At 53.3% G+C, this 81,608-nt stretch carries 81 protein-coding genes and 1 pseudogene (1 of these 82 running past the window's edge); 66 read left to right on the top strand and 16 right to left on the bottom strand.

Features of this window, described 5'->3' with window-relative positions; translation table 11 throughout:
• From V3851_RS09635 to V3851_RS09595, 9 genes are all read left to right on the top strand, one after another.
• Positions 1-1,935, top strand: a 1,935-nt coding sequence (locus tag V3851_RS09635; RefSeq protein ID WP_331846305.1) for a metallophosphoesterase family protein, incomplete at its 5' end; no start/stop codon positions are given.
• Between the two features lie 74 nt (positions 1,936-2,009).
• On the top strand, positions 2,010-3,455 hold the full coding sequence (locus V3851_RS09630) for a prophage endopeptidase tail family protein (protein ID WP_331846304.1): 1,446 nt from the start codon (positions 2,010-2,012) through the stop codon (positions 3,453-3,455).
• A 51-nt stretch (positions 3,456-3,506) separates the two neighbouring features.
• The gene (locus V3851_RS09625; RefSeq protein ID WP_331846303.1) at positions 3,507-4,073 is read left to right on the top strand and encodes a stalk domain-containing protein; all 567 of its coding nucleotides are present in this window, start codon (positions 3,507-3,509) and stop codon (positions 4,071-4,073) included.
• 66 nt (positions 4,074-4,139) lie between these two features.
• Positions 4,140-4,304, top strand: a complete 165-nt coding sequence (locus tag V3851_RS09620) for a hypothetical protein (RefSeq protein ID WP_331846302.1) — start codon at positions 4,140-4,142, stop codon at positions 4,302-4,304.
• A 20-nt stretch (positions 4,305-4,324) separates the two neighbouring features.
• Positions 4,325-4,573 (top strand): hemolysin XhlA family protein, encoded by a 249-nt coding sequence (locus tag V3851_RS09615; protein WP_331846301.1) that lies wholly within the window; start codon positions 4,325-4,327, stop codon positions 4,571-4,573.
• 15 nt (positions 4,574-4,588) lie between these two features.
• On the top strand, positions 4,589-5,308 hold the full coding sequence (locus tag V3851_RS09610; RefSeq protein ID WP_331846300.1) for a glycoside hydrolase family 73 protein: 720 nt from the start codon (positions 4,589-4,591) through the stop codon (positions 5,306-5,308).
• A gap of 2 nt (positions 5,309-5,310) precedes the next feature.
• The gene (locus tag V3851_RS09605) at positions 5,311-5,520 is read left to right on the top strand and encodes a phage holin family protein (RefSeq protein WP_331846299.1); all 210 of its coding nucleotides are present in this window, start codon (positions 5,311-5,313) and stop codon (positions 5,518-5,520) included.
• Positions 5,521-5,842: 322 nt separating this feature from the next.
• A complete protein-coding gene (locus V3851_RS09600) occupies positions 5,843-6,301 on the top strand; it encodes a Panacea domain-containing protein (RefSeq protein ID WP_331846298.1) in 459 nt (152 codons plus the stop codon).
• Positions 6,302-6,313: 12 nt separating this feature from the next.
• A complete protein-coding gene (locus V3851_RS09595; RefSeq protein WP_331846297.1) occupies positions 6,314-6,748 on the top strand; it encodes a hypothetical protein in 435 nt (144 codons plus the stop codon).
• Positions 6,749-6,906: 158 nt separating this feature from the next.
• Here V3851_RS09595 and V3851_RS09590 read toward each other — a convergent pair whose 3' ends face one another.
• Entirely contained in the window at positions 6,907-7,281 is a 375-nt protein-coding gene (locus V3851_RS09590; protein ID WP_331846296.1) for a hypothetical protein, read from the bottom strand.
• Positions 7,282-7,432: 151 nt separating this feature from the next.
• Positions 7,433-7,624, bottom strand: a complete 192-nt coding sequence (locus V3851_RS09585) for a hypothetical protein (protein WP_331846295.1) — start codon at positions 7,622-7,624, stop codon at positions 7,433-7,435.
• Positions 7,625-7,747: 123 nt separating this feature from the next.
• Here V3851_RS09585 and V3851_RS09580 point away from each other — a divergent pair, with 123 nt between their 5' ends.
• The gene (locus tag V3851_RS09580; RefSeq protein ID WP_331846294.1) at positions 7,748-7,954 is read left to right on the top strand and encodes a transcriptional regulator; all 207 of its coding nucleotides are present in this window, start codon (positions 7,748-7,750) and stop codon (positions 7,952-7,954) included.
• 87 nt (positions 7,955-8,041) lie between these two features.
• Entirely contained in the window at positions 8,042-8,440 is a 399-nt protein-coding gene (locus V3851_RS09575) for an RNA-binding protein (RefSeq protein ID WP_331846293.1), read from the top strand.
• 27 nt (positions 8,441-8,467) lie between these two features.
• On the opposite strand, the gene V3851_RS09570 is transcribed toward V3851_RS09575, so the two are convergent.
• The 3 genes and pseudogenes from V3851_RS09570 to V3851_RS09555 form a co-directional block, all read right to left on the bottom strand.
• Entirely contained in the window at positions 8,468-8,683 is a 216-nt protein-coding gene (locus V3851_RS09570) for an excalibur calcium-binding domain-containing protein (RefSeq protein ID WP_331846327.1), read from the bottom strand.
• Positions 8,672-9,427, bottom strand: a pseudogene (locus V3851_RS26960) (stalk domain-containing protein); the annotation flags it as partial. The gene V3851_RS09570 and the pseudogene V3851_RS26960, both read right to left, overlap by 12 nt.
• Before the next feature lie 360 nt (positions 9,428-9,787).
• Entirely contained in the window at positions 9,788-9,976 is a 189-nt protein-coding gene (locus V3851_RS09555; protein WP_331846326.1) for a helix-turn-helix transcriptional regulator, read from the bottom strand.
• 123 nt (positions 9,977-10,099) lie between these two features.
• Between V3851_RS09555 and V3851_RS09550 the strand changes: the two genes are divergently transcribed.
• The 6 genes from V3851_RS09550 to V3851_RS09525 all read left to right on the top strand — a co-directional run bounded on the left by V3851_RS09550 (position 10,100) and on the right by V3851_RS09525 (position 14,547).
• A complete protein-coding gene (locus tag V3851_RS09550) occupies positions 10,100-10,279 on the top strand; it encodes a helix-turn-helix domain-containing protein (protein WP_331846292.1) in 180 nt (59 codons plus the stop codon).
• A gap of 501 nt (positions 10,280-10,780) precedes the next feature.
• Entirely contained in the window at positions 10,781-11,587 is an 807-nt protein-coding gene (locus tag V3851_RS09545; RefSeq protein ID WP_331846291.1) for a hypothetical protein, read from the top strand.
• Positions 11,588-11,725: 138 nt separating this feature from the next.
• A complete protein-coding gene (locus tag V3851_RS09540) occupies positions 11,726-12,112 on the top strand; it encodes a GntR family transcriptional regulator (RefSeq protein ID WP_331846290.1) in 387 nt (128 codons plus the stop codon).
• Positions 12,109-13,011, top strand: a complete 903-nt coding sequence (locus V3851_RS09535; RefSeq protein WP_414859284.1) for an ABC transporter ATP-binding protein — start codon at positions 12,109-12,111, stop codon at positions 13,009-13,011. The genes V3851_RS09540 and V3851_RS09535 overlap by 4 nt, the downstream gene beginning before the upstream one ends.
• On the top strand, positions 13,004-13,642 hold the full coding sequence (locus V3851_RS09530; RefSeq protein WP_331846289.1) for an ABC-2 transporter permease: 639 nt from the start codon (positions 13,004-13,006) through the stop codon (positions 13,640-13,642). The genes V3851_RS09535 and V3851_RS09530 overlap by 8 nt, the downstream gene beginning before the upstream one ends.
• Positions 13,643-13,740: 98 nt before the next feature.
• Positions 13,741-14,547 carry an SDR family oxidoreductase gene (locus V3851_RS09525; protein WP_331846288.1) on the top strand — a complete coding sequence of 269 codons (807 nt, stop codon included), beginning with the start codon at positions 13,741-13,743 and terminating at the stop codon, positions 14,545-14,547.
• A gap of 258 nt (positions 14,548-14,805) precedes the next feature.
• On the opposite strand, the gene gluQRS is transcribed toward V3851_RS09525, so the two are convergent.
• Positions 14,806-15,768: a tRNA glutamyl-Q(34) synthetase GluQRS gene (gluQRS, locus tag V3851_RS09520; RefSeq protein WP_331846287.1), complete on the bottom strand. Its 963-nt coding sequence runs from the start codon at positions 15,766-15,768 to the stop codon at positions 14,806-14,808.
• Between the two features lie 63 nt (positions 15,769-15,831).
• Positions 15,832-17,181, bottom strand: coding sequence for a hemolysin family protein (locus V3851_RS09515; protein ID WP_331846286.1), 1,350 nt, complete (start codon positions 17,179-17,181; stop codon positions 15,832-15,834).
• Between the two features lie 143 nt (positions 17,182-17,324).
• On the opposite strand from V3851_RS09515, the gene hrpB reads away from it, so the two are divergent.
• Both hrpB and V3851_RS09505 read left to right on the top strand, forming a co-directional pair.
• On the top strand, positions 17,325-19,892 hold the full coding sequence (gene hrpB, locus V3851_RS09510) for an ATP-dependent helicase HrpB (RefSeq protein ID WP_331846324.1): 2,568 nt from the start codon (positions 17,325-17,327) through the stop codon (positions 19,890-19,892).
• 74 nt (positions 19,893-19,966) lie between these two features.
• Positions 19,967-20,509 (top strand): general stress protein, encoded by a 543-nt coding sequence (locus V3851_RS09505; RefSeq protein ID WP_331846285.1) that lies wholly within the window; start codon positions 19,967-19,969, stop codon positions 20,507-20,509.
• 40 nt (positions 20,510-20,549) lie between these two features.
• On the opposite strand, the gene V3851_RS09500 is transcribed toward V3851_RS09505, so the two are convergent.
• Positions 20,550-22,712, bottom strand: coding sequence for a YhgE/Pip domain-containing protein (locus V3851_RS09500; protein ID WP_331846284.1), 2,163 nt, complete (start codon positions 22,710-22,712; stop codon positions 20,550-20,552).
• 382 nt (positions 22,713-23,094) lie between these two features.
• Here V3851_RS09500 and V3851_RS09495 point away from each other — a divergent pair, with 382 nt between their 5' ends.
• The 3 genes from V3851_RS09495 (at position 23,095) to V3851_RS09485 (ending at position 25,669) form a co-directional block, all read left to right on the top strand.
• On the top strand, positions 23,095-23,595 hold the full coding sequence (locus tag V3851_RS09495) for a PTS sugar transporter subunit IIA (protein ID WP_331846283.1): 501 nt from the start codon (positions 23,095-23,097) through the stop codon (positions 23,593-23,595).
• A gap of 28 nt (positions 23,596-23,623) precedes the next feature.
• On the top strand, positions 23,624-25,102 hold the full coding sequence (locus V3851_RS09490; RefSeq protein ID WP_331846282.1) for a PTS transporter subunit EIIC: 1,479 nt from the start codon (positions 23,624-23,626) through the stop codon (positions 25,100-25,102).
• A gap of 183 nt (positions 25,103-25,285) precedes the next feature.
• Positions 25,286-25,669 (top strand): cupredoxin domain-containing protein, encoded by a 384-nt coding sequence (locus V3851_RS09485; protein ID WP_331846281.1) that lies wholly within the window; start codon positions 25,286-25,288, stop codon positions 25,667-25,669.
• Positions 25,670-26,149: 480 nt separating this feature from the next.
• Here V3851_RS09485 and V3851_RS09480 read toward each other — a convergent pair whose 3' ends face one another.
• The 4 genes from V3851_RS09480 to V3851_RS09465 form a co-directional block, all read right to left on the bottom strand.
• Entirely contained in the window at positions 26,150-26,449 is a 300-nt protein-coding gene (locus V3851_RS09480; protein ID WP_331846280.1) for a metal-sulfur cluster assembly factor, read from the bottom strand.
• Positions 26,450-26,467: 18 nt separating this feature from the next.
• On the bottom strand, positions 26,468-27,709 hold the full coding sequence (locus tag V3851_RS09475; RefSeq protein WP_331846279.1) for a hypothetical protein: 1,242 nt from the start codon (positions 27,707-27,709) through the stop codon (positions 26,468-26,470).
• Positions 27,710-27,721: 12 nt separating this feature from the next.
• A complete protein-coding gene (locus tag V3851_RS09470; protein WP_331846278.1) occupies positions 27,722-28,297 on the bottom strand; it encodes a DUF2249 domain-containing protein in 576 nt (191 codons plus the stop codon).
• 108 nt (positions 28,298-28,405) lie between these two features.
• On the bottom strand, positions 28,406-29,410 hold the full coding sequence (locus V3851_RS09465) for a multicopper oxidase domain-containing protein (protein ID WP_331846277.1): 1,005 nt from the start codon (positions 29,408-29,410) through the stop codon (positions 28,406-28,408).
• Positions 29,411-29,728: 318 nt separating this feature from the next.
• Between V3851_RS09465 and V3851_RS09460 the strand changes: the two genes are divergently transcribed.
• The 3 genes from V3851_RS09460 to V3851_RS09450 all read left to right on the top strand — a co-directional run bounded on the left by V3851_RS09460 (position 29,729) and on the right by V3851_RS09450 (position 31,529).
• Positions 29,729-30,091, top strand: coding sequence for a helix-turn-helix transcriptional regulator (locus V3851_RS09460; protein ID WP_331846276.1), 363 nt, complete (start codon positions 29,729-29,731; stop codon positions 30,089-30,091).
• Positions 30,092-30,236: 145 nt separating this feature from the next.
• Entirely contained in the window at positions 30,237-30,863 is a 627-nt protein-coding gene (locus V3851_RS09455) for an FMN-dependent NADH-azoreductase (protein WP_331846275.1), read from the top strand.
• Between the two features lie 162 nt (positions 30,864-31,025).
• Positions 31,026-31,529: a metal-dependent hydrolase gene (locus tag V3851_RS09450; protein ID WP_331846274.1), complete on the top strand. Its 504-nt coding sequence runs from the start codon at positions 31,026-31,028 to the stop codon at positions 31,527-31,529.
• A gap of 36 nt (positions 31,530-31,565) precedes the next feature.
• Here V3851_RS09450 and V3851_RS09445 read toward each other — a convergent pair whose 3' ends face one another.
• Positions 31,566-32,462, bottom strand: coding sequence for a putative RNA methyltransferase (locus V3851_RS09445; RefSeq protein WP_331846273.1), 897 nt, complete (start codon positions 32,460-32,462; stop codon positions 31,566-31,568).
• 418 nt (positions 32,463-32,880) lie between these two features.
• Between V3851_RS09445 and V3851_RS09440 the strand changes: the two genes are divergently transcribed.
• The 34 genes from V3851_RS09440 (at position 32,881) to V3851_RS09275 (ending at position 71,631) form a co-directional block, all read left to right on the top strand.
• The gene (locus tag V3851_RS09440; protein WP_331846272.1) at positions 32,881-33,096 is read left to right on the top strand and encodes a hypothetical protein; all 216 of its coding nucleotides are present in this window, start codon (positions 32,881-32,883) and stop codon (positions 33,094-33,096) included.
• A gap of 26 nt (positions 33,097-33,122) precedes the next feature.
• The gene (locus V3851_RS09435) at positions 33,123-33,860 is read left to right on the top strand and encodes a hypothetical protein (protein ID WP_414859283.1); all 738 of its coding nucleotides are present in this window, start codon (positions 33,123-33,125) and stop codon (positions 33,858-33,860) included.
• On the top strand, positions 33,857-35,053 hold the full coding sequence (locus tag V3851_RS09430; RefSeq protein WP_331846271.1) for a glutathionylspermidine synthase family protein: 1,197 nt from the start codon (positions 33,857-33,859) through the stop codon (positions 35,051-35,053). The genes V3851_RS09435 and V3851_RS09430 overlap by 4 nt, the downstream gene beginning before the upstream one ends.
• Entirely contained in the window at positions 35,054-35,677 is a 624-nt protein-coding gene (locus V3851_RS09425) for a signal peptide protein (RefSeq protein WP_331846270.1), read from the top strand. It abuts the gene before it with no gap.
• Positions 35,674-36,066: a DUF350 domain-containing protein gene (locus V3851_RS09420; RefSeq protein WP_331846269.1), complete on the top strand. Its 393-nt coding sequence runs from the start codon at positions 35,674-35,676 to the stop codon at positions 36,064-36,066. Before V3851_RS09425 ends, V3851_RS09420 begins: the two co-directional genes overlap by 4 nt.
• A gap of 166 nt (positions 36,067-36,232) precedes the next feature.
• Positions 36,233-36,940, top strand: a complete 708-nt coding sequence (locus tag V3851_RS09415) for an MgtC/SapB family protein (protein WP_331846268.1) — start codon at positions 36,233-36,235, stop codon at positions 36,938-36,940.
• 113 nt (positions 36,941-37,053) lie between these two features.
• Complete coding sequence (locus tag V3851_RS09410; protein ID WP_331846267.1) at positions 37,054-38,814, top strand: ABC transporter ATP-binding protein; 1,761 nt, start codon at positions 37,054-37,056, stop codon at positions 38,812-38,814.
• A 6-nt stretch (positions 38,815-38,820) separates the two neighbouring features.
• Positions 38,821-39,501, top strand: coding sequence for a response regulator transcription factor (locus V3851_RS09405; protein ID WP_331846266.1), 681 nt, complete (start codon positions 38,821-38,823; stop codon positions 39,499-39,501).
• On the top strand, positions 39,498-40,577 hold the full coding sequence (locus tag V3851_RS09400; protein ID WP_331846265.1) for a sensor histidine kinase: 1,080 nt from the start codon (positions 39,498-39,500) through the stop codon (positions 40,575-40,577). The genes V3851_RS09405 and V3851_RS09400 overlap by 4 nt, the downstream gene beginning before the upstream one ends.
• 249 nt (positions 40,578-40,826) lie before the next feature.
• Positions 40,827-42,548 carry a cache domain-containing sensor histidine kinase gene (locus tag V3851_RS09395; protein ID WP_331846322.1) on the top strand — a complete coding sequence of 574 codons (1,722 nt, stop codon included), beginning with the start codon at positions 40,827-40,829 and terminating at the stop codon, positions 42,546-42,548.
• The gene (locus tag V3851_RS09390; RefSeq protein WP_331846264.1) at positions 42,541-44,088 is read left to right on the top strand and encodes a response regulator transcription factor; all 1,548 of its coding nucleotides are present in this window, start codon (positions 42,541-42,543) and stop codon (positions 44,086-44,088) included. The genes V3851_RS09395 and V3851_RS09390 overlap by 8 nt, the downstream gene beginning before the upstream one ends.
• Before the next feature lie 135 nt (positions 44,089-44,223).
• A complete protein-coding gene (locus V3851_RS09385) occupies positions 44,224-45,534 on the top strand; it encodes an ABC transporter substrate-binding protein (protein WP_331846263.1) in 1,311 nt (436 codons plus the stop codon).
• A gap of 112 nt (positions 45,535-45,646) precedes the next feature.
• Positions 45,647-46,546 carry a carbohydrate ABC transporter permease gene (locus V3851_RS09380; protein ID WP_331846321.1) on the top strand — a complete coding sequence of 300 codons (900 nt, stop codon included), beginning with the start codon at positions 45,647-45,649 and terminating at the stop codon, positions 46,544-46,546.
• A 3-nt stretch (positions 46,547-46,549) separates the two neighbouring features.
• Complete coding sequence (locus tag V3851_RS09375) at positions 46,550-47,386, top strand: carbohydrate ABC transporter permease (RefSeq protein WP_331846262.1); 837 nt, start codon at positions 46,550-46,552, stop codon at positions 47,384-47,386.
• Positions 47,387-47,437: 51 nt separating this feature from the next.
• Positions 47,438-48,472: a glycoside hydrolase family 88/105 protein gene (locus tag V3851_RS09370; RefSeq protein ID WP_331846261.1), complete on the top strand. Its 1,035-nt coding sequence runs from the start codon at positions 47,438-47,440 to the stop codon at positions 48,470-48,472.
• A gap of 29 nt (positions 48,473-48,501) precedes the next feature.
• Positions 48,502-48,882 carry a sensory rhodopsin transducer gene (locus tag V3851_RS09365; RefSeq protein ID WP_331846260.1) on the top strand — a complete coding sequence of 127 codons (381 nt, stop codon included), beginning with the start codon at positions 48,502-48,504 and terminating at the stop codon, positions 48,880-48,882.
• Between the two features lie 156 nt (positions 48,883-49,038).
• Positions 49,039-49,737 carry a response regulator transcription factor gene (locus tag V3851_RS09360; protein WP_331846259.1) on the top strand — a complete coding sequence of 233 codons (699 nt, stop codon included), beginning with the start codon at positions 49,039-49,041 and terminating at the stop codon, positions 49,735-49,737.
• A complete protein-coding gene (locus V3851_RS09355) occupies positions 49,727-50,848 on the top strand; it encodes a sensor histidine kinase (protein WP_331846258.1) in 1,122 nt (373 codons plus the stop codon). The genes V3851_RS09360 and V3851_RS09355 overlap by 11 nt, the downstream gene beginning before the upstream one ends.
• Before the next feature lie 205 nt (positions 50,849-51,053).
• Complete coding sequence (locus V3851_RS09350) at positions 51,054-51,983, top strand: D-alanyl-D-alanine carboxypeptidase family protein (RefSeq protein ID WP_331846257.1); 930 nt, start codon at positions 51,054-51,056, stop codon at positions 51,981-51,983.
• 13 nt (positions 51,984-51,996) lie between these two features.
• Complete coding sequence (locus tag V3851_RS09345; protein ID WP_331846256.1) at positions 51,997-52,488, top strand: RNA polymerase sigma factor; 492 nt, start codon at positions 51,997-51,999, stop codon at positions 52,486-52,488.
• 430 nt (positions 52,489-52,918) lie between these two features.
• Positions 52,919-53,761 (top strand): aldo/keto reductase, encoded by an 843-nt coding sequence (locus V3851_RS09340; RefSeq protein ID WP_331846255.1) that lies wholly within the window; start codon positions 52,919-52,921, stop codon positions 53,759-53,761.
• Positions 53,762-53,813: 52 nt separating this feature from the next.
• Positions 53,814-55,037, top strand: coding sequence for an MFS transporter (locus V3851_RS09335; RefSeq protein WP_331846254.1), 1,224 nt, complete (start codon positions 53,814-53,816; stop codon positions 55,035-55,037).
• 491 nt (positions 55,038-55,528) lie between these two features.
• Positions 55,529-56,554: a LacI family DNA-binding transcriptional regulator gene (locus tag V3851_RS09330; protein WP_331846253.1), complete on the top strand. Its 1,026-nt coding sequence runs from the start codon at positions 55,529-55,531 to the stop codon at positions 56,552-56,554.
• A 15-nt stretch (positions 56,555-56,569) separates the two neighbouring features.
• Positions 56,570-57,454, top strand: a complete 885-nt coding sequence (locus V3851_RS09325) for a carbohydrate ABC transporter permease (RefSeq protein ID WP_331846252.1) — start codon at positions 56,570-56,572, stop codon at positions 57,452-57,454.
• A complete protein-coding gene (locus V3851_RS09320) occupies positions 57,444-58,271 on the top strand; it encodes a carbohydrate ABC transporter permease (protein WP_331846251.1) in 828 nt (275 codons plus the stop codon). Before V3851_RS09325 ends, V3851_RS09320 begins: the two co-directional genes overlap by 11 nt.
• A 107-nt stretch (positions 58,272-58,378) precedes the next feature.
• Positions 58,379-59,668, top strand: coding sequence for an ABC transporter substrate-binding protein (locus tag V3851_RS09315; protein WP_331846250.1), 1,290 nt, complete (start codon positions 58,379-58,381; stop codon positions 59,666-59,668).
• Between the two features lie 168 nt (positions 59,669-59,836).
• Positions 59,837-61,660 carry a glycoside hydrolase family 125 protein gene (locus V3851_RS09310; RefSeq protein ID WP_331846249.1) on the top strand — a complete coding sequence of 608 codons (1,824 nt, stop codon included), beginning with the start codon at positions 59,837-59,839 and terminating at the stop codon, positions 61,658-61,660.
• Positions 61,657-65,451, top strand: coding sequence for a TIM-barrel domain-containing protein (locus tag V3851_RS09305; protein WP_331846248.1), 3,795 nt, complete (start codon positions 61,657-61,659; stop codon positions 65,449-65,451). The genes V3851_RS09310 and V3851_RS09305 overlap by 4 nt, the downstream gene beginning before the upstream one ends.
• Entirely contained in the window at positions 65,441-67,894 is a 2,454-nt protein-coding gene (locus V3851_RS09300) for a glycoside hydrolase family 31 protein (protein ID WP_331846247.1), read from the top strand. Before V3851_RS09305 ends, V3851_RS09300 begins: the two co-directional genes overlap by 11 nt.
• A gap of 173 nt (positions 67,895-68,067) precedes the next feature.
• Entirely contained in the window at positions 68,068-68,589 is a 522-nt protein-coding gene (locus V3851_RS09295; RefSeq protein ID WP_331846320.1) for a nucleotidyltransferase family protein, read from the top strand.
• Between the two features lie 73 nt (positions 68,590-68,662).
• Positions 68,663-69,460, top strand: coding sequence for a DUF817 domain-containing protein (locus tag V3851_RS09290; RefSeq protein ID WP_331846246.1), 798 nt, complete (start codon positions 68,663-68,665; stop codon positions 69,458-69,460).
• A gap of 23 nt (positions 69,461-69,483) precedes the next feature.
• Positions 69,484-69,882: a hypothetical protein gene (locus V3851_RS09285; protein ID WP_331846245.1), complete on the top strand. Its 399-nt coding sequence runs from the start codon at positions 69,484-69,486 to the stop codon at positions 69,880-69,882.
• A gap of 53 nt (positions 69,883-69,935) precedes the next feature.
• On the top strand, positions 69,936-70,829 hold the full coding sequence (locus V3851_RS09280; protein ID WP_331846244.1) for an NAD-dependent epimerase/dehydratase family protein: 894 nt from the start codon (positions 69,936-69,938) through the stop codon (positions 70,827-70,829).
• Positions 70,830-70,881: 52 nt separating this feature from the next.
• Complete coding sequence (locus V3851_RS09275; RefSeq protein ID WP_331846243.1) at positions 70,882-71,631, top strand: SDR family NAD(P)-dependent oxidoreductase; 750 nt, start codon at positions 70,882-70,884, stop codon at positions 71,629-71,631.
• A gap of 19 nt (positions 71,632-71,650) precedes the next feature.
• On the opposite strand, the gene chrA is transcribed toward V3851_RS09275, so the two are convergent.
• Positions 71,651-72,928: a chromate efflux transporter gene (chrA, locus tag V3851_RS09270; protein ID WP_331846242.1), complete on the bottom strand. Its 1,278-nt coding sequence runs from the start codon at positions 72,926-72,928 to the stop codon at positions 71,651-71,653.
• A 213-nt stretch (positions 72,929-73,141) separates the two neighbouring features.
• Between chrA and V3851_RS09265 the strand changes: the two genes are divergently transcribed.
• The 6 genes from V3851_RS09265 (at position 73,142) to V3851_RS09240 (ending at position 79,414) form a co-directional block, all read left to right on the top strand.
• Complete coding sequence (locus V3851_RS09265; RefSeq protein WP_331846241.1) at positions 73,142-74,443, top strand: MFS transporter; 1,302 nt, start codon at positions 73,142-73,144, stop codon at positions 74,441-74,443.
• 78 nt (positions 74,444-74,521) lie between these two features.
• Entirely contained in the window at positions 74,522-75,814 is a 1,293-nt protein-coding gene (locus V3851_RS09260) for an arsenic transporter (protein WP_331846240.1), read from the top strand.
• A 152-nt stretch (positions 75,815-75,966) separates the two neighbouring features.
• Positions 75,967-76,899: a Gfo/Idh/MocA family protein gene (locus V3851_RS09255; protein ID WP_331846239.1), complete on the top strand. Its 933-nt coding sequence runs from the start codon at positions 75,967-75,969 to the stop codon at positions 76,897-76,899.
• A gap of 73 nt (positions 76,900-76,972) precedes the next feature.
• Positions 76,973-77,893: a hypothetical protein gene (locus tag V3851_RS09250; protein ID WP_331846238.1), complete on the top strand. Its 921-nt coding sequence runs from the start codon at positions 76,973-76,975 to the stop codon at positions 77,891-77,893.
• The gene (locus tag V3851_RS09245; protein ID WP_331846237.1) at positions 77,890-78,450 is read left to right on the top strand and encodes a hypothetical protein; all 561 of its coding nucleotides are present in this window, start codon (positions 77,890-77,892) and stop codon (positions 78,448-78,450) included. Before V3851_RS09250 ends, V3851_RS09245 begins: the two co-directional genes overlap by 4 nt.
• 31 nt (positions 78,451-78,481) lie before the next feature.
• Positions 78,482-79,414, top strand: coding sequence for a hypothetical protein (locus tag V3851_RS09240; RefSeq protein WP_331846236.1), 933 nt, complete (start codon positions 78,482-78,484; stop codon positions 79,412-79,414).
• 304 nt (positions 79,415-79,718) lie between these two features.
• On the opposite strand, the gene V3851_RS09235 is transcribed toward V3851_RS09240, so the two are convergent.
• Together V3851_RS09235 and V3851_RS09230 are read right to left on the bottom strand one after the other, a co-directional pair.
• On the bottom strand, positions 79,719-80,036 hold the full coding sequence (locus V3851_RS09235) for a hypothetical protein (RefSeq protein ID WP_331846235.1): 318 nt from the start codon (positions 80,034-80,036) through the stop codon (positions 79,719-79,721).
• 36 nt (positions 80,037-80,072) lie between these two features.
• On the bottom strand, positions 80,073-81,305 hold the full coding sequence (locus V3851_RS09230; protein ID WP_331846234.1) for a multidrug effflux MFS transporter: 1,233 nt from the start codon (positions 81,303-81,305) through the stop codon (positions 80,073-80,075).
• 258 nt (positions 81,306-81,563) lie between these two features.
• Here V3851_RS09230 and V3851_RS09225 point away from each other — a divergent pair, with 258 nt between their 5' ends.
• A protein-coding gene (locus V3851_RS09225) for a glycoside hydrolase family 13 protein (RefSeq protein ID WP_331846233.1) crosses the window boundary here: on the top strand, positions 81,564-81,608 show its beginning. The gene runs 1,644 nt beyond the window's last position; 45 of the gene's 1,689 nt are visible here — the first part of the coding sequence; its start codon is at positions 81,564-81,566; its stop codon lies off the right edge, out of view.

The following is an 81,608-nucleotide window of genomic DNA, read 5'->3' as shown; positions in this document are numbered from 1 at the left end:
CAGTTGGCGGATTTGGAGCAAGAGATAGACCAACAAATCACCTCCGCAATATCTGATTTACAGAATGAAATTGATGACGCAAACACTCAGATATCCGCCAACACATCGGCTATAGCATTAACACAGCGCTATAAACTTACTCAGGACGACGGTACAGCACACCCTACTAACGGATCAACAGCGACATCAGGTGGAACCTACACTGGAGATATTTTGGAATTACCTCCTGGGTACCACAACTTTAATGTTACAGGTGGTCAGACAGCTAACTTGCCGCCGGCTGTTGGGGATGGACAGACTGTCAATGTTCAAATTCACGTAAGGCCAGGCGTTTTCGGGCGAAAAACGATCGACTTTATATTTGGATACGACAACCGGCAGTTTCGCGGGGTAGTACATGGCGCAGACGGCAGCAATTTTAGAGGTTGGGTCGAGGTAGGAGGAACAACAGGAACAATAACGAATGACGACATCGTTGTACAGCTCCAATCAGATATGGCATTGAGACTAACCAAAACGGAAGCCCAAACTAATTATCAGACGATCCTTACTCAAAATGACGGAAAAGGCAGACGGATATCGTCGTTGAATCCTGTACCAACATCGTTCTTGCAACTAAATAAGGTAGGATTTTGGTATCTTACAACAGCTGAAAACAACGCAATGACTGATGCGAGCACATTACCGCCCCGATTGCAAAATAGAGGTATTTGGGTTATTATCCCGGCTTATGATCATTCGTCGGGGTTTGTACAGATTATCATGGTTAGCAGTGCTGCAAACCCTTGTATCGCGTGGCGAAACATCTTCACTGATGGAACATACGGGCAATTCACCGAAATTGCCGATGCAACTCAGTTGCGCAAACTATTGGTTGCACCTGATCACTTCAGCAACTCCTTCTTATCGTTTTCCGAGGGAGTTAAAGAATTGCAAACACCGGACACTCTGACGTTTGGTTATATCACAGATACGCACTATGCCACATATGCAACTAATCGTCTCACTCAAAAACAAGCATCTTTACAGCACTTAAAAAACATCAGTGATCTGCAAAAATATATATCGTTTGATTTTAAAGTGCATGGTGGAGATATCGTTGACGGCGACCAAGCAAAAGCAGGAAATGCCGCAGATATCACGAACGCTATGCGCTTATTTTTTGACGATAGTTGCCCGTCTTTTGTCTGCAAAGGTAACCACGACGATGGAAGCTGGTATGCAAGCGAGCACGGCAACTTATTGTCGGATGTTATTAATCCTAACGAGATGTATGCGCGTATTGTAAAACCGACAGAAAAATATGACATAGAGCAAGATGGTAGCAATCGATCACTAGGGTATTATTACTATGATATTGCAAGACATAAAGCGAGGGTGATCATTCTTAATTCATCAGATAATCCGTATATCGCCAATCCAGATGGTACGAACAAATATGTATCTCAAAACAAGTCAGCATTCCGTCAGGATCAAATAAGTTGGTTTGCAAACGAGGCATTAGCGACTCCCGCGGGATGGAGGGTTATTATTTTTATGCACCATCCGATCAACGGTATTTTTGGGAGCGTTGATCAAATTAACGGCGAGGCCATCAAGGGGCTAATCGAGGCTTATAAAAATGGTTCGAGTTATCAAGGTAGCGGAACAATTACGGATTACGTGTACAATATCAACAAAACATTTTCCACTCCTGGTGATGTGATCGCAGTCATAAGCGGTCATATACACTATGACGCATCGATAACAATTAACGGTGTTTTGTATGTAAGTTGCTTATGTTCGGCAGCATTTAAAGACAACGATCAAAGCCCTACGCGAACGGTAAATACATTGTCCGAAGAAGCTCTCGACGTGTTCGTAGTTGACTTTAACAGCAGAACGTTATACGATAAGCGATTTGGAGCGGGTAGTGATCGTCAATTCTCCTTTTAGCTATGAGCAATAGGACGATACTATGCAGCAAGCCTCGCTAATAAAGCGGGGCTTTTTACATTGGGGGTGAAACATTGATAACCATCTTAAACGCATCAAAACAGCCCGTGGCCGTGTTGGATGATTATTTCGATGACGAGATCAGCGAACAAATCAACGGGGCTTATACGCTTAATTTCTCCGTCTACCTCGACGACGACAAAAGCCCATACATCCAAATTGGCAACTTTGCCGAAGCAGAGGGACAATGGTTTAATATTATCCATCACCGCCGCACAAGGGCAGAAAGCGGAGAAGTTGTCATAGCAGTAGAGTGTGAGCAGGTCGCTTATGACCTGCTTTTTACTATCTTTGAGGGCGGGTTTATTCATACGGGATCCCCGGCGGTATTGCTTAACAGGGCTCTTGAAGGTACTGGTTTTACAGTTGGTACGGTGCAACCTACGGGCTTAATAAGTGTTGACCTGAAAGAAGGTGTATCGGCGCGAGCGGTTATACTGGAGATTGCGGCCCAATGCGGCGGCGAATTGAAGTTCGACAAATACTCTATTTCCTTGCTCACGAGACGGGGCCAAGATAGAGGCGTACAGTTTAGGCTAGGCAAGAACCTTCGGGGCATTGTAAAGGACGTAAACGGGCAATCTGGTGTCGTACAGACAGCCTATGAAATAGATGTTGTGGAGCTAAACACTTTACCGGAATTTGAAGGACTTGAATACTTTGAGCTCGGGGATACAGCGGATGCCATTGATGAAGAATTAGGGATTAACGAAGCCCAGCGAATCATCCAATATGCCTTTAGTCCAAAACGCCGTATCAACAGCAAAGTGGTCATAGCCAACTACATCGACGGCATCCAGGACACTATATACCGCATCCAAACCACAACAGTAGGCAAAGACAAATGGATGTATGGGGTTAAGATAGGGCCGGATGATGGTATCGTAATCGAGCGGTACGACAAGTTGGCCCGCTCAATCTGGAACGCCGATGAATTCCGCATGCAAAAAGGTAACGGCAATGGTAGTTATTCGGATGCTCTATATTTTGACCCGATCAACGAGGAATACGAATTTACCGGGATCGTGAGAGCGGGGCAGTTTATCGGCGGAAGTATCGAAATAGGGAGTAATTTCAGTGTAGATGAAGATGGGCATATGATCGCGGAGGGTGCAGAGTTTAGCGGAGATATATCTGCATCAACCATAACGGGCACTGAAATAGAAGGCGGAGAGATTTACGGATCGTATATTTATGGGGCTGAGATTGAAGGTGGTACAGTCATAGGGGCAACGGTAATGACGGGTGATGTAGGGGAAAGGCGAGTAGAAATGCGTTCTGGGTATGCAGACATTGGCATCTTCTCAGGTAGTGGTAATGACAACGTGTTCTCGATACTCGATAATGATACAACCGTAGAATTATTGTTTGAGAAAAGTGGTTTTATCACTTCTGCGTCAGGTGCGATCTACATTAATGCGCCCAATGGAGTATATGTAAACGATGTATTGATAGGATGATTTTCCCTGCAATTTGATATACAATATAAAAAAATGCAGGAGGTAAATCAAATGAAAAAGCCTTTATATACTATTTTGACACTTTTCATTGGTATTGCTGTAGGAATGACAACTACAGCTGTCGCTGCTCCGGTAAAAGAATATGTTCAAGCGTCGTTTGAAAAAATTACGTTTATTGTGAATGGTGAAGAAAAAACACTAGACTCCGATCCATTGGTTTATCAAGGAAGCACTTACTTACAGGTAAGAACGGTATTAAATGCATTGGGTTACGATGTTGGGTATAAGGCTGATAGCAGGACAGTCACGGCGGATAAATCATTTGATACATTGTCGGAAGAGCTTAACATACTTGCTCAAAAGGAGGAGGAACAATTGCCTGTAATAAATAGTAAGAGTAAAGAGGAGCAAATCGAAGATATGACAAACTACCTCAACGCTCAAAAAGAAAAATTGGATAACTATGAACGCATGGTTAAAACAATAAGTGAAAGAACTGACTTATCTGAGGAAGATAAAGAATGGGGCATAAACTTGCGTAAACCGGCTATTGAATCAACCAAAAAGATAATTGCAGAAACCGAAGCTAAATTAGCCGAACTTCAAAGTCAAAATTAATTAGTAACGGACTAAAACCCCGTCAAATCGACGGGGTTTTTTATTATGCTAAAAAGGGGTGTTGTAATGATTATTAAACCTAAACTAATGGTAGAAATCGAGCCTAATGTAAGAGACATTTGTGCTGTAATATCTGCTGCGCTCATTTACTACCCAGGCCAGGAAAAAGAGTTTTTACAAGCCATCAGGGATTCCGCTGACAAGAGAATAGAAGAGCTAGAAAAAAAGTAGAAAGAGACGGGTGAAGTAGGATGGATGATATTCAAGCAGAAACACTCCAGCGGATAACAAGGGTGGAAACGAAGGTGGACAACATGGACGAAAAACTGGATCGGGCAATATCTGCAAATGAGACAGCGGTGGCCGCACTGGAATCAGCGAAGTCGGCGCACAAACGTTTGGACAAAATCGAAGACGGTCAAAAATGGCTCTGGCGCACATTTGCCGGGGCTATTATTTTGGCAATCGCCACCTTTATTATCACGGGTGGACTTAAATAGGGGGAGGGGATAGGGTTGGGTAAAAAATATTCCAAAGCTAAATTTTTCGCTCTGCTTGCACCGATCGTTGTACAAGTCAGGCAGGAAGGTAGCAAGATGTTCCCCTCTGTCAGGCTGGCGCAAAACTGGCTAGAGACAGGCGGCAAGATAAACGACTGGAACAACCTCGGGGGATATAAGGTAGGCAGTGGCAAGACAACTCCATATTGGGATGGGTCCAGCGTGAACACGAAGACATGGGAAGTTTACAACGGAACTAAGGTCACCACATCGGCTAACTGGAGGGCTTATAAGAGCCTGTACGACTTCTACAAAGACCAGGACCTTTTATTCGGGAATACCCGTTACGCGCGTGTACGTGCCGCCACAACTCCGGAAGAACAGTGTAAAGCGCTCTATGCTTGTGGCTATGCTACGGATCCAGAGTATGCAAACAAACTTATAAGCATCATCAATTCAAATAACTTAACCAAATATGACGAAGAGGCGGGGGAAGACATGGCTAAAATTGCAGAGCTTGAGGCTACGATAACCACACTTGAAAAGCGGATCGCCACATTAGAAAAAGTTGTAAACGTATCGGGGAATCAGGAGCCGCCAGCGTGGGCGCATGAAGCTATTGGAGCAGCAAAGGCAGCTGGCGCAATCACCACATCTAACGATAAGGGGCGGGCAGAGTTAGTAACGATTCAAATGCTTCACAATATGGGGTTGTTTAAAAAGGAGGGTAAATAATCATGAAGGTGAACTGGAGACAAAAACTTTCTAGTCGTAAATTTTGGGCGCTGATCGCCGCGCTTGCTACGTCCGTTTTGGGGGCTTTCGGCGCATCTGAGAACGCTACGGTACAAATCACCGGCATTATCACGGCCGTAGGCGCATGCGTGGTTTATATGCTCGCGGAAGCGTACACGGATGCAAAAAATAGCGATGACAAAGAGGAATAATTTGGTATAATAAAATCACATATCAGGCACCCTTGCCGATATGCAATCCGGTAGCACCGGTAGAAGCCCTGTCAACGTCCAGTTGGTGGGGCTTTTTTTTGTTAATCCTTAAGTTGTCCTTGGGTTGTCCGCCGAGTTTTATTTGTGAGTTGTAAAATATAATTACGAGGAAGGAGTGAAAAAAATGAGATTAAAATAAACAAATTAAGAAATTTTGGAAAATATGCTTTCCTTTTTAGTTCTTAAGTTGTATATTGAATTTGAATAAGGCAACATTTTTCAAATTAAAACAATTAGATCAGATCGCAAGGAGGTGTCTGTTGTGCCACGCGATATATTAGAAATTGCTGCAGCGGTAAGAACATTATATCTATCCATATTTCGAATGACTGAAATAGAAAACGACCTCACTGAAATGAAGTTACATAAATTACTTTATTTTTGTCAAAAGAGACATTATGAAAATTTCGGAGAATGGCTTTTTGCAGATGACTTTGAAGGTTGGGTACATGGACCAGTTAATAAAAAAGTGCGTAACAATTTTTATTTTCTTGATGAAAAGGTTGTTCTTACTGATGAAGAAGAATACACAATCCGAGAAGTTATGCATGAATTTGGTCCTCTATCTGCGTGGACTTTAAGGGAAAAGTCCCATGGTGATCAATGTTATAAAATATCTCGAGCAGGATTAAGCGCTCACGATCAGGGAAATATGATTATATTAAAAGAAAATATGATCTTGGATATGATGAAGAACGATGAAGATAGCGTATTGCAGTGAGGTGTAATAAATTTGTCCGATCCAAAAACCAATGTTGGAAAAATTTTTAAATCACTAGAGAAATATTTTGATCCTGGGGCAGGAAAGATAAAGGTTAAAAGTCGTCCTGTCCTAGTTATTGGTTATGAAAAGAACGCAACATCCTATTTTAACATCGACTATGAAACACTTCCGATATCCAGTTTAGGCAACATTGATCCAGATCCAGAGTTCGATATATTAATTTCACAAGAAACTCAGTCTAAGCTTGGTTTAACAAAAACGAGTTACATAAGAACACATAAAACATCATGGAATAATTGCAAAAACATGGCAATAGATAACGAAATTGGAGATTTAAAAGGTGAGTTTCCAGGTTTGTTTGAGGAACTTTTAAAATTGAACGAAAAATGGGTTTCTGAAAGAAACAGCATAAATCTAATTAAGACACAAGAGAGCGTTTCTTGAAGAGGATCTTAATTTTATACATATTACTGAAAAAAGAAGCCCACTAACCTATATGGTCGGTGGGGCTTTTTATATACATCTTATGTTACGGTCGAGGGGATAAAAGCTTGAATCATTACAAATTTCAATACACCATGTGTTTTGGTTGTGTAATAAATTTACTTGAACAGACCTTGTACTGTTAGCCCAAGAGAATAAAACTGTGAGGCATCACCATGATGTTTTAACATATCAGGCTTGTACCCGAAAAACATAGCAAGAGCACGCTTTAGCTTTACATTTTTGTAGTTAATTAATCTCTCGTTATGGCGCATAAAAGATTCTACAATTTGTTTTTGGTTAGCTGGCACTCTGGCATTATCAAATTTTTGCTCCCAAGATTGTACCTCTAAAGTTCTTTCCCCTTGAGGAGACAATCTAGCTAAAAAATACCTTACTATGTGCCCGTAAACAAAATAATACTCGCTGTCATTGTCGAGAACAGGTTGTTCATCTTGCGCAAGTTTTTCAGATATCACTTCGCTTAAATTCACGTTGATCCCTCCCGATAATTAAAATTCTACAAGAAACGCAATTATCCTTTTTTCAAAGAACTATATATGTAAAGGGCCTCCATGCATGTCGGCCTCGTGGCGGATATCCGCGACGCCTCTCGGCGTTTCGGCCCGTATCCCTCGGGCCTCATCAGGCGGTTTCATACGCTTGTTCAAGCTCTAACATCGCCCCGAATGGGATTACTTCGTCCAGACCAGCAAAAGTTGAAAAATCCTCTCTGACTACCGTTTCACCGCAATCAACCGACCCGGCGTATCCATCAGCGATCATTTCCTCGGATACCATTCTCCACTCTGCGTATACATTAGTTAAGTTGTTCATTTAAAATTCCTCCCGTTTGATTTGTTACCCTTATTATATACTCACGCTAGTATATTGTCAACACTTTTTTATACTTGCGTGAGTATTGTTTTTGGTTTATGATTTTTAACAGGAGGGGATTGCATGACTGACAACAGGGGCACATCAGCTACTCGCGCTAAAAACAAGTACAATGCTGCTAATTATGATCGGCTATACCCTTATGTGCCCAAAGGGCGTAAAGCGGTGTACGAAGCAGCAGCAAAGGCCACAGGACACACGTTGAATGAGTACGTAATTAAAGCGCTGGACGAAAAAGTAGAACGTGATAAAAAGACCACAGAGGCATAAGCCAAAGTGGTCATTTTTATGTGTTGCATATAGGGGAGATATCGGCATATAATACAAACAAACGTTCGTGCTCAGTGAGGTGTTTGGATGATACAGGATAAAGCCGGGATGATTACAATGGAAGAACGCGAAATGATGCGGGATTATATATTGCTAACCCATATCCATGCGATGGTCCAAAAGAGCATTACCGATCTAAAGTACACAGACAACATACTCAAAAAGACGTTTGAAATGTGCGGAAGGGTTATCGAGGATAGAGTAATAACGGATATGAAAGCCCTAAGGCAAACACTCAAAGGAAACGGTATAGTCATCCAGAACGAGGAACATGATGGATTTGTTATCCGTTACCACTTTACATGCCGAGGTTACCAGGACAAATTTTCCATGACAAGGGACGTTATGAAAGCGGAGATAAGTATCAAGCTCGGGAAGTATGTAGGGGAGATTGGGGCAGCGATAAAAAGCCAAAAGACCACGTGAAGCATTTGGCCTCCGTGGTCTTCTCGTTTATTCGCAAGCTACTCCATCACCGTCACGATCAAGCGCTCGACTATACCCGGGATCCCCGGCATGCAATGGCGCTGCTCCAGCTTCACGAACGGCGGTGCAGTTCTTGTAATAGACTTCCCTAGGCTTTTCGGTAGGTGTAGGTTCAGTATCCTTTTCGGGTTGTTTTGGCGCTTCTTTTACCTCTCCAGAAACCCCGCCATTAATTACAAACAATACCCGTGTTCCATCCGGGTAGTTTTCCAATTGATTACCTACCCATGATCCTGCACCACGATTATCACTTGATTCCACATAGGCTACATCTGCGCCGGTTCCACCTTCCTCACACATCGCCATAGGCCATTCATCGCGATCATAACCGTCCTTGGTTTCGATGCCAGCTAAAGAATCTTTTCGATTTTCTTCTGCTCCGTCACGGTCAATAGTACAGATAGGCGATTCGCCTTTTGCGATTGCAGACGCGATATGAGCTGCTGTTTCCGGGTATTTATCGGCGGGAAAATTTAGTGCAACATCGTATGTAATTGTTCCGTCTGCTGTAGTAATAGTAACTGTTTGGGTGGTGTTGTCCCATTTTACAGTTGCCCCAAACGATTCCCCAATAAACCGAAGCGGAACCATAGTGCTACCGTTAATTATTTTACCTGGAGCGCTTAAGGTTATTTCTGCACCATTTTTATAGGCGACCTTTTGATTAATTGTCAGCTTAACCGTGGTTCCATCTTTCTCTGCCGTTACTGTACTTGTTGCATTATCCCATTTTACAGTAGCGTTCATTGCCTCAAAGATCGCTCTAAGAGGGACAAGAGTTGTTCCTTCAACAACGGTTGGTTTGGCGTCAAAATTAAGCTGCTGACCATTTAAAAGTACCTTGATTTCACCCGCAGCCGTCGAAACACTCGTAGATACCGTAAACGCAAGCACGACCGACAACAAAAATAAAAATGCTCTTTTCATATCCAACCTCCTTTGACATCAAGTCTATCAAAGGTAGGGAAATTCATCCATACTAAAGAAAAAATCGTCATTACCAAAACGGCAAATATTAATTGCCAAAATGGTAATATGAATATATAATAAGAACAAGTGTTCTATTATAAATGTCCTAAGAGTTAGGGCCTTAATGAGACAAATGAGACAAGCGTATGATTTATTTGGTATAACATAAATAAAACGCTTGCATTGTCCGAAATAACCATTAAAACGAGGTATGCAAAGGAGGGGATCGGAAAGAAGAAAATGCGGGAATAAGTGGCTAAGTTGTAATGTAGTATAATGACTGTAAGGTGACGCCTTACAAAATTCCCGGGGAGAAGCCTACTCTTTATTGTGCTGCTCCCATTGATATAAATCCTCCATATGACATCCTAGTACATACGAAATCGTCTTCATAACTTCAACGGACATTGAGGATTTATTATTGGCGTATTGGGATATCATTTGCCGAGATATTCCTGTTCTTCTTGCTAGTTCGGCCTGTTTTATACCCCGTTCCTTTAAGCGCACTTTCAGCAGACTTCTCCCACGGGAGAAGTACAAACTTGTTGCTCCTTTCAGTTGGACAAGTTATTTCCGGTAAATTGTACCATGTTATGATCACAAAACACAAACGAAACTGGAGGACCTTGCATGTGGAAAATTTCCGAGATCAGAAGTAATAATGGTATCACGCTGGAAGAAGCAGCAGATCATCTTGGCATGTCAATGAGTACACTGCAACATTTCGAAGAACACCCGGAAGACATACGTCTTAGCGATGCTCTATTACTCGCGGATTTGTATAAAGTGGAAATAACGATGCTGTTTTAAACACAAAAAAGAAGCCGAGTATTTTGGCTTCTTTTTTATTGCCCACAACGTCCCCACGACCGAAGCATTTATTTATTTTTGTTGTTGATCAGATATGATTACTATTGAGCGCCTAAAACCTTTGATAAATAAAGGATTTTCGAAAGTGAATAGCATTTTTATAAATTGTTGATTAGTCGTGATTAAATCGAAAAAAGATTAAGATTATATTATAATTCAATTAAGGTTTTGTGACGGATGACGAAAATGATAGATTCCAAATATGCGATCCGCTTGCCTCTATTACGTATAAACGCGGAAATAAGTTTCATATACGAATAAAAAATGTGCTTCACTTCCTATTTTTATGGGTATTTAGTAACGGATTGGAATAAATTTATGCCCACAAGCCCCGTAAACAGTGGTATGATAGCTACAACTTAAATTATTTCAATATTGTAACCTATTTAATAAAATGTGCTATTAAAGCGTAAAAAGGCTATGTACAAAGGAGATATACTGATGATCATAGCGGAGACATCGCAAAAACAAACCGTCATTCTGGAAACCAATGAGCTTTATTTCCTGTCAGAGCTGTTTGGAGCGGGAGCTTCGACGGAGGGAGATAATCCGATCCTCACCTATTATGCGCAAGGGGAGATGAACGAGGATTGGGAGAAAGCCCGCGAATCCCTGCTCGCCAAGGGAATCCTCCGGAAAGCCGGCGGTGGTGTCGAGCTTGAGGAGCGGGCGTTTTCCGGACTTGCCCCGCTTTTGTTTGCGGACAAAGCATGCTGGATGAAATACAAGACCGGAACCGGCATCTATGAAGAATCCCTGCTTGTTACCGACGAGAAAGTTATGGCGATGGAATTATGGCAGGGGGAACCTGCTCTTCACCGGGTGGATGAAATCGGCGGCGTGAAGGAGGCATGCGGCATTCTGGCCGACAAGCTGAAGTGGAATCGGCGGACGCCGGAAGAAATCCCGGCATTGCTGCTGTCCAAGCGGCAATTTGAAGACATCCATTCCCGCGCCGATGAACTGGATATGGAGGAAATTATGGAGGAATTGTCCAAAATATCGGACGATCAAGAGGGGATTATCGCGCTCGCCAAATGCATGAAAACCAGCGTATCCCAAGGAGATCTTCGCCTGTTTGCCCGGCATGGGATGAAATGGGAGTGCCAAAGCGCCCAATTCATGAACAACCACCATCTCAATTGGCTTATCCGCGCCAGCTCCAGAGAAGATGAAGACTGGTTGATAGCCACGCCGACCCCGCAAGAGAAATTTCATGAAATGCTCCAGCATTGGTTTCAGCAGTGAACAGGCCATGCTGCTACAGCTCCGGTTTCCGGGGCTGTTTTTTTATGAAAAGGAGTGGCAGTTGAATTCTAACGATATAAAGTATATATTGTATATATACATTAATGACAAGAAGTACAATAACGAGGAGGATGAACCATGAAAATTTTGCTGTCCCCTTCCTCCGGTGAACCGATCTATCTGCAAATCGTAAGACAGATACGGGGGAGCATCCTCCAGGGGGAACTCGCGCCGGGAACCCCGCTCCCGTCCATCCGTCAATTGGCCAAAGACCTGCAAATCAGCGTCATCACGACGAAGCGGGCATATAACGAGCTGGAGCAGGAAGGGCTGATCGACTCCTTGGTGGGCAAAGGCTCTTTTGTGGCCGGAGGAAATCAGGAATTTATCCGCGAGCAGCGGATCCGGTTACTGGAGGACAAGATCAGGGAGATTCTGGAGGAATGCCGCAGCATTCCGGTCAGCGTCGACGAATTGATCGATTGGATCAGATTGGTTGAGAATGAAGGAGGTCATGAAAAATGAACGCAATGCGTACAATGAGCGCCATGAGCGATACGAATGCGATAGAGATAAAAGGGTTGACCAAAAATTTTGACGCCTATTCGTTGTCCGACATTTCATTCGGGGTACCGCGAGGCTACATCACGGGCTTGATCGGTCCCAACGGGGCCGGGAAGAGCACGCTCATTAAAGCGATTATGGGCATGGTGGTGCCTGACCGCGGGAGCATATCGGTGCTCGGCCATGAGGCGGGCCACTTGAAGGGCGCTTTTAAGCAGGACATAGGCTATATTTCCGATGAAAATATCTATTATGAATATTTGTCGATGGAGCAGATGAAGCGGATTATCGCCCCGTTTTACGAGAAGTGGGACGAGGAGCTTTACCGTAAATATATGGAGCTGTTCGAACTGTCTCCGCGCAAAAAAATTAAGGATTGCTCCAAAGGAATGAAGACGAAGTATTCGATTACGCTGGCGTTGTCCCATCATCCGTCCCTGTTGATCATGGACGAGCCGACGGCCGGTCTGGATCCGATCTTCCGCCGGGAAATGCTGGACCTGCTCGCCGATTACATCCAGGAGGAGAAGAATACGATCCTGTTTTCCACCCATTTGACAACGGATTTGGACCGGGTCGCCGATTACGTCACATTTATCAACCGGGGGCGGCTGGTCTTTTCCGACAACAAGGATGAAGTTATGGAAAAATACGTAATCGTGAAAGGCGGCAAAGAACTACTTGACGGCGATATTCGCCGGGAGCTGCTCGGCGTCCGCGAGACGTCGGTCGGATTCGAAGGGTTGGCCTGTGACCGGGAGAAAGCGATGGAAATATTCGGGGACGAGGTCCTATATCAGCGGCCGACATTGGAAGACATTATGTATTTCATGGTCAAAGGAGGGAAGCTGCATGCCTAACATTTTGGGGCTTGTGCGCAAGGATTTTCTGTTGATGCGGCGCTATCTGTGGTTGCTTGTCATTTATGCGGTCGCCTTTTCCGGCATTATTAGCGGCACCGGAGGCACCATGCTCTACGGGTTGCTTCCCGGCGTGCTGCTGATTCTCACCATCGGGGCCGATATGAGACAGCCGAATCAGCAGTTTTTGGTCAGTCTCCCGCTCAAGCGGAATCAGCTTGTTCTGGCGAAATACGCTTCCTCCTTCATTATTTTGGTCTTATCGATCGCTGTTTGCCTGTTGATGAACATCGCCACCGACCTGCTTGATTTCGGAACGGTCCGAATCAACACGGCGCTTGCGGTCGGCACCACGGTGACGATGAGCCTGTTTATATCCGTTTATTTGCCGCTTTATTACTGGCTGGGACTAAAAGGAGCCCAATATCTCAATGTGGGGATGATGGTTATCATTATGATCGGCAACGGCGCGGTGACCAGCCTGCTCGGCAGCCGCGACATGGCTCCGGCGCTGGATTTCTTGACCGCCCATCGCCTGCAAGCCGGGCTGCTGATCGGAAGCGGGACGGTTCTGGTGATCGTTGTTTCTTATTTGATTTCGCGCTCGATTTTTATGAAAAGGGATTTGTGAGCTTGGCGGCTGATTAAACGACACCTCTTTTTGGGTAATCTTGAGACAGGAACTTCCTAAGTCTTTACCCAATTCATGAAATAGGAGCGTGTGGCATCATGACTGAAAGTCAAAGCAACCGTCAGCGTTTTCAGGGCAAGACAGCGATCGTGACCGGAGCGGGCTCGGGAATCGGCAAGGCGACGGCGATCAAGCTGGCAAGAGAAGGAGCCAAAGTCGCGCTCTTCGACCTGATGAATGACCGCACCCGCAGCACCGAGCACCAGATCAACAGTATTTACCGCGGTGTGTCCCGCGCCTTCGATGTGGATGTGTCCGACCCCGAGCGGATGGAGCGGGCGGTGCGTGAAGTCGCCGAAGCGTTCGGCGGTATCGATATCGTATTCGCCAACGCGGGGATTAACGGCGCCTTGGCGCCGGTCGACGAAATGACCTTTGAAGAGTGGGAAAAAACGCTGCGCATCAACTTGAACGGCACCTTCCTGACCGTCAAACATACCGTGCCCTACTTGAAAAAGCAGGGGGGCGGCAGCATCATCATCACCAGTTCGATCAACGGGAACGACCGGTTTTCCGGGTTCGGCATGTCGGCTTACAGCACGACCAAGGCCGGGCAGGTCGCCTTCGCCAAAATGACGGCGCTCGAGCTGGCCAAATACAAAATCCGCGTCAACTCGATCTGTCCCGGCGCGATCGCCACGAACATCGATTCGACCACGGAAGTCAGCGAGGATCTGGAAGAAATCATCATCCCGGTGGAATATCCCGAGGGATCCCAGCCGCTTGCGGACGGGCCGGGGCAGCCAGAAAACGTCGCGGACCTCGTCGCGTTCCTCGCCTCCGACGAATCCATCCATGTCACCGGCGCCCGGATCGTGATCGACGGCGCGGAATCGCTGCTGTAAGACCGGGCCGGTAACTCGGCCGATCCGACGGTCCGATAAATAACGCCCTTTTTGGGCGTTATTTGCTTCAATGGGATGAGTTTGCGAAAAATAAGGGTGAAATAGGCCGCTATTTAGTAATTTGCGCACGAAAATAGGCCGTTTCTCCCGAGAAACGGTAAAATAGCGGCCCTTTTGGCCGCTATTTTTAAGATATGAGTGCGATTTGCACAAATAGCGTCCTAAAAGGCTGCTATTTAAATAAATAACTCCAGCCGTCTATCGGATCAGCCGCCGTAAACTTGCTTCATCCAAAACATAGGGCTCTTTCGACACCTTGTCCAGGGAAAAGGTGGAGATGAGGTCCTTGGCGGCGAGCGGCTCGAAGCGGTCGGTGAGACCGCTGATATGGGCGAGCCAGCCGATGACCGCCTCCGGCGCCGCACCCGCGGCGCGCAGCCCGGCGATGCCGAGGTCGCCGTGCCGTTTGGCGAGCCGGCGGCCGTCCTCGCCGAGCAGGAGCGGCGCATGGGCGAACGCCGGCGGCGTGTAGCCCAAGGCGGCGTACAGCGCCAGCTGGCGCGGCGTGGAATCGAGCAGATCGCCGCCGCGCAGCACGTCGGTGATGTCCATCAGCGCGTCGTCGACCGTGACGGCGAGCTGGTAGGAGAAGAGCCCGTCCGCCCGCCGCACGACGAAGTCGCCGCCGCTGCCGGGCGGGAACGCGATCGGCCCGGCGATGCCGTCGTCGAAGTGCACGGGCTCGCCCTCGGCGAGCGCGAACCGCAGCGACGGCGTCTTCCGCGCCGCCCGCTCGCGGCGTTCCTCCGGGCTTAAGCCCCGGCAGGTGCCGGGATAGGGCGCGCCCTCGGAGGACAGCCCGTGCGGAGCGCCGGCCACGGCCAGCAGCTCGGCCCGGCTGCAGTAGCAGGGATAAAGCCCGCCGGCCGCTTCCAGGCGGGCCAAGGCTTCCTCGTAATACGCCAGCCGCCGGCTTTGCCAATAGGGGCCGAAGCGGCCGCCTTCGCCGGGGCCTTCATCCCAGTCCAGCCCAAGCCAGCGTAAGTCCTCGATAATTCGCTCCGTGATCTCCGGTCTGGCGCGCTGGATATCGATATCTTCGATCCGCAGCACAAATACGCCGCCCGCCGCCCGCATTTGCAGCCAGGACAACAACGCGATTTTGGCGTTGCCCAGATGCATGTCGCCGGACGGGGTAGGCGCGAAACGTCCGCGTCTCATAATCTTCACTTCCTTCATGATCTTCAAGCTTTTTTCAAATAAGCGCCCACCTTGCAGCAGGCCTTAATGCCTTTCCATTTGCCCGGTTTCCTCGGGGGCGTCCAGGGCTTCGGGCGCATCGGCCCTTTCGATCTCGATTTTGCGGATACGGCTGTCTGCTCGTTCCAATACGGTAAAACGGAAGTCGCCATGCTCCAGCCGGGTGCCTTCTTCAATATCCATATCATGGCCGTATACCCAACCGCCGATCGTGTCGGCTTCGTCCTCCTCCAAATCGGTCAGCAGCAGGTCGTTGATATGGGAGATCGATACTTTGCCGTCCACGATATAATGGTTCTTCTCCAGAACGGTAATCTCCTGCTCTTCTTCGGCGTCGAATTCGTCGCGGATATCGCCGACGATTTCCTCCAGCACGTCTTCGATCGTTACCAGGCCGGAGGTTCCGCCGTATTCGTCGATCAGCAGGGCGAGGTGGGAGCGTTCTTTTTGCATGCGGGCCAGGAGTCTGGACAAAGGGATATTTTCCGACGCCGTCATCACCGGGCTAACGAGCGAAGCCAAAGGCATATCCGGTTCGTCCCCATGGGTCAGAAACAGCTGCTTCGTATTGATTACCCCGATAATATCGTCCTTGTTCTCCCCGACGACGGGAAAGCGGGTATATTGCTCCTGTTTGATGATGTCCAGATTCTCTTCCCGGGATTTGTTCGCATACAGGCAAACCATATCCGTGCGCGGCACCATGATGTCCTTGGCCGTCAATTCGTCAAAAGCGAAGATCCGGCTGACATAACGATACTCGCTGTTGTTAATCTGTCCGTGCTCCAAACTCTCACTGAGCAGCGCCTGCAATTCCTCCTCGGAATGGGCGTCGCCTTGGTCGGGAAAGTCGCGGAGCCCGAATAGCGAGACGATCCGCCCGGACGAGAAATTAAGCAGCCGGATCAGCGGCGAGAGCAAAGTGCTGAACCACAGCAAAGGGAGCGAAGCCGCAAGTGCGAAGGACTCGCCCTTATGGGCGGCCAGCATGCGGGGGACGATCGCCCCGAGCACGACATGCAAATACGTTATGACCAGAAAGGCGATCACAAAGGAGAGGATGCTCTCCAGCATCACCGGCAGCATGATCAGGCGAAAAAGCGGCCGCAGCAGGTTGCCCGCCAAAGGCTGGGCCATCCAGCCGAGGATCAGTGAGGTCACGGTGACGCCAAGCTGACAGGCGGACAGGGCCTGCTGCGGTTTGGCCGCGAGCTTGGCCAGCGGGCGGGCGGACCTCCGGCCCTCGCGGACGAGCGCCTCCGCCCGGCCGGTACGCAGGCCGCGGATCGAATATTCCGCCACCACAAAGAAAGCGGTGAGCGCCACCAATATAAGAACAATAGCGAAGTTTAGCAGGGTTCCTTGCCAATTCATGATCGTGAACCAACCTCCCGGATGCTTCCGCGAACCTTTTCATTATACTAAAGCGGGCCCGTGCTTCAAAGCGAACACGGCCGGCCGCGAGTATGCTAAAATGGGTTATCAATGAAATAGTGTAACCCCGTAAGGAGATTATGATGAATAAATTGCCGATGCCTATAGATGAAGTTATCCCGGCACTCCGGGAAAGTCTTACGGCTCATGGGGCGGCCGTGCTGGTGGCCGAGCCCGGGGCCGGGAAAACGACGCGCACACCGCTCGAGCTGCTCAGCGAGCCGTGGATGGACGGGCAGCAAATGATCTTGCTGGAGCCGCGCAGGCTTGCCGCCAGATCGGCCGCAGCCTACATGGCCCGGCAGCTCGGAGAAGAGGTCGGGGGAACGGTGGGCTACCGTATTCGGACGGAGAGCCGGGTTTCTTCGCGCACCCGGATTACGGTCGTCACCGAGGGTATCCTCACCCGGATGCTGCAGAACGACCCGGCGCTGATCGGCACGGGCCTAATCATTTTTGATGAATTCCACGAGCGGAGCGTGCATGCCGACCTCGGGCTCGCGCTTGCGCTCCAGAGCCGGCAGCTGCTGCGCGAGGATCTGCGCCTGCTGGTCATGTCGGCGACCTTGGAGGCGGAGCCGGTGGCGGAGCTGCTGGGGGGTGCGCCCGTCGTACAGAGCCGGGGACGCATGTACCCGGTCGAGACGGTGTATGTCGGGCGTGCGCCGCAAGAGGCGCTGGAGACGGCGGTGGCGCGCACGGTGCGCCGCGCGCTCTCCGAGCACGAGGGCAGCGCGCTGGTGTTCCTGCCCGGCGCGCGGGAGATCCGGCGCACCGAGGCCGCGCTCGCCGGACAGCTCCCGCCCGGCGTGACGGTGGCGCCGCTCTACGGGGCGCTGTCGCAGGCGGAGCAGCAGCGGGCGATCGAGCCTGCCCCGGGGAGCGGGCGCAAGGTCGTGTTGGCGACCTCGATCGCCGAGACGAGCCTGACCGTGTCCGGCATCACCGTTGTGATCGACTGCGGCCTGCGCCGGACGGCGCTGTTCTCGCCGCGCACCGGCATGAGCCGGCTCGTCACGGTCCGGGCCGCCCGCGACTCCGCCGACCAGCGGCGCGGCCGGGCGGGCCGTGAACGGCCCGGGGTCTGCTACCGCCTCTGGAGCGAGGCGGAGGACCGGATGCTCGCGCCAAGCACGCCTCCGGAAATGCTGGAGGCAGATCTCGCGCCGCTCGCGCTTGAGCTCGCCGCCTGGGGTGCGGCGTCGCCGGCCGAGCTCGCCTGGCTGGACGCGCCTCCGGCCGCGCCGTACGGGCAGGCCGTAGGGCTCCTCGGCCAGCTCGGCGCGCTCGACGGCGCGGGCCGCATCACCGCCCACGGCCGCGACATGGCCGGGCTAGGCCTGCACCCGCGGCTCGCGCACATGCTGCTGCGCGCTCACCCGCTCGGCCTCGGGCGGGCGGCCTGCCGCCTGGCCGCGCTCTTGGAGGAGCCGGGCCTGTTCAAAGGCCCGGCCCAAGGCGACGGCGATCTGCGCGGCCGACTCGCCGTGCTGATGGCCGCGGGCGGAGAGGGTTCGGGCGGGCATCATGCCGCCCATGACGCCTATGCAACCCGCGCATTCGCCGCCGACAGCGCCGACGTCCGGCGCCTGCTGATAGTCAGCCGCCAGTGGGAACAACGGCTGGCCGCGATGTTTCCCCCGGATGCGGCTCCGGCGGTGGACTTGGAGCGGGATTGGTATGAATACTGCGGCTTGCTGATCGCGTTCGCTTATCCCGACCGGATCGCCCGCCGCCGGGGAGACGGGCGTTATTTGCTGCGCTCCGGGCGGGGCGCGGCCTTCGGGAGCGTTCAGCCGCTGAGCGGCGAGCCGTATTTGGCCATCGCCGAGGTCGACGATGAGGGAGCGGAGGGGCGGATCTTGCTGTCAGCCCCGCTGCGGGAAAGCTGGCTCGCCGAATTTTTCGCGGACGGGCTGCGGGAGGAGAAATCCGCCGAATGGGATGATGAAGTGGGGGCTGTGCGCGCCCGGATTCGTCTTACTTTCGGAGCGATCGTGCTGAAGGACAACCCCGACCCAACCCCGGCTCCGGAGCTCGTTCTGGAGGCCTTGCTTAAGGTGGTGGCGGAGCAGAGCTCGCGGATCTTGCCGTGGAATGCCAAGTCCAGGCAGCTCCAGGCGAGAATCCTGTTCTTGCGCCGGGTCGACGAAGAGAAATGGCCGGATGTATCGGATGAAGGTTTAGCGCTGAACGCGGAAGACTGGTTCGGGCCGTATATGGCCGGTTTCCGCAAAAAAGCCGATCTTCAGACTTTGTCCCTTCATTCGATCCTGGAAAACCGGCTCGGCTGGCAGCTCATCCAGGAACTGAACACTGAAGCTCCGACCCATTTGTCCGTCCCCAGCGGTTCCAAAATTCCGATCCGGTATGAGGGCCCGCAGGCTCCTTATGCCGCCGTCCGGCTGCAGGAGGTGTTCGGCATGATGGAAACGCCGCGGATCGGTTACGGGCGGATTCCGGTAACCCTGCATTTGTTATCTCCGGCGAGCAGGCCCGTACAGGTTACCTCTGATTTAAGCAGCTTCTGGCATAATACCTATTTCGAAGTCAAAAAAGATCTGAAAGGCCGCTACCCGAAGCATTATTGGCCGGACGATCCGTTCGCGGCGACCGCGACCCGCCGGGTCCGGCCCGATGGGGGGAAATGATCTCGGGGAAAGTTTAAGCGGCGGGCCTCAAGGGTAATAAAGGGAAACCACGATACTTCAGGAGGTGGATTCCCATGAGCAAAAAAATCGTAGGTGTTTTCGACAGCGAACGGGAGGCGTCGGCCGCTATCGAAGCGCTGCAGGAGCAGGGCTTTACCGCGGAGGAGATTTCCGTGCTTTCCCGCGACCGCCGCGATCGCGAAGCGATCGAGGATGAGACCGGGAGCAAAGCGCCGGAAGGCGTGACCGTAGGGGCGACCACGGGCGGAGTCCTCGGCGGCGTAGCCGGACTGCTCGCCGGACTCGGGGCGCTGGCCATTCCGGGGATTGGTCCGATCGTCGCCGCCGGTCCGGTTGCGGCCTCTTTGACCGGCATGGCGGCAGGCGCGGGATTAGGCGGGCTTGCCGGCGGGCTGATCGGCCTCGGCATCCCGGAACACGAAGCGAAGGCGTACGAATCTTATCTCGACGAAGGGAAAATTCTCGTCATGGTTGACGAGGATCACCGCAGCGCCGGGGTGTATGACACCTTCCGCACCAACCGGTCGCTGAATTCGGATATATACGCTTCCGGGCTGGCCGATCCTTACCGGGAAGACCCTTCAAGCCGGCTGTAACGGAGACATTTGTCTTAAGCTTCTTTCCAACAAGCGGCGCTTAATGGATCAAATGGCAATCTTTTGCCTTTTTGACCCATTTGGCGGCCGCTTTATTTACGAATTTTTTCAGCAGGACGCCAAGCACCAGGAACAGCCCCACAAAGATCAGAAGCGCGATAATGTCCCTGCTGACAATTTCCGGCACGCTGCCGCCGACCGCCTCCCGCAACAGGCTGATACCGTAACTGAACGGCAAGAACGGATAGATCGCCTGGAAAAACGGCGGCGTCACCTGGATCGGAAACGTTCCCCCCGAGCCCGCCACCTGGAGAACCAGGAAGACGATGGCCATCGCTTTCCCCACATTCCCGAACACGGAGACGAGCGTGTAAATCATCACCGTAAATACACAGGCAAGCAGCAGCCCGAACAACACGAACGAGACGGGATTCGCGGCATAAGTCTTGAGAAGCAATAAATCTCCGGTAGTGATGATCAGGGTTTGCAGCAGTGTAATGGTCAAAAAAGTCAATAACCGGCCGAAGTACTCGTGATGGCTGCGCAATCCCTCCCCGCGTTCATGGACTTCTACGGTCAGCATGGACACGAGCAGCAGCCCGCCGACCCAGATGGACAGCGTCGTGTAAAAAGGGGTCATCGCCGAGCCGTAGTTGGGAATCGGGAACAGGGACTTTTCTATCAGCGTGACCGGTTCGGCGAAAAACTCGCTCTCTTTGGCATAATTGAGGCTGAGCAATCGGATCAGGTCCTCCAGCGTGCCCTCTTTCTCCAGGTCGGTGATCCGGTCCGTTACCTCCTTGAGCTTGTTTTCGGCCTGGGGCAGGTCTTTACGGATCGCTTCGGCGGCGCCTACTGCGGTTTCGAACCCTTTTCCCGCATCCGTCACCACCTTGTCGACGACCGGCAAATCGGCGACGGCATCGGCAAGCAGATCCTGTACATGTCCGGCATCCTGCTTCAGCCGATCCATTGCCGCCGTCACCGCCGGGCGGATGACGCTGTCGAAGCTGCCCGCGAGCTTGTCGAGCCGGTCGGCGGAAGCGGCGGCCAGAGCGTTCAGTTCCGCGAGCGAGTCCTTGGCGCCGGCGGCGGCCTGATCGGCTGCGCCGGCGATATCGGCCGCAAGCTGCGCCATCTGCTTGAAATCCTTGCTCGCCTGGGTGAGCCCGGCGATCGCATCGGCCAGTTTGCTGCCGCCGCCAGCGGCTTCAAGCCGCGAAAGCATATCGGCGAGCGAAGCCGCCGCATCGCCGGCCGAGGTCAGCGCGAGCTGCGTATGCTCCGTCAGTGCGCCCGTGACCGGCTCCGCCGCTTCCGCCTGTTCGAGCGCGGCCAGCAGCAGGCCCGAGACCTGCGCGGTCCCGGCCGCCGCCTGCCGCATCTGCACGAGCGCCTCCTCCACCGTCGGCGCCGCCGTGTCGAGAGCGGCGCTGCCGCGCTCCAGAAACTGCGCGGTTTTGCCGGCCCATTCCTCTCCGGTATGGGCGAGCTTCGCCGCTTGCGGCAGCGCGTCCTGTACTTTGCCGACGATCTCCCGGCCGGTTTTGAGATCCTGAACGGCCGTGTCGGCGGCTTGATTGATTTCCGGATAAAGCTCGCGAATCCGGAAGGCGAGCGTCTTCATTTTCCGGATGAGCGGCAATTCCTGCTCCAATTCAACACCGATCTGGTTGAAAATGGAAAATATCGCCCCGTTCGCCGTTTTGACGAAATTCCGGTTTACCTCGCTTGTGACGGAAGAGGCGCCCTTTTGTGTAATTTTCGGAGCTACCGCGTTGATCTTTTCGTTCACATAGTAAAAGATTTCGGCCTTTTCCGGGTCGGGCGTCAGCACGGAGGCGATCCGGGCCGAGAAGTTGTCCGGAATGAGAATGACGGCGTAATATTGTCCGCGGTTAAGGCTGGTCATCGCTTTATTTTCCTCGGTAAATACCCAGCCGATATTATGATTTTCCTTTAAGGAGCCGACGATTTCGTCGCCGATCTTCACCGTTTGTCCGCGCAAAGCCGTCCCCTGGTCCTGATTGACGACGGCGACTTTGATTCCCGAAGTCATGCCGTACGGGTCCCAGGAAGCCTTAATGTTAAACCACGCGTACAGGGAAGGCAAAATAATCAGTCCGCTGATAACCACCGCCGCGGCCCAGTTGGTGACGATGCTGCGCAAGTCTCTGAGATATATCGAGAATATAGGTTTCATGAAAAGCTCCGTTTTATCGTTTTGAAGGCTAGTATCCCACAGGTAACGAAAACCATTCCGCTCTCCGGTGACTTCCGATGATCGTTGACAACGCTTCCAAAATTGCTGTTGACGAACCCGAATGGTTGATTTATGATAGGCACATAACAAAAAAGCGATTTCATAATGGCGTGTTACCATTATTTTATGGGCATGAGCCAAGGAAAGCGGACCTAATATCATTAGGTTTCTTTTCTTGGCTTTTTTTATTGTCTTTTGAAAATACTAAAGGGTGCCGCCGCGGCATAGTTTATGACTTGAACGATTCGGTCCTTGGAATTGGGTGAGTATCGGCTGCAGAGCGATCGTCCAAGTCACTCACTCGAACAGGAGGTTTCAAAATATGTTTTCAAAATGGAGAAAGAAATCAGCAGAGAGTAAAGTCGTCGAAGTGGTTGCGCCGATAACGGGGCGTTCCGTTGCGCTGGCCGAGGTGCCGGACGAGGCGTTTGCCGCAGGGCATATGGGGCAAGGGATCGCGATCGAGCCCGAAGAGGGCAAATTGATCTCCCCGTTTGACGGAACCGTGATCCATGTCATCAAGTCCAGCCATGCGGTGATGGTGGAGAACGAGGAAGGATTGCAATTTTTGTTTCATATCGGTATCAACACCGTTTCGCTTAAAGGAGACGGCTTTAAGTCCCATGTGGCTGTCGGACAAAAAGTCAAGGCCGGGCAAGTGCTGATCGATTTTGATATCGCCAAAATCAAGCAAGCCGGTTATCCCGTGATTACCCCGATTATAGTAACAAACGCCGATGAAGTGGCGGACAGCCTGGAGAAAATCACCGGACCTGTTATGGCAGGCAGAGACGTCATTTTGAAGGCGGTTTTGAAGTCATAACATACCATTTTGAAAGGATGATTGTTACATGCTGGCATCACTTCAAAAGCTGGGCAAATCGCTCATGCTTCCGGTCGCCACGCTCCCGGCCGCGGGGATTTTGCAAGGCTTCGGCTTAATCAACTATGAAACGGATCTGCATCTGGGTTCGGCCGTAGGCGGCTTCTTGAATCAATACGTTGCTCCGTTCTTGAATGCGGGAGCCGGAGCGATCTTCGGCAATCTGGCGCTAATTTTTGCGATCGGGGTGGCGATCGGCTTCGCCGGCGACGCCGTCGCGGCGCTGTCCGCGTTAATCGCCTACCAGGTGTTAATCAAAGTGCTGGAAGCCGTACCTGCGGCATTCGCCTGGATCGGGGACGATGTGAAGCTCGATATGGGTGTGCTGGGCGGTATTTTCGCCGGCCTTTGGTCGGCCTATCTGTACAAGAAATACCACAATATCAAGCTTCCGGACTGGCTCGGATTTTTCGCGGGCAAGCGGTTCGTGCCGATTATTACGGCGGCCAGCACGCTCGTCTTCGCCGTACTGATCGGCATGATCTGGAGCCCGATCCAAGACGTCATCAGCAATTTCGGGAATTGGGTCGTCGGCCTTGGCGGTGTCGGGGCGCTCGTGTTCGGTATCGCCAACCGCCTGCTGATTCCGCTCGGTCTGCACCATGTAATCAACTCGATCGCCTGGTTCCAGATCGGCGACTACACGAATGCGGCCGGCGAAGTCGTCCATGGCGACCTGTGGCGCTTCTTTGCCGGCGACCCGAGCGCCGGGATGTTCATGACCGGTTTCTTCCCGATCATGATGTTCGCTTTGCCGGGGGCGGCGCTGGCTTTCATTCACACGGCGAAGCCGGGCAAACGCAAAATGGTGGCTTCGATCTTTATCGGTTCGGCGATCGCTTCCTTCCTTACAGGGATTACCGAGCCGCTTGAATTCGCATTTATGTTTGTCGCTCCGCTGCTTTATGGGGTCCATGCCGTTTTGACGGGGATCGCCGGTCTGGTGATGTATCTGCTGGACGTCAAGCTCGGTTTCTCGTTCTCGGCGGGCCTGATCGATTATCTGGTCAACCTGAAGCTGTCCACGAACGCGTGGATTCTGATCCCGGTAGGTCTGGTCTTCTTCGTTGTGTACTACTTCTTGTTCCGCATTCTGATCGTCAAATTCAATCTGAAGACGCCGGGCCGTGAAGAGGGCGACGACGATGTATTGTCCATGTCGCCGGACGGCCAGTCCAACGCCGCGGCTTCGGAAGTGGCCGCCGGGTCGGGGGACAGCCGCGCCGCCAAAATCCTGGCTCAAATCGGCGGACCGTCCAATATCGAAGCGGTGGACGCCTGCATCACCCGGCTCCGGCTGGTCGTCAAGGACGATAAAGCCGTCAATGACGCGGCCTTGAAGCAGCTTGGCGCATCCGGTGTCATGCGGCTCGGCAAAGGCGCCGTCCAGGTCGTCTTCGGACCGCAATCCGAAGCGATCAAGGACGAAATCAAAAAAATGCTGTAACTGTGAATAATGTAAAGCAAAATTTATATTGCTGCACGGTCACCACGATCATAGGCAGGACGGATCATTGCGATCCGTCCTGCTTTTGTCATGGAGGCTACTCATCGTTTGTGATGCAAATCACGATCCCTTGCGATCTGCGGCTCTAAACTGTAGGTAAAGGTAGCAGAGGAGTGACTGAAAATGAAGCACAGCAAGCGGATCATCGCCGTATTTATAATGCTTGCCGCAATTTTCGCCTTGTCGGCTTGCGGCAAAATTGAGGATAAAGCGCCGGGTAGCGCAAATTCGGCCGGAAACGGTCCGGTCAAGGAATTCACCGTTCATGCCCGGAGCACGGGGTATGATGTGCAGGAAATCCGGGTGAATCAAGGGGATACCGTACAAATTACTTTGAAGAACGACCAAGGGATGCATTCCCTGAAAATCAAAGGCTACAACAAAGAAGTAAGAGGCGGCAAGACGATCACCTTTGTGGCGGACAAGGCCGGGGAATTCGAGTTTGCCTGCAATATCTCCTGCGGCAAAAATCATAAGCTGATGACGGGTAAGCTGATTGTGAAGTAAATTCGGTAGGCAAAAGTCCTTGATTAACTGGAAAAACTACAGCTAATTTTTCGTAGGGAGGACATTTATGAAAATTAGCTGGAAAAGCTCCAGTTAATTTTGCTTTATCCGCTAGTTTCCGCCGGTAAGTGGCGAATTAGCTGCATATTTTCCAGTTAATTTAGGTGTCCGCTCGAAAAAGAGAATATTAACTGTAGGAAATCCAGTTAGTTTGGCGTGCGCACGGCGATCGTGGTACGTGGATGGAACTGAAGGTAGGCAGACTTAGGCTAGGTAAGGAACTTGAGAATAGGTAAGAAAACAGATCGGTATATAGCGGAATAAGTGTCGGAGTTAATTATCCGAAATTAAGCAGTATAGCGACAAAGTATGGAGAATTTAAATTACCGCCAACAAAGCATGTTACTTTCCGTCCGCTTTACCAAGCGATAAAAAGGCCTGCAGCTGGTGTTAGCCGCAGGCCTATTCGTTCTGCCCGGTTCAGAAGTAGCCGAGCTCTTTCTTCGCTTCCTCCGACATCATGTACGGGGACCAGCGGGGCTCCCAGACGAGATCGACCTCCACGTCCTTGTACCCCATTTCTTCTTGCAGGATCCGCTCGACGCCGCCCACGATCGTGTCGTGCATCGGGCAGCCCGGGGTGGTCAGCGTCATTTGAATATAGACAAGGTCTCCTTCTTCCCGGATATCGAACACCAGGCCGAGGTCGACGATGTTGACGCCGAGCTCGGGGTCGTACACCTCCCGCAGCAATTCGCGGATTTGTTCAATTCTATCCATAACAATCAGCCTCCTGAATTATTTGGAAAATACGAGCGCTATCAGTGAAATATAAGCGAGCGAGACAATGGAATAGGCGATGCCCGATATGGCGATAACCAATTGCGAATCGAGCGCGATACCGGCCAATACGGCCAGGTTGGCGCAGGCGATCAGGCCGAGGCCGAGATTCGCTTTCTTCTCGTCAAGCAGATTCGCCATCATCGGCGTGCCCGGTTTTCCTACCTGTTTGCCGTATTTATGGGTCCACCATAGGAACGGAACGATTTTCGAGGCATAGCTCAGGATCATGAACGAGACCCAGCCGTTCAGATAGGCCCATCCGGCAAGCATGACCATACGCGTCTCCACCAGCAGGCCGGGCGAGCCGGCCAATTTTACCAGCAGGGCAAGGGCAAAGACGGCCAGGAGCAGGTTCCCGTAGGTCGTCCATCCGATCCCGGCGCCGGGGCTACGTTTATGGCGTTTGCTGCGGATTTGCATCGCATGGATATTGTAGACGATCAGCGCGGCCGCCATGACCGCCAAGGCGGTCCACGTTACCCATAATCCGGTGCCGAACAGGAAGGAAACCGCGCCAAGCAGCACGCCGGTATTCCACAACCCCAGAACGATATACTGCAAACGGGTATCGTAATCATGCGACAGGTAAAACATCGGCAGCAGTTTATAGCTTAAGCCGGTGATCAGCATTCCGAACCAGCCGAGCGTCCCGAGCCAGATATGCGTGCCGAACAAATTTTCATGGAGCCCGCCCAGCCAGCCGGTACCGAAATCGATCCCCATGGACATGCCGGAAAGTCCGGTCAGCAGGAGATATAGAACGGCGCAGGCCGTACTGAGCGTTATGCCGTCCCACTTGGCCGCGCGGAACAAGGTTACCGCCATATTCCAGACAAACAGGAGGATGCCGGTAAAGGCCAAAGTGGCGAAGCCGGCGATCCACAAAATATCGCCCTGAATAAACCCGAGCAGCAGACCAAAGAGGCCGATCGTAAACAGGAAATAATGAATGTATCCGAGCCGCTCGCTGTAAATCTCGGATTGCAAAATAACGTTGATCAGCTGGTAGACCGAACCCATGGCCAGCATCGTCGCCCAGCCGAGCACAAACAGATGAACTTGGAACCAGCCGGTCGGACCGCGGATGCCTTCTCCCAGCCATCCGGTCAGCGAGAGGATGGACGTAGCGTGAAACAGGACGAAACCGGCAATTCCCGTAATGATGAACAGAAAGGGAAGACGGGACACGGTTTTCATGGCAATCGCTCCTTACGCTTTGGTGATTATGACTTTTGCCGTACCGTCCGGTTGTTCATCCACCGTATAAGCGCAGCCCATATTGTTCAATTCCTCGATCAGAAATACCGGTACCCGGTCATTATGAATCCGCACCCGGTCTCCGGGACGGCAGCGGTCAAGCGCAACGAGCGTGCGTACCATCGGCTGCGGCGGCTCCAGACCGCGGTTATCCAGCTCGATCGTCTTCGGTTCCGCGGTATCGGCATCGGCACCGGCAGGGGAGGACGCTTGACGTTCGCGCGATGCCTTCGCCGGAGCGTCAGCTTCGTCATCCTCGCCCGATTCTTCGAGCCAATGCTTATTCTTTTTGTTGACGAAGGTGGTAATCCAGTGATCCTTGTCTTCCTGCGGTTCGGCTTTGCCGACAAAGCCCTTCATCTTAAGAAGCCCCAGCAGCGGGGTAGGCTTGAATGTGGCGTGGAGGACGAAGATATCGTCCTGGCCTAACGTTTTCACGGTATCCATAATCAACTGAAAAGGCTCAAGCTTGTTGCGGAGCTGCGGCCTAACGTCCAGTTCGATAATTTTGGCGTCGTTTCGATTCATATTAATTCACCTCATCTATAAGTATAAAATGCTGAAACCGGCCCATTGTGATTTCTGTCACAGGCTAAAAATATCCCCGTTTTCCGCTTCATGCGGTGAAAAGGTGTATCAATGCGTCATCGCGGGTTCATGATTGTCCTTCCCGTCGCTCGTGACCCGCAGAATGGCCGTCGCTCCTTTGGAAGCGTCCTTTAATTGATGGGTAAGAATCGGATAATCGCCTTCCCCGCTTACGGTGAATTCAACGACCGCCGAACCGCCGGCGGGGATCAAGACGGTCTGCAAACCGTACATGACGTTCTTCGGATTCCCGTCGGTGTAAACCCGGTCCATCGTCGTCCCGATCACATGGAAGGAGGACACTTCGTTCGGCCCGACGTTGGTAACGTACAGCCGGATCTTTTCGCCGGGCTTGGCGAGCAGCGGATGCTCCTTCAGCGTAAAATCATCGCCGTTAAACACGACGTATTGCGGATCTTCATTCATAAAAGACTCCTCGTCGTGCTCCCGGTACCATTCGCTCTGAACGATCGTATATTCGCGGTCGATTTCATCATCCGTCGGATAACCGTCCTTCGGCTCCACGATAATCATCCCGTACATACCGTTGGCGACATGCAGGAGCACCGGGCTGGTTCCGCAATGATACATAAACACGCCGGGCGTCTTGGCCGGGTAGGTGAACGTGCCTTCCTCGCCCGGCATCACATCGACGAAATTTTTGCTCGGGGCCGCATGCACCGCATGGAAATCCATCGAATGGGGCATGTCGGGGTCCATATTTTCTAGCGTAAATTCGATCGTGTCGCCCTCTTTGACCCGCAGCACGGGTCCCGGAACCGTTCCGTTAAAAGTCCAGGCGTTGTAATTCACGCCTTCCGAAATTTGCACATTCGTGATTTGGGCGGTCATTTCGATATGGACGACTTGTCCCTCGCGCCTGATGACCGGTTCCACCGGCTGCTGATTTATTTGCTGCGCCTCAGCGGCATCCACGGCGTCCGATGAGCCGAGGTCCGTTTCGCCGACTTGGGCCGGAAGGCCCGGATACCAGACGACGAAAACCATCATCAGGCACGAAAGGACGAAGAAGGCTGGCTTCAAAAGTTTCATGGCTGTTTTCCCCTTTTGTCATCTACCTTTGATAACCTAAGAGTACGTTGCTTTGAGGCGAGCCTTTGTGAGGAGAAGCACATTTTGCAGAATGTTTAAAATTTGTAACATCCTTAATTCTATAATTTCATTATATGAAAAATTCAGAATAGAAAATCAATACGAATCTAGTCCCTACGTGCTCACTAAGTCTTTTCTATCATTCTTGAATCTATCTGCCATAGTTCAAAATGCGCAGTTTGAAACGCCGCTCAGAGCTTGATTGTGAATTTTTCACATATTCGATATATTTAAATTAAGAGAAGAGGTGGATCGACCGTGGGATTCATGATCGCCCAGAGGGCATATATCAAGCTTTACTTGATTACAAAAGTGGAACAGCGCCGCGGATACGGCTATCAAATGCTGGAGGAAATGAAGGAAGAATTCCGGCCTTTCGGCTATGTGCCCCCGCAAAGCGAGATTTACCGCGCGCTTCATGAATTGGTCCAGGAGGGCATTCTGTACCGTACCAAGCAATTGAAGGGAAGCGACCCGAGCGTCGATTTCCAGGAGATTGTGCTCTATCATTTCACCGATGATGGAGCCGATAAGGCCGCATTATACAAAAAACAGGTCAAAACCGATCTTGACCGCTGCATCGGCATGCTGCAAAAGGCTATAAAGGATAACTACGTATAATTAATTGCTACCGGAATCGGCCGGCATATCGGCATATTCGTCATAGTTAAAAACTGCAATTGACAGCTTGTCTTCAAATTGTTACTATACTAATTACAGTTCAAGAAAAAAAGTTAGTATATAGACAAATGGAGGGAAACTGGAAATGTCACATGTTTTATTCATCAAAGCCAACAATCGTCCTGCGGATCAATCCGTTACAGTCAAGCTTTATGAAAGCTTCTTGAAAACTTACAAGGAAACTCATCCGGACGACATGGTTACGGAATTGAATTTGTTTGAAGCCGATCTTCCATACTACGATAACGATATGATGACCGGTCTGTTCAAGCTGGGCAAAGGAATTCCGGCAACTCCGGAAGAACAAAAGGCTGCCGATCTGGCCAATACTTATCTGGATCAATTCCTCGGCGCCGATAAAGTCGTATTTGCCTTCCCGCTCTGGAACTTCACGATCCCGGCGCAACTGCTCACATACATGTTCTACCTGAACCAAGCAGGCAAAACGTTCAAATACACGGAACAAGGTCCTGTCGGCCTGGTAGGCGACAAGAAGGTCGCACTGCTGAATGCGCGCGGCGGCGTATATTCGGAAGGACCGATGGCGAATGTGGAAATGTCGCTGAAATATGTAACCTCTTCGCTCGCTTTCTGGGGAATCAACAACCCGGAAATCATCGTTGTCGAAGGCCACAACCAATTCCCGGACCGCGCCGAAGAAATCGTTGCGGACGGCGTGAAACGCGCTGCCGATTTGGCCGCAAAATTCTAATCGGACATCGTTAATACGAAGGGCCGCTTCCGCCATAGGTGAACTGAAGTTCACCGTGCGGAAGCAGCCCTTTTTTTTGCGTCGAAATAGCTATATCCATGCGAACATAAGTTTGCTATAATGACCTTTGACATCTATAGATTAAAGAAGAGGACTTTGCACATGCTTCAGAAAACACACACCCTGGCCGGTTTGCTCACGGCCGAATGCGTGGTGGCGTATTACCATCAGCCCTTCCTGACCTGGGAGGCCGGAGCGGCGCTGCTGCTCGGATGCTTGGCCGGCCCGATGGCGGATATCGACAAGAAAGGCTCGACGATGGCGAAGGTTTTCCTGCCGCTCTCCTGGGCCTTGCAACTGCTGCGAGTCAAGCACCGGACGGTGACCCACTCGCTGCTCTTTATTTTGGCGTTGTTCGCTATTTTGTCGCCCTTGCCCGATTTGTTTCTTTGGACCGCCGTTCTTTCCTATGCGTCGCACGCATTCATCGACATGTTCAACGATCAAGGAGTGGCCTTGCTGTGGCCATGGAACAAAAAGATCGGCTTTCTGCCCAAGTTCCTTGCGGTGGATACCGGCTCCTTCGCCGAAGGAGTGATCCGGCTCGCCTTGGGAGCGGCGGTAATCGTCTACCCGTTCGTCGGCGGGGGATTGGGGATAGGGTAACCCTACCCCCGATTATACATACTACTTTCAGCGGATCTAATTCCGTTTCCGGCCGGCGAGCACGGTCATATCGATCGTGACATCCAAATATTCCCTAGCGAGTACGGCTTGCAGTTGTTCGTCCCGCGCCCCCCAGGATAACGGCGTCATCGTGATCAGATGCTCCAGCATCGGCTTGGGCAGACGAACCTTATATTCCAGACGCGAGGAATCCTCGACGTAGAAGCGCTCCGCAAAACGCCGCTCGATCTTTTCATTCGAGTAAGACCGCCGCTGTCCTTCTCCAAATATAACGGACCGCAGTTCCTGCAGATAATGGGGGCCGGGGATGGCCTTGATCAGAATCCCGTCCTCGGCGAGCAGTCTATGGAATTCGGCATAATTGGAAGGCGAAAGAATATTCAGAATACAGTCGTACCTTCCGTCCGCGAGCGGGCTGTCCGCCAAATTGCCTACGCAAAAAAACAAGTCATGATGCCGCTTTGCGGCCAGGACGACGCCCTCCTTGGCAATATCGATGCCCAGGCCGGCGACCGGAACCGTAATTGTCTGCCGAACTCGGTTTGCGACTGCGGCGAGATGGGAGCCTTCACCGCACCCCGCATCGAGAAGGGTGAGGGAGGATGGGGCTTTTCGCCCCGGCCCCGATGAAATGATGATTTCGGCAATACGGGCATCTACAGGATCGAAGAACCCGCCGTCCATAATTTCCTTTCGCGACGCAAACAACGCTTTGTCGTATTTGGTTTCCGGCTTTCGAGTCAGAAAGTTGATATATCCTTGCTTGGCAATATCGAAGCAATGCCCGTTTCCGCAAATGATGCTTTTCCCGTCCGCAATCCGCATGGCCGCATGGCACAGGGGGCAGCGGAACAAATCTTCATGCGCGGCCAGCCATGATGCGGCGGCCATATTTTTGTCCAAGTTATTCAAATGATATGCACCCCATTCATTCGTTGATAGCAATGAAAAAGGCACAGCCAAATAAACCGGGCTTTATTTAATCAAAAAAAGCCGGGCTTCTTCGAACTGCACCTGCTATTAACGATAACGAATGAATTGGATAATCATAACGCGATAACTCCGTTTCTTTAAAACGTATTGTTTGGGACATACCCGCTTTCTATTGTACCAACATTTCACCGATAATACGAGCGACACAGGCGTTCTCGCTGATTTTTCCCTTCTTCTGCACATCGAAGCAAAGACATTCCGGCCGGACTGCGGTAAACTGGAAATTGTCGTAACGGTTTTGGGACGGCGATGAAACTAACGGTTCGTTGTTTCGTATCATTAAATAGTGCGCGAGATAGTCGCGAGCAAAGCGTCGATTCGGAAAGGATGGGTCAGCATGGACAATGGCATGAATGTTAAAATGCTTGAGAAAAAGCCGGACGGCACAATCGAGCAGATCGATGAGCGGAGTTGGAGCAGGGCGATGATGGCGGCTTTGGAGCACGCCAATTATATCGTTGTCGGCGGGCGTGAATTTGAGGCGGTGGAAGGCCGCCTGAATGTAGATGAGGGAGTGCTGGAGCTACTGCTCGTTCCGGTATTGAACGATTAAGCTTCGCAGATAAGGAGGAAGCGGTCTTGACGATAGATAAGGAAAAAGCTCAAACCACGGACAGCGGTCGTCCAAAGCTGTTTACGCCGGACGGCAAGCCGATTCGCGTACTGTCGACCTCGCTCGGCATAGCGCTTTTGGCCAACGCTTTTCTCGTTCCGGGCGGCGCCGCTTCGGCTACCGGCAGCGGTTCGTCCGGGGAAGAGCCGAAGCTCGTAGCCTGGTCGACGGAAGAAGTCAAAGCCTACTTCGACAAAGAGGTTGACTGGAATCTGCCGCTGGTCGTCTCGGACGAGGATCAAACCGGCGCGGAGGAGAGCGGCGGAGAAAGCGGCTCCGGTTCGGACTCGGAATCCGGCGGAACGACGGTCGTTAACCATTACGGAGGATTCGGCTCGGGATTTGGCTGGGACGATATGCTATTGTACCATTTGCTGTTCAACAGCGGTTCCAATTATTCTTCTAGCGGCTGGAATCAAAGCCGGGGCGGATATTACGCGGGCACGACCACCCCATATACGCCCAAGACATATTCCAGCGGTTCGTTTCAAAACAAAACGGTGTCGGGGTCGGTGGTTCCGCCCAAAACCTCCACTTCGACGAAGGGTTCGATCGTCCGCAGATCGACGTCCTCGTCGCCCGGCGGTATCGGAGGGAAGTCCGGCAGTCTTGGTTCATCCTCGTCCTCCGGCACGAGTTCCGGCGGCAAGAGCTCCATCTCCGGCTCCAAATCAAGCACGGGGAAAGGATTTTTCGGCGGATGACGGACGGTGTATTCGAAGTGGTCGGCACCCCGGAACCCGCTCGGGAAGCCCGCGTCAAGCAGCTGTATGAGCTGGGCTTTACCTGGGCGGATCTGGAGGATGAAGCTTACTGGATCGACCAGATCGTGTTGATGCGGCGCTCCGTTTATGAGGAACTGGAGACCGCATCCCGGCTGCTCTGGGGAATTCTCGACAAAACGGTCCGCTATGTTCACCGCAAGCCGGATCTATACGAATTGCTCGGCATTCCGCAGGTGCTGTGGACGATGCTGGATGAGTACCCGCTCGCCGAGCCGGGCTTGATCAGCCGCTATGCGAGATTCGATTTCGCCGTAGCGAATGACGGAACCATCAAGCTGCTGGAGCTCAACGCGGATACACCGACCGGGTATGTCGAAGCCGCGATCGCCACGCCCTGGGTACTGGAGCGGGCCGGGCTGCCTTCGCGGAACTCAAGCATGAAGGATTTGGTTGCCGCGGCCTGGGCGGCAGAACAGCCGGAGGCGGCGGCATGCGTCGCTTACGGGAGCCATCTGGAGGATTCGGGGACGATCGAGGCGCTGGTCCGGCACAGCGGCAGGGATATGGCCTGCGAGGACTGCCTCGAGTTATGGTTTGACGATGGCTATTTGAAAAATAAGCAAGGCAAAGTCATTTCACGGATGTTTGCCTTATATCCGAAGGAATGGATGGCGGTTGACGATGCCGGCGAGGCGATGGCTTTCGCGATCGAAACCGGCCGGCTCGCGCTGTTCAATCCGCCGCACAGCATCCTGCTACAGTCCAAAGGCCTGCTGGCGGCGGTATGGGGATTGTACGAACTCGGCCTGTTGTTTGACGAACGGGAGCGGGAGGCGATATCCGCCTACGTATTGCCGACCTATAACAAGCCGGTCTTCTCGGGCAGCTTCGTGTCCAAATCGATGTTTGGACGCGAGGGCGGTTCCGTGCGGCTGTTTGACGACGAGGGCCGCTTGGAGCTGGAAGACCGGGAGGGCTTCGACAGCAGCGTGCTCTTCCCTTCGGTCTATCAGAAGCGTGCCGAGCTGGCGAAGATCGAAACGGCCGAGGGCGAACTTCATCTGCTGACCGGCATGTTCGTCATCAACGGAACCCCCTGTGGCCTGCTTGGCCGGGCGGGCGGCCCGATCACGGGCAATGCGAGCCATTTTATTGCGATGGGAGTGAAATGAATGCGGCTTACAAGATGGGTATGGCTGACTTTGACGGCCGTCGTCTTGCTGGGGCTGACCGCCTGCGGCGGGACTTCCAGCGTGTTCCAGACCGGTTCCGGCGAGGAGACGACGCTGACATCGTCGCGGGTGCCGTGGGATTACCGGATCCAGGAAGCGACGGTCGGCGATCTGGTCGGCAGCGATATGACGCTGCTGCCGGACAATGAGCTGCTGCCGAATGACAATAATTACGGAACCGGGGATAAAATCTGGGCGTTGCAATTCATGGACGCGGAGCTGACCACCGACGAGAACCAGAAAAACGAGGTCAGACTCTCGGCCTGGAGCACCCTCAAGACTTACCGCGACAAGGAAACCGCCGAGAAGGATCTCGCGGAACTGAAAGTAGCGGTGACGACCGATGTCGATCTGGTCGGCGTATACAAGACCGAGTACCAGGGCGATACGCGGAATTTCGCGGTGCTGGAGCTGCCGACCGGCAACCGGATCAAGCAGCCGATCGACGACGATCGTTATACGCAATTGGAGAAGCAGAAAACCGCCTCCGTCGTGCTGGAGGAAGTGCATGATTTTGCCGATTATGATTCGGTATTTGCGAAATTCAGGGGGTGGGCGAATTGACGGTGTTCATTAATATTCTTGTCAGCGTGATTGTCATCATCGCGCTTCAATTGCTCGGTATGGTCATTTTCAGTTGGATGACGCCGTACCTCGATATGGAAGAGCTTAAGAAAGGCAATAAAGCCGCCGCGCTGGCCATGGGCGGCAAATTTATGAGCACGGCGATTATTTTGGGCGTGGCGGCCTTTACAAACACGTCGATATGGCATATGATCCTGTGGTTTGCCGTCGGTTACGTATGCCTGGTCGCAACCTACTGGATTTTCGAGATGGTCACCCCCGGCATCAAGGTTTACGAGCAATTGCAGCAGGGCAATGTCGCCGTCGGGCTTTTGCTTTGCATGGTATTCATCGGAATGGCCTTTGCCATCAGCAGTCTCATTATTTAACCGGAATACTCCGGAGGATTAACGGAATCGTAAACGGGTAAATATAAGCAGGGCCCCGCGCCGAAGACGCGGGGTTTTTGCTATTTTAACGGCGTTACCGATTGCATGGAATGGCAAGATGAACGTATACTCACTTTATATCGCATAAGGCTAAGGAGAATGAAATATGCAGCATGCTGACTGGGAAATGGTTTTTAAGCTAGTGATCGCGCTATTGTTCGGCTTGTTTATCGGGATCGACCGACAGCTCAAACAGAAGCCGCTCGGAATAAAAACGAGCATGGTCATTTGTATCGCAAGCTGTCTGGTTACGATCGTCTCGATCGAAGCGTTCGAGAAATTTGCCGGACCAGACCATCCGAATATGGACCCGATGCGGCTCGCGGCGCAGATCGTCAGCGGCATCGGTTTTCTTGGGGCGGGGGCGATTCTGCGCAGAAGCAACGAGGGGATCTCGGGACTGACGTCGGCCGCGATGATCTGGGCCGCTTCCGGCATCGGGATCGCGATCGGCACGGGCTTCTATCTGGAGGCGCTGCTGGCGGTCATCCTGCTGATTCTGTCCGTCAACTTCATCCCGTATATTATTAAATCGGTCGGGCCATATAAGCTGAACCAGCGCGACGTGTCGATCAAGGTCGTGATGGCGGATCGCGGCGATGTCGGCGAATTGATCCGCATCATCGAGCGGAAGGATGCGGGGAAGAAACAAAATCAGCACCGGATCCGCCGCCTCAAAATCAAGGATCTCGAGGAAGGACGGCAAAAGGTCGATATGGTCATCTCCGCTTCGGAGAAAGAATATGCCACGGAAATCTACCATTTTGTGCGGCATATCGACTATGTCATCAGTGTCGAGGTCGAGAATTTATAGTTTTTTTACGAATAGGCTGATTCGGTTTAACTTCAGTTTAAATTAAGAGGGTATTCTTTTCCTGTACTTATAAAAAGCATAGGGTTTATTGGACAGGAGAGGAGTTAAGAAAGATGGAAGCTATAGAGAAGAAGCAGGGGTCCTTTTTCCGTTTGATCCGGGAAACGAAACCGCCAATGGGATTGCTGACGGCCGCGATATTGCTGAGCGTGGTGTCCACGCTCGTCAGCCTGGTCATTCCGATGTTTACAAAAAATCTGGTCGACGGGTTTTCGCTGGCCGCGCTGGACCGGACTCAGATTATCGCGCTCGTCGCCGCGTTCGCGGGCCAGACTTTGGCCTCCGGCGTATCGATCTTTATGCTGAATTACATTGGACAAAAGATAGTTGCGGCCTTAAGGGACCGCTTGTGGAAGAAGCTGCTGGTGCTGCCGGTAAGCTATTTCGACAATAACCGGACAGGGGAATCCGTCAGCCGGATGACCAATGACACCGGGGTGATCAAAACACTGATATCCGAGCATTTGTCCGGATTCTTCAGCGGAATTATTTCGGTGATCGGTTCGGTCGCCGTACTGCTGTACTTAAACTGGAAGATGACGCTCGTGATGTTCATCGTCATTCCGCTGGCGGCGCTGGTGCTGTATCCCCTGGGGCGGAAAATGTATAAGATCTCCGTCGGTATGCAGGACGAGACCGCTTCGTTTACGGCGGTGCTGAGCCAGGTTCTCTCGGAAATCCGCCTGGTCAAATCCTCGAACGCCGAGAAAAGAGAGTACGCAAACGGCAGCCACGGCATTTCGAATCTGCTTAAATTCGGCGTCCGGGAAGGTATGGTAATGGCCTGGATCAGCCCGCTGATCTCCGTCGTGATGATGATGCTGCTGGTTGTAGTCGTCGGCTACGGCGGCATGCAGGTCTCTTCCGGCGCATTGACGGCCGGCGAGCTGGTGGCTTTTATTTTGTACCTGATTCAAATCGTGATGCCGATGACGCAGCTTACCACGTTCTTTACCCAGTTGCAAAAAGCCAAGGGGGCCACGGAACGCATCATGGAGACGCTGGACGCCGGCGAAGAATCCTTTGATACGGGGAAAGAAGCAAGCTATGACAACCGTCCGCTGACGATACAAGGGCTGTCCTTCGGCTATAAGCCGGATGAGCCGGTGCTGAAGGACATCAGCTTTACGATGGAGCCGGGGACGGTCACGGCTGTCGTCGGTCCGAGCGGCGGCGGGAAAACGACGCTGTTCTCAATGCTGGAGCGGTTTTATCTTCCGCAGGAAGGCGGGATCTGGCTGGGCGATGAGCCGATCGACGAAATATCCCTCCGCTCCTGGCGCTCCATGATCGGGTATGTGTCGCAGGACAGCCCGATGATCGCCGGAACGTTGCGGGAAAATCTATGCTACGGCGTGGAGCGGGCCGTCAGTGAGGAAGAGCTGCGGCGGGCGGCGGAAATGGCCTATGCCGACGGATTTATCGCCGAGCTGCCGCAGGGATACGATACCGATGTGGGCGAGCGGGGCGTCAAGCTGTCCGGCGGCCAGCGCCAGCGGATCGCGATCGCCCGGGCGCTGCTGCGCGATCCGAAGATTCTGATGCTCGACGAAGCGACCTCCAGTCTGGACAGCCGCTCGGAGCAGGTGGTGCAGCAGGCGCTGAACAATCTGATGGCCGGGCGGACGACGATTGTGATCGCCCACAGGCTGTCCACGGTCGTCGGAGCCGACCAGATTATCTTTATCGAGAAGGGCGCCGTCACGGGACGCGGCACCCATGAAGAACTGGTGCGGCGGCATGCGATGTATCGGGAATTCGCCGCCCAGCAGTTGCAAATTGCCGAAGGGCTCTTAATCGAAGCAGGGGAATGAGGTAGCATGGCCAAAATACTTATCGTTGACGACGACCCGCATATCCGCGAACTGGTGCGGGTCTTCCTGGAGGAAGCCGGGATGGAAACGGCCGAGGCCGAGGACGGCAAGAAGGCGCTCGCCGCCTTGGAACAGGCGCGCGCCGACCTCGTCATCCTCGACATCATGATGCCGAATATGGACGGCTGGGAATTGTGCCGCGAACTGCGGCGGCTATACAACGACATGCCGCTGCTGATGCTGACGGCCAAAGGGGAGACCAGGCAGCTCGTCAAAGGGTTCGAGCTCGGAACGGACGATTATCTGGTCAAGCCGTTCGAGCCCGCCGAGCTGATCGCCCGCGTGAAGGCGCTGTTGAAGCGGTATCAGATCATCGCTTCCCAGACCGTCGCGATCAGCGGCATCCGCATGAACCGCAGCACGTTTGAAGTTGCGGGCGGGGATCGTAGCTTCACGCTGCCGCTTAAAGAATTCGAGCTGCTGTTTCGCCTTGGCGCCAATCCCGGGCGGACTTTGTCCCGGGAACAGCTCATCGAAGAGATCTGGGGCTACGATTTCGAAGGCAACGAGCGGACGCTGGACGTTCATATCAACCGGCTCCGCGAGCGGTTCGGGGAAGAGGAATTCGGGTTCCGGATCAAGACGATCCGGGGTCTGGGTTACCGGCTGGAGGTGACCGGGGAGTGAAACAACGCGTTGCCCGGATGCTGAAGGCGGTCTTGCGTGTCATTGGGCATGTTTTGCAGCTTGCTCTCTTTTTCGCCGTACTTGCGATGTCCTGGACGGGGGCGACTTATTTAACCGAAGCGTTGTACGTTTATACCGGTCGGCCTTCGTGGGATTATTTTGCCGATCTGTTTAACGTGATTTTGGGCTTCGTATTTTGCATCCTGTTTTTCATGGTAATGGGGCTGTTCTTCCGCCGCAAAGAAATGATTCTGCTGACCACGATCATCGATGCGATCCGGCGCATCGCCAAAGGGGATTTCTCCGTCAAGCTGGAATATCCGAACCGGCGGGGAGATTTCAACAAACAAATCGTCGACAGCATCAACGAGATGGCCGGAGCGCTCGGGCAAATGGAAATGATGCGGCAGGATTTCATCTCCAATGTGTCGCATGAGATCCAGTCCCCGCTGACCTCGATCGGCGGCTTTGCCCGGGCCCTGCGCAATCCCGCGCTGCCTGCGGAGCAGCGGGAGCATTATTTGGATATTATCGAATCCGAGAGCCGACGGCTGTCGCAGATGAGCGACAATTTACTGAAGCTGTCCTCGCTCGAAACGGACCGGGCTTCCATGGATACGCGCCGCATCCGGCTGGACCGGCAGTTGAAAAGCGTGATTCTCGCGACGGAGCCGCAGTGGCTGGGCAAAGGAATACAGGTGACCCTGGAAGCCGACGAAACCGAGGTGGAGGCCGTGGAAGACCTGCTCGGCCAGGTATGGATGAACCTGCTCCATAACAGCATCAAATTTACCCCTGCGGGCGGGGAGATCGCCTTCAAGCTATCGGCAGGCAAGGACTTCGCTACGGTAACCGTGGCCGACACGGGGATCGGAATCGGGCAGCAGGATTTGCTCCACATTTTCGAGCGGTTTTACAAGGCGGACAAATCCCGGAACCGGGCGGTCGGGGGAAGCGGTCTCGGTCTCTCCATCGTCAAGAAGATCGCGGAAATCCATCGGGGGGAAATTTCGGTGCATTCCGTCCCCGGCCAGGGAACCCGGTTCACTGTTAGGATTCCTTATAATTGGAAATAGGTCGTAAGCTTACTGAGCCCTTGAATGTTCTATAACGAATTGACCCGTTCGGGAATCGTCGGATTCCATGCACGGGTCTTTTTAGTCTTTTTTAAGCAAGCGTTTTCAATTATGATAGAGTCAAAAATAAAAAAGAGGTAGACCCGTACATAATCAATTATGCAACCTTGGGGGAATACCGGGAAGGGAGACACCCTTTTGCCGCTCGGAAGCATCAAATGGAAAAACTCGGGCATTTTCAACAAGACGATGATCTTGATTACGTTTTTGCTGCTGATCTCGTTCATCTTCTCGATCACCGTATTACAATATGTGTATTCGATTTACGATAAACAAATCTATGAGAAATCCTCGCAAGTTCTGAATATGTCCTCCGTCAGCATCGAAAGCTCACTTAGAGAGATGGAGCAGTTGTCCTTCAACGTGGCATCGGACGAACAAATCCAGCAAGCCTTAAGAGATCTCCCCACGGTGGCAACGCCCTACGAAAAGCAGGTTCTGCAAAACCGGATCATCAACCGGCTGGTCGCGTTTGCCGGGTCGGAGAAATACGTTTATTCCATGATTATTTTCGATACCGAAGGGGGCATGATTACGGCCGGGAATCGCGAAGGCTTCTCGCAGCAGTTGCGGGAGGAGATCGTTCCGCTGGCGATGGCCGCCAGCGGTTCGAACGTATGGTATACGCAAGGTGGGAAATCCTCGCTTCTCGCCGTCAGGCAAATTAAATCCTACACCGGCTCGACCTTCACGCTCGACAATCTCGGCACGCTGGCCGTGCGCATCCGGATGGACCGGATAGTGGAGGACAACACGTCGTTTGATTCCGACGACGGTCAATTGATCATTACGGACGGCCAGACGGGCAAAGCGGTTTATCCGACCCTGCCGATCTTATCCGATTCCGAGCTTGCCGCGGAGATCGCCCGTTCCGAGCCCTATCGGACGGCGACTTACGAGAGCGGGGTTTATTTTGTCACCAAAACACAGTCTTCGTATAACGTCTGGACCTACATCAACGCCACCCCGTTTAACAATATGTTTCAACAGATTACCTTCGTCAAACGGCTTGTTGTTGCGATTTTTGCCCTAATTTTGCTTGTGGGTCTGCTGTTGGCCTACCGTTTGGCCGGCAGTATCGTAAGGCCTATACAGAGGCTGACTCAAAGAATGCGCCGGATCGAGAAGGGCGATCTCGATAATTTGGAGGAACAGGCTTTGGGGGTAGTGTCGAACTCCGAGCAAGACGAGGTTAGCCAGCTCAACCGCACCTTCAAGATGATGATCCGCAGAATCCGGGAGCTGATCGATGAAAATTACGCCAAGCAGTTAATGATCAGAGAAACCGAATTAAAGGCGCTGCAAGCGCAAATCAATCCCCACTTTTTGTACAATACGCTGGAATCGATCAACTGGCTGGCCAAAATGAACAAGCAATATCAAATCTCCGAGATGGTGGAGGCGCTCGGATTTTTGCTGCGCAGCTCTATCGGGCTTAAGGAACCGCTGATCACGCTGGCTAAAGAGATGGGCATCGTACACAGCTATGTGACGATTCAGCAAATTAGGTTTGAAGAGCGGCTTGACTTTCATACGGATGTGCCGGAAGAGCTGCTGGACGCCTGTATTCCTAAATTGACCCTCCAGCCGCTGGTGGAAAACGCCATCCGGTACGCGCTGGAACCTAAGATCGAACCATGCACCATCTCGATCTCGGTACTCCGGCAGGAGCAAGCTCTCCATATCCGGGTAAAGGATAACGGCCCGGGGATGTCGCCCGAATTTATTAAGGACTTGAAGGCCGGCAAGATCCAGACCCGCGGAGAAGGGATCGGGCTTGCCAACATCACCGAGCGCATTCAACTTATCTACGGTCCGAACTGGGGAGCCGAGATTGAAAGCGAAGTCGGCGCGGGTACGATCATTCACTTACGAATTCCTTATGTTAAAGGAGAATCCGGATATGTATAAAGTTCTTCTGGTTGACGATGAACGTTTGATCCTGGAAGGGATCTCCCGGGTGGTGGATTGGCATGCCGCCGGTACGGAGCTTGCGGGTACGGCAAAGAACGGAATCGAGGCCATGGACAAGATCGAAGCGTTAAGGCCGGAGATTGTCATCACGGATATCGCCATGCCCGGGCTCGACGGACTTGGTTTGGCGGAGCGGGCCAGCGGGAAATACCCCAATATGAAGTTTGTGATGCTGACCGGGTACAAGGACTTCGATTATGCCCGCACGGCGATGAAATTCGGAGTGAAGCATTATTTACTAAAGCCCTGCAATGAAGGCCAGATACATAAAGCGCTCCTGGAACTGGTCGAGGAATGCCGTTGCGAGGATGAGCGGGAGGAGTTCCTTAACGTGATGAAGGAGCGGTTCACCAAAATGCTGCCCCATGTAAAGGAGCAGTTCCTCAAAGAATGGATATCGAACAAAAACTTCGGAAATCGCGATCTGGAGTACTATCAGGAATTGTTCGGCATGGAGCTCGGGTGCAAGGAGATCCGGCTGCTGCTGCTCCGCCTGGAAGATTCCTATGAATATGAGCATTTGTTCGCTCTGCAAAATATTGCGCGGGATATCGTGAAGGATGTGCTGTTCGCCTCAACGATCGGCGGCGATCTGCTGATCATGGCGGAACATACGGTTTCCGAAAGCATGCTGCTCGCACAAGTGGAGGAAGTCCGATCCGTATTCCGCAAATTTTACAATATCGAAGTGACGGCTGCCGTCAGCGATCCGGGACCGATGCCGGATTCGCGCAGATTATACAGACAAACTTTACAGTGCATGAACCACCGTTTTTATCTCGGCAAGGGGAGTATGATCACACAAGGCGACCTGCCGCAGGAAGAGCCGTCCGAGGCGTTGGAGCTGAATATGAACGAGGAAGAGATTTCGCGGTTGATCAAAGCGGGCGACAAAGAGGCGGTGGAGCAGGAACTCAACCTTTTGTTCGGCAAGTTGTCAGACATGCGCCTGGAAATCGGTGTGACCCGTTCCTATGTGCTTCAGCTTTATTCCGCGATGATCCGGTTATGCCCTCCTGAAGAGCGGGCCGCCTTTACTTCGGGAATGGCTTCGTTGGCGGAAACGACCACCTTGTCCGGCTTGGAAGTCTATGTCAAGGAAGCCGCGGAACGGCTGACGTCTCTCTACGAAAGGCAGCATGTATCCCGCCATTTTTCCGTGGTGAGCAAAATGATCCAAATCATCGAAGACAATTATCACAACGAGGATCTGTCGCTCGGCTATGTCGCCGGGGAAATGCTATATATGAACCCCGATTATCTCGGCAAAATCTTCAAAAAGGTGACCGGAGAAAAGTTCTCCAATTACGTGACCCGGATCCGGATCGAGAAGGCTTCGGAGTACATATTGCGCAGCGGCGACGTCAAAGTATTCGAGCTGGCCGGGATGTTCGGGTTCGGCTGCAACGCCCAATATTTCAGCCAGGTATTCAAGAAAGTGACAGGGCGGACGCCCACGGATTTCATGAAGGTATGAAAGACGGATTTTTAACCGAAAAGGACGGATTTTTGTATTTGAAACCTCCTCCCGGTATGTCAGAATTCATTTATGGAAGCGCTAACATCCAAAATGTATGCTCTTCTGTACATTGAATAATAAGGGGAGATTCAAATGAAGAAGAAACCGGCCTTGCTGGCGGCGGCGCTCCTGCTTGTTACTGTTCTTTCGGGATGCGGCGGGAAAAGCGAAAATACCGGAGCGTCGACCGCTCCGGCGAATACGGGAGGATCGGGGAATTCCAACAAAGAAGTAACCCTGCGGATCGCATGGTGGGGCTCCGATAACCGCCACACCTATACGCAGCAAATTATCGATATGTATGAGGAGCAAAATCCGAACGTAAAAATCGAGGCCGAATACGCTTCATTCGACGATTACTGGAAAAAGCTGGCCCCGCAGGCGGCGGCCAACCGGCTGCCGGACATCATCCAAATGGACATCTCCTATATTAACCAGTACGGCAGCAACGGCCAACTGGAGGATTTGGCGCCCTATTTGAACAACCAGATCCAGGTCGGCGATGTGAACGAGAATGTGCTCAGTACCGGGAATATCGAGGGTAAACAGTATGGGATTCCGATGGGAGTCAACGTCCTGGGACTCAATTATGACCCGGCCCTGCTGAAAAAAGCGGGAGTGGACAGCATTCCGGAGAATTGGACCTGGGATCAGTACAAAGAAATTGCCTTGAAAGCCAGAGATGCCGGTTTGTTCATGGACGGATCGATGACCGCGGACGTGTTTTTTAACTATTATTTGCGGAGCAACGGCTTCTCGCTTTACAACAATGACGGTTCCGCGCTGGGTTATGAGGACGACAATTTGTTCGTCGAGTTCTTCGGCATGCTGTCCGGGCTGATCGAGGAAGGAGCGGTACCGACTCAGGATAAGCTGAGCCAGAATAAAGGCGTAATCGAGGAATCGGATATCGTCAAGGGAACGGGCATAGGAGTTTGGCAGTGGTCCAACCAGTATGTAAGTCTGCAAAAAGCGGTTAACCGTCCGATGGCGCTGGCGCCGATGCCGGGCCCGGGCATGGAGAAAGGGCTGTACATGCAGCCTAGTATGTACTGGTCGATCACTTCCAATTCCGCGGCCAAGGAGGAAGCGGCCAAGTTTATCGATTTCTGGACGAACAGCGAGGAAGCGAATCTGATTATCAAAGGCGAACGCGGTGTGCCGATTTCGAACAAAATCAAGGAAGCGCTTGGCGGGAGCTTAAGCGAGGCCGAAAAGCAGGTGTTTGAGTTTGTGGCCGAAATGGAACCGAAAACCTCGCCGATGAGTCCGCCTGTAGGATCACCTGAAGTAGTCGCCCTGTTGACGGACCTAGCCGAACAATTGAATTTTGGAAAAATTGAACCGGATGCGGCCGCCGCGCAATTCAGAACGGAAGCGAACGCCATCCTTGCCAACCGCTGATCATGAGACGTTATCCGACGTCCATGCCGCTTAAACACATACAGGTGAGGAGTTGGTCGCTTTGAGTCTTGAAAGACCGCTGAATCAGGGCATGCCCGTCATCCGCAAAAAAATGCTGAATAAAAGGCTTAAGCAAAATTTGACCGGATATGCGTTCATAGGTCCGTTTGTCATCGGTTTCCTGTCCTTTACGCTGATCCCGATGATTGTGTCCTTGTATCTTTCGTTTACCAAATACAATTTGTTCGCCTCGCCCACCTGGGTGGGGCTGGACAATTACATCAAAATGTTTACGAACGATCCTAAATATTTGCAATCCTTAAAAGTCACGTTTACTTATGTATTCCTCGGCGTACCGCTCAGGCTGATGTTCGCCCTGTTCGTGGCTATGATCCTTAACACAAGCTCCAGAGCGGTCGGCGCCTATCGGACGATTTATTACCTGCCGTCGATCATCGGCGGCAGTGTGGCCGTGTCGATAATGTGGCGTAACATATTCAGCGACACGGGGATTATCAACGGTTTTCTCGGCCTGTTCGGCATCGGTCCGGTCAGTTGGTTCGGTGATCCGCAAGCCGCCTTGTTCATGCTGATTACGCTGTCCGTCTGGCAGTTCGGCTCATCCATGCTGATTTTCCTTGCGGGGCTGAAAAATATCCCCGGCGAAATGTACGAAGCGGCCAGTGTGGACGGAGCGGGGTTCTTTCGAAAATTTTTCAAAATTACGCTGCCGCTGCTCAGCTCCGTCATTCTGTTCAATCTTGTCATGCAGACGATCAGCGCATTTATGACCTTTGTACCGGCGTATATTATTTCCAAGGGCGAAGGCGGTCCGATGGACGGCACGATGCTATATTCGCTGTATTTGTTCCGCCAGGCGTTCATGTTCAATAACATGGGATACGCTTCGGCCATGGCTTGGGTGATGCTGCTCATCGTCGGCATCATGACGGGTATCTTGTTCAAGACCTCCAGATCGTGGGTTTTCTACGAATCGGAAGGAGGCAAATGACCGATGCGAAATAAATTGAAGTGGCCGGTCTATCATATCCTGATCGGCGGGCTTGCCATCGTCATGCTGTATCCGATTCTGTGGATGATCATGAGCTCGTTCAAGGAAAGCCGGCTTGTGTTCGCGACGGCCCGGCAGCTTATCCCCGACCCTTGGGTATGGGGCAACTACTCGCAAGGCTGGGAAGGCATCGCCGGGTATTCGTTCGGCGTATTTATCAAGAACTCGCTTGTCATTGTCATCATCGCTACCATAGGGGCTGTGCTGTCGAGCTCCCTGGTCGCCTTCGGGTTTGCCCGGAATAAATTCGTCGGCCACGGTCTGTGGTTCGGCATCATGATGATGACGCTGATGCTGCCCGCGGATGTGGTGCTGGTGCCGCAGTACGTAATTTACACGAAGCTCGGATGGCTGGACAGCATTAGGCCGATCGTCGTTCCGCAATTTTTCGGCGTGCCTTTCTTCATTTTCCTGATGCTGCAATTTATCCGCACTATACCGCAAGAGCTTGACGAGGCGGCAACCATCGACGGGTGCGGGAAGTTCCGGCTGTACTACAATATCATACTTCCGCTGATCCGCCCTTCCATGGCGACGGCAGCGATCTTTTCTTTTTACTGGCGATGGGAGGATCTGCTCGGACCGGTGCTGTATTTGAATTCTCCGGCCAAATATACGGTTTCGATGGGGTTGAAAATGTTCCTGGACAGCGAGTCCGTGTCCAACTGGGGACCGATGTTCGCGATGTCCGTCATCAGCCTCGTGCCCGTCATGATCATTTTCTTTATCTTCCAGAAGCAAATTGTCGAAGGGATCAGTACAAGCGGTCTGAAAGGATAGTGACTTAAGGCGAAATCCGGGGCGTTAAATTGAAAGGAGCGAAAATGAATAATGCCGGCTTTTACTTTTGATGAGCAACAGATTAAGGACGTGATCCACCGCGTCGTAGAGCGGACATTCCGGATGGATTTTTCCTGGGATTGGCCCGGAGGGGTCGCCTTTTACGGGGTATGCGAGGCCTATGAAGCCACAGGCAGGGAGGAATATCTGGCAGCGCTCCAAACCTGGGTTGACGAGAATATCGTCGAAGGGCTGCCTAAGCTTTCGGTAAACGGCGTATCCATCGGCCACAGCCTCCTCACCCTGTACCAGGCTACGGGAGAACAGAAATATATGGATATCGCCATTGAAATGGCGCAATTTCTGCAAAATCAGGCGGAGCGCTTCGCGGACGGCATTTTCCAGCATACCGTAAATTCGCTGAGCGATGTTTTTCCCGAGCAAGCTTGGGTGGACACGATGTTTATGGCGGGATATTTTTTGCTGCGCATCGGCTATCTGCTGGGCAACCGGGTATATATCGAGGACGGGCTGCGGCAATATCACGGCCACGAACAATTTTTGCAAAACCAGGAGACGAATCTGTACTATCACGGCTGGGACCATGTAAATCAAAACAACATGTCTGGCGTATTCTGGGCCCGCGGCAACGCTTGGGCCGCCTTGACGATGGCCAAAGCGCTGAAGCTGGTGGAAGTGACCCATCCTTCATTTATGATCATCGAAGGCTCGCTCCGCGACCAGCTCGCGGCGCTGGTCCGCCTCCAGTCGCCGGAAGGGCTATGGCATACCGTGCTGGACGATGCTTCCTCCTATCTTGAGACTTCGGCATCCGCTGGCATCGCCGCGGCCGTATTGATGCAGGGTCGTCTATACGCCAAGTATTCGCAGAAGGCGCTTGAAGGGATATTATCCCGAATTCGCGAAGACGGGACGGTTGCCGACGTATCCGCAGGCACTGCGGTCATGAAGAACGTTGACGGGTACAAGGAAGTTGCCAAGAAGCGGATTCAAGGCTGGGGACAGGGCCTTGCGCTGGCTTATCTTGCCGAGGTGCTTAGGACGAAAAACAATCCGTTCGGATAACGGATGGAAGGAAGGGGGAGGGGAACTGGATGGCACAATTCGAGCAAGCCCGGGGCAAAACGCTCTGGGTTATCCCGGACGGGTATATTCCGCCGGAGAGCAGCGGACAAATGACCAGTCATGAGAGCATCTGTGTATTGAACTTCGGCGATCTCCCGGCGAAGCTTAACATTACAATCTACTTTGAGGACAGAGAGCCGCTTGAGAACATCGTGGAGACCGTGGGCGGGCGCCGGACAAAGCATATCAGAACGGCCGGGTTGAGCAGTGACGGGCAGTCTATTCCGCCCGGCGTTCCTTACGCGATGACGGTGGAGAGCGATCGGGCCGTGATCGTGCAGTACAGCAGGCTAGACAGTACGCAGGCCGAATTGGCGCTGATGAGTGTAATGGCATTTCCGCTGGAGTAGTGTTTTATTAAGATTTTGTCATCAAAATGTAATCGAAACTTCGGCGATCGAAGGTTTTCTTAACCTTTTTGTTTGTTCTTTCATCCGGGTGTCATGGTATGATGGAGTGTAGGAAACTATCCATTAGCCATGTTAATTAAAGGATGAATTGAAGATATGAGCAAACAAATTCTGATTGTGGATGATGACGAAAAGATTGCAAAGCTGATCGAGATTTACTTGCTTAATGAAGGATATGCCGTTCAGCGGGCGGACAACGGTCTGACGGCGCTGGAGCTGATGGACCGGGAAGAGATCGATCTGGTCGTGCTCGATTTGATGATGCCGGGGCTCGACGGCATATCGGTATGCATGAAAATCAGGGAAACCCGCACGACCCCGATTCTGATGCTCAGCGCCAAGGACGGCGATATGGATAAAATAACCGGGCTGATGACCGGGGCCGACGATTATATGGTCAAGCCGTTTAATCCGCTGGAGCTGGTGGCCCGGGTGAAATCGCTGCTGCGGAGATCCTCATATGCCGTGCAGCCTCCGCAGGCGCAGCAGGAGCATATTATCAAATTGGGCTCGCTGTCGATCGACAAGGAGACCCATACGGCGACCGTGGACGGAAGGTCCGTCAAACTTACACCGATCGAGTTCGGTATTTTGTTCCTGTTGGCAAGCCATCCCGGCCGTGTATTCGGATCCGAAGAAATTTTTGAATTGATCTGGAAAGACAAATACTTCGAGGGCAGCAACAATTCCGTGACGGTGCATATCAGCAGGCTGCGGGACAAGCTGGAGAAAGAGATGGACGGTGAGAAGCTGATCCGGACGGTATGGGGGGTCGGCTACAAAATTGAAGGCTAGCTTAAGGGTCCTCGCTTGGCTGTTCTGGACGATTGTCACGTCGCTTGTTTCCTTGCTCCTGCTGGTTTTACTGGCGAGAGCGTTTTATGTCTTTTTTCCGACGCTGACGTTCAATCGGCTTATTCTGTGGATCAACCGCAATATCGGTTTTCCGGAAGCGTATTATTTGGCCGGAGTACCGATCATGGTGCTGTTTGCCCTTTATTTCTACCGCCGGAGCGTGCGCCGTCACGAGCAAAGATACCTCAAGCTGCTGATCGAGGAAGTGCACCGGCTGGAGGAAGGTTCCGTGACGAAAATTCCGGTGGAAAATGTCGGTCAGCTCGGCCAGCTCGCCACGGACATCAACCGGATGGTGGAGCGGCTTAGAACCTCCATGGAGGAAGAACGGCGGGCCGAGCAGACGAAGAACGAGCTGATTACGAACGTTTCGCATGACCTGCGGACGCCGCTCACCTCGATTACCGGGTATTTGGGTCTCATTGATCAGGACCGCTACCGCGATGAGGTCGAGCTCCGCTACTACGTCAATATGGCGTACGAAGAATCCTTGCGCCTGAAGCAGCTGCTCCAGGACTTGTTTGAGTATACGCGGTTGCAGAACAAGGAAATGGAACTGCAGAAGACGAGAATCAATCTGACGGAAATGCTGCACCAGATCTCGGCTCATTTCGGCTGGCAGCTGCAGGAGAACGGAATGGAGTGCCGCCTCTTTATGGGCCAGCAGCCGCTGTACGTCGTCGCCGACGGGGACAAGCTGCGCCGGGTGTACGAAAATTTGATCACGAATGCGATCCGCTACGGCAGCGACGGCAAACTGCTGGATATTCGCGGCCGGATCGACGGGAACGATGTGGTCACCGAAGTGATCAACTACGGGGATCCCATCCCCGAATCGGATTTGCCGCATTTGTTCGACCGCTTCTACCGGGTAGAGAAATCTCGTGCCAAGCAAACCGGCGGCTCGGGTATCGGGCTTGCGATTGCCAAGCATATCGTCGATTTGCATGACGGCGTCATTACGGTGGAAAGCGACGAGTACCGGACCGCGTTCACCGTCAGGCTCGCCCGGGATCCGAATGAAGCGGGGGGCGGTCTGCGAAGGGTATAATTGAAGAGCCGAAGTAACGGCCGGGTTAGGGACGACTCCCTGATCCGGCTATTTTTTGTACCTTCGAAAAACCGGATTAAGAAATCCGCAGAGAAATCTTAAGGAAATCTTAAGAATTTCTTATACGGAACGCAAACTCTAGGCGGGATAATGTTAATCGTAAAGTCAAGAATTGCGGCAAGGCGTTAGGAAGAGGGGTTGGAGTTTGTTTAGAAAAAAATACGTATTCTTTTTGGTACTGCTCGTCCTGATCGTTCTGTTTCATGACAAATTATCGTATGAAAATGTGCAGGCGCAAGGGACGAAGTTGATCGAAGGCGTGGAGCGAAAATGGCGCGACCTGGCGACTCCCGAGCTTTCCGGATTGGAAGGCCGAGCCGTTATGGTGATGGACCGGGAGACGGGAGAGCTTCTATACGGCGACCATGAACGGAAAAAGATGTACCCGGCAAGCACGACGAAAATATTAACCGCCTTGATCCTGCTGGAGAAGAGCGATCCGGACGTCCAGGTGACGGTCGGGGACGAGGTGCTGCAGCGGGCGGCGGACGAGAGCTCGGCCGGGTTGGTCCCTGGAGAAAAGCTGACGGTCAGGGATTTGACGGCTGCGATGCTGCTGCCTTCGGGCAACGATGCGGCCAGAACGGCGGCGGTCTATGTGGCCCTGCTCGAAACGGGAGAGGAGATGGAGCCGGAGCGGGCGATGGACTATTTTGCCGGGATGATGAACGAGAAGGCCGAAGAGCTCGGGGCCACCCGCAGCCATTTCGTCAACCCGCACGGTCTGCACGATCCTGACCATTACACTACCGCGTATGATATGGCGCTGATCGCAAGGGGCGCGCTCGATAACGATATATTCCGCAGCATCGTGGGGCAGACCGAGTACCGGACCGGCACGGCGGCAGGACAGGGAGCGCATGTATTCGAAAACAGAAATAAACTGCTCGGCGGCGAGTGGCAATTTCAGGGCGCGAGCGGCGTAAAAACCGGGTATACGGACGACGCGGGCTACTGCCTTGTCGGCTCCGCCGTCCGGGATAATAGAGAACTAATTACCGTAGTGCTTCATTCCAGCGAGCAGGGGGTCTGGTCGGACACGGTGAAGCTGCTGGACTACGGGTTTGGAGTCTGAGGGGGAACCAGAGATGAACAAGCAATCGATGGATATGATTTATCGTGAATATAAAAATGATGTTTACCGTTATTTGTATTACCTTTGCCGGAATCATCATAATGCCGAGGATCTGATGCAGGAAGCGTTTTGCCGGGCCTTGGGCCGGCTGGACGATCTGGAGGGCAAGAAAGTGAAAGCCTGGCTGCTGCGCGTCGCGCATAATGCTTATATTGACCGATTGCGCAAGGAGAGCCGTTCTTCCTTGTACGAGGATGATTTTTTTCACAATGTACCGACGGAGGAAACCCCGGAAGCCCATGTGCTGTCGGCGGAAAATCGTGCGGAATTGTACGCCATGCTATCGCAGCTTGCGCCCAACCAGCAGCATGCGGTGCTGCTCTACGATATTCACGGCTTTTCGTATCAGGAATCGGCCAATTTGATGGGGATCGGGCTCTCGCATTTCAAAATTTTGCTGTACCGGGCAAGGCAAAAATTGCGCAAAACCTCCGAGACGGCGTAATCCGCAAGAAGGATCGGGGATTCGCGCACGAAGCGGATTCGCGAAAGAAATTTTATTGAGGTAAAGACTTTTTGGGCCGAGAGGCCCTTTTTTGTTGCGCTTATTGGGGAAATACTTCTGTCCTGAGATAATAACTGTATTTCCTCTAGTTAAATTTGGGTTTTTCCCGTACAGAGCGAGATTAACTGGAAAACCTGCTGTTAATTTGCCGAAAATACTAAAATGAGTTTAAGTAAAGGCGAAATAACTGTATGTTTTCCAGCTAAATAGAGCCGAAGCTCATATAATGCAAAATTAACTGCAGGTTATACAGGTAAATCTAAAATCCAAGGAAATGCCCGGGACACTTTGAAGTTTTGGCGGATGTCGTTCATAATAGATGAGGTGGAATATATTCCCCAATAGAAAAATATAAGGAGGAAATAAATTCATGCCTAATACTTTGCAGGATACCGTGAAACTGAATAATGGGGTAGAGATGCCGTGGTTTGGTCTTGGCGTATTCAAAGCCAAGGAAGGCGAAGAGGTCATTCGAGCCGTTAAAGCGGCGATCCGCGCCGGTTACCGCAGCATCGACACCGCCGCCGCATACAACAACGAAGAGGGCGTCGGCCAAGCGGTCCGGGAAGCGATGGAAGAGAACGGCTTGACCCGTGACCAGCTGTTCATTACCTCGAAAGTATGGAATAGCATGCAAGGCTACGACACGACGCTGGAAGCGTTCGAGACAAGCCTCGCGAAGCTGAATCTCGAATACATCGATTTGTTCCTTGTCCACTGGCCGGTAAAAGGAAAATATAAAGATACGTGGCGTGCGTTGGAGAAAGTTTACAAAGAGGGGAAGGTCCGCGCGATCGGCGTGAGCAATTTCCAAATTCATCACTTGGAGGATTTGCTGGGCGAGGCAACCGTCGTTCCGGCGGTAAACCAAGTGGAGCTGCATCCGCAGCTGACGCAGAAGGAACTGCTGAAATTCGCCAAAGGAAAAGGCATTCGCCTTGAAGCCTGGTCCCCGCTCGGTCAGGGCAACCTGTTGACGAACGACACTTTGGTATCCATCGGCAAAAAATACGGAAAAACCGCGGCACAGGTCATTTTGCGCTGGGATCTCCAGGTTGGCGTTATCACGATTCCGAAATCCGTTACCGAATCCCGGATTATTGAAAACGCCGATATTTTCGACTTCGAGCTGAGCGCCGAAGATATCGCCGCCATCGACGGCTTGAACCAAAACAAACGTTTCGGTTCCGATCCGGACAATTTCAATTTCTAATGTCTGATTTGCCTGAATCGAATCATAGTTGATCCCGGATGGAGAGGTTTGAATGAATAAATCGGCAACAGGCAAAACCGCTTCACAGGCTTTTACGGTATACCCGATCCTGTTTGCGATCAGCCTGGTGCACTTGCTGAACGATACGATGCAATCGGCCATACCCGCCCTGTTTCCGGTTTTGCGGGATTCGCTTGCCCTGACTTACGGCCAGATCGGATGGATTTCCTTTGCCATGAACATCACGGCGTCGGTGTTCCAGCCGCTCGTGGGGCTGTATTCGGATATCCGCCCCCGTCCGTACATATTGCCGCTCGGCGTATGCTTTACCCTGGCGGGCGTCGTCATGCTGGCGTACGCGCCCGCATACAGCTTCATTTTGCTGGCCGTGGCCTGCATCGGGCTGGGTTCATCCGTATTTCACCCGGAATCCTCCCGGGTGGCGTACCTGGCGGCCGGCGACCGGCGCGGTCTGGCGCAGTCGATCTTTCAGGTCGGCGGCAATATCGGCACCTCGCTTGGCCCGCTGATGACGGCGCTCATCTTCATCCCGCTCGGCCAGCGCAGCGTGGCCTGGTTCGCTCTGGCGGCGGTGGCGGCCATCCTTATCCAGCTCTTTGTCGCCAGATGGTACGCCTCCCTGAATATCCGCCCGGTCCCGCGCGCCGGTACCGCCAAAAAGGCTGCGGCGGAGAAAAAGTCGCCGCTGGGCAAAAAGCAGGTGGGGCTGGCGATCAGCGTGCTTGTGCTTTTGGTGTTCTCCAAAAACGTGTATTCCATCAGCATTTCCAACTTCTATGCCTTCTTCATGATGGATCACTACGGCGTCGGAAAGAGCGCGGCGCAGTGGTACGTTTTCGCCTTTCTGGCGGCTGCTGCCGTCGGTACCTTCTTCGGCGGGCCGATGGCCGACCGCTACGGGCGCAAGAATATTATCTGGCTGTCGATTCTCGGAGCGGCGCCTTTCTCGCTGCTGCTTCCTTACGCCAACCTGTTCTGGTCCGGCGTACTTGTCGTGCTGGCCGGATTTATCATGTCGTCCTCATTTTCAATTATCGTCGTTTACGCCCAAGAGCTGCTGCCGGGGAAGGTGGGCCTGGTGTCGGGCCTGTTCTTTGGCCTCTCCTTTGGCCTGGGCGGACTCGGCTCCGCGGTGCTCGGCCATTTCGCCGACCAGTGGGGAATCCAGTTCATCATGCAGCTTAGCTCCTACCTGCCGCTGCTCGGTCTGCTGACCGTGCTGCTGCCGAAGGATAAGGCGCTGAAGGCGGCATAGCCGGAGGGAAATGACGGAACGGTGACATAGAAGCAGAGGCAGAACCCGAAGCAGGGGCAATGCTGTCCTGTCCAACGTTTAGCGGTTATATCCTCAAGGATATAGCCGCTTTTTAGGTTGCAATTTGAAGCAGTGAGAACATTTAACGAATCCTATGAACCTTATTTGGTCTATTTGTGCCGATCCCGGAAACTAACGAATCTTAGAATCGTTATTTGGCTATTTTTGAGGGAGAGAGCGGCTGAATCCGGCAAATAAGCTCTCCTGAGTTCCTTAAAACCCGGATACGGGGATTTTGGCCGACATAGCGCTTCTGAGATTCGTTCGCGTTTTCCCACGACAAGTAAACCGTTTAACCAACATAACCTAGTTTATCGTCACATTCAAAATATTCATACTTGTAAAATAGCGTTTTCATATCTATAATGTAACTTAAACGCTTAACCTTTTCCATGGAGATGTTAAACGAAGTAAAAAAAGAAGGTGGAGGAATGAAACGTACGACCATTAAAGACGTGGCGGAAAAAGCCGGGGTTTCCACGGCCGCCGTTTCTTATGTGCTGAATGGGCGGGAAGGAAAAGTGTCGGAAGAGACGCTGGCGAAGATCCATAAGGCCATCGAAGAACTGAACTACATTCCCGATTTTTCGGCGCGCAGCCTGGCGAGCAAACGGTCCAGCCTGATCGGCGTCGTCATCCCGCAGACGGAAAACGACAAGCGCCTGCTGCTCGAAAACCCGTTCTACAGCGATTTGATCTGCGGCATCGAGGCCGAACTGCGGCAGCACGGGTATCATGTGCTGATCTCGGGCGTGGAGAAAGGGCAGAGCTATCTCGATTTAACGATGCAGCGCAACCTCGACGGGGCCGTCATTATGGGAATTTATCAGGAAAGCTTCTACGAGGAGCTGAAGAAGGTCGACATTCCGATCGTACTGATCGACAGCTACATCAACGACGATTCGTTCAAAAAGATCCGCATCGACGATGAGCTCGGCGGCTACCTGGCGACGAAGCATTTAATCGAGCAGGGTCACACCAACATCGGACTCGTTACGGGGATGATCCGCAAGGACGGCGTAGTTGAGAAGCGTTATCTCGGTTACAAAAAAGCGCTTAGCGAAGCCAACCTGTTCTATGATCACGACCTCGTGTTCGAGGGCCAGGTGAGCTATGAATACGGGCTGGAAGCCGGCATCGAGATCGCCGAACGGCATAAGCATTTGACGGCCGTGTTCGCGACCAGCGATATGATGGCCTACGGCGTGATCAACGGGCTACGCCAGGGAGGACTTCAGGTACCGGACGATATTTCGGTCATGGGCTTTGACGATATTTCGTTGTCCGACATTTTCTATCCGAAATTGACGACCGTTCATCAGGACATCAAGGCGCGCGGCCTCGCGGCGGCGAGATATCTCATCGACGTGCTGGACGGCAAGCAGAACCTGGACAGCGGCGTCACTCTGCTGCCGATTTCGATCAAGGAAAGGGACACGGTGCGCCGAATCAAGTGATAAAGGAGTGGAAACATGGTTGGTCAAAACAAATGGATGAAGCGGACAACGATACTATTGTTTTTGCTTCCCAGCCTGATCGGGCTACTGCTGTTCCAGCTCATCCCGATGCTCACCTCGGGCGTGATCAGCTTTACCGACTGGAATATGCTGTCATCGCCCAAGTTCGTAGGCTTGGACAATTTCGTAAAGGTGTTCACGGATGAGAAATCATATACCTCACTGCTCAATGTTTTAAAATTCATCGTCGGCTATATCCCGCTTGTACTCGTGCTGGGCACCTTGCTTGCGGTGCTCTTGAACCGGAAAATGCGCGGCGTGAAATTTTACCGGGCGATGGTATTCATACCGGTCATTACGTCCTGGGTCGCCGTCTCGATCGTATGGCGCTGGTTCCTCAACGGTCAGAGCGGACTCGTCAACTATTTCCTTTCCTTGTTCGGCATCGACGGGCCGATATGGCTCCAGGATTTCACCTGGGCGCTGCCCGCGGTTATCGCCGTTACAGTGTGGAAGGACCTCGGCTATGTAGCCATCATCCTGTTGGCCGGGCTTCAGGAAATCTCCGACGATTATTACGAAGCGGCACAGATTGACGGAGCGAGCTCCTTGACGCAATTATGGAAAATTACGATTCCGCTGCTGACGCCGGCATTGTTCTTTGTGCTCACGATGTCGATGATCAATTCGTTCCAGCTGTTCGATCAGGTCGTCATCATGACGGGAGGCGGTCCGGCCGGCAGCACGAGCACGATTGTCGAGCAGGTTTATAAAAACGCCTTCATGAACAACAAGATGGGCTTTGCATCGGCGCAATCCTGGGTGCTGTTCGCGATTATATTCATCGTGACGCTGGCACAGAACCAACTGCAAAAAAGGTGGGTCGTTTATGACAAATAAGGCAACGCTGTGGAAAAACGCCGCCAGCCATATCGTATTGACCATTACTTCCATTGCGCTTGTGTTTCCGTTCGTGTGGATGTTAAGCGGCGCATTCAAGGACAGCCTTGAAGTCGTGCAAATGCCGCCGAAGTGGATTCCTTCGCAATTTAACTTTGACAATTTTCTGGAAATCGAAAAATACTTTCCGATCTTTCATTCGCTGTGGAACAGCGTGGCGGTCGCCGTCATTTCAACCGGGTTGCAGCTCTTATTTTGCGCGATGTCGGCGTTCGTGTTCGCGAAGATCAACTTCAAGGGTAGAGAGGCGCTGTTCTTTCTGTTTTTGATTACGCTGATGATTCCGATGCAGGTTACGATGACGCCGCTGTTCATTATTTTTCAAAAGCTGCATCTCGTGAATACGATGGCCGGGCTCATCCTGCCGGGGATATTCAGCGCCTACGGCACTTTCCTGCTGCGCCAGCATATGATCGGGATTCCGAACGCGCTGATGGAAGCGGCTTTTATTGACGGGGCAGGCTATTTTCAAATTTTCCGCAAATTGATCCTGCCGCTGAGCAAGCCGGTGCTTGCGACCTTGCTGATTTTTTCCTTCATGAGCTCGTGGAATAACTTCCTGTGGCCGCTTATTATTACGAGCGATTCGAATTTGATGACTTTGCCGCTTGGACTAAGTAAGCTGCAAGGCCGCTGGGCGACGGAATGGAACATTCTGATGGCCGGCAACGTGGTCTCGTTTATCCCCATCTTCATCGTCTATCTCTTTGCGCAGAAGCATTTTATCAAAGGGATTACGATGAGTGGGATAAAATAAACAAACTGGTAAAAGGAGGAAAAGAATTCAAAGGGGATCCGGTTAGATAGTTTGAGTAAAGCGAAACACGGCATTAACATTCAAGAACGACATAAGGAGAGATGGTTATGGTGAAAAAAAGTTTGGCATGGCTTCTGCTGCTCAGCCTGATGCTGGTAACGGCGGCCTGCGGGTCAAACGGCGGCAGTAGCGCGAACAGCGCGAACGGTAGCGGTCAAGAGACGATCAAATTCATGCAGTACACCGCCAGCGGGGCCCAAGAGGAAACATTGGAAGGCATGATCGCAAAATTCGAAGAGGCCCATCCGGACATCAAAGTCGATCTGGAAATCGTCGATTTCCAAAACTACGTCACAAAGCTGAACACGACGATTGCCTCGGGCACCGCGCCGGACGTGTTCGAAGTCAGCTACGAGAACTTTATGACCTATGCGTCGCAAGGCGTACTGATGGATCTTACCGACCTTATCGCAAAGGATACGGATTTTAAACCTGAGCAATACAAAGAGCTGGCTTATGACGCATTCAAATTCGACGGCAAGCAGATGGGCATGGTGGAAAGCTTCTCGGACGTCGTGCTGGTCTACAATAAAGACCTGTTCGATGCAAAACAGTTGGCTTATCCCGACGACTCCTGGACCTGGAAAGAAGAACTGGAGGCCGCGCAAAAGTTGACCGATGCGGATAAAGGCATTTGGGGTACCTATGCGCCGATCCAATTTTATGAATTCTACAAGACGATCGCGCAAAACGGAGGAGGCATTTTCGATGCGGACGGCAAACCGGTGGTCAACAGTCCGGCCAATGCGGAAGCGCTGCAATGGATGATCGACAAAGCGTCCAAATACCAAGTGTCCCCGCCGTTGAACGATGATACGTTCACGCAGCCTGACGCCGACATCAATGCGTTCAAGAACGGCCAAATCGCCATGTTCCGTACGGGGATATGGAACTTGTCCCGGTTCGCTGATGCAAGCTTTAGCTGGGATATCGCCCTGGAACCGGGGAATACGCAAAAAGCGCATCAATTTTTCGCCGACGGGCTTGCGGTGTCCAAAGACAGCAAGCATGCCGAAGCGGCTTGGAAGTTCCTGAAGTTCATGTCCGGAGATCCTTTTGTCGTGGAGCAGCGGATTGCGAAAGACTGGAGCGTACCGGCGATTGCGGACGATAGCATGCTTGAAGCTTACTTCGCGCAAACTCCGCCGGAATCGAAGCGGAAGGTCATTGAAGCGCTGGATTCGCTCGTGCTGCCTCCGGTAGGTCCGAAGCCGGAGAAATGGAACGAAATTTCGACCACAATAGGGGAAGAGCTGGATAAAGCAAGACTCGGCGCATCCGATGTCCAAACCGCACTCGACGCAGCCCAGAAAAAACTGGAAGACATCTTGAAATAAACGATGCGACTGTAAGGTCCTGATTACCCAGCTCCAAGCGGTAAGGGGTCGTTTGTGGGAACGATCCCTTACTTTTCTTTCAATTACTATCATACTTCAAACTTTAACGCCATGGCAAAGATAACCATGGGGAACTTATAGAAATCAGTACGATGGGGTGAACGAGTAATGAAAACATATCTGCCTACCGGAAACGAAATGGTTGCGATCCCGCTGCTCACCGAACAGGGAGCGGCGATCGAGTCGATTAATTTTTTGCATATGGGCTACAAAGGAATCGTGGAAATCGCAGGCGATCCGGCGTCCGAAGCGGCGCTGTTTGAGCCTTTTATCGATATAAAAGGAAAGGAGCACAAGCCGGAACGGGTGGCATGGCGGCGGATCGGCGACTGGGTTCCGTCCTTTACGGCCAGATTCACTGGCGTTCCCGGACTTGCGCTTGAAGGAACAGTGCTGGCTCCGCTTGAAGAACGGGGCTTCGTGTACCGGCTCAAGGCGGTCAACGCAGGGCGGGAGGCTCTGGATATTACGCTCGGGTTGCGAGGAAACTGGACGGAAACGAAGCATACGATCAATGAGACCAAACCGGTTATCGGACAAAAATTCGTCTATGAAAGCGGCTGGAACCACTCGCATGTGTTCGATTTCCGCAGCACGGTGTCCGTATTTTCATTTGCTCCGATTTTTGAAGGCGCTATGGATGTGGAGCAGGTGGAAGAAGAAGGGGACAGCATTCTCTACCGCTTCGGCAAAAAGCTGTCCCTCGCACCGGGCGAAGCCGCGGCGGTCGACTTCTATTGGGGACTCGGATTCGAAGAGGTTGGCTCGACGACGGCGGCCAAAGAGATGCTGCGTAAGGGCTATGACCGTCTCCTTTCGAGTACGGTATCCTGGCTAGACGAACGGCGGCAGCACAGCGGACGGGAGGAGCTGGACCGTTTGTTCAACACGAATCTGTTCTTTAACTTCTTCTATGCTTCCGGCATGACGATGGATACGGAGCAGTTTGTGCTCGTGACTTCCCGGAGCCCGCGGTATTACGTCAGCGCCGCTTATTGGGACCGCGACAGCCTGCTCTGGAGCTTCCCGTCGATCCTGATCGCAGACGCCGGGCACGCCCGCCGAATGCTCGAATATGTCTTCGACATCCAGATGAGAAACGTCGGCGTGCACAGCCGTTACATCGACGGCACGGTGCTCGAGCCGGGCTTCGAGCTGGATGAACTGTGCGCGCCGATCATTGCGCTATATAACTATGTTAAACGTACGGGAGAAGCGGACATCGTAAATGAACCGCTCTTCGCCAAAGGCATCAAGCGGATTTTGGATATTCTGGCGACCAAAAAGCATCAGGATATCGCGCTGTATGAAACCTTCCTGCAGCCGACCGACGATATGATCGTGCACCCGTATCTAACTTACAACAATGTGCTGGTCGTCACCATTTTGCGTTACCTGGCGGAATTAATGCCGGACCGCGCCAGTCTGACGGATAAACTGCTCGGCATGGCGGAAGAAACCAGGAAGGCCATTTATGAACACTGCGTCAAAGATGTGGACGGCAAAACGATGTTTGTCTGGTCGGTGGACTTGGAAGGCGGCTGGAATGTATACGACGAGCCGCCGGGCAGCTTGACCCTGCTGCCTTTCTACGGCTTTTGCGACTGGGAAGACCCGGTGTATAAGGCAACCGTGGAGCATATCCGCAGACCGGAGTATCTATATTCGTTTGCTGGAGCTACGATTGCGGATATCGGCTGCGAGCATGCGCCGCATCCGTGGATTCTCAGCATTGCGAACAGCCTGCTGTCGGGCCGCAAGGAGCATTTCCTGCAAATGCTTCCGCACCTCAAAATGGACAACGGTATCGCTTGCGAGAGCGTGAACGAGCAAACGGGCGAGTGCGAGACGGGCGAAGCGTTCGCCACCTGCGCCGGATTCCTCGCTTACGCTATGTACGTATCTTTCTATGACAAGGAGGCCGCATCATGACGAAAACATCGTACCTTATTCGTGACGAAGCGTTTCGCAGTTACGCCGGACTGAAAAAGAACAATACCGGGGAGGCGGTAGCTTTTATCCGGGAAACGGAGCAAGTCTTGCGCCAATCCCTCTGGTTAAAAGCCTCCGATTCGGAGCTTAACACGCATAGGCTGGAAGGTACGGACGTGCTGGATGCGGCTTACTGGCTGTGGATACTTGGCGAATACAGCAATGCTACCGGCGATTTGTCGCTGATCACGGCCTTGCGGAACACGGCGGCCCGAGCGCTGGAAGCCGTGTCTCGCCATTGGAGCGATTCGCTGCCGCACTGGCTCGGAATTCCGGGACAGGATTCCGCGATTTATTTGAGTAATCTGGCGATTCTATACGGGGCGGTGCTGTCGGTGCAGCCTTCCTGGTCGGAAGACGCTGAGGCGGAAGGTCCTTCCGCCGCCGATCTCCAGCGCCTGCTCAAAGATATCCGCGAGCTGCTGTTCGCCAATATGATCAAGGAAGGCAAGATTGTGAGCCGCCTTGGCAGTCGTGATATTTACGGCGATATCGTTCTTGCCGCGGTTCCGTTCGGCTTGCTCGGCATCGAGGACCGCATTCTGATCGAGGCCTTGTTTGTAGCCGAACGCGAGCTGATCGGCCGCGGCGTCCGATTTTCGGAAGACGACCTAAGCTTCGGCGGATGTGAGCGTCCGGCGCTGAGCGGGCTGCTCGCGTGGTACTACAGCGAGAAAGGCGACACCGCCAAGGCGAAGCTGCTGCTGGCGCAAGTCGCCGAACTTCGCGCAGGGTCGGCCGAAGGATCTTTGCCGGAAGTGGACCCGGTGACGTCCAAGGAGCCGATCTACCGCGAAGAGGAGCTCCGCAAGCGGGGCGGCCAGGTTCCGGTAAGCTTGCTTGCCGATGCCGTTTGCGCCATTGCGGACGAGGCCTTGAATAAGGCGCTGCAGGGCGACGCGAACGCCGAAGGCGGCGGGACCGTCTCCATGCTGCATGAGCCGACCGGGACGGACGATCCTTATATTTACGCGCCGCATGAACGGTCTCCCCGTTATCCCGAGGCGGGCGAATTGGTGTTCGTCCGGATGGCGACGCTGCCGCTGCACCCCGAGTCGCAGACGGTAATGGTGGAATACCGCGTGAACGGCGGAGAAATTGAACGGCTGCCGATGAAGCTGGTGACCGCCGGAGAAGGGGAAAAAGTATGGGAAGCCGCGCTTGGCCGCTTCGCTTTCGGGCAGGCGGCGGACTACCGTTTCGTTGTGGAGGAAGGCGGCGAGACGGCGGTGTCCGAATCCTATTCCTTTACGGTCCGGTCGTGGACGGGATTGTGCGAACCGGTCGGCGTCCGTGAAACACCGGAGGGTGTTGCACTGCAATTTGCGGCGCTGCCGGGTTCGGGCCTGCAGCCGGTCTTGCGCTTTGGCAAAGGCAGAGGACAAAGTGCCGGCGCCGGCGTGGAATTCACGCTGGATTGGCGGAAAGCGGCAGACTTTGAGGCTATGCCGCTTGAGAAGGAGGCAACGCATTGGAGTTTAACGGTCGACGGCTATGTACTGGATATTGGCCGGGAGAACGGCAAGCTCGGATGGCGCTTGCTGGATGCGCAGGGCGGCCTGGTGCTGGAGACGGCGCAAGGCACCGGAAATCCGCCGGCGGAGGTGATGACCGACGGCGCGGGCGGCATTTACGGAGCTAGGCTGAATTTACGGCTTCAGGACGGAGAACACGCTTACGGGATGGGCGAACGCTACGCCCGCATGGAGTACCGCGGATTTAGCGTGGATAACCACGTATACAATGAATATCGCAGCCAGGGACTCAAAACGTATATGCCCGTACCGTTTTATATCAGTTCGCAAGGCTACGGCTGCTATCTCGATACGCTGATGTATTCCCGTTTTCATTTCGGATCGCAGGAATCCGACGTGCTGACGGTGGAAGCCGAGCTGAATCCGGCATCGCCCGCATTGACGGTGCATTGGTTTACCGGCGCTCCGCTTGCGGTGATCTCGTCGTTCAGCGAGGTAACGGGCAAACCGGTCCTGCCGCCGAAATGGGCGTTCGGTCCGTGGATGTCCAGCAATAACTGGGACAGCCAAGCCGAGACGATGAAGCAGGTGGAACTGACGAGCCGCTACGAAATTCCTTCGACGGTGATCGTACTGGAGCAATGGAGCGATGAGGCGACCTTCTACATTTTCAACGATGCGCAGTACAAAGCGGTCGACGGGGGCGAAATGCTGACTTACGAAGATTTTACGTTCCCGGAATGGGGCCGGTGGCCGAATCCGCGACAAATGGTGGAGGAGCTTCATGGACAGGGCCTGAAAGTGCTGCTGTGGCAAATTCCGATTCAAAAATATATGTACGGCATTACGCACGAGCAAAAGGACCGGGACGAAAAATTTATGCTCGAACAGCATTATCACGTCCACCGGACGGACGGCAGTCCGTACCGCATTCCGTACAACTGGTTCAAGGACTGCCTGGTGATCGATTTTACGAACGAAGTGGGGCGGGATTGGTGGTTCCAAAAACGGCAGTACCTGCTCGACGAGGTCGGAATCGACGGGTTTAAGACCGACGGCGGCGAATGTATTCTCGGCCGCGATCTGGCCTTTGCGGACGGAACGGGCGCAGCGGAAATGCATAACCGCTATCCGCTCGACTATATCGGAAGCTATTACCGGTTTGTGCAGGAGCGGACGAACGGCAACGGCATTACGTTCAGCCGGTCCGGCTATACCGGCGCCCAGCAATATCCGCTGCATTGGGCCGGGGACGAGCGCTCGACCTATGACGCGTTCCGATCTTCCATCATTGCCGGGCTGACCAGCGGCATGTCCGGCATTCCGTTCTGGGGCTGGGATCTCGGCGGATTCCACGGGGATATTCCGACCGCGGAGCTGTTCGTCCGCTCGGCGCAAATGGCGGCGTTCTGCCCGGTCATGCAATACCATGCGGAGACGAAGGGCGAATTCAACCAGGACCGGACGCCGTGGAATATCGCGGAACGCACGGGCCGCCCGGAGGTTATCGGGCTGTATAAGAAATACGCGGATATCCGCATGAATATTCTTCCGTACGTCTATGCCGAGGCGGTGCATTCCAGCCTCACGGGCGAGCCGATGATGCGGGCGATGGCCGTGGAGTTTCCGCGGGAGCGCGCCTGCGCCGGTCTTACGGCACAGTATATGTTCGGCGCGAGCCTGCTCGTCGCGCCGGTGACGGAAGAAGGCGCCTACGACAAACGGGTGTATTTCCCGGAAGGGAGCTGGATCTCCTTGTTCGACGACCGGCTGGTGGAAGGCGGACGAAGCGTCGTCCTCCCTGCGGATCTGGATGAAATCCCCGTGTTTATCCGCGAGGACGGGATCATTCCGCTCAACCTGAACGGGAAGCTTGAACTTGGCTCCCATGTCGGCAATGCGGTCGATCGTTATGAGCAGCTTGCCTTCATGATATTCCCGGTAGATAAATTGGATTATACCTTTACAGACGACCTTGGGAACCGGGTGGTTCTAAAAGGGGCGGTCGATAGCAACAGCTTGCGGATAAACGTAAGCTCAAATGTTTCCGGTCCGGTTAGCTTGATCCTGCGCAGCGTAGGCGAAGCGAATTCGGTTCAAGCCGACGGTGCGGAGGTGTCCATTGAAGCGTGGCCTGAACATTTGCCTGCGAAGCCGGGCTGCCGCCGGCGGGGCACGGATTTGATCCTAACCGTCAGCCAAGGCGAACACCGTTTTGACATCAAGATGAAAGCTGGGGGAAACGATGCTAACTAGTGAAATGATTCGCCCGGACGGCGAACTGATGCAGCGATCGGACAGAAAGGTCGAGCCGTTCGGCCCGTTTCTAGGTGCTCATGCCGAGTCGGGAAGATGCGTCATCGAAGGGCGGAACGGCTCCTTGCTGATTCAGTGGATCTATGAAGATATCATTCGCATTACGGGGGCGGCGGCGAAAGAAGCCTTAAGCGGGCCGCTTCCCGCTTATGCCGCGATGTTGTCGGACAATGGCGATATCCCGATCCTCGTCCAAGAAAGCGATGAAACGATTTTCTTAAGCGGCGGCGGAAACCGGACCGTCGAGATCGACAAACTCGATCTGTCCTTCCGCGTAACGGATGCCGCCGGGAAGCCGATGGGGAACCGCCATGTCTACTACGGCGGTGAAGCGCATCTGCAGTGCCGCGGCGAGATGACCGGCGCGGCGCAAATTTACGGCCTGGGCGAAACAACGGGCTTCCTCAACAAGCGCGGCGAGCGCTATACGATGTGGAATTCCGATGTGTATTCGCCGCATGTAGCCGATATGGAGTCGCTGTATCAATCCATTCCGGTACTGGTCCATCATGACCGTGGCCAAGCTTATGCCCTGTTTATTGACAATCCGGGAAAAATACAATTCGACATGCGAAAAGACCAGGACCATTACTTGATCGATCTGGAAACCGGACTGCTCGACGCTTACTTTGTGGCTGGACCGACCCTGAAGGACGTCGTCAGGAATTACACCCTGCTGACGGGCCGGATGGATATGCCGCCGCTCTGGGCCATCGGCTATCAGCAGTCCCGCTACAGCTACATGAACCAGGAGGAAGTGCTGGAGCTAGCCCGGACGTTCCGGGCCAAAGGGATTCCTTGCGACGCGATCTACCTGGATATTCATTACATGGAGGAATTCAAGGTATTTACGTTCGACCGGCAGCAGTTTCCCGACCCGAAACGCATGATCGCCGAGCTGAAGGAGATGGGCATCCGGATCGTGCCGATCGTCGATCCCGGCGTGAAAATCGACGAACGCTTTCCTGTTTATGTGGACGGGGCGGAAAAAGGGCTTTTTTGCGTCAAAGCGGACGGAAGTCATTTTCATGGCGAAGTCTGGCCAGGCATGAGCGTGTTCCCGGACTTTTCCGACCCGGAAGCGGCAAAGTGGTGGGGCGATCTGCACCGGGATTATGCGGAGATGGGCATTGCAGGGATCTGGAATGACATGAACGAGCCGAGCGTGTTTGCCTGCGAGACGCACACGATGGATCTCGACGTCGTGCACCGCAACGACGGGCGGCCGATCACCCATGAAGCCTGGCATAATATGTACGGGCTCGGCATGTCGAAGGCGACGTACGAAGGGATGCAGCGGCTCTTAAACGGCGAGCGGCCGTTCGTTCTGACCCGTGCCGGATACGCGGGAATCCAGCGGTTTGCCGCCGTCTGGACCGGTGACAACCGCAGCTTCTGGGAGCATATGGCGATGTTCATGCCGATGAGCATGAATTTGGGCTTCTCGGGCATCGCTTTCTGCGGCTCCGATATCGGCGGGTTCGAGCACTCCGCCTCTGGGGAGCTGCTCGCCCGCTGGACGCAGATGGGGGCGTTCTCCCCGCTGTGCCGGAACCACAGCGCCCATAAAACGCTGTATCAGGAACCATGGCGGTTCGGTGCCGAAGTGGAGGACATCTGCCGCGAGTATATCTCGCTGAGATACCGGCTGCTTCCGTATCTTTACGCCTATTTCCGGGAGGCGACGCTGACGGGCTTGCCGATCCTGCGCAGTCTGGCGCTGGAATATCCGGACGACCCGGAAACGTATCTGCTCTCCGACCAGTTCCTGTTCGGGCGGGATTTGCTGATCGCGCCAATTTACAGACCGGGAACCGCGCATCGGGTCGTCTATCTTCCGCAAGGCGTGTGGTACGATTATTGGACCGGCGAGCGGCATGAAGGAGGCCGGCATATCATGGTTCACGCGCCGCTCGATACGCTGCCGATCTTCGTGCGCGGCGGAGCCGTCATTCCGGAGACGGGTCGGGCACAGCATACGACCGATGCCGGATGGAGCGATCTTACTTTGAACTATTACTCCCTGGGGCAAAGTCTAAGGGAATCTGTCAAGAACGAGTTTCAATTATACGAAGATGACGGGGTAAGCGAGAACTACAAGCAGGGAAGCTACAATGAGCTGCGCTGCTTCGCGGAAGAGTCGGAGGATTCTCTCCATTTCGGCTTTGAGGAGCTCTACCGTGGATATGAGCGTTCGAGAGAACATGTACGGGTCGTGATCAAGCATCTGGGCACCGAACCGAAGGAGGTCAGCGGCTTAAAACAAGCGGCTTCCGCGGCGGAACTGGAGGGAATGGACGGATGGTTTTACGATAGCGGACGCCAAGAGTTAATTCTCAAAATATCTCAGGACAAAGCGTGGGAATGCGCAATCATAAAGTAAAAAACGGAGAAGAACCGGGCTCAAAAGTTTACCAGAGCCCGGTTCTTCTGTTGTATAATAAAGGAACGTTTGATCCCATTAAGGGAGGGAGTTTCTTGCAGATCAATGATCATTGTCATCATCCCATTACCGATGCCGCCGGGCTTAGGGAAGCGATTGCCGGGCAGCCCGACATGATGGCCGACCTTAAGGCCGTTGCCGGGCTTGGGCTGCCCCAAGGCTGTATCGCGGCCGGATATTTCCGTAATTTTGTCTGGGACGCGCTGCACGGATATTCCGGCAGAACGCCGCTTCATGATGTCGATGTGCTTTACTATGACCCGGAATGCCGGGAAGAAGAAGCCGAGAAAGAATATGATGCCCGGCTAAGAGTGCTTAATCCGAAGCGGGCTTGGTCGGTCAAGAACCAGGCGCGTATGCATCTTAAGAATGGGGATTCGCCATACGGCTCGGTCGAGGAGGCGATGCTGCATTGGCCGGAAACGGCTACAGCCGTCGGCGCCCGGCTGGATGCGGCAGGAAATATCGAGATCATCGCCCCGTTCGGGCTGAGCGACTTGTTGGAATTGCGCGTCCGGCAAAGCCCGTATTTTCACGAACGGAGTATTTTTGAGGGCAGAATCCGGGAGAAGGAATGGCTGAGGATTTGGCCCCGGCTCACGGTCGTGCCGCCGCAGAAAGATGCATGCTCTTAAATCGTATGTATGCTAGAATTTGAGTGTTGAATTTTGAGCCTGAGAAATTTGCGGGCAGGAAACGGGAGGCTCTATGACTTTTATCCGCAGTTTGCTGCAATTTGCATGGCTGCAGGCTTTGTCCTGCATTTTTCCGGTCATTATTTTCGGCGCGCTGGCATTGACCAAGGTAGTTGCCGTTCCCGGTTTACACCGCTATGATCTGATTCTGTTAATCTGTTTATTGGCGCAAATCGGCATGGTCGTAATCAAGCTGGAAACGATGGATGAACTGAAGGTCATCTGCGTATTTCATCTCATCGGTCTTGCTTTGGAGCTGTTCAAAGTACATATGGGCTCCTGGTCGTATCCCGAGGCCGGATGGAGCAAAATTTTCGGAGTTCCGCTCTACAGCGGATTCATGTATGCCAGTGTAGCCAGCTATATTTGCCAGGCCTGGCGCAGGCTGAACCTGCAAATGACGGGCTGGCCGAAAGCCGTGTTTGTCGTTCCGTTATGCGCGGCGATCTATTTTAACTTTTTCACGCATCATTTTATCGGCGATTACCGCTGGATTCTGACGGGGCTGCTCGTGATCGTGTTTATCCGGACCCGGGTTTATTTCACGCTGCTCGGCAAGACGTACTGGATGCCGCTGACCTTGGCTTTTTTGCTGATCGGTTTCTTTATCTGGGTGGCGGAAAATATATCGACCTTTCTCGGAGCTTGGAGCTATCCGGACCAGGAGAAGGTGTGGCGGCTCGTGCATATCGGCAAAATCAGCTCCTGGTTTCTGCTCGTCGTCATCAGCATCATCATTGTCGCCCAGTTAAAGCATGTCAAAGCCGGGCTTAAAGGAGGTCCGCCGCAAACGAATTTTCATCATTCGTAATCCGATACAAGGGAGAGACATTCATGAATAAATCCAAAGGGTATTTCTATTACTTGCTGTGGATTCTCGGCGCGCTGGTGCTGGTCTATTACGGCAACCGGTTTGTGGGCGCGATGGAGCAAAATCCGGAAAAAGTGCTCAAAATCAGCTACGGAATGCTGGGGAATTTACTCTACGGGCTGGTGCTCGGCGCCTACGTCAGTTTGCTCGGCGGGCTGCCGAACCGCAGGAAGTTTCAACGGCCTCTATTCTTTTTTGTATTTTTGCCTAGTTTGATTTTAATGCTGTACCCGGTGTTGAACCTGTATCTAAACATGCCTTATTACTCTTTATATAAAAATATAGCGGCTCAGGAGGGTCACTTCTTTTTTACGCTGCTGTGCGGCTTAAGCTTGATGAAGAGCCTGTTCGGCAGCCGTTAAGGCGACGTTCCTCACGCTTCAGCGATCCTAAATTGGGAAAAGGGGTGCTTTGAATGGGAAAAGTGCTTGTCCTCGGCGGAACGAGATATTTCGGCAAAAGATTGGTGAATTTGCTGCTTCGGGAAGGCGCCCATGACGTAACCGTGGCGACGCGCGGGTTGACGGAAGCTGAATTTGACGGGCCGGTCAACCGGCTGACCGTGGACCGCTCGGACGAGACTTCGCTTGCGAAGGCGGCGGAAGCCGGGCCTTGGGATATCGTGTACGATAACATCTGTTACTCGCCGAATGAGGCGCTGGCCGCGGTGCGAGCGTTTCAAGGACGGGTGGGGCGCTACGTAATGACCTCGACGCTGTCGGTATACGGCTTCGGGAAGTCGCCCGCCGTGGAAAATGATGTGAATCCCTATGAGTATGCATGGGGAGCGGGGGAACGAACCGATATGGATTACGGGGAAGGCAAAAGACAGGCGGAGGCCGTCTTTTTTCAGCAGGCGGGATTTCCGGTGGCGGCGATGCGGATTCCGATCGTGCTGGGGCCTGACGATTATACACGGAGGCTGCATTTTCATGTCGAACGAATCATGAATGGAACTCCGATCGGCTTGCCGAATCTGGCGGCCGAGATGTCGTTCATCTCGTCGGCGGAAACGGCGGATTTCCTGCACTGGCTGGGAACCGGCACCGATCTGGCCGGACCGGTCAATGCCAGTTCCGACGGAGCGCTGACGATCTCGGAGCTGCTTGGGCTAATCGAGGGGATAACGGGCAAACGGGCGATTGTCTTGCCGGAAGAAGAGGCCGGACCGGAGAACGAATCGCCCTTCGGCGTACCGTCTTCGTGGGTGTTGGACATTTCCAAAGCTAAGGCGGCGGGGTACCGTTTCGGTAAGGTAATGGATTGGATGCCCGATTTAGTTGGGCAAATTGTCGAAGGAAAAGCTTGAATGCGGAAGTTCCCTCCGGGAACCTCGACTAAATTAGGGAGGTAGCAGAGAGATGACGTTTCATGACCGGGTTGTCATTGTAACCGGAGCGGGCCAAGGGATCGGCCGGGGCGTGGCGATGGCTTACGCCAAAGAAGGGGCCGCCGTGGTTGTGGCGGAACTGAATGAGCAGACCGGCGCCCGTACGGCGGAAGAGATTGTGAGCGGCGGCGGAAAGGCGCGGTTTATCCGCTGCGAAGTCCGTTCGGAAGCCGATATTGTTCGGCTGATCGCCGAGACGGAGCGCGAATTCGGCCGGATCGACGCGCTAGTCAACAACGCCGGAGTTTCGCGTTTCAAATCGGTTTATGAGCTCACGGCGGAAGAATGGGACGATGTGCTCGATACGAACGTGCGCAGTGTATTCCTGACTTCGCGCGAAGCGGCGAAGGTGATGAAGCGCCAGCCGGAGGGCGGCGCCATCGTCAATATCTCTTCGACGCGCTCCATCATGTCTGAGCCGAATTCGGAGGCCTATGCGGCCTCCAAAGGAGCGATCGTATCGATCAGCCACGCGCTCGCGGTTTCGCTCGGCGGGGACGGCATCCGCGTCAATTGCGTCAGCCCGGGCTGGATCGAGACGGGCGATTACGACGCGCTGAAGGAGATCGACCACCGCCAGCATCCCGCCGGCCGGGTCGGAAGACCGGAGGATATCGCCCGGGCCTGCCTGTATTTAACGCATCCGGACAATACGTTTGTCACCGGCGCGCATCTCGTCGTGGACGGCGGCATGACGCGGAAGATGATCTACGAGGAATAGGCGGCGGCTGACCGCGAAGTCAGCCGGTGACCAGACTCAGGAGCATTCCGCCCGCGCCTCCCGACAGTACCGTGGTCCAAGGCGGCAGCTTCCACCAGGCCAGCATGGCGAACAGCAGCAGGGCGAGCATGAAATCGCCGGCGCTGAGAACTGAACTTGTCCAGATCGGATCGTACAATGCGGCGAGGAGGATACCTACGACAGCGGCATTAACACCGTGCAGGGCACTTTGGATTTTGGCGTTCCGGCATAACCAGATCCAGAAGGGCAGCACGCCGATGATCAGCAGGAAGGCGGGCAGGAAAATGGCCAGCGTGGCGATGATCGCGCCCGGGAGGCCGTTCATGACCGCCCCCAAGTAAGAGGCAAACGTAAACAAGGGGCCAGGCATGGCCTGCACAAATCCATACCCGGCAAGGAAGTCGGACTGGCCGACCAGACCGGAAGGAACGACCTCGCTTTGCAACAAGGGCAGGACGACATGTCCGCCACCGAATACAAGCGAGCCCGCCCGGAAGAAGCTGTCGAAGAGCCTAAGCGCTGTTCCGCCCGCCCCGGACGACTGTGCGGCGAATAGCGGCAGCAGTAAGAGCAGGGCGAAGAACAGCGCCAGGCTGAGGAGGGCGGCTTTGCGGCGCAGCGGCGGCTGGGGAGCGGGCGCGACCTGCGGCACGGCAATATCCGCGTCGTGGCGGCGGTACAGCCACAGCCCGGCTAGCGCAGCCGCGGCGATGGCGGTCACCTGGCCGGAGGCGCCCGGCAGCAGCAGCGTGAGCCCGGCCGCGAACACGGCGATGGCGGCGCGGCTCGGGCCCGCCGCCAGCTTGCGGCCCATACTCCACACGGCCTGGGCGACGACCGCCACGGCGGTGAGCTTCAGCCCGTGCAGCCAGCCGGCGTCGCTGACGTCCAGGCCGTTTAGCGCCAACGCGAACAGCACCATGACTGCGGCCGACGGCAGAGTGAAGCCGAGCCAGGCGGCGGCCGCTCCGGCCAGCCCGCCGCGCCGGAGGCCGATGCCGATGCCGACCTGGCTGCTGGCCGGGCCGGGCAGGAACTGGCAAAGCGCTACCAATTCGGCATAGTCTTTTTCATCTAGCCATTTGCGTTTTTTTACATATTCTTCATGAAAATAACCCAGATGGGCGATCGGCCCGCCGAACGAAGTGAGTCCCAGCTTGGCGGACACGGTCCATATTTCGTACAGGCGCCGGAGGGCTGAAGAACCGGACAAAGAATTTCTCTCTGCTTCCGGTTGTGGAGGGGCGTCGATTTCACGACGATGATCTATGGTCATTGAATTGAAGAGCCTCCTTTTAAAAGCTATCTGATAGTCTAGCATCCGATTGTAAACGGAGCGCAAAAGATCACGTAAATGATTTAAATTTTAATAATTTATAAGGAGCCGCATTATGAGACCGATTTGATCCAATAATCTTGCAATCTCTTCTATTCCGGCTTGAACCGGAATTGCCAACTTGAAAAACTGAATGAAGGAGAATAGCAAGCGATGTTTAAACGGTCTTTTTATGTTTTATGGGGCTCGCAGACGCTGTCCAACACCGCCGATGTACTCTACCTGGTCGCGCTGACCACGTTTGTGCTGGATCGGACGGGGTCCGTCGTATTCGCCACGCTGGTGCCGTTTTTGCGGGTGAGTGCGCAATTGGTCAGCGGTCTGATCGCCCCCCTGATGATTGCCAAGTACAGATTGCCGTTCCTGCTGACGTTGTCGCAATTCGGGCAGTTCGTGTTATTTGCCTTGCTGGCGGTTTATTTGTCGCCGCTGATCGGCGGTGTACAATTGCTGCCGGTCTACGCGATCATCATGTGTATTTCGTTTCTCGACGGCTGGACGACGCCCGCCCGCAATGCGCTGGTGCCGCGGCTGGTGGCCGATCAAGCGCTAATGAAGGCCAACGGCATGGTCGCGACCACCGACCAGATTGTCCAGTTTGCCGGATGGGCGGTCAGCGGAGTGCTGGTGGCGGCGTTCGGGCCTTTCCCGGTGCTGGTGGCAGTTGCCGCAGCCTACGGTTTGACGATGGCGCTTACGACGATGATCGAGGACCCGACCGAGCCGAAGCGCCGCAGCCCGTGGGATGTGCGAACGGGTACGGACAATGGTCTGGCCGGCGGGGGAGCACCTGATCAACCTTTTGGAGAGCAAGGTACTAACCGGCCGCCGTCCCGCTGGGATACGCTTAAGGAAGGCTGGATCGCGTTGTGGCAATCGCCGCGGCTGCGGTCGCTGACCTTGATGGATATGACCGATATGCTTGGCGGGTCCGTGTGGGCGGGCGCGTTTTTGCTGGTGTTCGTCAAAGAAATTTTGCTTAAGGGTGAACAATGGTGGGGGTACATCAATGCCAGTTATTTTGCCGGAGCCGTGCTTGGCGGGTTATTGGTCGTCGCCCTCGTGGAGCGGCTGGAGCGGAGACTCTTTACGGCGATGCTGCTCGGGATGCTGGGTTATGCTGTTTTGACTGTCTGGTTTGCACTGAATGATCATGCGCCGCTGACCCTGTTCATCGTTCTGCTGACAGGGCCGTTTACGGAGCTGGCCGCCGTCTCCAGACGCACCTTGATCCAGCGCAGTGTGGACAAGGAGCTGCTGCCCAAAGTGTTCTCCGCCCAAAATACTTTGCTGAATACCGTTTCCGGGCTGTCGCTGCTGTTAATGAGCGGGATCGCCGAGTGGTTCGGCATCATCAACATGTATCTGTTTGCCGCGGCGATCAGCGTCCTTGCGGCAGGGGTCGGCTGGTTGAACCGCAAATCGTTCAAGGCGAAGTCTACAGCGAACCTATAGAGCGCATTTCCCCGGTTACGGAAAGGCCGAAGCCGGGGAAGCTTTTTTATTTGACGGAAGAGGAGATCGGAGAAGAAGTTGGAGTACATCGCAGTCATCATTTTTCTACTAACCTTGGTATTTGTCATTTGGCAGCCCAAAGGGCTCGGAATCGGCTGGTCCGCGATGGGCGGGGCGATTTTGGCCCTGGCGTCGGGCGTCGTAAGCTTTGCCGATGTGGGAGATGTCACGGGCATCGTATGGAACGCTACCCTGGCCTTTGTCGCGATCATCATTATTTCGATTTTGCTCGATGAAATCGGCTTTTTCGAGTGGTCCGCGCTGAATATGGCCGTACTCGCCCGGGGAAGCGGCAAACGCATGTTCATTTACGTCATTCTGCTCGGGGCGGCTGTCTCCGCCTTGTTCGCCAACGACGGAGCGGCTTTGATCTTGACGCCGATCGTCCTGGCGATGGTACGAGCCTTGAATTTCGATGACCGGAAGGTGCTGCCGTTTATTATGGCAAGCGGCTTTATCGCGGATACGACATCGCTGCCGCTGGTGGTCAGCAATCTGGTTAATATCGTGTCCGCCGATTATTTCGGCATCGGATTCCTGGAATATGCACTCCACATGTTCGTTCCGAATCTGGTCTCGCTCGGCGCGAGTCTGCTGGTGTTGTACTTGTTTTTCCGCAGGCAAATTCCGGCCGATTACGATGCGAGCCAATTGAAAAAACCGCAGGAGGCCATCCGCGACCCGCGCATGTTCCGGCTGTCGTGGATCATTCTCGGCCTTCTTCTTATCGCCTACCTGTCCGCCGAATTTATCGGCATCCCGGTGTCGCTGGCCGCCGGGGCCGTGGCGCTGTTCTTTATCGCCGCCACCCGGCGCAGTCCCGCGGTGGAAACGCGCCGCGTGATCAAGGAGGCGCCGTGGTCGATCGTCGTATTTTCGATCGGGATGTATGTCGTTGTATACGGACTGCGCAATGTCGGCTTGACCGACCATCTGGGCGCCGCGATCGAATGGCTGACCGGGCACGGAGCTTATGCCGCCACGGTCGGCATGGGCTTTATCGCCGCCGTTTTGTCATCGGTGATGAACAACTTGCCGACGGTCATGATCGACGCGCTGGCGATTCACAGCACGAACACCGAAGGCCTGGTGCGGGAAGCGCTGATCTACGCCAATGTAATTGGCTCCGATCTCGGGCCGAAGATCACGCCGATCGGTTCGCTGGCGACGTTGCTATGGCTGCATGTCTTGTCCCGCAAGGGAATAAAAATCACGTGGGGCCGTTATTTTAAAATGGGAATTATGCTCACCGTGCCGACGTTATTTATTACGTTGACAGGGTTATATGTGTGGCTTGTGGTAATTTCATAAACGGGATGCGCATGAAGCTGGTTCCTCTAATCGCCGTAAGCTTGTCCGGTTATCCTTGGGATAGCCGGATTTTTCTTTTTCCGGATACCGCCGAGTTTACACCCGCTTGCCCTTATGCCACAATGGAACCAGAAAACCGAGGAGGAAATTATATGAAAATCGGAATTATCGGGCTTGGAGATATCGCGCAAAAAGCGTATTTGCCGGTTATTACGGCGCGGGAGGATATTGAGCTGGTGTTTTGCACGCGCAACCGGGAGACGCTGGGACGCCTGGCGGCGAAGTACCGGGTGGCGGAAGCCGTGCCGACGGTGGATGAATTAATCGCCGCAGGGGTGGAAGCAGCTTTCGTTCACTCGGCGACCGAATCGCATGTGAGCATTGCGGAACAGTTGATGCGCAGCGGGGTTCATGTTTATGTAGATAAACCGATCTCCTATCATTATGAAGAGTCCGTGAGACTGGCCGAATTGGCCCAGGAGCTTGGCGTGATCCTCATGGTCGGCTTTAACCGCCGGTTCGCTCCGATGGTTGCGGACTTGAAACAAGTAACCAGTCCCCGCGTCATTTCGCTGCAAAAAAACCGCCTTTTCTCGCCGGATTTTGCCCGCCGGTTTGTGTATGACGATTTCATCCACGTGGTCGATACGATCCGTTTTCTGGCTCCTGCCGAAATATCAGAGACGCCGCGCATTTCCGCGTTTGTCCGGGAGGGCAAATTGTACCATGCCCAGCTGCAGCTGGAGGGCGACGGCTTTATCGCCACCGGGCTGATGAACCGGGATTCGGGCGCCAATGACGAGATCCTTGAGGTGATGAGCCCGGGGAATAAATGGGTCGTAGACGGCCTGAACACGACCGCTCATTTTTCAAGCGGAGACGAGAACGTACATAAATTTAAAGACTGGGACCCGGTGCTGTATCGGCGGGGATTCGTACAGATTATCGAGCATTTTCTGAGCTGTGTCCGGGATAATAAACAGCCGTCCGTGTCCTTAAGCGATGCGCTGGAGAGCCACCGGATCTGCGAGCTTGTCGTCAAGCGAGCGGAAGAGGTCGGCGCTTATCCTTGGGATAAGCGATAATGCCCCTCGGTTTACAGCAACCTTATGCTTCCGGCAACGTATATTAAGCGTAGTCTTTTTAAGCGGTTTCCTCATGAAAGGATTTGCGATGAAACGAACTCCTTATATTTATATTGTCGTGCTTGTTCTAATAGCAGGAAGCTGGGGAGGGAATCTGTGGGTTTATTTCCGTTCCCAATTGCGGGAGCCCGTATTTTTCAACCATTATATTGAAGTGGAAAATTCGCCGGGATACTCCTTCGATCTGCTGTATTTGGAGAACAAGTCGGCCAAAATCAAACTTCGCTCGATCGATATACCCGAGCTTCCGAATGTCCAAGTGACCCCGATTCAGGTGCAAAACAGCTACACACATCAGAACCAGGGGACGATGCGGGTCCAGATTATGGACTACGATCTCTTGCAACCGGTTTTTCCGCCGGAAGGGCCGCTGTTGATTCACCGGGTGAATGCGGTTTTTGAAGATAATTCGGTGCGGGAAATGAATATCGGCGAAATCCGCGTCTATAACGACGATTTGACCGGAGATGCGCCGACCGAGGGCAGTTCCGGCGGGTCTTCGTCCCTGGGAACGGGCTATCAAACCATCCGTTTTTCCAGAGCGGCCCAATTGACCGGCATAACATCGGCTTATTTGCCGCGTTTGGGCGATCGCTTAGCGGTTACTTTGGATGCGGCCAGCATTCGGAACCTCACTCAAATTGAAATTCCCTTTGAAAGCGCCTATAACATCAGCGGCGTCCAGTTATCGGAGGTTCCGCTTCCGTTGAAATTCGCGCCGGGGGACAGCGCCACATTGGGCTATGGGCTTGATCTATCGTCCGGTAAAGTCAGCGCCCTGGAGAAAACCGATGTATATTGGCTTTTGCTGCGGATGGAGCTCACGGAAGCGAATGGAAAGAAAACGGTCGTTCCGGTCACACTGCCATTTTCTCCTTACTTATCCGATCGGGATATATCTGAATTCGTACGGACCAAGGGGGTGGATTCTTGAAAACTCTGTTTTACCGCATCGGGTACGGCATGGTTTTTGTGATGTTCAATATACGGGTGGTTGTCGATCTGCTTCCGAATACGATCGGTTATCTGATGATTCTGTCGGCGCTTTCCTCTTTGCGGCAAAAGGAGCGGAGCTTCGGCATCGGCATGTGGGCGGCCGGCGTTCTAGCCGTCATTGCCATACCGCATTTTTTTCGCGAAGATGCATTGAATTTGGACAACCCGGCCTCGTCTTTGAACCTCGGTCTGATTCTGGATCAGTTGGAAATGCTCCTGCAATGGGTACTCATGTACAGTATTTGCGCAGGGAGCGCAAAATTGGTGTCTTATCGCGGCAATCAGCCGCTCGTATCCTCAATCCGATTTCGCTGGTGGTTCTTTTTTGGCAGTTCTTCAATTGTAATGATCGCTTATCCGTTTATTCTGAATACCGATGCGATTGCATTTATACTGTTCGGTACAGTTGCTGCGTGGATTGCCTTATTCATGATCATGTTGATACTCCGGCAGGTTGGCCGGGAATTGGAAGCGCCTTTTGAACGCTTTATATAAATCGCTTGCCGATGAAGGGGAGGGTTACGGATTGTTCGAAAATTTGAATGAACGCATGGCCGAATTGAAAGAAAAAGGTCGCTTGCAAGAAAAGTGGGAGAAACGCCTTGCACAGTTGAAGCAGGAGGTACGTTCACTGGAGCAAGCGCGGGAGGATGCCCGCAAGCGGCTGGCGTCGGAAGAAAAGGATGTCGAGCGGCTTACCGGCATGTCCTTGTCAAATCTGCTTCATTCTGTTCTGGGCAATAAAACGGAGAGATTGGATGAAGAACAGCGCGAAGTCGTCACCGCCCGGCTGAAATATGAAGAGGCCGACCGGGCGGTGGCGGATGCGGGGCGGCAAATCGAACAGCTTGAGCGTCAGCTTCGGGAAGTAAAACGGTGGAAGATCGATTATGACGTGATCTTTCAGGAAAAAGAAAAGCAAATCCTTCAGGAGAACATCGAACTGAAGGAACTGGCCGAGCGCCAGGCGGCTCTCACGGTGGAGGTCAAGGAATTGGCCGAAGCGGCCTTGGCCGGAGAGGCGGTTCGGAGCGATTTATCCCGTGCCGAAGAGAGTCTGCGCTCCGCCCACAGTTGGGGCACCTACGATATGCTCGGCGGCGGCATGCTGTCGACGCATATTAAGCATAGCCGGTTGGATGAGGCGATGGAACATATTTATGCCGCTCAATCCAGTCTGCGCAGGTTCGAACAAGAACTCCAGGACGTGAATGCCGGCCTGTTCTCCGCAGGACTGGAAGTAGGAGGGCTGCTGAAATTCTCGGATTATTTCTTCGACGGCCTGATCGCCGATTGGCTGGTGCAGGGCCGGATCAAGGAGGCGCAAAGCCAGGTCGAAGCCAAGCAAAGCGAGGTCGTCCGCTTGCTGTCCGAATTGCAGTCGGCCAATCGGCGGACGGAGAGCGAGCTGGAAACGGTCCGCAGGAAATATGTGCAAATCGTGGAAACGTACAATTAATTCCAAACTAGTAAAAAAGTCTGCTGCGTACGCTTTAAGCGTTTTGCTGCAGACTTTTGGTTTTTTGCCGCGCCCGTAAACGAATAACTGGGAAATATGCAGCTATTTTTGACTGTAGAAGGTCTGCGGCAAAAATAACGGGAAATCCTCCAGTTAATTTTGCCAGCTTCCTGTAGGTCGAAGGAAAATCGCTTAAATAGCTGGAGGTTCTCCGGTTAATCTGTGCTAATCCTTTGAAACGGCGAAATTAACTGCATATAATCCAGATAATTAGATTGGAGACGGCTAACCCGGACATTTACTATTAGTCCTTGGCGTCCATTTTGTAATCCTTCAGCGCTTCCAGCGCCGATTTGGTTCTGATTTTGGCTTGCGGCCGCGCCTGCGACGGGGGAGCCGGAGGCTCGGGCAGCCGTTTGAATAATTCCTGTAAGTAATAGCGGTTTTCCTCAATGGAATCCAATATCACGGCCAGCGCCAAAAATAGAATCCCCGGCAAGAAGCCCCCGACGAGCTGCAGGAACGCCGCACTCCAAAGGCCGCCGTAAACCGCCATAATGATTGCGGCGAGCAAACTTCCGCCAAAGAATACATAACTGATTCCCTTCAGCAATTTGGACAAGTGAAACCCTCGCTTTCCTTTTCTATTAAACTATTATTACCCCTGTTTGCGCCGCGGCAGAACAAGCAGCAAATAGCACAGCAGCGCGCCGATATCGCCGCATACGATGACGAGCGCCATCGGCAGCGACGTCTGCCCGCCGCCAAGACCGACGAGCGGCGCTACGAGCGCGCCCAGAATGAACGGCAGCAGGCCGAGCAGGGCGGAGGCGCTGCCCGCGGCATCCTGCTGGTTTTGCATGGCGAGCGTAAAGCTGGACGTATTGACGATCCCCACGCTGGAGACGACAAAAAACAGCGGGATCAGGATCGCGGCGATTCCTCCGTCCAGCAGGACGCCGACGAGCAAAGCGAGCGAAGCAATCGCGGCGAGAGCGATGCCGAACCGGAGCAGGAAGCTCTCGTTAATCCGCCCGGCAAGGCGTCCCGTTATTTGGCTTGCCATAATGATACCCAGCCCGTTCAAGGCAAAGATCAGGCTGAACGTCTGCTCCGACACGTAAAAAATATTTTGGAACACAAACGAGGAACCGGATATGTATCCGAACATCGCCGCGGAAATCAGGCCCTGGCACAGGCAGTAACCGATGAACAGGCGGTCGCGCAGCAGGCGGCCGAAGGTCGACAGGGTTCCCGTTAGGCCGCCGGTTTTCCGCCGGTCTTTGGGCAGCGTCTCCGGCTGTCCGAGCAGCACGGACAGCAGCATCAGCACCCCGATCAGTGTCAGGACGACAAAAACGCCGCGCCAGGAGACGAAGGTGAGCAGCAGCCCGCCGAAGATCGGGGCGAGAATCGGGGCCGCGCCGTTGATCAACATCAGCAGCGAAAAGAATTTAGTCAGCTCGGTGCCGGAGTACATATCCCGTACAATGGCACGGGAGAGCACGATACCGGCGGAGCCGGATAGGCCCTGAATGAAGCGGAGCACATTCAGGATGGCTGCGTTCGGTGCGAAGACGCAGAGCAGCGAACTGACGGCATACGCGGCCATCGAGATGATCAGCGGGGCGCGCCGCCCCCGCGTATCGCTGAGCGGGCCGACGACGAGCTGTCCGAGCGCCAGGCCGAGCAGGCAGGCCGTCAGGCTGAGCTGGACCATCGAGGCGCTCGTGTGCAGATCGCCCGCCATCTTGGGCAGGGCGGGCAAATACATATCCAGCGACAGCGGTCCGAAGGCGGATAAGCTGCCGAGAATCAGCGCGGCCTTTGTGCGGCCCGAGCGGGATTTTGGCGCGGCCGAGGCGCCGGATTGATGTGCGGTAAGACTCATCGCAAAAACAGGTCCTTTCTTATCTAAGCTAGGTCATCGTTAAAACTTGGTCTTGCGGGATGACATTGATTTTTTCATTATACAATAACGAACGGCGCAGGTAACCATGAATTCCGGCAAGAATTGACGCGTAAGTGCGAGGACATCTTAGCTAAAACGGGTATGTTATACATATGGAATCCATGGTTTATAGCTATACTAAACAAAAAAAGACCGGCGACTTGAGCCCCCCTACAAATAAGGAGGCATGACTAAAGAATGAACCCGAAATGGTGGAAAGAGAGTGTGGTATATCAAATCTAC

It is taken from the genome of Paenibacillus haidiansis (assembly GCF_036553665.1).
Taxonomy (GTDB): Bacteria; Bacillota; Bacilli; order Paenibacillales; family Paenibacillaceae; genus Fontibacillus; species Fontibacillus haidiansis.
The sequence above is the reverse complement of the archived record's forward strand: the minus strand, read 5'-3'. Positions and strand labels throughout refer to the sequence as shown.

Excerpts from the sequence above, each read along its gene's own strand:
- V3851_RS09365 (WP_331846260.1), top strand. The coding sequence starts at position 48,502 with ATGGCACAATTCGAGCAAGCCCGGGGCAAAACGCTCTGGGTTATCCCG.
- V3851_RS09330 (WP_331846253.1), top strand. The coding sequence starts at position 55,529 with ATGAAACGTACGACCATTAAAGACGTGGCGGAAAAAGCCGGGGTTTCC.
- V3851_RS09585 (WP_331846295.1), bottom strand. The coding sequence starts at position 7,624 with ATGAACAACTTAACTAATGTATACGCAGAGTGGAGAATGGTATCCGAG.
- V3851_RS09425 (WP_331846270.1), top strand. The coding sequence starts at position 35,054 with ATGCGGCTTACAAGATGGGTATGGCTGACTTTGACGGCCGTCGTCTTG.
- V3851_RS09360 (WP_331846259.1), top strand. The coding sequence starts at position 49,039 with ATGAGCAAACAAATTCTGATTGTGGATGATGACGAAAAGATTGCAAAG.
- V3851_RS09580 (WP_331846294.1), top strand. The coding sequence starts at position 7,748 with ATGACTGACAACAGGGGCACATCAGCTACTCGCGCTAAAAACAAGTAC.
- V3851_RS09280 (WP_331846244.1), top strand. The coding sequence starts at position 69,936 with ATGGGAAAAGTGCTTGTCCTCGGCGGAACGAGATATTTCGGCAAAAGA.
- V3851_RS09545 (WP_331846291.1), top strand. The coding sequence starts at position 10,781 with ATGATCATAGCGGAGACATCGCAAAAACAAACCGTCATTCTGGAAACC.
- V3851_RS09290 (WP_331846246.1), top strand. The coding sequence starts at position 68,663 with ATGACTTTTATCCGCAGTTTGCTGCAATTTGCATGGCTGCAGGCTTTG.
- chrA (WP_331846242.1), bottom strand. The coding sequence starts at position 72,928 with ATGACCATAGATCATCGTCGTGAAATCGACGCCCCTCCACAACCGGAA.
- V3851_RS09315 (WP_331846250.1), top strand. The coding sequence starts at position 58,379 with ATGGTGAAAAAAAGTTTGGCATGGCTTCTGCTGCTCAGCCTGATGCTG.
- V3851_RS09310 (WP_331846249.1), top strand. The coding sequence starts at position 59,837 with ATGAAAACATATCTGCCTACCGGAAACGAAATGGTTGCGATCCCGCTG.
- V3851_RS09480 (WP_331846280.1), bottom strand. The coding sequence starts at position 26,449 with ATGGATAGAATTGAACAAATCCGCGAATTGCTGCGGGAGGTGTACGAC.
- V3851_RS09485 (WP_331846281.1), top strand. The coding sequence starts at position 25,286 with ATGAAGCACAGCAAGCGGATCATCGCCGTATTTATAATGCTTGCCGCA.
- V3851_RS09415 (WP_331846268.1), top strand. The coding sequence starts at position 36,233 with ATGCAGCATGCTGACTGGGAAATGGTTTTTAAGCTAGTGATCGCGCTA.
- V3851_RS09250 (WP_331846238.1), top strand. The coding sequence starts at position 76,973 with ATGAAAGGATTTGCGATGAAACGAACTCCTTATATTTATATTGTCGTG.
- V3851_RS09320 (WP_331846251.1), top strand. The coding sequence starts at position 57,444 with ATGACAAATAAGGCAACGCTGTGGAAAAACGCCGCCAGCCATATCGTA.
- V3851_RS09325 (WP_331846252.1), top strand. The coding sequence starts at position 56,570 with ATGGTTGGTCAAAACAAATGGATGAAGCGGACAACGATACTATTGTTT.
- V3851_RS09530 (WP_331846289.1), top strand. The coding sequence starts at position 13,004 with ATGCCTAACATTTTGGGGCTTGTGCGCAAGGATTTTCTGTTGATGCGG.
- V3851_RS09405 (WP_331846266.1), top strand. The coding sequence starts at position 38,821 with ATGGCCAAAATACTTATCGTTGACGACGACCCGCATATCCGCGAACTG.
- V3851_RS09450 (WP_331846274.1), top strand. The coding sequence starts at position 31,026 with ATGCTTCAGAAAACACACACCCTGGCCGGTTTGCTCACGGCCGAATGC.
- V3851_RS09550 (WP_331846292.1), top strand. The coding sequence starts at position 10,100 with ATGTGGAAAATTTCCGAGATCAGAAGTAATAATGGTATCACGCTGGAA.
- V3851_RS09505 (WP_331846285.1), top strand. The coding sequence starts at position 19,967 with ATGAGCAAAAAAATCGTAGGTGTTTTCGACAGCGAACGGGAGGCGTCG.
- V3851_RS09465 (WP_331846277.1), bottom strand. The coding sequence starts at position 29,410 with ATGAAACTTTTGAAGCCAGCCTTCTTCGTCCTTTCGTGCCTGATGATG.
- V3851_RS09300 (WP_331846247.1), top strand. The coding sequence starts at position 65,441 with ATGCTAACTAGTGAAATGATTCGCCCGGACGGCGAACTGATGCAGCGA.
- V3851_RS09370 (WP_331846261.1), top strand. The coding sequence starts at position 47,438 with ATGCCGGCTTTTACTTTTGATGAGCAACAGATTAAGGACGTGATCCAC.
- V3851_RS09535 (WP_414859284.1), top strand. The coding sequence starts at position 12,109 with ATGAACGCAATGCGTACAATGAGCGCCATGAGCGATACGAATGCGATA.
- V3851_RS09295 (WP_331846320.1), top strand. The coding sequence starts at position 68,068 with ATGATGGCCGACCTTAAGGCCGTTGCCGGGCTTGGGCTGCCCCAAGGC.
- V3851_RS09275 (WP_331846243.1), top strand. The coding sequence starts at position 70,882 with ATGACGTTTCATGACCGGGTTGTCATTGTAACCGGAGCGGGCCAAGGG.
- V3851_RS09265 (WP_331846241.1), top strand. The coding sequence starts at position 73,142 with ATGTTTAAACGGTCTTTTTATGTTTTATGGGGCTCGCAGACGCTGTCC.
- V3851_RS09345 (WP_331846256.1), top strand. The coding sequence starts at position 51,997 with ATGAACAAGCAATCGATGGATATGATTTATCGTGAATATAAAAATGAT.
- gluQRS (WP_331846287.1), bottom strand. The coding sequence starts at position 15,768 with ATGAGACGCGGACGTTTCGCGCCTACCCCGTCCGGCGACATGCATCTG.
- V3851_RS09305 (WP_331846248.1), top strand. The coding sequence starts at position 61,657 with ATGACGAAAACATCGTACCTTATTCGTGACGAAGCGTTTCGCAGTTAC.
- V3851_RS09455 (WP_331846275.1), top strand. The coding sequence starts at position 30,237 with ATGTCACATGTTTTATTCATCAAAGCCAACAATCGTCCTGCGGATCAA.
- V3851_RS09380 (WP_331846321.1), top strand. The coding sequence starts at position 45,647 with ATGCTGAATAAAAGGCTTAAGCAAAATTTGACCGGATATGCGTTCATA.
- V3851_RS09515 (WP_331846286.1), bottom strand. The coding sequence starts at position 17,181 with ATGAATTGGCAAGGAACCCTGCTAAACTTCGCTATTGTTCTTATATTG.
- V3851_RS09615 (WP_331846301.1), top strand. The coding sequence starts at position 4,325 with ATGGATGATATTCAAGCAGAAACACTCCAGCGGATAACAAGGGTGGAA.
- V3851_RS09605 (WP_331846299.1), top strand. The coding sequence starts at position 5,311 with ATGAAGGTGAACTGGAGACAAAAACTTTCTAGTCGTAAATTTTGGGCG.
- V3851_RS09410 (WP_331846267.1), top strand. The coding sequence starts at position 37,054 with ATGGAAGCTATAGAGAAGAAGCAGGGGTCCTTTTTCCGTTTGATCCGG.
- V3851_RS09495 (WP_331846283.1), top strand. The coding sequence starts at position 23,095 with ATGTTTTCAAAATGGAGAAAGAAATCAGCAGAGAGTAAAGTCGTCGAA.
- V3851_RS09385 (WP_331846263.1), top strand. The coding sequence starts at position 44,224 with ATGAAGAAGAAACCGGCCTTGCTGGCGGCGGCGCTCCTGCTTGTTACT.
- V3851_RS09395 (WP_331846322.1), top strand. The coding sequence starts at position 40,827 with ATGATCTTGATTACGTTTTTGCTGCTGATCTCGTTCATCTTCTCGATC.
- V3851_RS09475 (WP_331846279.1), bottom strand. The coding sequence starts at position 27,709 with ATGAAAACCGTGTCCCGTCTTCCCTTTCTGTTCATCATTACGGGAATT.
- V3851_RS09440 (WP_331846272.1), top strand. The coding sequence starts at position 32,881 with ATGGACAATGGCATGAATGTTAAAATGCTTGAGAAAAAGCCGGACGGC.
- V3851_RS09490 (WP_331846282.1), top strand. The coding sequence starts at position 23,624 with ATGCTGGCATCACTTCAAAAGCTGGGCAAATCGCTCATGCTTCCGGTC.
- V3851_RS09230 (WP_331846234.1), bottom strand. The coding sequence starts at position 81,305 with ATGAGTCTTACCGCACATCAATCCGGCGCCTCGGCCGCGCCAAAATCC.
- V3851_RS09625 (WP_331846303.1), top strand. The coding sequence starts at position 3,507 with ATGAAAAAGCCTTTATATACTATTTTGACACTTTTCATTGGTATTGCT.
- V3851_RS09540 (WP_331846290.1), top strand. The coding sequence starts at position 11,726 with ATGAAAATTTTGCTGTCCCCTTCCTCCGGTGAACCGATCTATCTGCAA.
- V3851_RS09620 (WP_331846302.1), top strand. The coding sequence starts at position 4,140 with ATGATTATTAAACCTAAACTAATGGTAGAAATCGAGCCTAATGTAAGA.
- V3851_RS09335 (WP_331846254.1), top strand. The coding sequence starts at position 53,814 with ATGAATAAATCGGCAACAGGCAAAACCGCTTCACAGGCTTTTACGGTA.
- V3851_RS09255 (WP_331846239.1), top strand. The coding sequence starts at position 75,967 with ATGAAAATCGGAATTATCGGGCTTGGAGATATCGCGCAAAAAGCGTAT.
- hrpB (WP_331846324.1), top strand. The coding sequence starts at position 17,325 with ATGAATAAATTGCCGATGCCTATAGATGAAGTTATCCCGGCACTCCGG.
- V3851_RS09340 (WP_331846255.1), top strand. The coding sequence starts at position 52,919 with ATGCCTAATACTTTGCAGGATACCGTGAAACTGAATAATGGGGTAGAG.
- V3851_RS09575 (WP_331846293.1), top strand. The coding sequence starts at position 8,042 with ATGATACAGGATAAAGCCGGGATGATTACAATGGAAGAACGCGAAATG.
- V3851_RS09500 (WP_331846284.1), bottom strand. The coding sequence starts at position 22,712 with ATGAAACCTATATTCTCGATATATCTCAGAGACTTGCGCAGCATCGTC.
- V3851_RS09470 (WP_331846278.1), bottom strand. The coding sequence starts at position 28,297 with ATGAATCGAAACGACGCCAAAATTATCGAACTGGACGTTAGGCCGCAG.
- V3851_RS09430 (WP_331846271.1), top strand. The coding sequence starts at position 33,857 with ATGACGGACGGTGTATTCGAAGTGGTCGGCACCCCGGAACCCGCTCGG.
- V3851_RS09285 (WP_331846245.1), top strand. The coding sequence starts at position 69,484 with ATGAATAAATCCAAAGGGTATTTCTATTACTTGCTGTGGATTCTCGGC.
- V3851_RS09390 (WP_331846264.1), top strand. The coding sequence starts at position 42,541 with ATGTATAAAGTTCTTCTGGTTGACGATGAACGTTTGATCCTGGAAGGG.
- V3851_RS09375 (WP_331846262.1), top strand. The coding sequence starts at position 46,550 with ATGCGAAATAAATTGAAGTGGCCGGTCTATCATATCCTGATCGGCGGG.
- V3851_RS09525 (WP_331846288.1), top strand. The coding sequence starts at position 13,741 with ATGACTGAAAGTCAAAGCAACCGTCAGCGTTTTCAGGGCAAGACAGCG.